A 104695-nucleotide genomic window follows, 5' to 3' on the forward strand; every position below is an offset into this window, starting at 1 on the left:
GCGCCCCCACCCGGCGGCCTTCGCTGCGCTCCGGCCGCCGGGTGGCGCTTCGCGCCACGGGAGGCCGGCCCCGCTGCGCGGGACAGGCCAACGGGCCTGCGGCCCGAGCAGCAACAAGAGTGGGGGGTGTCATGGTCTCTTCGGCTGGCCTCTGCGGGTTCTAAGGCCTTGACGCCGGGTCAGCGCCTACGGGACCAGGTGCTGCCGATCCCCGCAACGTGCAGGGCCAGCGCGGTCAGCCCCAGGAGCATGACGTTGACTGACGAGAACGCGTGATTGGTACTGATCCCCGCCGCGTTGAGGAAGAACGCGATAAAGAACAGCACTGCCGCGACTATGCCGAGCATGACGAGCCCCTCTCGATGGGAAGTGAAGCCCGTATGCCCGGCCATCGCCCCCACAGGCGTGGGCGGTGCCTCCGAAGTGGTCTGGCCGGCTCCTGCAGGCAGGCTGACGGGTCCTCAGGCGTGGGCGTGGCGAGTGCTTGCCGCCTTGTGTGGGGCGGCGTGATGTGCGGGCCGGCCTGTCGGGGGGACTGCGAGACGTCGCAGGGCCAGGCCTGCGGTGGCGAGGAGAGCGGTGAAGACGGCCAGGAGAAGGACGGACACCCACATCTGCCGGCTCCCGGGGGCCTGCCAACCGGTCCAGGCTGTGGATCCCGCCCACAGCAGGACACCCACAGCGTAGAAGGAGCGGACGCGGTGCAGCTGCCGCACGGCCCGCAGGAACTCGATGCGTTCGGTCTTCGGTGCCATGCGGGCCGTGTACCCCGATGCGCGGTGAACATCAGGGTCGGGAAGCGGGATGCCGAGCGAGTTCGCATAGGGGGTTCGCATGTCTGCATCATGATGTGATGCAGCATGTAGCATTGGCGTAAATCAGGGACACCCGGCAGGGGGCAGTTGGCGTGTTGATTTACGAGTATCTTCCCCATGAACTTGCCCGCCTCGGTGTGGTCGCGAGCGCCGTCGGGCTCGATCGCCACCATGTGGATGCGCAGGTACGTATGGCTCGAGAACGCACCGACAAGGCGAGGACGGCCCCGCCCGAGCCACATCACTTGAGCGAGCTGTACATCGCGCAGGCGCGGTGTCTTCAGTGGGAGCGGATCGCTGATCTGATGGCCGAGGAGCAGATGGCCGCGTACACGCCCTCCCGCGACCCGCGTGCCGCCCGCTACGAACAGCAGCGTCTGCAGCGGCTGATGACCGATGTGGCCGAGGCCGAACGGTCCGGTGTCACGGGTCCGGAAATCTGCCGGCAGCGCGTCTACCGGGTCGGTGCCCGGCCCACCGCCGGCTGCTCCGGCCCGGGCATGCCCGCCCCCGTCGTGCACCTGATGGCCGCGTCAGCCGACGAAGCGGCCGAGCGAGCCTGGGCCGTGCACGGAAGAGACGACGGCCTTTACCAGCGCGGCAGGTACCGGATCGCTTCCGTCGAACAAGTCCTTCCCGAGCCCGGAGAACTCTTTTGATCCAGCTTCGAGAACACCAGGTTCAGCAGAAATCAAGCTTCCGCAAATGGGTCGGATTCCCTGCAAGATCCTCTGTGCCCCCGGGAGGGATCCGAGGAACGATCGTGTCCGCGACTGGATCGGGCAAGACGATCACGGCCGCCGCGAGCGCGCTGGAGTGCTTCACAGGCGGCCGGATCCTCGTCACGGTGCCGACCCTGGACCTGCTCGTGCAGACCGCCCAGGCGTGGCGTCTGGTGGGCCACCGGGCCCCGATGGTCGCGGTGTGTTCGCTGGAGAACGACCCGGTGCTGAACGAGCTGGGGGTGCGCACCACCACCAACCCGATCCAGCTCGCGCTGTGGGCCGGGATGGGGCCGGTCGTCGTGTTCGCCACGTACGCCTCGCTGGTGGACCGCGAGGACCCGGAGGACCCGACGGGTGGGCAGAAGGTTCGCGGGCCGCTGGAGGCCGCTCTGGCGGGCGGGGAGCGGCTGTACGGGCAGCAGATGGCAGGCTTCGACCTCGCGATCGTGGATGAGGCCCACGGCACGGCCGGTGATCTCGGTCGTCCGTGGGCGGCGATCCACGACAACCAGCGGATCCCCGCCGACTTCCGGCTCTACCTGACCGCCACCCCGCGTATCCTCGCCTCGCCCCGGCCGCAGAAGGGCGCGCACGGCCAGGAGGTGGAGCTCGCGTCGATGGGCCAGGACTCCGAGACCTACGGGCCGTGGCTGGCCGAGCTCGGGCTCTCGGAGGCGATCGAGCGGGGCATCCTCGCCGGGTTCGAGATCGACGTACTCGAGATCCGCGACCCCTCCCCGGTCCTCGGGGAGTGGGAGGAGGCGCTGCGGGGCCGGCGGCTGGCGCTGCTGCAGACCGCGCTCCTGGAGCACGCCGCGGCGTACAACCTGCGTACGGTCATGACGTTCCACCAGAAGGTGGAGGAGGCCGCCGCATTCGCTGAGAAGCTGCCCGAGACGGCAGCGGAGCTGTACCTCAACGACGCCTCCGACGACGACCTGGCCGCCGCGGACCGGCTCCCGAAATCGTCGATCGACGCTCAGTTCTACGAGCTCGAGGCCGGCCGCCACGTCCCCCCGGACCGGGTGTGGTCCGCGTGGCTGTGCGGCGACCACCTCGTCACCGAGCGACGCGAGGTACTGCGCCAGTTCGCAGGCGGCATCGACGCCGCCGGCCGCCGGGTCCACCGCGCCTTCCTCGCCAGCTGCCGCGTCCTCGGGGAAGGCGTCGACATCACCGGAGAACGAGGAGTCGAAGCCGTCTGCTTCGCCGACACCCGCGGCTCCCAGGTCGAGATCGTCCAGAACATCGGCCGGGCCCTACGGCTCAACCGCGACGGCACCACGAAGGTCGCCAGGATCATCGTGCCGGTGTTCCTGGAACCCGGCGAGGACCCGCAGGACATGGTCGCCTCCGCCAGCTTCCGCCCCCTCGTAGCCGTACTCCAGGGCCTGCGCTCACACTCGGAACGCCTCGTCGAGCAGCTCGCCAGCCGGGCGCTGACCAGCGGGCAGCGGCACGTGCACGTGAAGCGGGATGAGGACGGGCGGATCATCAGCACAACGACCGAAGGCGCGGGCGGGCAGGCCGAAACCGAGGGCGCGGTGGAGTCATCGCTGCTGCACTTCTCCACCCCGAGGGACGCGGCGACGATCGCTGCGTTCTTGCGCACACGGGTCTACCGGCCCGAGTCGCTGGTGTGGCTGGAGGGCTACCAGGCCCTGCTCCGGTGGCGGAAGGAGAACGAGATCACCGGGCTCTACGCCGTTCCCTACGATGTCGAGGTCGAAGTGGGCGTCACGAAGGACTTTCCGCTGGGGCGGTGGGTGCACCAGCAGCGGAAGGCGCTGCGGGCGGGTGAGCTGGAGGAGCGGCGCAAGACCCTGCTGGACGCCCCGGAGGCCGGGATGGTCTGGGAGCCCGGCCAGGAAGCGTGGGAGACCAAGCTCGCCGCGCTGCGCTCCTACCGACGCGCCACCGGACACCTCGCCCCGCGGCAGGACGCGGTGTGGGGCGAGGGCGAGGCGATGGTACCCATCGGACAGCACATGGCCAACCTCCGCCGCAAGGGCGGCCTGGGCAAGGACCCGGAACGAGCGCAGAAGCGCGCCGAGCAGCTGGCCGCGATCGACCCGGACTGGAACTGCCCCTGGCCACTGGACTGGCAACGCCACTATCGCGTCCTCGCCGACCTCGCCGCCGACGAACCCCACGGCGCACTCCCCCACATCGCCCCCGGCGTGCAATACGAAGGCGACGACCTCGGCAAATGGCTCCAGCGGCAACGCCTCAGCTGGACGGAGCTCTCCGAAGAACAGCAGCAGCGGCTGGCGAGGCTGGGCGTAACGCCCGCCGAACGGCCCGCCCCAGCCCCGGCAGCCGGGCGCGCGGCGAAGGGCCCTGGCAAGGCACAGCAAGCGTTCCAACGCGGCCTGACAGCCCTCACACAGTGGATCCAGCGCGAGGGCACCCAGAAGGCAGTACCGCGCGGTCACGTCGAAGCCGTCGTCATCGACGGCCAGGAGCACCAGCACAAGCTCGGCGTATGGATCTCCAACACTCGCGCAAGACGAGACAAACTCACCGCGGAGCAGCGCGCCGCCCTCGCCGAACTCGGAGTCGAATGGGCATGACATGACACCCTCGTCGTCCGGTCGCTGAGCGGGACCGCACGAGCCCCCGGGGCACGATGGTCCCGGGGTCTCGTGCAGCCAGCGAAACGGGGCGACTCACCGGTGCGCATCCAGGCTCCCAGGCCCCAGACGCTGCAAGCTGGAGTGCCCGACGGTCTTGGTGTAGCGCTGTGCTGTGCGGGTGTTGATGCCGAAGAGGTCGCCGAGGCGTTTGGCGTCGCCGTCGGTGGCGAGGGCTTCGTCGAGCAGGCGGTCGTTGCGCAGGGCGCGGGTGGTCAGGTGGGGGCCGAGACGGAGGTTGATCCAGCGGTGGCCGACGTGCGCGGTGGTGGTGGCGCTGCGGTAGTGGATGAACAGGTGGGGGTTGGCGGTGGCGGGCCAGCGCCTGCGGCGGTGGTCGAGGTAGGCGGCCAGGCGCAGGCTGACCGGCTCGGCCAGTGGAACCCGGCGGCCGTCGACGACGAGGTGACCGTCACAGACATGGGTGAGCTGCAGGTGCTGGATCTGATGGGCGGTCAGGCCGTGGAAGGCGATCAGCGCGCACAGGAGCGCCCGGGACGGGTCGGCGGAGTCGAGGGCGGCGCGGATGTGCTCGACCCGGAGTGGCATCGGGATGGTGGGGTCGGGGAAGCCGGTCCTGACCTGGCCGGCCGGGTCGGTGAACACCAGGCGCTGGGCTTTCAGGACGCGGTAAAGGGAGCGCAGTCCCTGGCCCATCCGGGTCCGGTTGGCTCCGGTCGGTGGGAGGGCGGAGCGGACGTCGGCGGGGGTGATCTCGCGCAGGGAGGTCTTGCCGTCGGCAGCCCATCGGGTCAGGGCGGGCAGGGCCCAGCGCAGGTGGAGGCGGATGGTTGTCTCTGAGCGGGGACGGCGCCGCGGCGGGACGTCGCTGCCTTCGTGCATGATGGCCAGCCACGCGCGGACCTCGTCGGCCATGACGGGGGGCAGCGCGGTGATCTGCTGCTCGGCCCAGGCAATCACCGTGGGAAGGCGGTCGTTGTGAAGCAGGCCGGCTCTCTCGAGGATGGCGCTCACATGCCCGTGGGGCAGGTTGACCTCCATCAGCACGGCGACATCGTCGGCGGTGAGCGCGGCGCCCGGGGCCTGCAGGAAGCCGAGGACGATATTGACGCTGGTACGGACCCGCCAGGTCAGGTCACGGCTCCAGCTGTAGCGGATCACGTCCTCGCGGGTGAACTGCTCCACCCACGCCGCAAGATGGGGATCCGCGCGCCGGGCCAGCCCCTCGGTGCCACGGTGACGCAGCGTGCGGACCGCATCGAACAGGGCCGGCTGCAGGAGAGCGGGCGGCGGCACCGGCTCAGGGCGCAGCGGTACGGGCTCAGGGATCGCGGCGCCGCGGAAGCGGCTGGAGAACAGATCGGCGAAGAACAGCTGCTGCCCACGCCGGCTGACCTCCTGCCACGGGATCAGGATGTGGGTGCCGCGGGTGAGGGTGGCCTGCTTGCGGCACAGCCTGCAGATCCCGTCCCCGTCGAGGACTGCGTCGTGCCGGCACACGGCGCACGCGGCAGTGGCGGTGTACTTGCGGCACCACGAGGCGCAGCCCTTGCACAGCCAGCGCAGGTTCCGGGTGGCGCCCCAGGCCAGGCAGTTGGTGCACGAGTCCGGCGGCGGGATCGCGGACGGATGACAGCGCTCGCACAGCCCTGCCGCGTAGTAGAGGCGGGTCGAGCCGCAGCGCAGGCAGGGCGGTGGGGTGACCGGGCCGCCCGGCCAGCAGGTGAAGCAGAACTCCACCCGTGGCATCGCCGGCGGCCGCCGCCCGCACACGGTGCACATCGCCCTGCTGCGGGCCGGGCCGGTCACAGCGGCGGCACCGAGCGGCGCAGCGGCCCGAGCCGTTGCACCACCGCGCCCGCGCCCCGGGCCGGTACAGCGGGCTGCAGCCGGGGCCGAGCAGAGGGCGCGGTCACTTCGCGGACGAGCAGATCGGACGGCTCGCACGCCAGCACCGCGCAGAGCACTTGAAGGTCGTCCAGCCGGACACTGACCGGCGTGGTCGACCACCACCCGGACATCTTCCCCGCGCTGATCCGCAGGCCCGCCGCCGCCAGCCGGCGGCGCAGCTCAGCGGAGGTCGTGATCTGGCGCTCGGCCGCCCGTTCCCGCAGCTCCCACCGCATCAGCACCCCCGCCCCTCGCCCAGGCGGCCGGCCACCCGCGCATTGGCCTGAACCCACGCGTGCTCGATGTGCTCGGCACGCACATGGATGTAGCGGGTCGTCGTCGCCAGCCACTCATGGCCCAGCAGCTCCTGGATCGCCTTCAGGTCCACGCCCCGCCCGTACAGCGACGAGGCACAAAAATGCCGCAGCCCGTGCGGAGACAACCGGCCCGACCACGCGGGCACGAACCGCTCGACAGCACCGGCCAGCCCCGCCCGCAACGCGTACGCACCGACACGGCCGCCCGCGGTGCGGCGCTCGCCGGGAAACATCGGCGCCCGCGGATCGGTGTGGTCGCCGGGAAAATGCGGGCGGACCTCGGCCAGCCACCACCCCAGCAGCACGTCCACCCCGTCGATCCCCGGCACCAACCGCGCCCTCGGGCCGCGGCCCTGGCTGCCCTTGCCGTAACGGACATGCAGCTTCCCGAAAGCGCCCAGATCCGGACGCCAGTCACCGACATCCAGCATCACCGACTCGTTCAACCTCAGCCCCACCCGCCGCCACAACGACGCCACCACATAATTCCGGGCCGCCGGCAGATACTTCCGCGCCCCCGGCAACGCCTGCCGCCACCCCTCGAACAAACCGGCCACCTCCACGCAGGTGGGAGGAACCCGGACCAGGCCGTAGCCGGCGTGCCTGGGCCGGTTGAACTCATCGACCGGCTGCACCACCCCACACCCCGTCCGCACATGAATCTCGCTCTGATACCGGGCGGTCAGGAAGTCGTAGAACCGGGCGATCGTGTTCGCCCGGTCATACACCGTCGACCTCGCCAAATGCCGCTCCCCCCGCAACCAGGCCAGCCACCCATCCACATCCTGCGCCCGAACCGACCACACCCGACGGCCCGCGAACCGCAGGAAGTCGAACAACACCGACCGATCCTCCGCCAACGACCGGTCCGAGATCCCCGCCCCCAACCCCGCCAACAAAAACCGGTCCACCAACTCCTGCTCGAACCCCGCCGGCCCCTCCCCCACACCAACACCGTCACCGTCGCCGTCACCAGCCCAACGCACCAACGTCAACACCACGACCACCACCCCCCGCAACAGACCCCGCCGCACACCCCCCCCTCCTGCATACAGGCCACACCCTCAGCAATCCCGAACACCACCCGTCAAACCCACCGACCGAGCGAACCCCCCAAACCCCCAACCCACAACACCCAGCCACCCCCTCCCACCCACCCCACGAACCCAACGCCTTTCGCACACGAGGCGACTGATGATCTTCCGCCAGATCTGCCTGCGCCGAGCGCGGCTGGACGATGCCGGAGGCGTCACCGTGTTCGTCGCCGTGTGCGTCATCGCGCTGATCGGGATCATCGGCATCGCCGTCGACGGCGGCAGCAAGATGCGCGCCACAGAACGCGCGGACTACATCGCCGGCGAAGCCGCGCGAGCCGGCGGGCAGGCCATCGATCCCGCCGACGCGATCAGCGGGAGAGCGATCGTCGCGGATCCGCAGGCCGCGGCCGCCGCAGCCCAGTCCTACCTGCGCTCCGCCGGTGCCACCGGCACGGTCAGCGTCTCCGGCGACGGCAAGACCCTCACCGTCACGGTCACCGGCTCCTACGACACCAAGTTCTTATCGGTGGTCGGGATCGGCTCTCTGTCGGTGACCGGCCACGGCAAAGCCACCCTCCTGCACGGCATCACCGCTCCCGAAGGACCATGATGCGCACCACCCCCTCCCCCACCGCAACCGCCAGCCGCACCCTGGCGCGGGTCCTCAAGGCCGGCTTGAGCCTGCTGGTCCTGGCGGTCGCGGTCGCCGGACTGCCGCTGCTGCTGGCCTGGGCCACCCCCATCATCTGGGCTGCCACCCACGACGACGTCATGCACCTGCTGGATGGGCAGGACACCGGCAGCGTGTTCCTGCTACTGCTCGCCTGCGTGGGCTGGATCGGATGGGCGCAGTTCAGCTTCTGCGCCGTACGCGAGCTGATCGCACAGGTACGGGGCCGTACCTGGCACGCCCCACGCGGCATGGGCGCCTCACAGCGCGCCGCGGCCCTGCTGATCGGCAGCATCCTGGTGCTGCTGCCCACGAGCTCGGCACTGGCCTCCGACGCCCAGGCCGCACCGGCCACCACGTCGGAGCGCGTCCCTGGCAAGGCCCAGGTGCCGCGGGCCACCGAGGCCGAGCAGAATCTGACGCCCGCAGCGGGCACACCGGCGTCCCGCACCACGTACACGGTGCGCCAGACGCGGCCCGCGCAGAGCCTGTGGGGCATCGCTGAACGAGAGTTGGGGGACGGCGAGCGGTGGCGGGAGATCGCGGCCCTGAACGAGGGCCACACCATGGCCGACGGCACGGTCTTCCGTGCGAACAGCTTCCTGCAACCCGGCTGGCAGCTTCAGATGCCCCAGACCGCCGCGGCCGCGGCAGCTGGAGCGGGAGGCGTCCGCACGCAGCTGGGTGACAGCGCCCTGGTAGCCGATGAAAAGGGCGGGCACGTCGTCACGGTCCACCCGGGCGACTACCTGTCCAAGATCGCCGAGAAGGAGCTCGGCGACGGCGACGAATGGCCGCAGCTGTTCAAGGCCAGCCGGGGCAAGGAACAGCCGCACGGCCTGCCCGCGATCACCGACCCGAACGTCATTTACGCGGGGCAGCAGGTCACTGTGCCCGGCGCCCAGCCGCCCCAGGACCGGGACCAGGGTGACAAGGCGGGCAGTCAGGAGACCACTCCCCCGGCCAGCCAGAAGCCCGATGGTGAGCAGCAGCCGGGCGACGGCACGGGGGACGAGCAGGCATCCGCGCCGAGCAAGACCACCACGCCCGCACCACAATCCTCGGCCCCCAGCGCACCGGCCAGCCGCCCTGCCGAGCAGCCCGGGCCGGATCAGTCTGCGTCGGCACCGGCCTCCGCGACCCCGAAGCCCAGCGTCAGCGCCTCGGCCTCTGCCGCCTCCCCGTCGGCGTCAGCTCAAACGTCCGGCTCCGCTGCCGACTCCTCCCCTACCGCGACGGCGTCGCAGACCCCGGCGCCCGCTCCGGCCAGCAGCTCGCTGAACCTGCGCACCGTTCTCGGTGCCGGCGCACTGCTGGCGGCCGCCATCACCGGTGCTCTTGCCCTGCGTCGTACGCTGCAGCGCCGCCGCCGCAAGCCCGGCGAGAAAATCGCCATCGCGTCGGAGACGTCCACGACCGAGGCCCAGTTGGCGGCGGCCGCCGAGCCGGGCGGCGCTGCCCGCCTGGACGTGGCACTGCGGACGCTGGCCCACCATGCAGCTCAGGAGGAGGGCGCGGTCCTGCCGCCGCTGCGGGCCGCCCGGATCGGTGCCCGCGCGGTGGAGGTGTTGCCCGAAGATCTCGCCCAGGACCCCGCGGTGCCCTTCGTCTCCGGGCAGGGCGGCTGGTGGGCCCTGCCCGCCGATGCCGTCCTCCTGGACGAAGAGGACGCCCGCGAGGTGCCGGCACCGTATCCGGGACTGGTCACGATCGGCAGCACCGAGGGAGGCGATCTGCTGCTGCTCAACCTCGCGCAGCTGCCCGCGCTGCTGCTGGACGGCAACCCGCTCCACATCACCGAGGTGTGCACCTCGCTCGCGCTGGAACTCGGGATGAGTCCGTGGGCAAGCGAAGTCGAGGTCGTCACCGTGGGGTTCGGCGATGACCTGCCGCAACTGCTTCCCACCGCGCGGATCGCCCACATGCGTCAAGCCGCGCACGCCCTGCGCGATCTGAGCGAACGGCTGCTGGAAGCGCACCAGATGCCCGACACCCAGCATCAGCCGTACCTGCTGCTGTGCGCAGCCGCCCTGGACGAGGACACGGCCTGGCAGTTCGCCGACGTCATCGACCGGGCGGGGACCGTGCCCGTCACGCTGATCGCCCCAGCGAGCACGGCGGCCGCACACTTCCCCGAAGCGGAGATCCTCAACGCCTCCCTCAGCGACCCGCAGACCCTCGACCACGCCGGCACCAACATCACCATCCAGCGCCTCGAGCACACCGCCTACCAGCAGATCACCACCGCGTTGAAAGTGTCCGGGCAGCCGCCCCACCCGGCCGAGGGGCCCTGGCAGCACGTCCCGGACGAACTCGACAGCGTGCCCCAGCCCGAACAGGCATCCCCGGAAGAGGCCGCACCCGCAACCGCCGCCGCCTCGCTCCCATCGCCGGCGGCGGCAACGGACGTGAGCGGCGAGGTCTTCCCGGCCCTGCTTACCGCCAGCACCGATCCATCCGGGCTCCGTCTCCACTCCCCCACCGCATCGTCGACCCAGCCCGACAACGGAACCGGACCGGACACCGAAACAGCCGTGCCTTCAGCCCCGGGGTCCCCGGCTGACGCGGACACCGACACGGCAGAAGCCGCGGAGGCTGGGGACCCGGCGACCGCCGTCGAGAAGCCCACGGTGCCGGAGGCGGACGAGTGCGAGGCGCAAGACCAGCACGCTCCGCAGATCCGGGTCCTGGGGCCGGTTGAGGTGACGGGCGTGGGCAGCACCGGCCACGGCCCGAGGATGGCGCAGCTCGCCGCCTTGTTGTACTTCCGGCCCGGCCGGAGCGCGGATGTCCTGTGTGCCGACATGGATCCCGTCAGCCCCTGGTCGACAAGCACCCTCAACGCGCGCATGCAGGGCCTGCGCAGCTCCCTCGGCAGCGACCCGTCCGGCAACCTCTACGTACCGCGCCGCAAAACCGGAGAAGACCCCTACCGGCTCTCCCCCACCGTGCGCTGCGACTGGACCCGATTCCTCCAGCTCGTCGAACACGCACTGCCGCTGGGCCCCTCAGGCCTGACCGACTTGGAGAAGGCACTGGCCCTGGTGCGGGGCAAGCCATTCGGCGGCCGGCCACTGCCCTGGGCCGAACCCCACGCCCAGGAAATGATCACACGGATCATCGACGTCGCACACACCGTGGCCACCCACCGCATCCCCCAAGGCCCCCACCACAACCTCAACGCCGCCCGCCACGCCGTCGCAACCGGCCTCGACGCCGACCCCACAGCAGAACTCCTCTACCGGGACTGGATGCGGATCGAGCATGCGGCCGGGAACCGGCAGGGGCTGCACACCGCCATCACCCGCGTGCAACAGATCAACCGGGACTTGGACTGCTCACTCGAAACGGAGACCACACAGCTCATCAACGAACTCCTCAACGGGCCGAGCACAGCGGTACGCAAAGCCTTGTAGCCGCGGGTGCGCAAGGGCCGCGCGGGAAGCGCTGTGGAACTCCACGTATGTGCGACATCCCGCGAGTTCCCCGGACCTCCGCTGAGTACTCGACCCTGTGGCCAGGGGGTTCTTCCCCGTCGGGAGTCGGCTTCCTGCTGACGTAACTTCGGGATTTCTGAATATCTCTCGCCTTGTCCGACCGATCTGTGTTCTGGATGAAGGCAAGGGCCGATGCACCTCGGTGTAGTGACTGGGGGATGATCTCCTGCGTGACAAAGGAAGCGGGTGCGGGTGCGGGCGTTGATGAAGCTCATGCGTGGGACGCGCGGTTGGGCTGGGCGTTCGGGCTGATAGCCGACGATCCCACGGTCCGGGCTGCGGCGCTGGTCCGTCTTGCTGATGTCCAGGGGAACGTGCGGGATGCTCTTGGTCGGTTCAATGAGTTGTGGCGCTTGACGCTGCCGCTTGGGGGACAGGAGCAGTGGCGGGATCCGGCCTTCCTGCAGGCACATGAGATGTACCTCGAAGCCGGGAAGTATTCGCTGCCCAACGCGTTGTGGAACCGCCCGCCCGGGGACATCAGGACGTGGCAGGGTCTGCCGTATGCGCTCCTCTTCCTGGAATGGGAGGCAAGGTATCCGCAGGAGTGGACCCGGCATGCCAAGGAGTGGGGCACGAAGCAGGGCCTCATACGGGACGTGGCGGTCGCTGGTCACAGTGAGACGGTCAGGGCGAAACTTACTGACCTGGTCGAGATCGTCGTTCAGAGGGCCTACCGCTGCAAGGACCGCGAGTACCTGCGCGTTGCTCGAGCCGTCGACAGTGAGGATCTGCGCGGCAGGCTGGAAACTGCCGCTCGATCTGACAGCCCATGGGCATGGCGACATGCCGGCTATGTTCTTTGGCTACTCGATCGCCCCGAGGTACCCAACACGATCCACGTTTGGCGGAACTGGATTGCGGCCGAAGCCAGAGGGTGAAGACTTCACCCGCCCCCTCCGCGAGGCGGTCGCCGACTCGGTAGCGGCGCTTGTGCCCGCTGGCGTCCCGAATGTCTTCGGCCTCGGGGAACAACCCAACAGCGAGTACTGTAGCGGTAAGCACGGTTCCAGCAGGTCACGACCAGGGCGGCGACGCTCTCAGAACTGCCTCCTGACCCCGAGCACGTCCCCTCCCTCCCCGCCGCTACGATCCGGTTGATCACCGAGCCGGGGAGGGGACATGGCCGAGGGCCGGGAAGCGACGGACGCCGTCGCGGAGAGACCGGTGGAGCTGGCCTACCGGCTCACCGTCGACGACCTTGGGGCAGCGATCCGCACCCGGGCGAAGGTCACCAGAGCGGGCCGTTTCCGGCGTCGGCTGCTGATCTACACGCTGGTGGTCACGGCCGTCGGAGTCCTTCTGTCGACGCTCGGCGACGGCCGGCGTGACACCCCGTGGTACCTGTACCTGGCGCTGGTGGCCTCCGTCGCCTTCATGACCGCCGGGCCGCGGCTGCAGGCCCGCCAGTTCCACCGGCTCAGCGAGCGGCAGGGCGACTTCCGCGCCGTCGTCGACGACACGGGGATCTGCCTCACCACCGCCCACAGCTCGGCCACCCTCGACTGGCACCTCTACCCGCGCTATGCCGAGACCCCGGAGCTGTTCGTGCTGCTCAGCGCCGACAAGTCCGCCGTCGGCGTCGGCGTCCTGCCCAAGCGCGGTTTGAGCAACCCGGAGGACGCGGACCGGCTGCGGGCGATCTTCGATCGGCGCCTCGTACGCGCGGACGCCGCCGCGGCGCCGGACGCCGACAGGACGCCGAGCCGGGGCCGGGACATCGGGCGCGGAGCGGGCTCCGTCGGGCTGCTGCTCCTCGGGCTGGTGCTGCTCTTCTTCGCCTACGCAGCCGTCCAGAAGGCCGCAGACCCAGATGCCTTCCCCGGGCTCCAGCACAACAACGCGCCCGTCTCGGCCATCGCCCTGAACCTGGGGGTGGCAGCCGTCGCCCGCGCGTGGTGGGTCGTACGCCGGATGAAGGTGATGCGGATCGTGACCGCCGTGCTCGCCGCAGCCGTGCTGCTGGTCGGCGGCGCCGCCGTCTACCGCATCGGACCGATGCTGCACTGCTGGGGCTCGGACCGGATCGCCCGGGGCCCCGACGGCGACTACGCCTGCTACCACTTCTGAGCGGGCCCGGAGCCCACTCCTCGGCGGCTGCGCGGCGCAGCCGCCGCAGGTGCTCGAAGAGGCCCTCACACAGGGTGCCGACCCGCTCCACCTCGCGCTCGTCTTCGGAATCGACGAGAAGACCGCCATCCGCTACGCGGACTCCGCCCGGCAGCTCCTCCAAGCCGACCTCGAAGCCGATCCCGCGTGTTCGCCACGAACCCACGGGCCCACCCCCCGACAATGGCACCCGCAGACCCTCGGGTTCCCGCTGAAGAACCTTCAGTTTCCGCAAACTCGCGGGGATCGTGGCCCTGTCCTCGTAAAGCTGCCGCCGCCCGACAAGTAGCTATGTGTGACGGGCTTATGTGTTCTCGCGGGCGCGTTCGAGGACGCGGTAGACGGTGGCGCGGCTGACGGAGTAGATCTCGGCGAGGTCGGCGACGGTGTAGTCGCCGGTGGCGTGTTCCTTCACGAGGTGAGCCTGCTGGCGGGTGGTCAGCTTGGGCTGCTTGCCCTTGAGCAGCTGGATACGCAGGTGCGCAGCGGGCCGCTATCGGCTGTGGGCGACGGCGCGGGCTGCGTACGCAAGCAGTTCGCTGATGGCGGCCTCGTTGGAGGCGGGAGTGGCTTCGTTGATCTCTAGGAACAGCGTTTGACGACCGGTTCCGGAGGCAGTTGGTGATCACCTGGCTCACGGATCTGGATGAGAAAAGGCGGCTCTGTCGTGTCCATGAACGTGGGGGGGCAGCCTCTCGTCAGAGTGGCTGGCCGTCGAAGGGGTCGCCGGAGCCGGGCTCGAACGTCGTGCCGAGGTCGTACTGCGCGATCCCGAAGGGTTGAAAATCGGCATCGGCAAGGACGCGGTAGAGGAACTCCGAGGTGGACATGTCGTACCGGTGCCATGCGCCGATATCATTGGACCGCGCGAGGACGGGGTAATCGCTCGGCCGCTCGGCATCGATCAGCCAGAAGTACTCGTCGGCCCATTCGGTGGAGCCCCACTCAACCAGCCCCTTGCCGCCCGGCGCGTAGATCGCGTAGGGATCGACGGCGGAGACGTTTTTGAGCTTGCTGTCCTGGTCGACTGCCAGGTCGACCCGCCACTGTCTCAGGAAGTCGAACGCGGGGCCCTCGTCGCGCCCCAGAAAGTAGACGGAATCACTGAAGACGCCGCCGCCGAACACCTCGTAGAGCTCCTTGTAGTCCGCCGGCAGCGGAACCCCCAGCTCTCCCTCGATCGCCGCCCAGTCGACGGAGATCCCGAGCGGCTCCCACCCGGTCAGTTCGATCACTCGCTGAACCCACATACAACAATCTTTTAGCATCGTCGCTCACGTCAAGATCGGCAGCTATCGCACTCAATCGACCTTGGCGGGTTCCTCAGCCCGGGCTCGGGGCGTCCCGCCCGGCCTCGACCCGCAGCTGGCCGGGCCGGCCTACGCCGGACAGGGCGCCGCTCTGCATCAGCTCCGTGAGCGCGGCTACGGCCTCTTGGGGGGCGTCCGGTGCGAGGTGCTGCTCGGTCCACGAGCGCAGAGCGGCGCCGTGACACCTACCGCCATGACGGTGCCTGGACCGTCTCCAGCTGCGCCTTGGGGTCGTAGGCGGTTCGGAACAGCTCGACCTTCGACATCTGTGGCAGGACCAGCACCTTTCACCAGGAGCATCCCGATGCTGCCCTGGCAGGAACCTCGGTGCCTCCCAAACTCGGCTCTGATGAACAAAGCCGGCCGTGGGTGCGCAGGGCCGGACATGCCTGCCTCGGCCGTCCACCTGATGGCGGCATCACCCGGTGAAGCAGCCGTGAGAGCCTGGGCCATCCACGGAAGAGACGGCGGCCTCTACCAACGCGGCGGACACCGGATCGCTTCCGTCACCTTCCCGAGCCGGGAGAAGTCTTTTGATCCAGCTCCGAGAACACCAGGTGGAACAGAAATCACGGTTCCGGAAATGGGTCGGATTCCCTGCAAGATCATCTGTGCCGCCGGAGGGTGCGAGGGAAACGATCGTGTCCGCGACCGGATCGGGTAAGACGATCACCGCCGCCTCGTGCGCGCTGGAGTGCTTCCCCAGCGGACGGATCCTTGTCACCGTGCCGACCCTGGACCTGCTCGTGCAGACCGCCCAAGCATGGCGCCTGGTGGGGCACCGGGCCCCGATGGTCGCGGTGTGCTCGCTGGAGAACGACCCGGTGCTCAACTCGCTGGGGGTGCGTACCACCACCAACCCCATCCAGCTGGCGCTGTGGGCCGGGAAGGGGCCGGTGGTCGTGTTCGCCACGTACGCCTCCCTCGTGGACCGTGAGGACCCGGAGGATCCGCTCGGTCGGGGGAACGTCCGTGGGCCGCTGGAGGCCGCTCTGGCGGGCGGGGAGCGGCTCTATGGCCAGCAGATGGCAGGCTTCGACTTCGCGATCGTGGACGAGGCGCACTCAACCGCAGGCGATCTTGGCAGGCCGTGGGCGGCCATCCACGACAACGCCCGTATCCCGGCAAACTTCCGGCTCTACCTCACCGCGACGCCGCGCATCCTGGCCTCGCCCCGGCCGCAGTGGGGCGCGGAGGGCCAGGAGCTGGAGCTCGCGTCGATGGGCCAGGACTCTGAGACCTACGGGCCGTGGCTGGCCGAGCTCGGGCTCTCGGAGGCGATCGAGCGGGGCATCCTCGCCGGGTTCGAGATCGACGTGCTGGAGATCCACGACCCCTCCCCGGTCCTCGGGGAGTCGGAGGAGGCGCAGCGGGGCCGGCGGCTGGCGCTGCTGCAGACCGCGCTCCTTGAGCACGCCGCCGCGTACAACCTCCGCACGGTCATGACCTTCCACCAGAAGGTGGAAGAGGCCGCCGCGTTCGCGGACAAGCTCCCGGAGACGGCAGCCGAGCTCTACGTCAACGACGCCTCGGACGAGGACCTGGCGGCGGCGGACAAGCTGCCGAAGTCGTCCATCGAAGCGGAATTCTACGAACTCGAGGCCGGCCGCCACGTACCCCCGCACCGGGTGTGGTCGGCGTGGCTGTGCGGCGACCACCTCGTCACCGAGCGGCGCGAGGTCCTGCAGCAGTTCGCCAACGGAATCGACGCGGCCGGGCGCCGGGTCCACCGCGCCTTCCTCGCCAGCTGCCGCGTCCTCGGGGAAGGCGTCGACATCACCGGCGAGCGCGGAGTCGAAGCCGTGTGCTTCGCCGACACCCGCGGCTCCCAGGTAGAGATCGTCCAGAACATCGGCCGGGCACTCCGTCCGAACCCGGACGGGACCGCGAAAACGGCGCGGATCATTGTGCCGGTCTTCCTCCAGCCCGGCGAGGACCCGACCGACATGATCACCTCAGCCTCGTTCGCACCCGTTGTAGCCGTGCTCCAAGGCCTGCGCTCCCACTCGGAGCGCCTCGTGGAGCAACTCGCCAACCGTGCCCTCACCAGCGGGAAACGCAAGGTCCACCTCCGGCGCGACGAAGAGGGGCGGATCGTCGGGGCCAGCGGCGAGGTGGGCGAGGACCAGGAGCAAGACGACGGCTCCGACGCCGCTACCGAGTCGGCCCTGCTCCACTTCTCCTCCCCCCGGGACGCAGCCACCATCGCCGCCTTCCTCCGCACCCGCGTCTACCGGCCCGAAAGCCTCGTCTGGTTGGAGGGCTACCAGGCCCTGCTCCGCTGGCGAAAGGAGCACGAGATCACCGGCCTGCAAGCCGTGCCCTACGACACTGAGGTCGAAGTGGGCGCCACGAAGTCGTTTCCGCTTGGCCGGTGGGTGCACCAGCAGAGGAAAGCCCTGCGGGCCGGGGAACTCGACCCCCACCGTAAGGAGCTGCTGGACGCACCGGAGGCCGGCATGGTCTGGGAACCCGGCGAGGAAGCCTGGGAGACCAAGCTCGCCGCGCTGCGGTCCTACCGGCGGGCCACCGGGCACCTCGCCCCGCGCCAGGACGCGGTCTGGGGCGAGGGCGAGGCGATGATGCCGGTGGGCCAGCACATGGCCAACCTGCGCCGAAAGGGCGGCCTCGGGAAGAACCCGGTACGGGCGGCAGAGCGGGCGAAACAGCTGGCGGCCATCGACCGGGACTGGAACTGCCCCTGGCCACTCGACTGGCAACGCCACTACGCCGTTCTCCGCGACCTCGCCGCCGACGAACCCCACGGCGTCCTCCCCCACATCGCACCCGGCGTGCAATACGAAGGTGACAACCTCGGGAAGTGGCTTCAGCGGCAACGCCGCGACTGGTCCCATCTGTCCGAGGAACAGCAACGGCGGCTGTCCCAGCTGGGCGTAGCGCCCGCTGCACGGCCCGCCTCCGCACCGGCCACGGGTGCCGCGAAGGGACGGGAAAAGGCGTCAGTGGCCTTCCAGCGGGGCCTGGCGGCCCTCGCCCAGTACATCGCCCGCGAAGGCCACCACCGCGTCCCCAGGGGGCATTCGGAGGAGATCATGCTGGAGGGCGAGACCACACCGGTCCGCCTGGGCGTATGGGTCTCGAACGCTAAGTCGAGGCGGGACAAGCTCGCTCCGGAGCAGCGTGCTGAGCTGACCGAGTTGGGAGTCGAGTGGGCGTAGAAGCAGCGCGCTGAACAGTGACTGTTTGTGAGTCACAGTCGTGTGCCGTGGAGTGTGACCGTGGGAGCCCCGTTCAGCGGCTTGTGTTCTCCTCTCGGATCATTCGTCGAAGGCTGGTCCGTGCTGCGGCCAGGTCAGCCTCCAGGGTGGTGACACGGGCCTGGAGTGCATTGCTGTTTTCGGTGGCCCGCTGGAGCCTGTCTTCGAGTCGTTGCTTGTCTCGGGTGAGGTCGTCGAGGCGTTGGGTCAGGTGGGTGGTGCCGAGGGCGTCGAGTTGCTGTCCGAGCTGGTGCCGGATTGCCTGCCGCATCCGTTCCCTGTCTTCCCGCAGGGTCCGGATCTCTTGCCTGGCCAGCTCAAGTTCTGTGATCAGGGTTGCGGTGGTGCTCCGGGTGTGCGCGGGTGGGGGGATGGTGGGCTGCTGGCGTTGCTGTGCGGCTTCAATGTGCTCGCGGATGCCTTCGGCGTAGGTGAGCCATGTGGAGACGCCGGCGGTGCGAGCGACCGCGGCGTGGGTGATCTTCTTGCCCTGCTGCTCCAGAGCCGTGAGCGCGGTCAGGACGCGCTGGCGTTTGTCGAGGCTGGCCCGGCGGCGGGCCTGGGCGAGGGTGTGCGGGTTGCCGTGGGAGTTCATGCTGGGCCGGTCCTGGAGATAGCCGTGAGCGGCAGGAGGGTGTGGGCGGTGCCGGCGCGGGCTTTTCGCAGGATGGTGCTGGCTTCTTCGATCTCCTGGCGTTGTGCGGCGGGAAGGGTGGCGAGGCGGCGCTGCATGCGGTCGGTGACCTGCTCGAAGGCGGCGATCTGGGCGGTGAGGGCGGTGATGACGAATTCGGCGGCGTTCATGGCCTGAGCTGTTTCGCGGTCGGCGCGCAGCTCGTTGATGTGCTGTTCGATCGCTGGGAGGTAGGAGGGGTCGGGGCGGTAGAAGCCGCAGCCGGCGCACTGGAAGCGGATCGGGCAGGAGCCGCCTCCGGCTTTGACGTTGCTGGGTTCGGTGCATCCGCCGTAGGGGACGGCAACGGAGCGCAGTTCGTAGGCGGTGTCAGAGCAGGGGCTGGGTTGGCCCTGGTTGTCGACGACGTGGGCGGCGAGCTTGGTGACGGCGTCGCGCTTTCGTTTCAGGGAGACGGTGTAGTAGCGCTGTGTGGTGCTGACGGACTTGTGGTCCATCAGTTCACGCAGGACGTCGAGGGGGGTTCCGGCGTCGGCGTGGCGCTGTGCGTAGGAGTGGCGGAAGGCGTAGGCGTAGATGAGGGATCGGTCGAAGGGCAGTGGGTTGCCCTGTGTGTCAATACCTTCTGCGTGCAGGTGAGGGATGGAGTCGACCCAGTCGCGCAGGGTCTCGCTGAGATAGCTGGTGTGCAGGTACGGGCGGGTGGCGAGGTGGGTCAGGGCGGGGAAGAGGTGGTCGGCGCCGGCGGACGGGAGGCTGGGCTGGAGCTGGTCTCGGCGCGTTCTCCAGTCGTGGATGGCCTGGGCCGTGGGGGCGGTGATGGGCAGGCGGCGGCGGTGGCGACGGGCCTTGTGGTTGTGCCAGACCAGGGAGATCTGATCGTGGCGCATCTCCAGGCAGTCACGGGGCAGGGAGAGAACTTCCAGGGGCCGGCGTCCGGTGTCTCTGAGGAGGATGTACACGGTGCGGTACATCAGCTGCAGGTCCGCGGGGGCGAGGGTGCGCCGGCCTCGGGCCCGTCCCTGGCCGAGAAGGTGGAGGTGGGCGTCGAGCTGGCGGATCACCGGTTCGGGGATCGCCTTGCCGATCTCGTCCTCGTTGGCTTCTTCCTGGGGGATGCGGTGGGCGGCTGGATCGCGGACGAAGGCGGCCGAGAGGTTGTCCGCGGCTCCGGAACGGCGGCCGTAGTCGATCAGAGCGAAAAAGTGGCTGGCGATGGACATGCGATAGTTCCAGCCCGCCGGTTCGCCGTCCAGCTTGAGAGCGGTACGGAACGCCTCGACCACGGCGGTGACATCGTCGTAGCGCAACCGCGTCGGATCGTCCGTTCCCGGGCGTGGTACGAGGGCCCGGGAGGCCAGCTCGACGCCGCGCAGGGTACGGCCGAACTCGTCTGCGTCGGGGCGCTGCTGGATGGTCCAGGTGCGCAGCAGGTCCCGCAGCCACCGTTGCTTGATGCTGCGCAGGTCGACAGTCTTGGGAGTTCTGATACCGGCTGGTGTGCGAGAGCGCTGGCCGAGCGCACGCAGGTCCAGAAGGTCATGCTGTGCCGGTGCGGTGCCGGTGTACCGGGCGTGCCCCGTCTGCACTGCCGTCCGCACGCGGCCGAGCATCCTCAGCACGTCGCGGGTGGAACGCGGGCACAGCTGCTGGTCCGTGATGTCACTGACGAGGGTGGTGACGCCGTTGAGGTCGCGCACCATACGGCGAACCTGCGGAGGGTCGAAGATCCGCAGCCACGGATCCGCCTGCTGCAGGCCGTAGAGGACTTCTTCACGCAGCGGCTCAGGCAAAGGCAAGAGGCTGAACTGGTGCGGGGCGAGACAGGGATGCTGCTGCGCCGCCCACGGCGCCACGGCGGCTCCCGGGTGGGTGCGGCAATGCCAGCGGAAGCGCCGCGCGTGGTGCCGGCACAGGCCCCGGACCTGAAAGCGGGGCAGTGGGCAGGCGGGGACCGGGCAAGCAAGGGTGTCGGTGAAGGCGACGGCGGTGTCTTCCCACTGGCCGGCGAGCTTGCGGGTGGTGTGGGTCTTCCACTGGGTGTAGTGCATGACGCACAGCCCCTTGCAATGGCGGGGCCTAACGCAGCGCTGCCCGTCCTTCGTGAAGCTGCATTGCTCCGGAACGCCCCCGAACGGCACGCGGGCGCGCGCTGGTACGAAGGTCCGCGCGAACTCTGCGGCGGGCAGTGGCGACCTTTTCTGCTCCTCCCGGCAGAACGGACAGAAAATGTTGGCGGGCGAGACCACGGTGTCGCACGCCTCCGTACGGCACAGGGACACCGAGCTGCGCGGCTCCTGAACACTGCCGGTGAACAGCCAGCAGTCCTGCCGCCACTCACTCGGCCGCCAGCCTGGATCAAGATGGTCCCGCAGCCACCGCACCCATCCCCCGTCGCCGAGAGCCTCTGCGTCCTCGGGACTCGGTTCGGGAAGCCGCGCGAGAGCAGACGGACTCATCATGGGCGCTGTTTGAGGGAGTCGACGCGCTCGACCGCCGCCCGTGCCTCGGCATCGTCGACATGCCGGTAGCGCTCCATCGACAACGGGGAGACGTGGCCCAGAAGCCGCTGCACCACATCCCGGTCGACGCCGCCGCGCAGCCAGCGCGTCGCCGCCGAGTGGCGCAGCATGTGCGGGCGACACGCATGCCCCACCCTGCGGGCCAGCCGGTCGAACATCTCCTTGGCGTTCGGATACGACACGGCACGGCCCAGCGGCGGGCGGAACAGATTCACGAACACCATCTCCGACTCCGCAGCCTCGGCTACCTGATCGCGTTCATACTGGTAGTCGGTGTAGAGGGCGACCAGGTCGGCGGTGACCGGCACCAAGCGGTGATGGCGGGACTTCGCCAGGGCGCGGTTGGGGTTGTCGGTGCGGCGGCGGACATGCACGTGCGGGCCCTCGACGCCGCAGCCCACAGCACGGGAGGAAGCCAGCAGGTGCATGTCGCCGCGGTGCAGGCCCAGCGCCTCACCGATCCGCAGCCCCGTACACGCCAGCAGCCCGACCAGGAAACGGTCCCGGGCACTGGGGGCGAGAGCGATCATGCGGCGGATCTGCTCACCGCTGAGGTCCTCATAGCCGGGCTCGGTGACCTGGAAACGGAACGCGGCCGCCTGCACCTGGCGCCGCTGGCCCGCCTCGCCGGTGTCGAAGCCGGGCGGGGTGAAGCGCAGCAACTTCGGCTGGGACAGCAGCCCGGCTGTGTCGGCCGGCACCCAGCCGTGCGCAACACCGAACCGCAGGAACTCCCCCACCACCGTCATGATCGCGTTCGCCGTTCCCCGCGACCGGTAACGGACCGGCCCAGGCCGCACCTGCCAGCCCGGGGCGGGACAGGCGTCTCGACCAGCCACCGCTGCAGCCCGGCCAGATCCAGGAAGCCGGGAGTCCGCCAGTCCAGCCGCCGCATCCGGCAGTAGTTCAAGTACAGGGCGACCCGCCCGGCATACGCGCGCTCGGTGTTCGGCGAACACCCCCGCGCCCGCAAGGAGGCAAGGTAGGTCACCGCCTCCGGCTGCAGGTCAAACGTATGGGCATCTACCACCACCCACCGCTCGAGGCCAGTCGCCGGAGAAACCTGCCAGGTCGCCTCCCGCCATGCGGTGATCGCGTTCTCGTCGCGTTCGGTGGCGGGCCGGGCGGGCATCTGCACGCTGAAGCCCATCCGGTGCAGCAGCCGGATCACCCCGGAGACGCTGTAGGAGATGTGGAACTTGCGCCCGATCAGCGTGCGTACCCGGGCGGCGGTCCACACCTGGTCGTCCGCCCAGCCGTGTGCGGCTGGTCCTTCGTCCAGCCAGGCGGCGAGTCTGGCCCGCAGGTGGGGGCCGAGCCGGCAGTCGTAGCCCGGGGCCCCCTTGGAACGCAGGGCGTCGCGCCCGCCCGCCTTCCAGGCACGGCGCCACTGATAGACGGACTTCTCGCTCACCCGTAACTCCCGGGCGACGCACGGGACTTTCACACCCTCCTCGAAGAGGCCGACGGCCCGCATCCGTACCTCTTCGCGGCGCTTGCGCTGCTCGGCGGTCAGCCCGCCCCCATCTGCGTACCGCATGCCTTCGGGGTACCAGCCAAAGCGGACGCCGTCACCAGGTCCGACGAAGACCCAGACCCTACGACGCCGAAATCAGTAATGCCGCATCAGCGAACCTTCGCCCCGCCGGGGCGAGCGTTCGGTTCGGATGCTGGTCCGGTGTGCAACTGAGCGGGCACTGGCCGAGTGTCCTTCCGGTTCCAAAACCGTGTGCGAGCCGCCCGGAGGGGCCTTTAGCCTCCGGGCATGGATCTTCGCGAAGAACTTCCGAGCGACAGGCAGGCCGTGCGGGATGTTCACCTGCAGGCGTTCGGTGACCATGGCCTTGTCGTGGCCGACCTGGTCGATACCCTGCGGGACACCATCACACCCGAGGACGGTCTCTCGCTGGTCGCCGAGCACGACAGGCAGGTCGTCGGGCATGTCATGTTCACCCGCAGTCTTCTCGATGCGCCTCGTCGGCTGGTTGACGTGCAAGTCCTCAGTCCTTTGGCCGTGATGCCTGAGCTCCATAAGCGGGGTATCGGCTCAGCCCTGGTTCGACACGGACTGAGGGTCCTCGCCGAGCGGGCTGTTCCGCTCGTCTTCTTGGAGGGTGATCCGGGCTATTACTCGCGTTTCGGCTTCGTGCCCGGTGGTGGCCTGGGCTTCCGAAAGCCGTCCCTGCGCATCCCGGATGGTGCCTTTCAGGTCATCAGGTTCCCGGAGCATGAGCCATGGATGACGGGGACGCTGGTCTATGCAGAGCCGTTCTGGCGGCATGACGCAGTCGGCTTGCGTGACCCCAACGCCTAGTGACGCGAGTGCCGATCCCCCTGCTTGTGACATGACGCGCCGTTTGGATGCTGGTCCGGGCGGGGTGGTGTCGCCAGGCTGTGCGGGTGGCAGAACGAGTACGCGTCCGCGAAATCGAGGACAACGAGGGCAGGCGCCTGCTGCGGATCATCCGCAGAGGTACTGGGTCGGTGGTGACCTGGCGGCGGGCGCAGATGGTGCTGCTGTCCGCGCAGGGCATGCCGGTGGCGAAGATCGCCGAGGTGACGTTCACCAGCGCGGACCGCGTGCGGGATGTGATCCACAACTTCAACTCCGACGGCTTCGAAGCGCTCTACCCGAAGTACAAGGGCGGCCGGCCCAGAACGTTCACCCTGCCCGAGCGGCGCGAGATCAAGAAGATCGCCAAGTCCAAGCCAGCCGAGCACGGCCTGCCCTTCTCGACCTGGAGTCTGGCCAAGCTGGCCGACTTCCTGGTCGCCGAGGGGGTGGTCGACGACATCAGCCACGAGGGCCTTCGGGTCCTGCTCCGCGAGGAGGGCGTGTCCTTTCAACGCATAAAGACCTGGAAGACCTCCCGCGACCCCGACTACGCCGCCAAGAAGGCCCGCGTCGAGCACCTCTACGCGATCGCCGACGGCGAGGTCATACCCGAGGACGGCGAACCCGAAGTCGTCTTCTGCCTGGATGAGTTCGGCCCGCTCAACCTCCAGCCCCACCCCGGGCGGCAGTGGGTCGAGCGCGGCGGACGGCACAAGGACCCCGAGCGAGAGCCGAGGCCCCGTCGGCGGGCGACCTACAACCGTCCAGACGGGGTCCGGCACCTGTTCGTCGCCTACGACCTGGGCAAAGACAAGCTCTACGGCCACATCAAGCCGAAGAAGAACCGGACGAGGTTCCTGGAGTTCTGCCGCTACCTGCGCAGCCTCTACCCGCCGAACATCCGTATCGCGATCGTGCTCGACAACTTCTCCCCGCACCTGACCACGAAGAAGGACTCCCGGGTCGGCGACTGGGCCGCAGCCAACACCGTCGAGCTCGCCTACACACCGACCAACAGCTCCTGGCTGAACCGCATCGAGGCCCAGTTCACCGCCCTGCGCTACTTCGCCCTGGACGGCACCGACCACGCCAGCCACAAAGAGCAGGGCAGCATGATCCGCCGCTACATCATCTGGCGGAACAAGCACGCCGCTGACGAACGGCTACGTGAAGTGGTCGACAGAGCAAACGTTGCCTGATGCGGCACTAGGGCGTGTATCGAAAGTAGATCTTGAGCTGAGATGATCTCGGCCCGTGGCACGTGGAGATCTGACAGAGGAGCAATGGGCGGCGCTGGAGCCGCTGTTGCCGAAGGGCAAGAAGCCGGGCCGACCGCCGATATGGACCAGGAGACAGCTGATCGACGGCATACGCTTCCGGGTCCGCACCGGTATCCCGTGGCGGGATGCGCCGGAGGAGTACGGGCCGTGGGGCCGCGCGTACGACCTGTTCCGCCGCTGGCAGCGGGACGGCACCTGGCAGCGGATCTTCACCGAACTGCAGGCCCGGGCCGACGCGAAGGACCTGATCACCTGGGACCTCAACGTCGACTCCACCGTCGTCCGTGCCCACCAGCATGCTGCCGGGGCGCGAAAAGGGGGGATCTGCAGAAGGAGCCACCCGGCGGCGTCGCCACCGAGCCGGCCGACCATGGCCTCGGACGCTCGCGCGGTGGGCTGACCACCAAGCTGCATCTGGCCGTCGAACAGAGGCAAAAGCCCATGTCGATCGTCATCACCGCGGGGCAGCGAGGGGACTTCCCGCAGTTCGAGGTCGTCCTGGGCCGCATCCGGGTTCCCCGGCTGGGGACGGGCAGGCCCCGCACTCGGCCGCGGCGGGTCCGCGCGGACAAGGCGTACGCCTCTCGCAAGAACCGCGCCTACCTGCGACGGCGTGGCATCCGCTGCACCATCCCGGACAAGTCCGACCAGGCCCGCAACCGCAAGAAACGTGGCTCGCTTGGCGGTCGGCCGCCGAAGTTCGACCCGATTGACTACCGCGAACGGCACGCGGTCGAGTGCGGTATTAACCGCCTCAAAAGGCACCGGGCCGTAGCCACGCGGTACGACAAGTTGGCGGTCCGCTACGAGGCGACCGTCCTTGTCGCGGCAATCAACGAGTGGCTGTGACCAGCACATTCGATCCACGCCCTAGGCTCTGAGGTTGGAGCCTCAGGCCCGCGGATGCGCGCTTGTGATCACTGGTGGTTGGAGCTGAATCTGTCGTCGATGTCTGGGATCCAGAAGCAGATCTCCAACGTCTTCAGGCGGTCCCAGTGCCGCACACGGCGCCCGTGTCTGACTGCTGCAGTCAGGCTCACAAGTAGCAGTGCCGCGCAGCATCCCGCCAGCACACGATCGGATCCTATGACGAGCTCGATCACCGCGATGAAGAGCGCGAACACCAGGGCGAGGGCCGAGTTGCGCAGCATCAACGCGACGCCTTGAAGCCGAGTGATCTCGCCCGCTGCCTCCTTGTCGTGGAGTTCCACCGCAGCCAGCAGCAGAGATGTGTCAGTGCGCACGAAGGCTCGGTCCCGGGACTCGGGCACTCTGGCCACGAAATCGAGACGAGCGTCCTCGGCACTCCAGTTCCAACGCGGTGCCACCTTGTCCAGGAGGGCACTCAGCGGATAGGCGAGATGCCCCAACAGGTAACTGGCAACACCGACTCCGACCACCTGTAGCGCTGACGGTGCCGAGGCCAGACTTGTGAGATCGATGATCTGCAAGCGTGTGAGCACGTAAATGATCAAGGATAGGTGCAGTGCTCCTGGTATCCCGTAGGTGAACAGATCGAAGAAACCCACAGCTAAGGTCACGAAGCTCCCCCTTGACTCTCCAAGGCCCCTGACTCTAGTGAGCGGAGGCCGGGTGTGGCTCTGATGAGTCGAAAGCTTCCTTGCCTGGCCATGATGCGAAAGCGCCGCGAGCACCGCTCAAGTCGAGCATGGACGAGCAGGCTCGGTTCGGCGGTGGTGCCCGAGGTCGCCGCCCGCGCCCAACTGCGAGCGAAGACGGCATTAATCGGCTCAAGCGCCACCGCGCGGTTGCCACGAGATACGAGCTCGCCGTCCGCTACGAGGCGACCGTGCTGATCGCAGTCCTCGACCAGTGGCTGTGACCAGCACTTTCGATACACGCCCTAGTTCGCGGGCGAAGGCATGGCGAACCCGTCCAGCGAGCTCGGAATGGGCAGGCGACACGGGCTGCCCGGGCAGGCCAGCGGACGAGCGCCAGAGCGGTTTGGCCCATGACGGCCTCCGACGTCAGCGCAGCGCGCCAAATACGGTGCGCACCACCGAGGGGACGTCCGCCGGGTCGGATGCCAGTACGGCAGCGGCCCCAAGCGTCAGCACCGACAGTGCAACCAGCGATGTCCGGACAAGGGGCATCAGGTCCGTCCTCCGCACGGTCCCGGCGGATCCCCATGCACGCCACGCCCCAGACAGCCCGAGCGCGAACAGCACCACCAGCTTCATGCTTCTCCTTTGTGTCCGGCCGGCCGCGCGCCGACACGGTGCCGACGTCGCCCGAGCGGCTTTTGTTACAGACGGTGCTGTGGATGCAGGTAAGCGGGCGCGGCTCGTAGGTCTGCACGGCTCCGGAGCCGCCTTCCCGTCACTTCGTTCTCCCGCGTGAAGAATCTCGGCTCGGGGGTGTAACGGACCGCTGGCCGGCGTCGTCGATGTATCGGGCGGATCGCGCCCAGCCGCGAAGGCCTGGTCCCTGCCGGGCCGAGAACGACTACGGGAGCCGGAGACGTGAGCCATGAGAAGTCGAGCGCGAAGCCGCAGGACCAGGCGCCGCAGAGTTCGAGTCAGTTCCTCAAGAGCTACTTCCGGGAGAACTTCGCTCCGTGGGTGGGCTTCGCGCAGAGCCGCTTCTTCCTTCCCAAAGGGGACAGCGAAGACGTCGTCATGACGGCGTTTCGCGAGGCCGCCGCACAGGAGTGGGGGGGCGAGGATGCGCTGGACCGGCTGGGTGCCTTCATGAGGGCCCGTGTGCAGTGGCGTGCAAAAGACCATCTGAAGTCGGAGGCCCGGCGCCTGCAGCACGAAGTCGCCTGCGATACCGCTGCCACACAGGACCTGCCAGACAGCGGCCCCCTACAACCGGAACAGTTGTTCGCCGAACAGGAGGACCGCAAACGGGTCCGCCTCGTGATCCAGCAGTTGAGTCCGCGGGACCGAAAGCACGCCTCCCTCGTTCTCGACGGGCTCACGCCCCAGGAGTGCGCACTCGAACTCGGCCTCACGGAGGTCAACGAACGGGTACGCCGGCACAGATGGATGAGCCGGGTCACCCAGATCGTCCAGCAGGACAGAGAGGAGCAGCGATGACGAACGAGCGTCCGGACGCAGCCGAGAGCATGACCATGGCGGAGCTCTACCTCGGCGACGGTTCCCGGCCCGAGGAGACTGAATGCGGTTTCGCTGTCCTCAGGGAGTTCCGCGCCTTCCGTGAGGGCGGCCATCCGTTCCCCGCTTACTCGGATGAGGAACCGGAGGAGCGGTGGAGTCAGGTTGCTGCCGTGACCGAGGCCCCGGACGGGAAGGAACCGGCCGGGGCCGGCGAACCGCCGGAGGGTGATTCCCGCGACTAGCCGGCGTAACGTCCGAAACCGGGCTTACTGAGGCCGGGATCCTCCAGGAGAGTTGTCCCGCTTTCAGTCAGAGCATCACGACAATCAGGGGGCACATCCATGTCCATCGTCACCCATGTTCGACGCTTGGCCGCCGCCGGGCTCGGCTCGGCCCTTCGCGTCACGGGCGGCAGAGCGGCAACCGGGCACCGAGGAAGCCCCCGAAGGACCCTGGTGTCGATGCTGGCGGCCTTCCTCCTGGTCTGCGGAGTCATCGTCACCTCGGCCACTACGGCACAGGCGGCGCCACCGGACAGTCATCACCCGGCCACCTGGAACATGAACCAGAGCAGTTCCCGATGGCCGGGGGTGTACAGCCTCACCGAACACCACGACGTGGTCGCCCTCCAGGAAGTCCCGCTGAACGCGCCGAGCGCGAGTGAGCGCCTGCGAGACATTCGTGGAATCGAGCGCTACCGATGGCGCGAGAGCGCCCGTGATCCCTACCGATATCTGTTCATCCTGCGGCACCCTAGCCGGAACATCGGCATGGTCACACGCTGGCAGCCGAGCAACATCTACGAGATCCTCAGCGTCTACCGACCCGCGCTCGCCGTCGCCCACCGCGGCGACGGCGTCCTGTTCGCCTCCGTGCACGCTGAGTCCCCCGGCGGCAACGACACTGGCGCGCTGCTGCGCCGCATCGCCCACACCGCTCGGGTCCAGAATCTGCGCTGGGCGGCGTTAGGCGACTTCAACCGGCGTCCGGAGGCCGTGCCCACCTTGCGGGATCTCCCGAGGGACTACCGCATCTACAGCCCCGGCCAGGCCACCCATGCCAACGGCGGCGAATACGACTACATGATCTCCAACGTCGACACCGATAACTGGCAGGGCACCGTGGGTGCCAACAGCACCAGCGACCACTGGCCCGTCCAGTTCGGCTCCCTGCAGGCGGGCGGGGAGCCGGTCGAGTTCACCATGCACACCGAAAACAACGACATGCTGGTGGGCGCCCAGAGCACCCGCATCAACGCCCCTGTCATCCAGACTCGCGACGACGGCGACACCTCCCGCTGGCGCCTGATCCGCGTAGCAGCGAACAGCCGCTACGCGATCATGAACATGGCCAGCCGCCTGTGCATCGACCTCCATTATCCCCGGATTCCCCAGCGCTGGTACGCCGAGCTGCAACTCCGGGACTGCGATGCCGATGCCGTCAGCCAGCAGTTCGTTCTGGAACACCCCGACCGGCGTTTGCCGAACCTGACCGCAATCGGCTACCCCGCGACCGCCACCATCAACGAGGTCGCCAGCATCAGCCGCGGCGACACCCGCGAGGGTGCCCAGGTAGCTCTGTACCCCCTCCTGCCCTCCCCATACGCGCACCCCGCTGCCCTTCCCTTCCAGTCCTTCTACCTCCACCCCCATGAGTGGGAGTGATGCGTTCTCGCGTCCCGAGACCCGGGCTGATGCTGGGGGTGTGTCAACTTAACGGCCGTGGACCGACATCATCAATGATCTGGAAGCCCGCGCGCCCTTTGGGTCGAGATGAGGCTGGTCGAGGAATAGCCACCCTGCGGTGAAGCGAGTGATCGTGGCCCACCGTGCCCCGCAGCGTCACCAGCGTTCGACTCACTAGAGATCCCGAGGCATGACGAAGGCCCGGACCCGGTGTCCGGGCCTTCGTCATGCCTCGGGATCTCTCTTCCCGGCCGCTGCTGTCCGTGTCCCGGCTTCCGGCCCTACGGGGTGAAGAAGCCGTGCCCGGCAGGACGAGACGGAAGCACCCGAGCCCTGTCACTGTCCCGACCGCCATGTCGAACTCATGCCAGAGGCAGTACCGATGACCAGCCGCCAGACTCCCCGGGCAACACCTGCGCCGATCACCGTTACGCTGGACACGCCCACCCTGGGCCGGGTCGAAGCCCCACAGGGACGCTCTCCAGAGAGCCGCAGCAGGACAGCCGACCGCGAGGCGCGCACCACCCCCACGCGGACGACACCACCACAGGTGTCCGCCGTCTCTGCTCCTTCGCGTTCTAGGAGAATCCCGATGCCTCGGGACGAGCGCTCTGCCGCATCCGCACATCCTGATCCACCCAGCACGCCCGGGTCGACACCCGCTGGGAAACCGGCACTTCTGTCACAGCGAACCGCGCTGATCCTCTTCATCGGCCTCGTCAGCGGCCTCGGCATCGGCGTGCTGACCTTCTTCGCCGAGAAGTCCTGTCCCAAGGCGATCATTGCCGGCATCGTCGCTGCCGCGGGATGCACAGCAGGGCTGCACAACCTGATCGACTAACCGGCGGGGTCGGGCAGGACTTCCCTACCCGACCCCGCAGCATTCCGGACGTCAAGCGGCGCTGAACTCATGGGCAGGGCCGCCGCGCCACTCCACCCACTGCGGGTCGTCCAGGACGGCCTCGGGTTCCGCAACGCCGGCGCCGCGGTTTTCGTGGCTGGCCGCGGTTGGGGCGGAGCCCCCTCGCCTCTTGGAGCGGCCTACCGCGCACCAGGTTGTTCAACTCGGTGATCGCGGTCCCTGCGTGCGCTGCTCACGCTTCCCCGTCGTTGGTGTCCCGGTCGCTGTGGGTGAGGCGCTCGCTCTGGTGGCCTGGCGCGTCGGCTCTGCAGGGTCGGAAGCGGGCGAGGTATGCCGGGCTTGGGCCGCGGCGCTCGGTCAGGTGGAGGCCAGCGGGGTCGGCGAGCCGGTGCAGCCGGCCGAAGGGGATCCAGTGCCGGTCGAAGAACTCGCCGATCACCAGCCGCCCGCCTGGTGCCAGCACCCGTGCCGCCTCGCGCAGTACCCGATCCGGCTCGGGGATCTCGCCGAGCGCGGTCACGGCGTATACGGCGTCGAATGTCCCGTCGGCGTAGGGCAGTTCACGTGCGTCCGAGCGGGTGGGCCTGATCGTCGCCAGGCCGTCGCGCTCGGCGCGGCACATCACGTGGTCGAGCATCTCCTGCTGGATGTCGAGCACATCGAGCCGTCCCTCCGGCCCGAGCTGCGGGGCGACGTGCAGCGACTGCAGGCCCGTCCCCGGGCCGATCTCCAGGATCCGCTCCCCCGGTCGCGGCCGCAGTACGGCGTCCATCCGGCCGGCGGTCAGGAACGGCAACGGCACGTCGAGCAGGCCGCGTTGGGCGTACGGATAGGGCGCCGTGTCGCCCAGCCACCAGGCGGCGGCCAACGCGGCGCCCGCGCCGGCGGCGACCGCCCAGCGGGTCCGGGCCGGGATCGGAGCGACGGGGGCGGTGGGGATGCGGTGCATGGTGTTCTCCGATGGATCGATTCGGTCCGTGGTACGTAGTCGGGCGGTCGGCGTCACGCGTGTCGGCTCAGCGCCCGCAGCGCCAGCCGGCCGCACAGCGCGGCGAGCGGCAGCTCGGCGCCGAGCGCCATGGCGACCGCGGTGGCGAAGTCGCCGCCCGGGGCCGCGGTCGTGGTGTCGAACCAGGCGTCCACCACAAGCAGCGTCGCGGTCGCGGCGGCTGCCAGGGCGTGCCGCCGGTCGCCGCGGGCAGCGAGGAGGCCGGTGGCGATCAGGCCGAGCGCCTCCAGCGCGTCGAGCCCGACCCAGGCGACCGGCCAGTGCGCCGCGGTCGCGGTGGCCGGCAGGCCGGTGGCCAGCACGTACAGCCACGGCAGCAGGGCGAGCCCGCAGGCGACCAGCAGCCACCCGGCCCGCCGCATGCCCCGCGCCGGGCGCGGCTCCTCCGCCTCTTCGTGGAGCGGGATGACCTCGGCGCGGTCGAAGCCCTCGGCACCGGCCACTTCCTCATCACACAACACCAGTTGACGCATCGTCTTCCCCCGCTCCCGGTCGGCTCTCCCCTTCACGTGCTCCACCCTCCGCCGCACACCAGGGCGCCGTCAGTCACACAGGGTTCCAACCCGGGGTGGAGACAAGTGCACCCCCGAACCGGGCGGGAGCGTCATGGCACGGGGATGGCCTGCGGCTTTACCGTTTGACGCATGCAACTCACGACGTGGCTGCAGCTGGTGCTGGGCCGGCCGTTCCGCAGGGCGGGACACCGGACCGCGCTCGTCGCCGCCGGCCTGCCGCTCCACCTCGCCGTAGTGCCCCTGTGGCTCTGGCTGCTCGGCACGCTGGCGGCGTTGGTGCCGGCCATGACTCCGCTGCCCGTCCTGCTCACGCTCGTGGCGCTGCCCGTGCTGCTCACGCTCGTGGTGACACCCCTGCTGACCGTCGGGCAGCGGCGACGCTACCGGGCGCTCGTCGGCAAGGACCTCCCGCGCCCCGCCGTGCCCGGGCCGGGACGCAACTGGAAGTCGGCGGTACGTCGGCTGACCACGCGGGCCTTGTGGCGGCAGGTCTGCTACCACGCCGTGGCGGGTCCGCTGCTCGCCGTCCTGGACCTCGCCGTCCTCGCCGTCTGGGCCGCCGCTCTCGTGGCCGCCTCCATCTACGTGTGGATCTGGGCGCTGCCCCCGCAGTTGCGGGTCACCGACCTCGGGTACACCACGCAGGCCGCGTACATCACCGCCGGCGGCCTCGCCCTGCTGTTCCTCGGGCCCCGGCTGACCGGCGCTCTGGTGCGGCTGGAGACCCGGGCGGCCGAGGTCCTGCTCGGCCCCAGCCGCACGGAGAAGCTGGCCCGCCGGGTCGCCGACCTCGCCGAGAGCCGGGCCGGCGTGCTCGACGCCGCCGACGCCGAGCGGCGGCGGATCGAGCGCGACCTGCACGACGGCGCACAGCAGCGCCTCGTCTCACTCGCCGTCAACCTGGGCCTGGCCAGGGCCACCCTCGGCGACCTGCCAGCGGATGCCCGCAAGGTGATCGACGAGGCGCACCGCGAGGCGAAGGAGGCGATCGCCGAGCTGAACAACCTCGTGCGCGGCCTGCATCCGGCCGTCCTTGAGGACCGCGGCCTCGACGCCGCGCTGTCCGGGGTCGCCGCCCGCCTCCCGATCCCGGTGCGCGTGGCGGTGGACCTGCCGCAGCGCCCCTCACCCACGGTCGAGGCCGTCGCGTACTTCGTGGTCTCCGAAGCCCTGACGAACGTGGTCAAACACGCCCAGGCGACCCGGGCGGACGTGACCGTGGAGCGGATCGAGGAGACACTGCTGGTGGTCGTCGCGGACGACGGCGCGGGCGGCGCGGATCTCGCGGCGGCCGGCGGCACCGGGCTCGCCGGGCTCGCCAAGCGCGTCGCGTCCATCGACGGCACGTTCTCCTGCCACAGCCCCGCCGGGGGCCCGACCGTCATCACCGTGGAGCTGCCGTGCGCGCCGTGATCGCCGAGGATTCCCTCTTGCTGCGCATCGGCGTGGTCAAGGTGCTGGAGGCGGCCGGCTTCCAGATGTGCGCGCAAGTCGCCGACGCGGAAGGGCTGCTGGCAGCCGTCGAGGAGCACCGGCCCGACATCGCCGTGGTCGACGTGCGCATGCCGCCCGGCTTCACCGACGAGGGAGTGCGCGCCGCGCTGGTGATCCGCCGCCAGTACCCGCGTACCGCCGTGCTCCTGCTGTCGCAGTACGTGGAGGAGCGGTACGCCGCCGATCTGCTCGCCGCCAACACCTCGGGCGTCGGCTATCTGCTCAAGCAACGCGTCGCCGACGTCGAGGAGTTCGCCGAGGCGGTACGCCGGGTGGCGACCGGCGGCACCGCGCTCGACCCGCAGGTCGTCGCGCAGCTGCTGGTGCGCCGGCACAGCGATCCACTCGACCGGCTGACACCGCGCGAGCGGGAGGTGCTGGAGCTGATGGCGGGCGGCCGGTCCAACTCCGGCGTCGCCGCCGAGCTGGTCGTGAGCGAGAGCGCGGTCGCCAAGCACATCAACAGCATCTTCACCAAGCTCGACCTGCCCAAGGCCGACGCCGACCACCGCCGCGTCCTAGCGGTGCTGCGCTTCCTGGGCGTTGCGACCGCATAGTGCGCGATCACGCCCGCATGCCCAGTCGACAACAGTGCTGATCGCCATTTGGTGGGGAATGCGGCGCCTTCGGACACGTGCCCTCCAGGCCATCCGTGAGCACCTCAGGCGGCGCGCCATCCGGGCGGTCATACCCGTGCCGGCCGATCAACGCGGCCACCGTCTGCGACGCGGCAGCCGGGGTGGCAGGCCACCCGCCTTCGACCGCGAGACCAACAAGCAACGCAACACGGTCGAACGCGGCTTCACCGTCCGGGACAGGAAGTCCTTGCCACGGTCCACCCGCACCTTCTCCGGCACGCCGCCGAACGGACCCGTAGGAATTCTCACGCAGGACCGCGGAGCGCAAGCCGGCCAGCACCGACTCCCGCGACGAATACACCGGCGTGCTGGCGACACCAGTGACCGCGTTGGTCGCGCAGTCGGTGAACCAGGTGATCCACGGCCTGCGAGCATGGCCGTCGACATCGACCAGCACCGGAACCTGCATGTGGTCGCTCTCCCACACCTGGTTCCGCCAGCCGCGGGGCCGTGCCAGGAACACATCATGCTTACGCGCCGCCCGCTCCCCACCCGCAAGCCCCGCCCGCTCCCCCGGCGACAGATCACGACGGATCGCCGTGGGCCCCGTGGCCGCGGGACCATCCCCGCAGGTGCGGGGAGCAGACCGCCGCCCAGACGCTGCAGGCCAGTGTCGAGGGACCATCCCCGCGGGTGCGGGGAGCAGAGGCCCGCGGCCTCGATGGGCACGCGGACGTCCGGACCATCCCCGCGGGTGCGGGGAGCAGCCCTGACCCACCAGGCGGACCTCGTTCTCAGAGGGACCATCCTCGCGGGTGCGGGGGAGTGTCGAGAAACGGCCGTACAACCATTGGGCCGAGCTACCCCCGCGGGCGCGGGGACGACGAGCTGCTGTGCAACGGGTTCGCTCTCGATCGGGAGCTACCCCCGCGGGCGCGGGGACGACTTGATCCGCAGGTTCGTGCCGACCTGGAAAGAGGAGCTACCCCCGCAGGCGCGAGGACGACACACGTTCGTCAAGCCGACACGCGGGCCCGGGCCCGGCCGGGAAGTGGTCGAGCGGGCGTGGCCGCGCCGCGGCGGCACAGTCGTGGGGGAGCTCGCCGAGGGGCGGCGAACTCGCAGAAAGGGCTTCGATGGACATCCTCCTCGCACTCGTCCAGCTGGCTGTTCGCTTCCTCCTCACCGACGACGGCCTCCTCTGGCGGGGGGCCCGCCACCCTGCCCTGCCAAGTCTCGTGGGGCTCGAACGGCCGGGAGAGCCCGGGCGTAGCGGGCGTCCCCGCTTGAGGTCCGCCGCACTCACCGCTGGCCCCGCTGTGCGCCGCGGCCCCGCCACCACCACAGCGGGGGCCGGCGCCGCCCACCAGCGTTTCTGGACTTGCTGGACCGCCCGACGCGCACGCGATGACCCATTATTATCGAACTTCAGTTCGACATTCCGCAAGCGGCCCGCCCAGGGGCCAGACAACGACCGTGCCCGCGATGCCATGCCCCTTCCCCTGCGGCCGTGAGGACATCACGCAGCCACCGAAGAACAGCGACAGCCCGTTGGCCGGCAGGGAGTTGCCTGGCACCGGCGGAGCAGGGCCGCGGACGGCGGCCCCGTCTTTCCGCGGCGCGCCGCCGGGACGAGCGGCGAACAGGCCTGCCTCCCAAGCTGCTTGCCCGGTGTCAGGGGGCAGTGGCGCGGCAAGCCACCCCCGTGTCGATGGTGCCGGACCGCTCCCCGCACGCATTCCCATCCCCCGCGCGCCAAGCACAGAACCTCCCGGTAGCGGACACGGGCCCGCCAGGAGGGGCCGCCGCGTAACGCGCCCGGCTCACCCCAGGTTTGAGAGCGCTCTCAACAGCTGCTCTCCCTCAGAACGGAGGGAAGTTGACCGGCGGGCGACCCTCCCGCCAGCTCAGGGTTGCATCGTGATCGGGAACCTGGAACTCAGCTGCGGCAGCTGACGCGACGCCTCGACCTCATCTCGCACGTCCCAGCGCTTTCCGAGCGGGTCTCGAAGCACTTCGTCGTCACTCTGGAGAGCGTCCACGGCCTCATAGAAGGTGGCGAACTCATCGGACACCTGGGTCGCCTGTTCGTAGGCCTCGGCCGCGACACAGTCCAGTTCCTCCCACTCCGGCCAGTGATCACCCCACTCACCTCGTGGTCGGTCGGCCAGGCGCCTTACTTCAGGGGCTTCGGCCAGAGTGTCGGGATCCTGGACAGCGCGCTCGAACGTGGCCTGGCCCAGACCGACTGCCCACAGACGGAAGTAGCAGAAGCCGTCATCCGAGCACCAGCCGCCGAAGATCCTTTCGGCGGCAGCCCAAAGATCCCAGGTGAACGCCTGCTCGCACAGACGGTCAAGGCAAGCCTGGAACCCCACGATCTCCTTCACGGGCCTTCGCGCGAGCTCGTCCTTCAACCACGCCAGCCGCTCAGCCCTGATGTGAGCCTTCGACCGGCATTCCTCGATGATCTTCCAGAAGGAGTCGTTGTCCACGGCGGCACTATGGCAGGCGCCTATGACAGACCGAGGGCAGCGGGTGAAAGAGCAGCATGGTCACTGGTCGCAATACCCGTTGCCGGCACTCAGCTCGGCAGGCTGCCACCATTCTGAGATGGCCCACGACATCGTGTTCTTCCTCGCTCCGGACGACGAGAGTGCCGCTGCGACGCGCCGACAGGGACCTGGTCCGGCGTTTGAGTCTGTGACCTGCCGTTTCATAGAGCCGGACAATGCCATCGCGGAGTGGGACATGTACTTCGAGGAGCCCGCGGCCGAGCTCCCGCCGATCGAGCAGCTCCTTGCATGGCCGTGGCCGGAGTGGGTCCCTGCCCCCTTGAACGATGGTGTTGAGGTGTTCGCTCTGCCGCCGCGGTTGATCCGGGCATTGGCCGACGCCACCTCCGTTGAGCTGGAGGAGCTGGCAGATCGCTGGACCGCGAGGCTCAGGTCCGCCGACGGGGACGAAATGACCGACGATGATCTGCTGGCGGTCCTGCAGGCAGTGTCCCGGCTTGCGGCGTCTGCGGTGACCACGGGCGGCGGCCTCTACAGCTGGAGCTTCTGACCGTCCGGTGAACCTCTTCTTGGGCGGCGTCGCCGTTTCTGGCTGGGCGAGCCAGGAAAATGACACGGCGCTGGGAATCCAGCACATGACATGGCGTGGGAAGTCCAAGAACCGTCGAGGTCAGAGGTGCGGCAGATGACACGGGTCGCGGGAACCAACACCTCTTTTCGGCGCTGGCCCACACCGGCCGGGGCGATGAAGCTGCCGCAGGTGCCGCTTGCGTCCGTTGCCGGCTGAGTTGTGGTCCGGCCTGTCGGGGCCTGCCATCGAGTGTGGAGCGGTTACGGACTGCACCATCCTCATCGAGCCGGTCACGTTTCTCCTGATGGCGCTCGGGCGCCGGGGCCAGTGGGGTCCCCTCGCTCAGGGCCGCATCCTGGTCGGGGGGCCCAAGCCCTGGCTCGCTCCGCGTTTCCCGGCTCTGTTCAAGGCGCCCTGAGCGCGACGGGCCGCGGCGGCCCGACGGTGGCCGGCTGCCTGTGGTCGTACGGGCTCGGTGGTCACCCGGGTTCGGGGGCGGTGACGGCCGGGGCGGCGCCGAGGAGGCCGAGGAGGGTCTCGCGGTGGAGGTCCGCGATCGGGCCGAGGAAGTCCGGGTGGCGCAGCAGGGGGGCCGCGCGGTGGTCGCGCGGGCTGGGGATGGTCAGCCGGCGCGCGTCGCCCACGCTGTCGGGGCCGTGGTGGGTGGCGGCCAGGCAGGCGGCGGCCAGGGCGGCGAGGTCGGCGTCGGCCAGCAGGCAGGCCGCCCAGCTGACGACGGTCTCGTCGACCTGGGTGCGCCAGGCGTGGGTGGCGTCCGTCAGCGGGGGCGCGTCGGCGCCGGTGACGAAGTCCAGCCGGCCGGAGCCGCCGGGGCCGAGCAGGTCCAGCAGTTCGGCGTCCAGCGCGGTGGGGTAGCGCAGGGCGGCGGCGATGGTGGCCGCATGGCCTGCCTGGGCTTCGGCCAGGGCCTGGTTCAGCGGGCCGGTGGCCGGGGGGAAGGCCGCCAGCAGCCAGCGTGCGGAGGCGGCGATGACGGGCGAGAGCGTGGTGGGCATGGTGGACCGTCCTGTGCGTATGCCCGCCTGTCCTGGGTGTTCCGGTGTGGGTGATCCGGTCGCGGGCACTGCGCGCCCGGGCGGGGAGGTGCGGACAACGGTACGGCGGCCTCCCCCGGGGGCGACAGGAGCTGCGTCACAGCCGGGGATCACCCCCTGGCCTTCGGCACTGGCTCCCCACTCCTTCACCGGGGACGCCCGGGTCAGCCGGGCGCAGGTGACGTCGATGGTCGCCAACACGCTGGCGCGCGAGACGCTCCGAGAGGCATTGGTCGCCACCTACGTGTGGGGGAAGGGAAAGAGCGGCTCCCCCGGCGGCAGCGGACCAACCACCCTCCACAAGATCCTGGCCGCCGAGGACCTCCTGGACAAGGCCCTGGACGATGCGGTCACCGTGTTGAGCAGGCACGGCGCAGTAGCGTCCTACGAGGGGCTCCGCGGCCGGATTCCCGGGTTCGGGCCGTCCTTCTTCACCAAGTTCCTCTACTTCGCAGGCAAGACGGTCAAGCCGGCGAACGGCCCCGAGCCGCTCATACTCGACCGTGTCCTGGCCCGGCGGCTGCGCTCCCTGGCCCATGCGGTCGGCCGGGAGACGGGCCATGACCCCGACGGCGCGGTCGCCGCCTGGGTCTGGAGAGACCAGGACTGGTCGCCCCACCGCTACAAGATCTACCTGTCCTTCATGCACGCCGCCGCCCACCAGCCGGCAGCGACAGAAGGCTGGCCCTCCGATGCCTCCCCCGACCTGCTCGAATACGCATTGTTCAGCGGCGCATGGACATAAGCTCACTGCCACCGCGGCCGCCAGCCGCCCAGCAGCCGCGCCCGGCTTCTCACCGGTGGCGGGCGCGCCTGCTCACCGCGGTGAGCAGGCGCGCCGCCGAAGTGGTGGGCGAGGCGGAGAACACCCGCCGCCCGCCTTCGTCGACGCAGGGAGCCGCCGCCGGCGGAGCGCAGGCGGTTGCGCCAGGCTCACGCGCTCACCCTGGACGAGGTGGCCGCCGCGCTGCAGGTGCGGCGGGCGACCGTCGGCGGCTGGGAGTCGGGCAAGGCCGAGCCGAGGCCGCCGGAGCGGGAGGCGTATGCACGCCTGCTGGAGCAGCTCGCCAAGCTCTACCCCGCCCCTGAGAGCGCTGGTGCCGAGCAGGAGGGCACCGCGGTGCCGCAGCCCGCTGTGGTGCCCGTAGCCCAGGCCACGGCAGCGGCGCCGTCGACGCCCCTGGTGAGCCCGCCGACGGCGTCGGAGAGCGGCGCACCGGAGGCGACCGGGGCTGAGGCCGCCGAGGAGTCTGCCTCCGCTCCCCCAGCGGCCGTTCGGGCACCGGCTGCCGCGTCACGCCCGCGCGCCGAGCGGGTATCGCAGGGCTCGCGCCGTCCGGGTGCGACGAAGGCCGCCCCGGCGAACACGCCCGCGCCCAGCGGTGTGTATGCGCACGGCCCGCTGCTCGTTCTCGACGCGGACGCCGAGCGGAACGTGACCGGCTACGGCGTCGGCGGTCTGATCCTGGACGTGCCCGCCAAGTCCCTGCCCGCCCTTGTCGAGTGGACGCTTACCGAGGCGCAGCTCGGGGCGGAGAGGCTGCACGGTTCGGGCAAGGACGCCGATGCGCTGCTGGTGCTCACCGAGGCCGCGTGCGAACGGTACGGCCTGCCCGGTCAGCTGTCGGAGTCCGAACGGCTCGCCGGGCGGCTCCCGGAGGGGCACAAGGTCATCAAGCAGCTTGAGCGTGCCGACTGGCAGCTCACCAAGCGGGGGCTGGGGCCGTGGGCGCGGATCTACCGCCCCGCCCAGGGGGGCCGTCGGCAGTGCGTGCAGCTGTGCATCCCGTCCTGGCGCGCCCTCGACGGCCGCGCGTGGGGTCATGCCGCGCAGCTTGAGCCGGCGGCGCTGGCCCGGGTGCTGGGCGTGTACGCGACGCGAGTGATGACCCCGGTCGGCTCTGCGGCCGTCACTGGGCTGCAGCTGATGACCGCACTCAACCCGCCGACCCGCGCCAGCCAGCCGGATCCCGACGGCCAGCGCCACTCCGAGCACCGGCCCGGCTCGCTGGGCACGCAGCCGGTCGACCCAGCGCCGTGCGAGGCGACCGACGGACACCCCGTCCTGGCCGACCTGCCCCGCTTCCACGTACGCGGCCCCGACGAGAAGCTGTTCGAGGAGGCCTACGACTGGGCACGGGATCTCACCGACGCCGAGTGCATGAGGCGCTACCTGGTCGGCCTCGACGTGAACCTGTCGTTCGCGGCAGGCGCCAATGGTGCCGTCGTCGGTCTGGCATCACCGCCGGTGCACGTCACCCGGCCCGCGTTCGACCCGGCGCTGCCCGGCTCGTGGCTGGCCGATCTCTCCCACGTCGATCCGTCCCGGGTGAAGGTGGGCAAGCAGTGGCGGGACCTCGACGGGGACCTGCTGCCCAGCCCGTTCACGCCGACCGGGGAACGCCCGACGGGTCCGGCCTGGTACGCCACCCCGACGATCGCCTACGCCGTCGAGCTCGGCTACGACGTCGCCCCGCTTCAGGCGTGGGTGCGCCCGGAGCACGGCAGATTCCTGGACGGCTGGTACAGGCGGCTGCGCGACGCCTACATCGCAACCATGTCGGATCTCGGGGTGGGCGAGAAGCTGTCCCCCCAGGAGTTCTTGGAGGCGATGGACGGTTACAAGAGCCGTGATCCGGAGCTGGGCATCGTCGTGGACGCGGTCAAGATGACCGTCAAGGGCGGCATCGGCAAGCTGCGGGAGAAGGCGCGCGGCGGCGGCTGGGCCGGGGCAGGCCTGGCCCGCCCTCGCCCGGCCCACCTGGCGGCCCGACATCCGCGCCGCCGTGATCTCCCGGGCCCGGATCAACATGCACCGCAAGATGGTCGCCCTTGCCGCGGCCACCGGGCAGTATCCGGTCGCGGTCCTGTCGGACTGCGCCGTCTACGCCGCCGACGGACCCAGCCCGCTCGACGTCCTGCCCTACGACGCCGACAGCAAGACCGTGCCCGGCAGCTTCCGGCTCGGCTTCTCACCCGGGATGGTCAAGCACGAGGGCACCCAGAGCGTGCTATGGGGCGCCAACGTGCTCGAGCAGCTCGGCGCCGACGGCAAGGTCGCCAACCTCGCCCGCTACATCAAGACCGGCGAGGTCACCGCCAAGGACACCGGAGAGTAGAGGGGGCAGGGTCAGTGGTCACGATCGACGAAGAACTCGACAAGGCGGTGCAGGGCGCGTTCACGCGCCCGATCCCGAAGTCAGCGGGGGCGCAGATGCGGTACCTGGTCCGCCAGCACCAGGGCAGCACCCGGCGCGTGGCCGAGCTACTCGGCATCAGCCAGCGCACCGTCGAACGGTATGTGAAGGACCAGATCAAAAAGCCCCGGCCGGCGCTCGCCGACCGCCTCGAGCGTGAGGTCCGCGTGCGCTGGCAGCCGCAGGTGAGAGCCAGGGCGAAGCAGGCCGCGGCCACTACCGGCGGCATCATGATCGATGTCCAGGCCCGGTTCGGCTACACCGCCGCCCCCGACAGCACCGACGACGCCCGCGTGCGTCACCTCACCCTCGCGCTGCCGCCCGGCCACGCTGCCCGTCTCTTCCAGGCCCAGGAGGCCGGTCTCACCGACGACCAGCTCCGCCAGATCGCCGCCGAGGCCCTTGGCGAGGTCTACTTCCGCGACAGCGGCCGCCGCGCCCACGGCCTCGAAGTGGAGCTCACCGACCTCCTCGACCTCGAGTTCGAGCTGTAGCCGGTCAGGGTGCTGGACAGGAAGCGGGAAAGGGCGTCGGGGAAAGCTGTGACAGCAGGGGTTTTGCGGACCGAGCCGCTGGCCGGCGAGCTGACCGTGTCACTGATCAACCGGGTCGCGGCCCGCTACGGTCTGACGGCCGCCGGTGTGCTGCGGCTGTGGACGTGCCGCAACTCCCCCACCCGGCACGACGGCGGCAGCGTGCGAGCCGATGCGGAGGTCGTGCTCAACGAAGCCGGGCGGGGTGTGCTCGCCGAGCTGTGCGGCGTGGAACCGGCGGTGCCGGCGCGCGCTTTGCCCGCCTTCACCGTGGATGATCCCAAGATCAGCGCCGGTCGGGAGGTCGCCCTGGCGTAGGCACGGTGGCGGGCGGCGGGGGCGGTGGCGGGGCCGGCCGCGTTCGGGTGCCGGTTGTGCACCGCACGGCGCACGGGCAAGGCGGTGCGGGCGGTGCGGTACCTGCCGCGCTGGCAGCGGGTGTGTGTCCGGCACGGACGCTGGCTGCTGGACGCGGACGCCGACCAGCCGCTCGAACACCTCGATCTGCGCCTCCTGCCGGAGGTGGTGGCCGCGCAGCGGCGGTGGCCGGGCGTAGCGCGGCGTGCGGTGAGGGCCGGGGTGGAGCCGGAGCAGGTGTTCATGGCGGCGCATGCGGTGGTGGCCCGCTGGTGGGATCAGGCCCTGTACTGGGAGCAGGAGGAGATCTGGCCGCGCCGTCTGCACCAACTGGCGGGCGGCAGTGTGGGATCACAGCTTGCGTGGTGGCGGGTCATGGGACGGGACGCGGCGGTCTTCCCGGAGGTGGTGGCCGTGGCGCAGGCGCTGCTGGAACCGGCAATGGCCGAGGTGGCCTGGCAGGCAAGCGGAGGGACCCAGCCTCGGGCGCGGGGCGCTGACGATGCGTTCTGTCGCTGGCTGGGCGAGCGGGTGGGCCGCATCTGGCTGGGACCCGAGCTCGCGGCCGACCATGGCAGCCCGCTGAACGACTTCACGAGGGCGATCGTGGCGCGCCCGCCGCGAGGCGGGGACGCAAGGGTGGCGGGAGGATCCGTGGCGGCTGAAGCGGGAGCAGCAGCCCGCCACGATGGCCGGCCAGCTGCGCGTCATGGCGGCGGAGGCACAGTCGGGCGGCTCGGGGACCCGGTGGCGGGCCACGGTCAGTGCCGAACACCGGTTTCATATCACCCAGTTGGTCGACGAGGCCCGGGAGCAGCTGGTGCAGTTGCGCGGCGTGCACAGCGGCGCAACCGCCGAGGCGGCCCGCACCCTGCTGGAGCACCTCAGCGAGAGTGCCGAGCTGATCGACCGGGCTCTTGTGCGTACCGCCTCCGCGGCTGTCGCCGCCGGGGTGGCGCTTCAGGAGGTGGCCCAGTGGTCCCGTCTGCCTGCCGAGGAGCTGGCCGCGGTGCTCGCCGCCAACGGGAGTGAAGACTGACGCCGACGGCTACCGGACAGTGGATCTTGATTTGGGTGCCTGGCTAGGAGCGGTTGCGCTTGTCGCCGGCGAAGAAGAAGCCGAAGGCGGCGCGTCCCGTCAACGGCACCACCCGGAAGGCGCGTCGGCGGGGAGGACTCCGCTGGCGTCACCCTTGGGACCATCCCCGCGGGTGCGATGCGGGGAGCAGATTGGCGCGGCCCTGATCGCTGCCGTCCCTGCGGGACCATCCCCGCGGGTGCGGGGAGCAGGTCGGCTCCGTCGCCGCGCTCCCGAGGCCGAGGGACCATCCCCACGCGTGCGGGGAGCAGCCAGGTCCTCGCTCATGTCGTCGCGAAGCTTGGGGCCATCCCCGCGGGTGCGGGGAGCAGAGCTCCGACGTCAACGCCTCCCCGCAGTCCGTGGGACCATCCCCGGGCTGATGGCGATATTTGAAAATCCCCACCCCGTGCTCGGGAGTGGGACAGACCTGCTGAGTTGATCTCCCCACCACAGCCGGCCGCCTTCGGGGCGGATCGGACTGTCCAGGGGGGCGTAGCCCATCCGTAGAGCTACGCCGAAGGCGCCCTTGACCGGCCAGGTGGGCCGCACGGTGGCGTTCAGCTGTTCGCCAGGGCCGCGCCCAGCGGCGTGTGCTCGTAGCGGACGGTCCGGCCGGCGCGGGTGCGGGTGACCAGGCCGGCGTCGCGCAGCACCGCCAGGTGGCTGCCGACGGTGCCAAGGCTTAGGCCGAGTTGGGCGACCAGCTGCGTCGTCGTTGCGGGCACGTCCAGCGCACGCAGCACGTCCGCGCGGTGCGGGCCGACCAGCCGGCTCAGGGCTTCGCCGCCTGGTGTATGCGCTGCGGGGCCGAGCAGGTCCGCGATGCCCCGGGCGGGGTAGACCAGGGCGTAGGGCCATGGCGGTTCGACGTAGCTGATCAGAGTGCCGAACACCGTGGGCATCAGCAGCAGGCCCTTGCCGGCCAGTTGGTGCCGGTCCCACTCGGTGGGCGAGCCCGTGCGCACTTCGATGGTCCCGGCCTGCCCCTGGGAGCGCCAGCTCACCCGCGGGTCGAGATCGGACAGCGCTGCTGCCCAGCCGTACATCGCCAGGTGCCCGGCGCGGCGGACCAGGTCACGTTCCAGTACCGTGCGCAGTCGCGGCCAGTCCGGCTCGACCAGTGCCTGCCAGCTCGCCTCGAGCGCGTCGGCGAGCCGGGTGACCACATCCGGCGCGTCGAGGATGCGCTGCACGTAGCGTGGCGGCGTCCGCAGCCCCGCCAGGTTGCGGGCCAGTTCCAGGCGTGCACGGCGCAGCGGCGTGGCGCGCACGGCGGCCAGCTCAGCGGCGAAGTCGCCACCGGGGCCCGACGGCGGCGGATGGATAAAGTCGGCGTTGTAGGCGCCGCGGCGGAACAGCGCCGTCAGCGCCCCGACCGCGGGCACCTGCCGGCGCAGCTGCTCGTACCGGGGCGCGATGCGCTCGACCCACGGCCGAAGCGGGCCGGCGGCCTGCACGCCGGCTGCCACGCGCAGCGCCTGCATCGCCTCGCCCAGCGGCGAGATCGCGTAACGGGTACACGCCACGTCGACGGGGCCCACCTCGATGGCCAGCACGTTTTGCCTCCAGGCGAAAGCATAGTCACCGTGGGTGGGCTGCCGTGATGCTGTCGGCCATGACCACCACGCCCGTCGCGCCGCGCCCGGCCACCTACCGCGAGGTGTTCGCTGTGGGCCAGTTCCGCGTGCTGTTCGGCAGCTATACGCTCTTCCTGATCGGCGAGACGGTGCGGATGCTCGCACTGTCCGTGACCGTCTACGCGGCAACCGGATCGCCCCTGTTGTCGGCGCTGGCGTACGCGGCAGGCTTCCTGCCCTATGCCCTGGGCGGCACTCTGCTGCTGGCTTTCGCCGACCGCTGGCCCCCACGCACCGTCCTGATCGGCTACGAGGTGCTGCGCACCGCGGTCAGCGCCGTGCTTGCCGCCGGCCTGCTGCCGGTACCGGCCATGCTGGCGCTCGTGTTCGTCACGGGTTTACCCAGCGCCGTCGCCTCCGCTTCGCGCATCGCCCTTCTGCCCGACCTGCTGGACGGCGACCGCTACGTGCTCGGCCGTGCCGTGTTCTCCATGGCCGCCGGCGGCACGCAGGTGCTCGGCTTCGCCGCCGGCGGCATGCTGATCGCCGCCGTCGGCGCGCCAGGCGCGCTCTGGATCACCGCCGCAACCTGCCTGGCCTCGGCAGGCCTGCTGCAACTGCGCCTGTCCCACCACCCACGCCGCCGCACCGGCGGTTCAGCCGCCATCAGCGAGACCTGGCAGGTGAACCGAGCGCTGCTGCGCCGGCCTGCGGTCCGGGCGCTGCTGCTGGCGCAATGGCTGGCACCGGCACTGATGGTCGGCGCCGAGGGCGTGCTGGTCCCCTACGCCGCGCAGGTCGGCGCGCCTGACACGGCCGGTCTGCTGTTCGCAGCGGTCGCCGCCGGGATGTTCGCCGGCAACCTGATCGTCGGCCGCCTGGTGCGCCCAGCGGGCCGGGAGCGGCTGGCCGGCCCCCTCGCGCTCGCGCTCGGACTGCCGCTGCTGGGATTCGTGCTGCACCCCGCACCGGCATACGCCACCGTCCTGCTGACCGTGTCCGGTTTCGGCGTCGCCTACCAGCTCGCGCTGGCCCACAAGTTTCTCGACGCGGTGCCCGAGACGCAGCGCGGTCAGGCATTCGGCGTGCTGCTGACCGGCACGATGACGCTGCAGGGCCTGGCCGCCGCAGCCGGAGGCGCGCTGGGCGAAGTCGCGGCCCCCGGGCTGGTCGTCACACTGGCCGGCGCGGCCTCGGCCATCGCCGCTCTGATGTCCTGGCGAACGCTGTCGCCCACCCGGCGGCTCTGACTACAAGCACCCTTCGGGGACAAGCGACTCCCATTTTTTGCATCATCAACCAAGTGGGGAGGTCGATCGTGCCTGGGGATTTTCAGGGCTCTGTCCGCAGTTCCGTGAATCCCCAGGTCAGCGAGGTGAGCGAGGGATCGTTTCGGCAGAGTATGTCCCGGCATGGCGAGCAAGACGGTCGAGGCTGTGCTGTTTCCCGGGATCGATGTGCGAGTTGAGCGCGTCAGCAACTCCTCCGACGTCCTGGTGGTGGAGGCGGTGTCCACCGCTCGCCCGGGCAGGTGCCCGGACTGCCGGAAACAGGCGAGACGCATACACAGCTCGTATCAACGCGACTTGAATGAAAGGCCGTTGGGCTCTCACCGGGTCATAGTCCGGCTGCGGGTCCGCCGGTACTTCTGTGACCGGAAGAGCTGTTCCCGCAAGACGTTCGTGGCGCAGGTGCCGGGCCTGTCCGAGCGGCACCGTCGCTCCAGCGCCGGGCTGACATGCTGGCTGCGGTCGATCGCGATCGAGCTCGGCGGACGTCCGGCCGCGCGGTTGTGCCGCCGCCTGCGGCTGGTGGCGGGCCGGACCCGGCTGCTCAGGCTGCTGACGGCGCCGACGGTACCGGACCGCGCGCCGCGCGTGCTGGGGGTGGACGAGTTCGCGTTCCGTAAGGGCTGCACCTACGGCACCGTGCTGGTGGACGTCGAGGCCGGCCGGGTCGTGGACGTGCTGCCCGACCGGACCTCGGAGACGTTCGCGGCCTGGCTCACCGCGCATCCCGGCGCCGAGATCATCTGCCGGGACCGGGCCACCGCCTACACCAAGGCAGCCAAGGAAGCCGCCCCTCACGCCCTCGAAGTGGCCGACCGCTGGCATTTGTTGCAGAACCTGTCCGCCGCGGTGGAGAAGACCTGTCACCAGCACCGCGACTGCCTGCGCAAACCTGCCGAGGAGGAGACGGAGACCGAGCAGCCGGAGCCGCCCCCGATGCTGATACCGCCCGCGGAACTGCCCCGCACCCAGATCATCGAACGCACCCGCCACCGCTATGAAGACATCCACCGCCTGCTGGAGAAACGCTGGACGATCAGCGCCATCGCCCGCCGTCTCAACCTCGACCGCAAGACCGTGCGCCGCTTCCGCGACACCGACCTCGACGAGCTACTGGCCTCCGCCCGCGAGCGCCGCCCCAGCGGCGTCCTGGAGCCGTTCAAGGCATACCTCAACGCCCGCTTCACCGAAGCCCAAGGCCAGGCCAGCGGCACCCAGCTCTTCCTGGAGATCCAGGCTCGCGGCTATCGCGGCAGCCGCCAGGTCGTCCGCAAACACCTCGCCGCCCTCCGCGCGGGCACTGCCGAACCGATCCGGGCCGACATCCCCAGCCCCCGCAGGATCACCTCGTGGATCATGCGGCCCCGGGAGACGCTCACCGAGAGCCAGGACGAGCGGCTCCTTCAAGTCCGTCTCGCCTGCCCCGACATCACCCGGGCCTGCGACCTCGCCCGGGCGTTCGCCGACCTGGTCCGTCACCAGCGTGGATACCTGCTGCTGGAATGGATCCGGCAGGCCGAGCAGGACGCACCGAAGCCCATGAAGGGCTTCGCCGGCTTCCTCCGCCAGGACCTCGACGCAGTGACCGCCGGCCTGACCCTGCCCTGGAGCTCTGGAGCCGTCGAAGAAAACGTGAACCGGGTGAAGACACTCAAGCGGGCTATGTATGGCCGAGCTTCATTCGAGCTTCTCCGGACCCGCATCCTCACTCGGCTTGAGGGGTAGACACGAAGCGCCACCTGCCTGCCTCGCAGGCACGGTGCACTGGCGCAATGGGGGTGGGACAGGTGCGACGGGTGGTCAATCTGCAATCTGTCGAGCAGAAGTTGTTGCTGCTTGCTCTCCTGTTCGTGATCGGCGGGTCGATCGTCGCAAACCTCTTCGCGTGGGACGTGAAGTGGCAGATACCCCTTATCTACGCCGTACTCTACGTCCTGTTATCGGTAGTTATTGAGATCCGTGATCGTCAGGCCCCTACAGCTTCCACGCACTACCGAACCAGCGACGAATTCTTTCTGTCGTTCGCCCGCCTCGCGCGCACCGCCGAGCGTCATGTCTACACGAGCTACGTGCGTAACACGCCGCCGCCGAGTTTCCAATCCCCGGCCGCACAGCAGTACTTCAGGGCCGCAGCCGACTGGACTCGGCGCAACCCCGGCGCGTCATTCCACCGCATCATCGGTGTCCCTGCCCAGGAGCCCAGGGCTTCGGCGTAGTCGGCAGACGTCCGTTTCGTATCACTTGAGGTAAAGAGGGGGGGCGAACGGGCGGTTCCTGCTCATGTCCGTTGCGCCTCGGAGTCCTTGCGTCTCTCGCCCCGGCACCGTCGGGTGGAGCGAGCCGACTGCGCTGGGAGATGATCCTGTGCGTGGCTGAACAGGCAGGGTCAGATGCGGACAACGCTTGTGCATGGGCTGAGAGGCTGGGTTGGGCGTTCGGACTCATAGCGGAGGATCCGGCTGCGAGAGGTGCAGCGCTGGTCCATCTGGCGGAGGCCCAGCGGCAGGTAGCGGAGGCGCTCGCCCGATCGAACGAGATGTGGCTGCTGACGCGGCATCTGGGAACGGACGAGCAGTACCTGGAGCCGGCCTTTCTGCAGGCGCGCCGGAGGCATGAGCAAGCCCAGAGGCGTTCGCTGCCTGATGGTGTGTGGGGTGGTCCTGTGGGCGAGGATCTGGCGACGTGGCCGGGGTTGCCCTATGTGTTGCTCTTCTTGGAATGGGAGGCGAGGTACCCGCTGGAGTGGACGCAGCATGCGAAGGCGTGGGGTACGAAGCAGAGCCTGATTCGGAGGGTGGCCCGTGCTCGCCAGAAGGAGGCGATCAGGGCGGAGCTCACCGACCTGGTCGAGATCGTCGTCAGCCGGGCGTATCGCTGCAAGGCGCGAATACGTGCGGGTTGCCCGGGCTGTCGACAGCGCTGACCTACGGGGCAGGCTCGATCGGGCAGCCGACTCGGACAGTCGTAGTGCGAGATAATGGAGAAGCGCAGGTCAGCCCGCCTTTCCCCTAAAGGATTGCGTGAGCGGTGCGTGAGCGGAGGTCCACACGGGGGCCGAATCTCCCGGAGTGAACCAGAGCTAGGGGCCGCAGCGACCAGGCATTTCTAGAGCTGTCAGAGCACCCAGAGTGAGCCAGAGTGAAAACAGCGGACTCATAATCCGTCGGCCGTGGGTTCGAGTCCCACCCGCCCCACGTCCGCAGGTCAGGAGAATCGTTCTGACCTGCGGAAACGCGGTTTTTCGCCTCCGTTCTGGGCGGTATTGGCCGCCTGCGGGGCGGTATGGACCTGCTGTCGCGGCGCGCCAGCTCACCTTGGACGTCTCTGACCTGGTCTTTCAGGGTGGCTTTCTGATCGGTGCGCAGTGGGCGGTCCCACGGCCGTCGAGGGAGCCGTCGCGTTCCGTCCGCGGCCCTTCAGATCCCACGACCTCTTCGCTATCGGTGCGGCGGTCACTCAGCAGACTTCACCGGTATCGGGGTGGCCGGCTGGCCGAGCCGTCCGAGATGGGCCCGCGGACGCGCCGCAAGCAGTCGACTTCACGTGCCGTTGTGCGATGAGCACGCATCAGGCGTGGCCGTGCGTTCTCATTCCTCGTGCGCGAACAGTCGCGGCCGCCGCCTCGGAGCCGAGGATGCCGAGCACATCTCGGGCCCGTTCCTCCTGACCGGTGCAGGTCAGTACGCCACCGCAGAAGGTCGATTCGATCGCCGTGTCGCCGGGGAGAGCGCCGACCACGACGACCCCCGGTAGATCCATGAGTTCGCTCTGCTGCTGGAAGCCGAGGTCGGCTCTGCCGGAGGAGAGGACATCGCCCACCGGTACGCCCGGAGGGGCTTGGACGAGCCGGTCCGCCAGTACATCGGTGAGACCGAAACGCGCTATGAGATCGGTGATCGCCGTTCCGCTGGGCCCGGTGGAGTAAGCGATGCGCGAAGCCGAGAGGAGGACGCTTCGCAGATCGGACTCGGTGTCGAGCACGGGCACCGGGCTCGCGTCCCTCACCGCGGCGACAACCCGAGAGACGAACAGCGGGCGCACCGAGCCCGCCAGCAGGTGGCCTTCGCGCTCCAGCGAGTTCGCCGCCTCCTCGGCCAGGACGAGCAGATCCGCCTGCGCGCCGTCGCGGACGCGGCGGGCCGTCTCGACGCCGCCCGCAGCGTCGAAACGCACCGGTATCCCGTGCTCACGCCCGATGTGGTCGCACAGTGCGGTGAGGATCGGGCGCGTCGCCATGGAGGACAGTCCGAGCAGGTTCTGGTTCATGTGGTCTCCTCGAGTCCGGCGCAGCGTACGGCATGGGCCGTCGCTCCCCGTGCTCTGGGAGACTTGGCCGGTGAGCACATCCCGGAGCACCGCGGCCGGAAAGGTCCTGCGGGTCCTGGCGGCCTTCGACCGCGAGCACACGTCCCTGACCCTCTCCCGGATCGCCCAGCGCGCGGACCTCGCCCTGAGCACCGCCCACCGGGTGGTCGCGGAACTCGCGGAGTGGGGAGCGCTGGAACGTGACGACGACGGCTCGTGGCACGTGGGACTGCGTCTGTGGGAGGTCACCTCCGGCTGCCCCCGCACCCGGATCCTGCGCGACGCCGCGCTGCCGTTCATGCAGGACCTCTACGAGGTGACCCACGAGAACATCCAGCTCGCGGTGCGCGAGGGCACCGAGCTGGTGTTCGTCGAGCGGATCGCGGGGCACCGTTCCGTCCAGCTCCTCACGATGGTCGGGAGCCGCTTCCCCGTCGCCGCCACCGGGATGGGCCGTGTGCTCCTCGCCCACGCGCCGACGGAGATCCAGGACGAGGTGCTGGCCGCGCACCTGCGGGCGTGGACCCCGCACACCGTGACCGACCCGGAGGCGCTCCGGGCGGAGCTGGACCGGATCCGCCGCGAGCATGCCTTCGTCAGTGACCGGCAGCTCTCAGCCGACACCGTGGCGGTCGCCGCACCGGTGCGCGTCGGGCGTACCGGGCCGGTCACGGCGGCCCTTGGCATCGTGATCACCGCTGTGGGCGCGGACCGCGCACGGCGGTTGCGCGAGCCGCTCCTGCGGGCGGCCCACGGAATCTCGGACGCTCTGGGTCGTCGCGCCCGCGCCGCGGACTGAGCTGCTGGGCTTCCGTCTGACGGAAGGGGCGGCGACGGGCGGCGATGCCCGGTGGCAGCGTTCGGGTGGCCGGAACACCGCCGCCTCGGCCGGGTTCCGCGGACCCGCCGACCGGTCGCGTGACGCGACCGGCATGGAGGGCGTCCGCGACGCGCCGAGGCGCAGCCGGGCCCGTCCATCCAGGAGCACACCCATGATCATCGACTGCCACGGTCACTTCACCACGGCGCCGCCCCAACTGGCCCGCTGGCGGGACCGCCAGGTGGCGGCGGCCGGTTCCCGGGAGGCCGCCCCCGACCCCGACGACCTCGTCGTCACCGACGACGACCTGCGCCGGGCCGTCGGGGACAACCAGCTGCGCCTGATGGACGAGCGGGGCATCGACCTGACGGTGTTCTCCCCGCGGGCCAGCTTCATGTCCCACCACATCGGCGATTTCGGCGTCTCCGCGGCCTGGGCGCGGATCTGCAACGACCTCGTCCACCGCGTCGCCACGCTCTTCCCCGACCGCTTCGCGATGGGCGCGATGCTGCCGCAGTCGCCGGGCGTCGACCCCGCGAACTGCCTGCCCGAACTGCGGCGCGCGGTCGAGGAGCTGGGCGCCGTCGCGGTCAACCTCAACCCCGATCCGTCGGGCGGCCGCTGGACGGCCCCGCCGCTGACGGACCGCAGCTGGTACCCGCTGTACGAGGCGCTGGCCGCGTACGACGTCCCGGCGATGATTCACGTCAGCACCTCGTGCAACCCGGCGTTCCACACCACCGGGGCGCACTACCTGAACGCCGACACCACCGCGTTCATGCAGCTGGTCCAGGGCGACCTGTTCGCCGACTTCCCGACCCTGCGGCTCGTGATCCCGCACGGCGGCGGGGCGGTGCCCTACCACTGGGGCCGCTTCCGGGGACTGGCTGCGGCGCTGGGCCGACCGGACCCGGAGACCCTGCTCGACAACGTCTTCTTCGACACCTGCGTCTACCACCAGCCGGGCATCGACCTTCTCGCGCGGGTGGTGCCCAGCGGCTCCCTGCTGTTCGCCAGCGAGATGATCGGCGCGGTCCGCTCCGTCGATCCGCGTACCGGCCACCACTACGACGACACCAGGCGCTACGTCGACGCCACCGAGCACCTGAGCGACGCGCAGCGTGCCGCCGTGTACTCCGGCAACGCCCTGCGCGCCCACCCCCGCCTCGCCGCCCGCCTCGCCGCGGCCGGCCGCTGACCGGAAGAAGGACCGATGGAACACACCGAGATCGGAGTCGTCCGCACCGGCATCGAGAGGGCCGACCCGCATGACGTCGCCGCGCTCGCGGAGTTCGGCGTCGCGACGATCCACGAGGCGATGGGCCGGACCGGGCTGATGCGCCCCTACCTGCGCCCCGCCTACGCCGGAGCCCGGATGTGCGGCACCGCGGTCACCGTGCTGCTCCAGCCCGGCGACAACTGGATGCTGCACGTCGCCGCCGAGCAGATCCGCGACGGTGACGTCGTCGTCGCGGCCTGTACGACGGAGAGCGAGGACGGCTTCTTCGGCGAGCTGCTCGCCACCTCCTTCCGGGCCCGCGGCTGCCGGGGCCTGGTCATCGACGGCGGCGTCCGCGACGTCGCCGACCTGGAGGAGATGGACTTCCCCGTCTTCTCGCGGGCCGTCAACGCGAAGGGCACGGTCAAGGCCACCCTCGGCTCCGTCAACGTGCCGGTGGTCTGCGGCAACGCCCTCGTGCGGCCCGGTGACGTGGTCGTCGCCGACGCCGACGGCGTCGTCGTGGTGCCCCGCGAGCGGGCCGCGGAGGTGGCCGCCGCCTCGGCCGCCCGCGAGGCGTCCGAGGAGGGCAAGCGCGCGCGGTTCCGCGCGGGGGCGCTCGGCCTCGATCTGTACGGCATGCGCGGCGCGCTGGCCGAGCTCGGCCTGCGGTACGAGGAGGGACGATGACGGCGCACTCCGGAAAGACCCCGGGGTGGCTGGACTGGCACCCCCGTCCGAGCCGGCCCCGCTTCCGGCTCCCCGAGGGGGCCGTCGACGCCCACTGCCACGTCTTCGGGCCCGGGGAGGTGTTCCCCTACGCCCCCGAGCGCAAGTACACGCCGTGCGACGCGTCCAAGGACCAGCTGTTCGCGCTCCGCGACCGGCTCGGCCTCACCCGCAGCGTCGTGGTGCAGGCGACCTGCCACGGAGCCGACAACTCCGCCATGGTCGACGCCCTGCGCGCCTCCGGGGGGACGGCCCGCGGCGTGGCGACGCTGCGTCCTGACGTCACCGACGCCCAGGTGCGCGAACTGCACGCGGCGGGGGTCCGCGGAGTCCGGTTCAACTTCGTCAAGCGGCTGGTCGACGGCGCCCCGCGGGACGACCTGCGAAAGATCGTCGAGAGGATCGCCCCCTACGGATGGCACGTCGTCGTCTACTTCGAGGCCGCCGACCTGGCCGGACTGCGTGACTTCCTGCTGTCGGTCCCGGTGCCGCTGGTCGTCGACCACATGGGCCGGCCGGACGTCGCGCAGAATCCCTTCGGGCCGGAGTTCGAGTCCTTCCTGGACCTGCTGCGGGCCCGCCCCGACATCTGGTGCAAGGTGACCTGCCCCGAGCGGCTGTCGGTCAGCGGTCCGCCGGCCCTCGGCGGCGAGCGGGAGCCCTACCGCGACGTCGTCCCCTTCGCCCGGCGCGTGGTGGAGGAGTTCCCCGACCGGGTGCTGTGGGGCACCGACTGGCCGCACCCCAACCTCGTCGGCCACATGCCCGACGACGGCCTGCTGGTCGACTTCGTCCCGCACATCGCACCGACCGCCCACCTGAGGCACCAGCTCCTCGTGGCCAACCCGACCCGCCTGTACTGGGCGGACGCCCCCTGACCCGCCGACCACCGGAGACCACCACCATGTCAGTGGACAAGACCTACCGGCTGGTGCCGGGGACGACCGTCTTCGACGCCGAGCAGTCCGCCAAGGGTTACCACCTCAACCAGTTCTGCATGTCGCTGCAGACCGCGGAGAACCGCGCCCTGTACCTCGCCGACGAACGCGTCTACCTCGACTCCTGGCCGCTGCGGGAGGAGCAGAAGCAGGCACTCCTCGACCGCGACCTCAACGTCGCGATGCGCGAGGGCGGCAACATCTACTTCCTCGCCAAGTGGGGCGCGACCCTTGGGCTGTCGTTCCAGCAGATGGCGGGCTCGATGACCGGCATGACCGAGGAGGAGTACCGCGCCATGATGGCCGGCGGCGGGCGCTCCGTCGACGGCAACCGCATCGACCACGCCGTCCTGGAGGCCGCGCACGCCGATCCGGCTCCGCCGGCCGAGCACGCCGTGATCACCGGCGCCGTCTTCACCTCGCACGTCCCCGCCATCGGCGCGGCGATGGACCACGGGAAGACCGAGGAGCCGTACTGGCGGCCGGTCTTCGACGGGTATACGTACTCCAAGGAGTGGCAGCGGGAGAACCTTCCCGACGTGATCCTCCTGGTCTACAACGACCACGCCAGCGCCTTCGACCAGTCCCTGGTGCCCACCTTCGTCCTCGGCACCGGCGCCGTCTTCCCCACCGCCGACGAGGGGTACGGGCCCCGCCCCGTTCCCGGCGTCGAGGGCGACCCGGACCTGGCCGCGCACATCGCGCACTCGCTCATCAGGAGCGACTTCGACCTCACCCTCGCCAACGCCATGACCGTCGACCACGGACTCACCGTCCCGCTGTCGCTGATGTTCGGCGACGTGTCGCAGTGGCCGTGCAAGGTGATCCCGCTCCACGTCAACGTGGTGCAGTACCCCGTCCCGTCGGGAGCGCGCTGCTTCGCGCTCGGCCGGGCGCTGCGGCGGGCGATCGAGTCGTACGACCGGCCGCTGAAGGTGCAGGTGTGGGGTACCGGGGGCATGAGCCACCAGCTCCAGGGGCCGCGCGCCGGGCTGATCAACCGGGAATGGGACAACGCCTTCCTGGACCGGCTGGTCGAGGACCCGGCCGGTCTGGCCGAGGTGCCGCACCTGGAATACGTCGAGGAGGCCGGCTCCGAGGGCATCGAGCTGGTCATGTGGCTGATCGCCCGCGGCGCGCTGGGCGACGTCGACGGCACCGGCGAGGTCGAGGTCAAGCACCGCTTCTACCACGTGCCCGCGTCCAACACCGCCGTCGGGCACCTCATCCTGGAGAACCGCCCCCGGGCCGAAGCGCCCGCAGAGAAGGAGTGACATGACCGACGACCGGACCCTGCGGATCGCCCTGGCCGGCGGCGGCGCCTTCGGCGCCAAGCACGCGGCCGCGCTCAGGCGGATCGACGGCGTCGAGGTGACCGCCGTGGTCAGCGGCAGCTTCGACCGCGCGAGGAAGTTCGCCGCGGAACACGGGGTGGGCCGCGCCGTCGCCTCCCTGGAGGAGGTCCTGGCGATGGACGACGTCGACGCCGTCGTCCTCGCCACCCCCACCCCGCTGCACGCCGAGCAGACCCTGGCCTGCCTGGAGGCTGGCAAGCACGTCCAGGTCGAGATCCCGCTCGCCGACTCACTCGGCGATGCCGAGGCGTGCCTGGCGGCCCAGGAACGCACCGGCCTCGTCGCGATGGTGGGCCACACCCGGCGCTTCAACCCCAGCCACCAGTGGGTGCGGCGGCGGATCGAGGCCGGCGAGTTCGGGGTCCAGCAGATGGACGTGCAGACGTACTTCTTCCGCCGGAAGAACCTCAACGCGCTGGGGGAGCCGCGCTCCTGGACCGACCACCTGCTGTGGCACCACGCCGCGCACACCGTCGACCTCTTCGCATACCAGACCGGTTCGCCAACCGTGCGGGCCAACGCCGTTCAGGGGCCCGTCCACCCCGACCTCGGCATCGCGATGGACATGTCGATCCAGTTGCAGGCGGCGGACGGCGCCATCTGCACCCTGTCGCTCTCGTTCAACAACGACGGGCCGCTCGGCACGTTCTTCCGCTACATCGGCGACACCGGCACGTACGTCGCCCGCTACGACGACCTGTTCACCGGACGGGACGAGCCGATCGACGTGAGCGGCATCGACGTGACGACGGACGGCATCGAACTGCAGGACCGGGAGTTCGTCGCCGCGATCCGCGAGGGGCGCGAGCCGAACTCCTCCGTCGCCCAGGTGATGGCCTGCTACCGGACGCTGGCCGCGCTGGAGGAGCAACTCGCCCGCTGACCCGAGCGCGCAGGCCCGCGCACCCGGCGAACCCGCCCCCGCACCACGGGGGCGGGTTCGCCGTACGCCGGCGGCGGGTCACTCCGGCAGCCGTGCGCGGAACTGCGCGAGCAGCAGCTCCAGGACGTCCGGGAACGCGGACCGGGCCAGCACGGGCAGATGGTCCCGCACCGCCCGCAGGTGCGGGTGGGCGTCCGCCGGCAGATCCCCGCCGGGGTCGGTCCACGTCGGCCCGTCCGGCTCCCGCCGCGCGTCGCCCAGGCTGCGCACCTCCGCGTCCAGGGCGGCGTGTGCGAGGACGGTGTCGATGAAGACGTGGTAGTGCCGCACGGCGTCGGCGGGCGCGAAGCCGGCCCGCAGCAGGATCCCGATGCCGATGTCCACGGCCCGGTACTCGGCGGGCCCGGCGGTGAACCGGGAGGCGCGGACCGTCGCGAGCCGCGGGTGGCGCAGTACCGAACGGTGGACGCGCCGCGCGAACTCCCGCAGCGCCTCGGTCCAGTCCTCGCCGGGGGCGAACCCGTCCAGTGACTCGCCGATCAACCGGTCGGCGACCGCGAGCAGCAGGGCGTCGGTGTCGGCGAAGTAGCGGTAGACGGCCGAGGGGTCGCACCCCAGGGCCGCCCCGAGCCTGCGCACGGTCAGCGCGCTGCCGCCCGGCGCCTCGATCAGCTCCAGCGCGGTCGTGACGATCAGCTCCTCGCTGAGCACGGTGCCGCCCCTGGTGGGCCTGCGGCGCCTGCGTGCGACGGGTATGCGCTGCGGTTCCGGCACGAGAGCCTCCCGTGGTCTGCACGGCCCGCCCATTCCGGCCGCGCTCTTATGACAACTTATTGACTGAAGTATGGCGCGGTTGTTTCATCGGCGCACACCCCTCGTTCACCACCGCCCGGGACCTCGACGCCCCGTGGCATGGCGAGGCCAGGTTTCCGCCACGAGAAGGAGCACGCTCCATGGCTGCTGTCACCCCCGAGACGAAACCCCCCGCCCCGGTCATGCGCCGCACCCTGGGCGTGCGCGACGGCATCGCGATCGCCGCGTCCAGCACGGCGGCGACCACCAGCATCGGGATCGGGATGGGCGCCCTCGCGATGTACGCGGGCCGGCACACGCCGGGCCTGCTGCTCGTCGCGGTCCTGCCGATCCTCGGCATCGCGCTCTCCTACGCCCGGCTGAACCGCACCGAGCCGAACTGCGGCAACGGCTACACCTGGGTCGGCCGCTCCATCGGGGCCTGGCCCGGCTTCCTCACCGGCTGGGTGGTGCTGGTCGCCAGCATCGTCTTCATGGCGTACACCGGCGCGGTGACCGGCTCGGTGATCCTCCAGTTCGCCAACAAGCTCGGCCTCCACTCCTTCCTGGGCATCGCGCTGGACCCCGGTTCCACCGGGATCAGCACGGTGATCGGCCTGCTGGCCCTGGTCGCGGTCACCGTCACCGCCGTCACGGGCGTGCGGTCCGCGACCCGGCTCCAGTGGGCCCTGCTCGTCTTCGAGTACGCAGTGCTCCTGGTGTTCTGTACCTGGGCGATGGTCTCGGGCGACCAGCCCTTCTCCTGGGACTGGCTCAACCCGCTCGCCATCGGCTCCGGGCAGTCGCTCGCCCAGGGCCTGGTGCTCGCCGTCTTCGTCTTCTGGGGCTGGGACGCGGCGTTCAGCGTCAACGAGGAGGCCAAAGACCCCGCCGACGTCTCGCGCGGCGGGTTCATCGCCCTGCTGTCCATGGTCGGCCTGCTGGTGTTTGCGGCCGTCGCCTTCCAGCGGGTGATGGACAACGACGAACTGATCGCCCAGGGACCGCAGGCGCTGACCCACCTCGGCCTGATGCTCGCGCCCGAGCCGTGGGCGTCGCTGCCGCTCGCCGCCCTCATGTGCTCCGCGTTCGCCTCGCTCCAGTCCTCGGTCATCCCCACCGCGCGCGGCGCCCTCGCGATGGGCCGCGACCAGACGCTGGGACGGGTGTGGACGAGGATCCACCCCCGCTACGGCTCGCCCGCCGTCGGCACCGTCCTGATCATGGCCACGGCGGCGGCCGTCGCGGTCCTGGCGGTCGGCATCCCCAGGATCAACCTCATGATCCTCACCGCGGTGAACTCCATCGGGCTGATCGTGTCCCTGTACTACGGCCTCACGGCACTGGCCTGCGCGGTGCGCTTCCGCGGCGCGCTGCGCGAGGGCCCGGTGGAGGCCCTGCGCAGCGTGATCGTCCCCGCCGCGAGCGCCCTCATCCTGTTCGGCCTCGGCCTCTACCTCGGCTACCGCTACGCCACGATGAGCGACCACTTCGAGGCCACCCCGGACAACGGCTGGTTCATGCTGCTGATCCCGGCGCTCATCGTCCTCACCGGCCTGACCGCCGCGGCCGTCGCCAAGTGGTACCGCCGCTCGCCCTACTTCACCACCGGCCGGGGCACCGACGCCGACGCCCTGTCCCTGCCGATGGACGCGTCCTGACCCGGGCCGGGGCGTACCCCGTGCGAGGGGACGCCCCGGCAGCCCTTCTCCCCCCAGCACCTCCGCACCGAACCGCTCTGGAGCCGTCATGCCCGCCCCCACCACCGCCGACCTCGTCCTCACCGGCGGCCGCGTCCACACCGTGGACCCCCTCCGGCCCTACGCGACCTCGGTCGCCGTCATCGGGGAGCGGGTCGTCGCCGTCGGCCACGACGAGGTCCGCGACCTGATCGGACCCTCGACCGAGGTCGTGGACCTGCACGGGCGGCTGCTCGTCCCCGGCTTCCAGGACGCCCACGCGCACCCCGTGGGCGCGGGGGTGGAGATGGGGCAGTGCGACCTGTCAGAGTCCGCCGACGCGGGCGCGTACGCGAAACGGATCCGCGCCTACGCCGACGCCCACCCCGACCGCCCGTGGATCACCGGCGGCGGCTGGTCCATGGAGGCGTTCCCCGGCGGAACACCCGACCGCGCGCTGCTGGACTCCGTCGTCCCCGACCGGCCCGCCTACCTCGTCAACCGCGACCACCACGGGGCCTGGGCCAACACCCGCGCCCTGGACATCGCCGGGATCACCCGCGACACCCCCGATCCCGCCGACGGGCGGATCGAGCGGGACGCCGCGGGGCAGCCCACCGGGATGCTCCAGGAAGGCGCCATGCGCCTGGTCGCCGACCACGTCCCCGGCACCACCCCCGACGAACAGCTCGCCGGCCTCCTGCGCGCCCAGGCCGTGCTGCACTCCCTCGGTGTCACCGCCTGGCAGGACGCCCTGCTGGGGGACCACGCCTCGACCGCCGACCCCGCCCCCGCCTACCGGCGGGCCGTCGAGCAGGGCTTGCTGACCGCACGGGTCCGCGGGGCCCTGTGGTGGGACCGCGCCCGCGGGACGGAGCAGCTGCCCGAACTCGTCGCCAGGCGGGAGAAGTTCACGCTGGGCAACCTGAACTGCCACACCGTCAAGATCATGCAGGACGGCATCGCGGAGAACCACACCGCCGCGATGCTCGCCCCCTACCTCACCGCGTGCGGCTGCGCCTCGGACAACTCGGGGATCTCCTTCATCGACCCGGAGGACCTCGCGGCCATCGTCACCCGGCTCGACGCCGAGGACTTCCAGGTCCACTTCCACGCCCTGGGCGACCGGGCCGTCCGCGAGGCGCTCGACGCCGTCGAGGCCGCCCGCCGGGCCAACGGCCGCCGGGACAACCGGCACCACCTGGCCCACCTCCAGGTGGTGCACTCCGCCGACGTCCCGCGGTTCCGGGCGCTCGACGCCTCCGCCAACATCCAGGCGCTGTGGGCCGCCCACGAGCCGCAGATGGACGACCTCACCATCCCGTTCCTCGGCGACGAGCGCTCCGCCCGCCAGTACCCCTTCGCGGACCTGCTGCGCAGCGGCGCGCACCTGGCGGCCGGCAGTGACTGGCCGGTCTCCAGTCCCGACCCGATCGCCGCCCTGCACACCGCGGTCAACCGCCACCAGCCCGGCTCCGACCGGCCGGTGTTCCTGCCCGAACAGCGCATCGGCCTCACCGCGGCCCTCGCCGCCTACACGGCCGGCAGCGCGTACGTGAACCACCTCGACGGCACCGGAACCATCACCCCGGGCAAGCTCGCCGACCTCACCGTCCTCGACCGCGACCTCTTCGCCCGTCCGCCGGAGGAGATCGCCCTCGCCCGCGTGGAGCAGACGTTCGTCGGGGGCCGCCGCGTGTATCACGCTCCAAACGCCTGATCCTCTCCGCACCCGCGGCTGGACCGGGTGGTGGCCGCGGGTGCTTCGAGGACCGATGCGTCAGCGAACGGGGCAGCTGCTCCGGTGTCCGGCCCTACGGCGCGAGCGTGTTCTTGGGACAGCCGAGTTCGAGGGCGATGCCGTCCCATATGCGTTCATGTGCGATCGTCCGCGGGAGCCCTGGTCTGTCAATCAATCAAGGATGCTCCGCCATCCGCGCAGCGATGCAGCGGAAGAACCTGGTCGCTCTCGCGCCTGCGGGGATGCTCCGTTCCGAGGCGTCGACGACGCCATGCCCGCCTGACGGGCGTCAGGAGCGGAGCGGCTCGCGGCTCGCTTCATCGCATAGGAACTGAGGGAAGAAGGCATGCTTTCTTTCAGATTTTGAAACCGTCTGGTCGACACGGAGAGTCACTGATTCGCCGGGATCTAATGATGGAGGGGGATCTAGGGTTTGGCGCTGCACTTGGGCCGCGGCTGACTGCCGAGCAGTGAATGCGTCCGGTGGGGCCTCCCCTCTCATCACTCGGACAGAGGCCCCCTCACGGTGGGGCGGTACGTACCGCCCCACCGCCTCGTCGCTGCGGATCGAGGCGGACCGAACCGGATTCAGCAGAATGCGAATGTCCGCCTTTGCAGCGTTCGTGGGCCCGGTGCCACGCCGGGTATGTGCTCTGGCTCCTTGACCGCCCTGACCTGCCTAACACCCGTCATGTCTGGCGGACCTGGGTGACAGGCGAGGCTGCGGCGTTGATGTGACCGGGGGACGGTGCAGGGAAGGTTCCCGTGATCATGGAGTGCTCTGCGTCCTTTGACCTGCCTGGAAGACCGTGCCTGCCGACGTATCATCCCTGGTTCCGCCTGCCCTTGACCGGCTCCGCGAGCAGTCCGACGTCGGGCCCGGGGAGGTGCCCGGCCTGCTGGAGCGGCTGGCTCGGGTGCCGGATCCGCGCGATCCGCGAGGTGTGCGCCATGCCCTGGCCGTCGTGCTCACGCTGACCGCGTGCGCGGTGCTGGCCGGCGCGACCTCGCTGCTGGCGGTCGGCGAGTGGATCGCGGACGCCCCGCCGCACGTGCTGGAGCGACTCGGCGTGCGCCCCGCTCCAGTACTGCCCCGGAGGCTGGTGCCCTCGGAGGCGACAGTCCGCCGGCTGCTCGCCCGCATCGATGGTGATGCCCTGGACCGGGCGGTGGGCGGATGGCTCGCCGACCGTCGGCCCGAGAGCACCGGGCTGTGCGGCCTGTCTGTGGACGGCAAGTCCCTGCGCGGCGCGGCGAAGGCCCGGGGACGGAGGATCCACTTGCTCGCCGCGGTGGAGCACACCACCGGGCTCGTCCTGGCCCAGCTCGACGTTGGCGAGAAGACCGGTGAGGTCACCCGCTTCCAGCCGCTCCTCGACACCGTCGCCGACCTGGCCACAACCGTGGTCACCAGCGACGCGCTCCATACGCAACGCGAGCACGCCACCTACCTTTTGGGCCGCGGGGCCCATTACATCGCGATCGTCAAGGGCAACCAGAAGAAGCTGCGCAAGCAGCTGAAGTCTCTTCCTTGGAATGACATCCCGTTGCAGGGCCGCACCCGAGGCACCGGCCATGGCCGCGCGGAGATCCGCCGGACCAAAGTCGTCACCGTGAACAACTTGCTCTTCCCCGGCGCTCGCCAGGCCGTCCAGATCAAGCGCCGCCGCACCGACGGCAAGACCGGAAAGATCACCATCACGACCGTCTACGCGGTCACCAGCCTGACCGCCGAACAGGCCACCCCACTCCAACTCGCGAGATTGATCCGCGGCCACTGGAAGATCGAGGCCCTGCACCACGTCCGCGACACCACCTTCGCCGAGGACGCCTCCCAGCTGCGGACCGGCAACGCACCCCGTGCGATGGCGACCTGGCGCAACCTCGCCGTCGGCGCCTTACGGCTGAGCGGCGTCAAGAACATCGCCGCCGGCCTCCGCCACAACGCACGCGACATCCGCCGACCTCTCGCACTCCTCGGCCTCGCGTGATCACAAAACGGACGCCTGCCGACTACGCCGAAGCCCTGCCCAGGAGCCCGGCAAGAGCGACATGCGCTTATGGCTGCGAGAGCACTACGAAGAGATGCACGATCTTGCCAACTACCACGCCCGAGTGGTGACCACCAACAGCGGTGTCGATGCGGTCAATATGGCGATCATTGACGACACTGCGGTCCTGTTGCTCCTGACCGCGGATGGATCTTTCATGAGCGGACACAGCCTGGAGACGGCTGAAGCCGTCAATGCCTTCAGGGACTACTACAGGTCTTGGTGGGCATCAGCGGAGCCTTTGGAGAGCTACGCGCAGCGGACTGACCTCATGGCTCCCAACCACTGAGCTTCACGGAACTGCGGACAGAGCCATTTTCAGGCATCCGCATCACCATCCCCGCGGGTGCGGGGAGCAGTCCAGCCATGTCTGGAGCTGGAGCGCGTACTTGGGACCATCCCCGCGGGTGCGGGGAGCAGCCTCTCAGCGGTCGGCCGCCGTGCCGGGACCGGGGACCATCCCCGCGGGTGCGGGGAGCAGCCTCTCGGCGGTCGGCCGCCGTGCCGGGACCGGGGACCATCCCCGCGGGTGCGGGGAGCAGCCAGGGTCAGGACCGGGGGTGTGTCACCTGACGGGACCATCCCCGCGGGTGCGGGGAGCAGATCGTGTCGTAGTAGACCGTCAGTTCCTCGTGGGGACCATCCTCGCGGGTGCGGGGAGCAGATCACCGACGGCCAGGACCTCACCTCGACGTCGGGACCATCCCCGCGGGTGCGGGGAGCAGCCCGGCAAGGAGCCCGTGCCGCAGCGTGCTCGGGGACCATCCCCGCGGGTGCGGGGAGCAGTCGAGGTTCGTCTTGGCCTTGTCGAGGCTGGCGGGACCATCCCCGCGGGTGCGGGGAGCAGTGTGTGACCGTCCACGGCCCGGCTGGCGTGCAGGGACCAGCCCGCGGGGATGGTCCCTGCCTGCGAGCCTGGCTCCACACCGGCGACTGGTGCACTCCCCGCGCCCGCGGGGATGGTCCCTCCCGCGTAAGCCACCGAAGGTGACAACTGGTGTGCTCCCCGCGCCCGCGGGGATGGTCCCGACATGAGCAACGAGACCGTCATCACCGTGGTGTGCTCCCCGCGCCCGCGGGGATGGTCCCGGTCAGTGCCGAGGCCTTGACGATCCCGCTGAGTGCTCCCCGCGCCCGCGGGGATGGTCCCGCGGAGAAAGACGCCTTCCTCAAGGCGGTGAAGTGCTCCCCGCGCCCGCGGGGATGGTCCCTGCCCATTGCGTCACGCCTGCGTACCTGAATTGTGCTCCCCGCGCCCGCGGGGATGGTCCCGGCACGGGGCGGCACGGGGGCCGTGTCGATTTGTGCTCCCCGCGCCCGCGGGGATGGTCCCGCGCTCAGCGACGGGGCCGTTGTCGACGCTGCGTGCTCCCCGCGCCCGCGGGGATGGTCCCGACGGCACCGTCACCCTCACCCCGGATGAGGTGTGCTCCCCGCGCCCGCGGGGATGGTCCCAGCCCCTTACCGGCGAAAGAGGAACAGTCGGAGTGCTCCCCGCGCCCGCGGGGATGGTCCCGTGTGGACCGAGGACGGCGCGTCGGTCTCCGTGTGCTCCCCGCGCCCGCGGGGATGGTCCCTCCCACCGCCAGTTCGGGTCGTCGGGGCCGGTGTGCTCCCCGCGCCCGCCGGGATGGTCCCTGCGCGTACCACGCGCCGCCGACGGTAGCCCGGGTGCTCCCCGCGCCCGCGGGGATGGTCCCCGGGCGGCGATCTTCTCGTACTCGGTGTCGGTGTGCTCCCCGCGCCCGCGGGGATGGACCCGTTTTCGTTGCTTCCCCGGAGGGACCCCCGGAGGGGTTGGAGGGGTTACGGCGGAGAGGGCAGAATTCGCACCTGCGTGGACCCAGAGGGCCCGACCGGATCAAGCGACCTGGGTGTCACCAGATCGAGCAGCAGACTGCGCAGCAATGGCTTCCCGCAACCGGGCCGGGCCCTGGGGACGTCGCCGTCCCGAGGCCCGTGACGTCGGGCCCAATCTCGGTCGGGAGCCCCAGCGCGTGAGCCGTGTCATCGTGCGGCCTCGCCCACCGGGTCGGCGACCTGTGGCTGGGAGCCGGTGGACGGCGGTTCCGCCGAGGGCGCGGTCGCGGCAGGGGCCGTCGGCTGCGGCATGGTCCTCACCTTCCGCACGGGGGAAAGGAGTACGGGCAGCGCGCACGCCGGAGCCGCTAGGGCGCAGACGACCACGGTGTCGTGAAGGCCGAGTCGATCGGCCAGCAGTCCGCCGGCCGCCGCGCCGAGTGGCATGGTGCCCCAGATGAGGAAGCGGTTGGCCGCGTTCATCCGGGCGAGGAAGCCGTCGGGAGTCGTAGCCTGGCGGAGGCTGACGGCGTTGACGTTCCAGACGCTGACGCCTGTGGCGGTGAGGGTGAAGCCGAACACGAGCCAGGCGGTGGTGCCTGTGCGCGGCGCGCAGGCGACCAGCAGGAAGCCGCCGTTGAGGGCCGCGCCGAGGACGATAGCGGGCCCGACTCCCATTCGTGCGTTGAGGCGCGGTGCCAGGAGCGAACCGGCGAGGTAGCCGAGACCGCGAGCGCCAGGACCGTGCCCACCCTGGCCGCGGACAGGTGGAGCTCTCGCACGGCGTAGGTGAGGAAGACCGCCAGGAGCGCTTCGGTCCAGAAGTTGAGCCAGGCCGCGCCGATGGCCAGGGGGCGGATGTAGGGGTGGTTCAGGCAGAACCGTATCCCTTCGCCGATCTGGGTAAGCGTGCCGGCGGCCCGTTTGGGGGCGGCGGGGGCGGGCAGCGGCGGCAGGCCGCGGAGTAGGAGGGCGGAGGCCAGGTAGCTCAGCGCGTCGAGCGCAAGTGCGAAGGGCGCGGTGAGCAGTTGGACGAGCGTTCCGCCGATCGCCGGCCCGGAGGTCTGGGCTGCGGCCCGGACTGTCTCGAGCCGTGCGTTCGCCGGTGCTATCCGGTCACCGTCGACCAGGGAGGGTAGGACCGACAGCGAGGCGATGTCGAAGAAGACGCTGAGCACGCCGACCCCGAGTGCGACGAGGTAGAGCTGCGCGAGGGTCAGCGCCCCAGCCATCTGCGCCGCGGGGAGGCTCGCCAGCAGCACGGCGCGGCCCAGGTCGCAGGCGACCATCAGGGTGCGCCGCGGCCACCGGTCGGCCCAGGCGCCGGCCGGGAGGCCGAGCAGCAGGAACGGGGCTGTACCTGCCGCCGTCAGCAGCGCCGCCTCAAAGGCCGAGGCATGCAGGGCGATGAGCGCGGTCAGCGGCAGAGCCAGCACCGACACCTGGGTGCCGATCAGGCTCACTCCGGATGCTGCCCAGAGGGCTCGGAATCCGGAGTCGGACCATACCGGGTGCCAACGCATCGGCGGGACGTCCTTTCGGAGCGGTTCGAAGGATTGACACCGTAGGATCCGAGCCAGATGGTGTCAATTGAACAGTATTGACGGGTTCAATCACGCGAAGCGGTGATGAAAACACCGTTACGAAGGGCGCCACCTCGACCTGTTGGGCTGTTCGTCGGTGTTTGACATGGCGGCAATCGGCGACTTTGATGGAGTCAATCTGCCCGGCTAGAGGTGAGGATCTGGTGGAAACGGTGCGTGGTACGTGGGATCCAGGCCCCCTCCCCGAAGGGCGACCCGCATACGTGGGGCTCGCGGACCGGCTGGCCGCGGACATCGCGCGCGACCGGCTTCGGCCCGGGGACCGTCTGCCGACCCACCGGAGCCTTGCCCGTACTCTCGGCGTGACCGTGGGCACCGTGGCCCGCGCATATGCGGAGGCCGAGCGGCGCGGTCTGGTCGCGGGTGAGGTGGGGCGGGGAACCTTCGTCCGATCCGGCTTCGGCCTGGCCGGCACCCCGGTCTCCGGGACGGTCGACCTGGCCTCACTGCACCCGCCAATCACCGGCGGCGTCGACCCTTCCGCTCTGCTGGGCGCGACGCTCAGCGCACTGGCCGCCGATCCGGAAGCGCTGCGGTCGGTGACTGCGACCGAACAGAGCACCGACGCGTCGGCCCACCGTGCAGCCGGGGCCGCCTGGGCCTCCCACGCCGGCTTTCGGCCGGCGCCCGAACGTGTGCTGCTGACCGCGGGCGCGCAGCACGCCCTCACCATCACGCTGCTCGCACTCGCAACGGGAGGCACGGTAGCGACGGCGCCCCTGACCAACCCCGGACTGATCGCGGCCGCCCGGCACCTGGGCGTGCCGCTGACCACCGTCGACTGCGACGACGACGGAATGCTCCCCGACGCACTGGCCCGCGCCTGCGCCGCGGACCGGGTCAGGCTCGTGTACCTGCAGCCAACACTGGCCAATCCGGACGGCCGTACGATGCCGACCGCCCGGCGGAGCGAGCTCGCCGAGGTGTGCGACCGGGCGAACGTCTGGGTGCTGGAGGACGACCCGCTCGGACCGCTCGCCGCCCCGCGCCCCGGGCCGCTGGCCGCACTGCTGCCGCACCGTACGTGCTACGTGTCCAGTGCCGCCAAGGTGCTCACACTCGGACTGCGGATCGGCGTGGTCGCCGCCCCCGAGGCGGCCCACACCGACCTGGCGGCCGCCCTCCGCGCGACCACCTGGCTCGCGGCCCCGCTCATGGGCGAGATCCTCACACGCTGGATCGACGACGGCACTGCCGCGGCCATCACCTCCGCCCGGCGGACCGCCGTCGCGGCGCGCACCGCGATGGCCGCAGGGATCCTCGCCGACCTCGGCGCCCGGATCACTCCGGCCGCTCCCCACCTGTGGCTGCCTCTTCCAGAGCCGTGGACGGTCGGCCAGTTCACCGCTGCTGCCCGCGACGCCGGCGTTGTGGTGTCACCCGGAGACGAGTACGTAGCCGTCCGGCGCCAGGCCGCCTTCGGTGTCCGCGTCGGCCTCAACGCCGATGCCGACGACGACACCCTGCGCCGGGCGCTGATGACCCTGGCGAAGCTCATCCACAGCCGACCGGACACCGCCGGCCTCGGCTGACGACCGGCCACCCGCCACAACCAGTCCTGCTCCAACACCCTCTGCTTGTCGGACGGTCACCGGGGCCGACGCGTAGACGGCCACTTCGATCGACACCGAGGAGAAACCCCCATGCCGAGCACGGTCGTATCCCCTCGCCCGGGACCTGTCCCACCCACCCACCTTCCTTGTTCTTCCTGCTGCGGGGCGTGGTCCAGGGGCGTAGAGGGGATGTCGGCCTCCCGACCAGGGCGTGACCAGCGTGGTGCCTGCGGGTTTGTGGGCGGGCTCGCCCCGCCCGGTCCCGCTGTCCACGCTGGTCGCGGTCGCAGGAAGCCGCTGGACGGTGGAGGAAATGCTCCAGAGCTCGAAGACGCTCGCGGGGCTGGACGAGCACCAGGTCCGCCGCTGGAACTCCTGGCACCGCTGGGTCACCCTGGCCCTCCTCACCCACGCATTCCTCGCCGTCACCGCCGCCCTCGAACGCCGCGACCAAACACCAATCGACGACAAGAAAGGAGTTTTGCGGTTTGCCAGCGTCCGTGAAAGTGCGGAAAGCAGCGCTTGCTGGGGTGTAGAAGCGCAAGTCATGCAGTCGGCTCCCCACATGAGGGGCATGGTCCGGCGCCGGCTGGCGGCGTCACGGTCCCGATCGACTGCGGTCCCCGCGAAATCCCGTTCACGCGAGCTCGCGCATCCGGCGGATCGGGCTCGCGAGGAGGATCGCTGGGCTCACCGTGGAGACCACGGCCATGAGTGCGAAGGAGACGCGGGTTCCCCACAGAGCGGCGGCACCTCCCGCGGCTAGCGCGCCGAATGGGACGGCGCCCCAGGAGATGAACCGGACCGTCGCCATCACGCGCGGCAGCAGCTCGGGGGGTGTGGCGGTCTGCCGGTAGGTGCGCGTCACGATGCTCGTCACCACCACGGCCCCGGCGAAACCGGCGTTCCCCAGGGCGAACAGGCCGAGTGCCACGGAGTGGCCGGACAGCGGCATCAGCGCCGCGAAGCACGGGGAGACCACTGCGGCCCAACACAGCGCCCGGCCGCTGCCCAAGCGTGCCACGATCCGGGGTGTCAGCGCCGCACCGACCAGGGTGCCGAGGCCATCGGTCGCGATGAGTATCCCGACCAAGGCGGGCGGCGCATCGAGGGTGCGGACCAGGAAAACCGGGGTGAGCGCCATCAGGCCGCCGCAGACGAAGTTGACGGCGGTCGCGTCCGCCGCGCAGGGGCCGATGACAGGGTGGCGGGTGACGTACCGCCAGCCTTCACGGACCATCTCGCCCATGCCGCGGCGCGGGCCCTCCTGCGCGGGGTGCGCAACCTGCGGCAGGCTGCCCATGAGCGCGGCCGAGACGAGGTAGCTCACCGCGTCGACCACGATCGACGTTGCCGCGCCGAGCAGTTGGACCAGCACGCCGCCGAGGGATGGGCCACCGAGTTGGGTCGCCGCCCTGGTTCCCGAGGTGAGGCTGTTCCGGCTGGTGAGCTCCTCCTTGCTGACGATGGAGGGCAGGAAGGTCGAGTTGCCGACGTCGAAGACGACGGACGCCAACCCGACCACCAGGGCCACGACGATCAGGTGTGGCAGGGTCAGGACGCCGAGCGCGGCAGCCACCGGCACTGAGGCCACCGTAGCGGCCCGGACCAAATCCATCGCCACCTGCGTCCCGCGCATGGGCAGACGATGCACGAGCACTCCGGCCGGGAGGCCGATCAGGAGCCACGAAGCGAAGGAGGCGGCCGTGATCAGGCTTACCTCGAATGCCGAGGCATGCAGCACCAGTACGGCGAGCAGCGGCAGGGCCACCGCTGTCACGGCGTCGCCGATCCCGCTCGCCGTGGACGCACCCCAGTAACGCCAGAACGCCGCCACGCGCGATCTGCTGTCCGGCTGTTTGTCTTTCTCTCCCCGCCCCTGCACTGCCGTCGTCATGCCTGCCCCCTGCGACCGTCGAGTGAGTCTCTTTAGGGAACTGACTATACTCATGGATTATGCGGTACACAGAGCTCGGCGACCCGGACTGCGCGATCGCGCAGGCGCTGGCGGTGGTCGGTGACCCGTGGACGCTGCTGCTCATCCGCGACGTCGCGGGCGGGACGCACCAGTTCGAGGCGCTCCGGGACGGACTCGGCATCAGCCGCAAAGTACTGACAGAGCGTCTGAAAAACCTTGTCGCGGACGGGGTACTGGAGAAGCGTCTCTACAGCCCCCACCCTCCCCGGTACGAATACCACCTGACGCCAGCCGGACGCGGCTTGCTACCGGTCCTCGTCACGCTCCAGGATTGGGGCGCCCGCCATGTCATGGGCGACGGCGCCCTCTCGGCGACCAGCGCGGCCGACTCCGCCGAGACCCGACGCGTGCACGCCCTGGTAGGGGGTCGGCTCCCCGAGCTCGAACTCGCCGGCCCGGGAGGCGTGCCGGTCGACCCAGTCTCCACGGGCCGGGCGTGGACGGTCCTGTACTGCTTCCCCGGGGCTTACGCACCCGGCGGGCACAACTACCCACCGGGCTGGGGCCAGATCCCGGGCGCCCGCGGCTGCACGCTGGAGTCGTGCACCTATCGCGACCGGATGGCGGCCTTCGCCGAGCGCGATGTGGAGGTGCACGGTGTCAGCACGCAGCGCCCCGACCAGCTCGCCGCCTTCGCGGAGCACGAGCGGATCGCATTCCCGCTCCTGTCCGACGCCGACCTGCAACTGGCCGCGGCGCTGCGGCTACCCACCTTCCGCGCAGCGGGTGTGGACCGGCTCAAGCGGCTCACCCTCGTCCTCGACTCCTCCCGCACGGTGCGCGGCGTGCTATACCCGCTCAACGATGCGGCGGGTTCCGTCGACGACGCCCTGGCGCTCGTCGACTCGCTGGCCGGGGCGTGACAGGCCTTCCGGACCTGACGTGCTTGCCGCGTACGATGGCTATTCCTCGCACCCCTGTGATGCGGGTCAGCTGGGTGAGCTGCTCCCCGCGCATGCGGGGATGGTCCCCGACCACCCTGACACGCTCGCCTCCCGCCAGACCCTTGCTCACTGGCGGGGAGGAGGCAGGGGATGTGGCGAGTGTCGCAGACGCCTACGGCGAGCTGCTGGACGACGTGGTGTGAGTACTGGACCCGGACCACCGCTACATCTCTATAGCGAGCCAAAGCCTCACCTACTGGCACGAGCGGGCGGGTGAGGCGTCAGGCAGGGATGGCTGGCATCAACCAGCCGGGAAACTGTCTGCGGACTGCAGGTTCGATCGGGTCGTACAAAGTCCGCCGCCGGAGCACGTAGGCGTCGAAGGTTCTGAGAGCACCGCCAGCATTTCGCATACGTACGGGTCTTGCGCGGCTTCTGGGGAGGGTTTGTAAAGTGTTCAACTGCCCGTGGCGTGTGTCCGGGTGTCTGTCGTGAGGGGATCGTCGCGTGAGCCAGCACCAGCCCGGACCGTGGTCTGTCCGCTCGCCTGAGCCTGTCCGCATGCCTGATATCCGCCCGCTGCACAAGCGCAAGCGCGTATGGGTCGGCGGTTTCGTGCTGCTCGCGGTCGGCGCCGCGTTCGGTGGTGGTAATTCCAGCGCGGCCAGTCCCGCGCCGCGCCCTACGGTCACCATGACGAAGACAGCAGCACCGGCGCCCACGGTCACCATGACGGAGACGGCAGCACCGGCGCCCACGGTGACCGTGACGAAGACAGCCAAGCCCACGCCGGCGGCCACGCACAAGTCAAGTGCCGGCTCCTCGGGGAGCGGCAGCGGCGGCTCGTCGTCAGGCGGTTCGTCGTCAGGCGGTTCGTCGTCAGGCGGCTCGTCGTCAGGCGGCTCGTCGAATTCCGGCGGCGACACGTCCCACCCGGCCGGGGTTACCGCTTTGTGCAACGACGGCACCTACAGCTACGCCGCCCATCACCAGGGAGCCTGCTCGCATCACGGCGGTGTCGCGGTCTTCTACAGGTAGCAGGCGCCGCGGCGCGGCTGCTGAAACCTCAGCGCTGCGGCTGCGGTCGGGGGAAATGGGGCAGCACCGGGGCAGGCGTGTCGGCTCGCCAGGTCCTCGCGGGTGGTGCGGACCCGAGCGCGCCAGGCCGTGTTGGGCGGCCGGGGTGCGAGGTGGCAGCGGAGCCGTCGTTGTCGAGAACAGCGCGCCTTGCCTGAGGAAAGGCAAGAACGGAGAGGAACCATGGCTTTCGGCTTTCGTGTGGGTGTGCCGGGGATGAGTGTGCGGGTTTCGACCCGGGGCGTACGCACCTCCGTCGGCCCCCGCGCGGCGCGCATCAGCATGGGCAGCGGCGGCACGCGGATCTCTTCTGGAGTAGGCCCCTTCTACGCCTCCAGTTCCCTGGGCGGAAGCCGCCGCAGCGCCAGCACGACCCGCTCGCGGGCCGTCGCCCCATCAGCAGCGCATCTGGACCGGGCCCGCCGGCAAGCCGAGCGGGCCCAGCAGGAGGCGGAACGCGATGCGGCCATCGCCCAGTTGAAGGAGCTGCGGCAGCAGACGACCAGTGTCCACCTGCAGTCCTTCACGCCGGCCCGGCCGCCGGTCGTGCCCGGGCCTCCGCAGCTGAGTCTGGCCTGGGCCCTGGCAGAGGCCCAGGCCCACCACCTGGCGGGGCTGGGGGTCTTCGCCCGCGCCGAGCGGGCGGCGGCCAAGCGGAAGGCCGCGGAAGACGCCCCCGCCTACCTGGCCGCCGAACAGGCCCGCCTCCACGCCGTCCACGGCCATCTGGCCGCCGAAGCCGATCAGTGGTGGCAGGCCCTGATCGCCAACGACGAGGAGACCGTGTGCGAGGCGCTCGACTACGCCTTCTCCGACAACCCCGCCGCAGGCTGCGCGGTGGGAGTCGACGGGGCCGTCCTGTCCGTGGTGATACGGCAGCAGGACATCGACTCCCTGCCCGACCAGACGCCCGGAGTCACCCCCAGCGGGCGCCCCACTCTCAAGACCCTCAGCAAGCGCGACCGCACCCTGTGGTGGCTCACCTCTATGGGGTCGAACATCGTGGCCACGCTCAAAGAGGCATTCGCCGTCGCGCCCGGGATCACCGCCATCGACCTGGCCGTGCTCACGCGCCTGCCGAACACCCAGCGCCTGGGGTTCGTGGCCTACGGCCGCTGGACGCGCCAGGCCATCGAAGCCGGCCCGTGGCGGGAGACGACCGACGCACTGCGGTTCCTCGACATCGGCCAGGACGTCGCCTGCGCGGTCACCACCACCGCCTCCGGGAACCTCTCCAGCGCCATCAAGCCCCTGGACACCAGCCGGCTGCCCGGCCTGCAAAGTCTCCTCGACCACGCTCAGGACGACGCCGGACCCGGCGATGCGACCCTTGCCGGCCTCGACGGAGACCTGCGCGCCAGCGTCCCTGCCGCGCCCTCCGCTCCCCCGCCGGATCACTACCGGATCCGCCCCTTCGCCGAGTGGAAGAGCCAGACCACTGACCGGACGCTGCCGCCCGCACCCGCTGCGCCGACCCGCACTCCTGCGCTGCCGACCCTCCCTGCTGCCACCGCGCTCGCGCCAGGAGAGAATCTGGTGCTGCCCGAAGAGGCCTGGCAAGGGCTGCGCATCGCCTTCCGCTTCGCCGGCGCCGTCGCCGACCTCACCCTCTTCCTGACCGACACGGGCGGCCAGGTCACCTGCGATGAGGACTTCGTCTTCTACAACCAGCCCTCCGCCGCCCAGGGCGCGGTCCGCCTGCTGGGCAAGCAGACCGACGGCCCGCACACCATCGAACGCGCAGCCCTCCACCTCGCCGCCCTGCCCGCCCACATCCAGCGCATCACGATCGCCATCAACATGGACGTCGACGCCGGCCTGACCTGCGGGGCCCTCACCCACGCAGCCCTGTACATGGAGTGCGCCACCGGGGCCACCTGGACCTTCCAGCCCCCCGCCGACCCCGACATCCGCGCCATGGCCATCGCCGAGCTGTACCGGCACACCGCCAACGGCCAGCCCGTCTGGAAACTCCGCGCCATCGGCCAAGGCTGGACCGACGGCCTCGACGGACTCGCCCGGGCCCACGGCGTCAACGTCACCTAGTTGTGCCGTCTCATGACATTGGTTCCTCGTTGTCAGGCTTGCGGGCGTAGGACGTGAGGCGATCGGCGAGCGCGATGACGAGGTCGCGTAGTTCATTGGGGCGCTCGATGACGAACGGCCGGTCGAGTGAGGCGAGTACTGGAGGCAACCAGTTGAGCCGCTCGGCCCGCAGCTGGACGCGCAGCCAGTGCTCGGCCGCCGGGTCCTGGCCGGCCGCGGGCTCGTGTTCCTCGATGCTCGCGACGCTGGCGGGGAGGTGCGCGCGGATCTGCTCAACTGTCCCGTGGATCCGCAAGGTCACCTCATGCCGGTACTCGGCTGTGGCGAATCCTGACAACACGCGCTGTGTTGGACCGGGACCCGCGGGCGCTTCGAATGAGCCGGGCAGGGTCCTCGCGTCTGCGATGCGATCGAGCCGGAAGGTTCGGTCCTCGCCGAGCTGGGCGTCCTTGCCCGTGACGTACCACCGGCCCTCGTGGGCGACGATCCCGTAGGCGTGCAGTGTGCGTTCGCTGCGCCGTCCGTCGCGGTCGGTGTAGCGGATCGAGACCGGTCGGCGGTGGCGCACCGCATCGGCGATGGTGAGCAGGAGCCCGGCGTCCGGGGTGTCGAATTCGCCGGGCTGATCCGTGAAGGCGAGGGCGTCCAGGAGTGTGTCGAGCCGGCGGGCGATGTGCTTGGGCAGCACCCGCCGGATCTTCGCTGACGCCGTCTCGTTTGCCGTGCGCTCCGTCGTCGTCAGCCCTGTCCGGCGGCCGGCGACCAGGCCGAGCAGCACGGCCAGCGCCTCGTCGTCGCTGAGCATGAGGGGCGGCAGGCGGTACCCGGGAGCGAGCCGGTACCCGCCGTAGCGGCCGCGCAGCGATTCCACGGGCACGTCCAGGTCGATCAGCTGGTCCACATACCGCCGCACAGTGCGCCCTTCGACGCCGAGACGGTCGGCCAGTTCGGCCACAGTCCGGGTGCCGCCCGACTGCAGCAGCTCCAGGAGTGTCAGCACGCGGCCGGTGGGTCGAGGCACGTTCGCAGCCTAACGCGAATACAGGACCGATTCTGTCCACTATTTCTCCTAGCCTGCGACGTATACGCCTCCAGCACCAGCCAAGGAGATTCCCATGGACTTCGTCTCGATCCGCATCATCACCAGCGACGTCGCACGCCTCGTCGAGTTCTACGAGCGAGCCACAGGGATGCAGGCGACGTGGGCCACCGACGACTTCGCCGAACTCAAGACCGCGGGCGCCACCCTCGCGATCGCCAGCACCCGCACCGTCCCGCTGTTCGCCCCGGGCTCTGCCCGCCCGGCGGACAACCACAGCGTGATCACCGAGTTCCTCGTCGACGACGTGGACCGCGTTTACAACAACCTGACCGGCTTCGTCACCGACTTCGTCAACGAGCCCACCACGATGCCCTGGGGTAACCGGTCGCTGTTGTTCCGCGACCCCGACGGCAACCTCGTCAACTTCTTCACCCCCGTCACCCCGGCGGCCATCGAAAAGTTCGCACGCTGACGCCACGCACAGCTGCTCACGCGGAGCCCCGAGATCCCAGTGAACGCGGCCGCCGAGTCCAGGAGCGCCACCAGCAGGGGACATCGGAACGCACCGCTGACCCCCGAAGGACGTCTGCGCTTGTGCCTGCGGGTCGATGCCGGACGTCCGATCGCACACATCGCTGCGGAAGCAGGAGTCTCCCGCCGCTGCCTGGCCAAGTGGTACGCCCGCTGGCTCGCCCACGGCGAGGACGGCCTGACGGATCGTTCCTCCCGGCCCATCGCCAGCCCCAACCGCACGAGCGAGGACATCGCCGATCTGGTAGAGGCGCTGCGGCGCCAGACCAAGTACGGGCCCGCCCGGCTCGCCGCCGAACTGGAGAGGCTGCACGGCATCACCGTGGCACCGGCCACCGTGCACCGAGTCCTCGTCCGGCGAGGGCTCAGCCGCCTGCGCGACCTCGATCCGCCCAACGGCGAGCAACTGCGCGAAGTCGTCCGCTACGAGCACGACCGGGTTGGCGACCTGGTCCACGTCGACGTCAAGAAGCTCGGTCGCATCCCCGCCGGTGGTGGCTGGCGTATGCACGACCGCGGCACCGAAGCCGCACGGGCCTCCAAGCGCACCGGTCCCGGCACCGGGAAGGTCGGCTACACGTACCTGCACATGGCGATCGACGACCACTCCCGGCTCGCCTACACCGAGGCTCTGGACGACGAGAAGGCCGTGACCGCAGCCGCGTTCTGGCATCGTTCCATCGCGTTCTTCGCTGCCCACAACATCACGCCGATCCGTCGCGTCCTCACCGACAACGGCTCCTGCTACCGCTCTCTCGCCTGGGCCGCTGCCCTGGTCGTGACGGGAACGAAGCACAAGCGCACCAGGCCATACACGCCGCAGACGAACGGGAAGGTGGGGAGGTTCAACGGGACGCTGGCCCGCGAGTGGGCCTACGTGCGCGACTACACCTCCGAGCAGGAACGCAGGGCCGCGCTCGCGGACTTCCTCAACTACTACAACCACGAGCGCCCGCACTCCGCGCTCGGAGGTCGGCCACCCATCAGCCGGACCTCCGGCAGCAACTACCGCATCGTGTTCGACCAGCCACCGAAGCCGCTCGACACGATCCCGCAGCAGCTCACCTTCGAGGACGCCGTGGAACCAACGTCCTGAGACCCCACACCTAGTCTAGGATCCGGCGACTTCGCGAGGAACTGTCAAGACTTGTGGATGAGGAGTGGTTGCCTGCTGGCAGGCGAAGGGACTTGAGTCTCCAGTAGGGGGAGACACAAAGGTGGGGACATGGACGGCGACACGCTCTACTCGATCGGCGAACTAGCTCGACGGACCGGTCTCACGGTCAAGACCATTCGGTTCTACTCCGATCGCGGAATCGTGGCGCCGACGGACCGCAGCCCGGCCGGCTACCGCCTCTACAGCATCGACGCCGTCGCACGCCTGGACCTCGTGCGGACCCTGCGCGAGCTGGGACTGGACCTGCCCACGATCCGCAAGGTCGTGGACTGCGAGCTCTCGCTTCCCGAGGTCGCCGCAGCGCACGCCGAAGCACTGGCAGTGCAGATCCGCGTCCTGCGCCAGCGGCGCGCGGTGCTGACGGCGGTGGCCGAGCGCGGGTCCACACTTGAGGAGACGGAACTCATGCACCGGCTGGCCCAGCTTTCTGAGGACGAACGCAGACGTCTGATCGGCGATTTCCTCGACGCCGTCTTCGGCGGTCTTGACGCCGCCCCCGCATTCGCGGGGGTCATGCGCTCGATGACCCCCGAGTTGCCCGACAACCCGGAGGCAGAGCAGGTCCAGGCGTGGGTGCAGCTGGCCGAAATGTCCCTGGACCCGGGTTTCCGCGCCGTCGTGCGGCGGATGGCCGAGGACCAGGCCGCCGAGCAGACCCGAAGCGACATGATGGGCCCGCGCCGCGACATCGCCGCAGCCGTCCGTGACCAGGCCGGCCCGGCCCTGACCACAGGCATCGACCCGGCCTCACCCCAGGCCGATCCGATCGTCGCGAAGTTCACGGCGCACTACGCGCACCTCCTCGGCCGCCCCGACGATGTCGAGCTTCGCCGCCGGCTGGCAACTCGGCTGGAGAGCGTGAACGACCCACGCAGGGAGCGATACCTCCAGCTGCTCGCAGTGGTCAACGGCTGGCCGGCCCCGGAGAGTCTGGCTCCAGTGTTCGATTGGTCCGTCCAGGCTCTGCGCGTCCGGACACAGCAATGACGGGGCGGTCGCAAGGCGCCAGGGGGCGGACGCGGCTGGCGTCGGGTGAAAACGCCGCCACATATGATCGGTTGATGAGTGCTCCGGTCGTACTTCAGGTGGCCGCGTCGCCGGTCTCTCCCGCTCTCGTTCTTCGCCCCTGGCGCATGGCGGACGTTGCCGCATTGGTCGAGGTGAGCCGGGATCCCGCACTGCGCCAGTGGGCGAGCTCTGTCGTGGACAACGATGCCGACGGGACGCGCTGGGTGCAGGCTCAGCAGCAGGGCTGGGCAGCGGGGGACCGGTTCGGCTTCGCCGTCCTTGAGGCACAACCCGGTTCAGTTCGCGAACAGTTGGTGGGCAACGTGGTCCTCAAGGAAGTCACCTCCGGCAAACCGGCGGCCGAAGTGGGCTACTGGACCGCGGCGCACGCTCGCGGGCGGGGAGTGGCCTCCCGCGCTCTGGAGGCACTCACCAACTGGGCCTTCGGCACCTTCGAAGCCGACGGGCTGGAGCGTCTCGAACTCCTGCACCAGGTGGACAACCTGGCATCGTGCCGGGTTGCGCAGAAGAGCAGCTACGACTTCGACACCATCCTGCCCGCGGCACCGCCCTCCTTCCCCCGCGATGGCCACCTGCACATACGGCGCACGAGTGCCTGAGACCCTCCCGGCTTCTGCGGATCGGCTGAGGCTGCTCACGCCGAGAGGGTCTCGGGGTGTTCGACGAGGTGGCCGCGTTCGAAGCGCGCCCCGGCACGGACCAGAGCGACGAGGTGGGGTGCGTTCACAGCGCGCCAGCGTGCCTGGGCTGACTCGACCAGCTTGAAAACCATCGCCAGCCCGGCGGCCCGGCTGCCGGCACCCTTCGTCACCTTGGTCCGCAGCCGCACGGTGGCGAACGTCGACTCGATGGGATTCGTGGTCCGCAGATGAATCCAGTGCTCGGCGGGGAAGTCGTAGAACGCCAGCAGCTCGTCCTCATCGTCCACGATCTTCTTGACCGCCTTGGGGTACTTCGCGTTGTACTGCTTGGCGAATATGGCGACGGCTTTGCGGGCCTGCTCCTTGTTCTCGGCGTTGTAGATGTCCTGGATGGCGCGCTTGGCCGCGGGCTGGGCCGACTTCGACAGGGAATCGAGAACATTTGCGGTTTTGTGAACCCAGCATCTTTGTTCGCGAGTGTCGGGGAACACCTCGGCCAGGGCCTTCCAGAAGCCGAGCGCGCCATCCCCGACGGCCAGCACCGGGGCGTGCATCCCCCGGCGGGCACAGTCGCGTAGCAGGCCCGCCCACGCCTCCGTCGACTCGCGATATCCGTCGGCCAGCGCGATCACCTCCTTGGTGCCATCCGCCCGCACGCCCATCACCACCAGCACGGCAGCCTTGGCCTCCTCCAGGCGTATGCGCAGGTGAATGCCGTCGGCCCACACGTACACGTAGTCCGTGGCCAACAGATCACGGTCCATGAAGGCAGCGTGGTCGGCCTGCCATTGGGCCGTCAGCCGCGTGACCGTGGCTGGCGACAGCCCGGCCGAACTGCCGAGGAACTGCTCCAGCGCGGGCACGAAGTCCCCCGACGACAACCCATGCAGGTAGAGCAGCGGCAACACCTCGCTGATCTTCGGGGACTTCCGGGCCCAAGGCGGCAGGATCGCCGAGGAGAACCGCCTGCGTTCGCCCGTATCGAGGTCGGTGCGCTTGTCGTTCACCCGCGGGGCCTTCACCTCCACGGTCCCGGCTGCGGTGGTGACCTTCCTCGGCTGGTGATAGCCGTTGCGCACTACCAGCCGCCGCCCGTTCTCGTCCCGCTGGTCGGCCAACTCGGTGATGTATGCGTTGACCTCGGCTTCCAGCGCGGCGGCCAGCATCCTGCGGGCGCCCTCCCGGACGATCTCGTCCAGCAGCGACGACCCATCTCGCGTGGCGCCGTCTTCGTTGACTACGGTGAGCATGAAGGTGCCTTCCCGACCGACGCCGCGAACGTCGGTCTTGCTCGGTGACCTATCGATCAATCGCCCGGAAAGGTACGTCCTCCCGGGGCCGATCCACAGGATCTGAGCATTGCTCCGACTTCGCTGATGCCGTGACCGCGAAGGCTCACCGGTTTGGCCGGGCTGCGCAGGGGAGTTGACGGCGCACGTATGGTGGAGAGGAAACGCATCAACGCCCGCCCGCCCAGGCTATGAGCTGGCCGGGCCGAACGGGGGAAGAAAGGTGCGTGCCCGATGGTGATCGGGCTCCTTTCCACTATTGCTGCTGTGCTCTACGGGGGCACGGTCTCGATCCTCGCTCTTACTGCGACCTTTGCTCGAGACCGCACACTGCGACGTGAAGCGCGCAGCACCCTTGCCGTCCTGGTACCGGGAAGGGTGGAGTCGCAGCAGGTAGACGGGTCTTCGATCTTGAGCGGTGCGCCTGCTCAGGACCTCTGACGTTCGTCACGCTCAGTGAGGGCACCTGGTGGCTGCTGCGGGGGCCGCAGGCGCGCCGGGCCCCCGGGGCACTACACGGCTGCGGTCCCTCTCCGGGACTACGGGTGCAGCTTCTCGCCCTTCGCCAGCATCGCTACGTACTTCTCTATCCGGCGCGCCCGGGTCTCGGGCTTCTTGGCGTCTTGGACCCGGTACAGGATCGCGTAGCGGTTGTGCCGGTCCAGTGTCTCGAAGAACGCCGCCGCGGTCGGGTCGGCGGTCAGGGCCGCCGCGAGGTCGTCCGGCACCGTGGCGGTCTTCGCACCGTCGTAGGCCGCCTCCCAGCGTCCGTCCGCCTTGGCGCGGTCGACCTCGGCCTGCCCCGGCGGACGCATCCGGCCCTGCTCGATCAGGGCGGCCGCCTTGTCCCGGTTGACCTTGGACCACTTGCTGCGCGGCTTGCGCGGGGTGAACCGCTGCAGCCACCACTGGTCGTCGAACGTGGCCTTCTGGCCGTCGATCCAGCCGTAGCAGAGTGCCGCGTCGAGCGCCTGGGCGTAGTCCAGCGCGACGATTCCGGGGCCCTTCTTGCGAAGCTTGAGCCAGATGCCGGACGAGACGGCGTGGTTCTCGCCGAGCCATGCCTGGAATGCCTCGGCGGATTCGAATGCGACGATCTCCAAGTCCTGAGTCACCCCAGCAGCGAACCACACCCGGCCGATTGCCATGACGCATTCGGGCACGGTCCCGGATGCGCGATGCCCGTGGACCTGCGTGAGCATCTCTGTTCTCGACGCAGAACGATCATGCAGGAGCCACGGGCTTGCTCATCGATACGACGTTGCTGCTCGACCTCGACCAGGTGTCCCTCGCACGGGTCGAGCGGCCGGCCGACCAAAGGCGCCGAGTTCACCTGTTCACGGCCGACGAGATGGCCCGGGGCCTGCCCGGCCTGCGGGGTTTTCGCCACCCGGGTGACGGGCTCGGCGGTGACCCGGCCGCGCGACCTTCCTTACGGCGAGAGCGGATGGGAGTTCCGCCGGCACAAGCGCCGCTGGTGGTGCCGCGAGACCGACTGCCCTCGCCGGTCCTTCACCGAGCAGATCCCGCAGATCCCGGCCGGTGCCCGGCTGACCGCCCGGCTGCGGGGTGAAGCCGGGCGCCGCATACGCGATGCCGGCTCCACGGTCACCCATGCCGCGGGATCTGCACCTGTCCTGGCCGACCGTAATAAAAGCGTTCCGCACGCAGGCCCGCAACGTCACCGAGGCACCACTGCCGCAGGTCGCAGTCCTTAGCATCGACGAGACCCGGCGCGCACGGCCGAGCTGGGAACGGGATGCGGATACCGGCAAGTAGCGCCTGACCCGCAACCGGTGGCACACCGGCTTCGTCGACGCCCCCGGCCACGGCGGGCTGCTCGGACAGGTCGAGGGCCGCACCCTCGCCGACGTCCTGGCCTGGCTCGCCACCACCGACCTGGACTGGACAAAGGGCATCGGCTACGTCGCCATCGACATGGCGGCAGCAACAAGGGGTGAGGGTCGGTGCCTCTCCGGCCGGCTCCTGCGGGAGGAGCCGGCCGGGTGCCGGGTCAGCGTCTGCGGGACCAAGTGCTCCCGATCCCCGCAACGTGCAGGGCCAGAGCGGTCAGCCCCAGGAGCATGACGTTGACTGACGAGAACGTGTGATTGGTACTGATCTCAGCTGCGTTGATGAGGAACGCGATGAAGAACAGAACCGCCGCGACCATGCCGAGCATGACAAGCCCCTCTCGATGGGAAGTGAAACCCGTATGCCCGGCCACCGGCCCCCCAGACGTGGACGGCACCTTCGAAATAGCCGCACGCCCGCCCGGCAGGAACCCGGCCGGGCGGGCGCGGCGGCCGGCGGCTCCTCAGGCGTGGGCGTGGCGGGTGCCTGCCGCCTTGTGATGAAGGTTTGCGGTCTTGTGGGGGGCCGCGTGGCGGGCGGGCCGGCCTGTCGCGGGGACTGCGAGACGCCGCAGGGTCAGACCCGCGGTGGCGAGGAGGCCGGTGAAGACCGCCAGGAGGAGGACGGACACCCACATCTGCCGGCTCCCGGGGGCCTGCCAACCGGTCCAGGCCGTGGATCCCGCCCACAGCAGGACACCCACGGCATAGAAGGAGCGGACGCGGTGCAACTGCCGCACGGCCCGCAGAAACTCGATGCGTTCAATCTTCGATGCCATGCGGGCCGTGTACCCCCGCGGACACTGTTCAGCAGACCAGGCTCACTAGCCGCCTAGGTCACCTCTGCTCTTGCTGCCGGGTGCCTCCTTCGAAGTCACGGCGCACTGCGGCCCCATGGTCTTCCACCAGCCCTGCACTGTCAGGCAAGTCCAGGACGGCGCCACAGTGCCTGCACAGTTTCCCGTCCTCGGCGGGCGTGCCGCAGGCCTTGCAGAACCGGTTGCCTTTGCTGTCATCAGTCTTCTGTGTCATGGCTCTCCCCGGCAGGCTGGGCTGTGATTGGACAGTGATGAATGCGGAGTACCCGCGGCTTCCGTGTCGATTCTCCGAAGTGTCTGCTTCATTTTTACTGCGCGACAGGGTCTGGAAGCAGACGGCTTAGAGGTTCTGGGAATCCGTGACCCGCTGCAAGGGGGTGATCCAGTGTCCCCGCATCGGAGGTGTGAATCCGGTGTCTCGGTGGGCAATGCGGGCGGATATCCGGTGCCGACAGGCTAGTTGCCCGCGCCTTGGTGTGTGAGAGCTGCCGTCCGGCCCGCAGGAGCGAGTAAATCGAACGGCTGTGAAGGAACTCCGTCCTCATCAGCCAGAAGCCGTGAACGCAGTGCTCCGGGCGCTCGAATCGCCTGCACGATCTATGGTGCCGGAGCGAGGGCTTCGGGCTCAGGTCGTCATGGCGACCGGATCGGGCAAGAGCCTCGTCGCTGCCCGCAGCGCGCAGGAGCTCCGCGCGGGTCGGGTGCTGGTGCTCGTGCCCTCGCTGGACCTGCCCGCCCAGACCATGGCCGCGTGACGCGAGGGCGGCCGCACAGGCCCGATGATCGAGGTCTCGTCCCTGCGCAGCGAGGAGGCGTCCTTCCCGAACACCACGGACGAGGGCGAGCTGGTCGACTGGGTGCGGCCGCTCGACAAGGTCACGGTGTTCGCCCCGTATGCCTCGCTCGGGCACGGCACACTGGAACGCGCGCACGCCGCCGGCCTTCCGGGGTGGTCGCTGATCGTCGTGGACGAGGCGCTGACACGATCAGGATCGTCACCACGGCGACCGGGTTGCGGTCCCAGCGGTCGCCCTCCTCCAGGTAGCGGAGCAGTGCGCGGGAGCCGTCGGCCCACCCGCCGTGGCGGCCGATGCACTCCAGGTCATCACCCGGCCCGGCGGGCGGCACCCTCGAGCCGGGTGACGACGTCAGCGGCGGCCTTGGCGGCCATGCCTGTAGATGCGGACGAACAGGGGGCCGGAGGTGCGGCTGGCGGCGGCGAGCGCAGCGACCAGGGCGCGCACCGGGCAGGTGGCGGGGCGGGAGCCGTAGGGGACGGCGACCTCATCGTGGCGCTTCAGCTTGCGCCGGTAGACGGAGACCAGCAACCCCCGTGCCGGAAGACTTGGAGTGATGGCCAGGGACCCCTTGGATCTCATGGTCAGCCCCTCAGACGCCCGTTGTCCGGTCGTGCGACCTCGGCGAGGTATTCGTCGATGCGCTTGCGGACCGGCGACTCGTCGCCGTAGTGGTCACCCAGTGCACGGAGGAACCTCAGACCTTCCTCGTCGTCTGGTTCGAAGCCGGCGAATGCCACGATGTCCTCGTAGTTCTCGAGATGCCCATCGAGGGCGACCCCGGGAGTCTCGTCAAGACCTCCGATCAGGGCGTGGACGATGTTGGCCACGAACCGGGAGTTGCCCACCTGTTCGACGGCGAAGCCGACCAGGTCTCCCCTCGACAACGTGAGCTCCCTGTCCCAGTTCTCCTCGGAGAAGTCCTCCCAGTACGCGTTGAGGCCCGGTCGTACCTCTCCTATGCTCTGGCTTCCCCGGCCGCTGGAGATGCCGCCGCCCTCGAAGTCGTAGGACACCGTGAGGAAGCTGCGGTTCAGCTGGATCTCCTCGTCGTCCACGGGGATGACCACCCAGTCGCCGTCGGCCGTGTCGGCGGCAAGGTGTGGTGTGCCGTTGATGTCGAGGCGCAGCGGTGTCAGGTCTTCGTGTCGGCGGATGAAGTCCTCGTTCGCGCACTCGTAGTCGTCCCAGTCCTCTCCGTACAGCTCCTCCCAAGTGTTCTTTGCGGGGCTGGCGGTGAAGCGGATGGCATCGGCCACGGCGTGCGGGGCGGAGGTCGAGATGTCCACGGCGGCCGTGGGCGGGAAGGTAAGAAGGTCCGGGACCACGGCCAAGGCGAGAGCCAGCGGGTCGCTGCCGGGCTCGTAGGTTCCCAGCACGGTCACCGCGTCCTGAGCCGGTCCCTCGTCCTTCAGCAGTTGAAGAGCTCCGTCACGTACGCACAGCGCATACTCCGTCTCCTCGCCCTCGACGGGTGACACGCAGATCGTCAGGAGGGACTCGAGCGGCATGGTGGAGACGGCATGTCGCCAGCCTTCCCCGAAGAGGGCGGGGCCGTCGTAGGTGGCCACGAGCATGTATGCGTCGTCGCCCTCCCCCAAGGTATGCGGCGGTTGCACGGGGAGGATCCTTGGCCGGGCACCGCGGTAGTGGCGGATGATCAGTTCGCGGGGGTCCGGGCCCGTGCCCGCGTAGAAGGCGAGGGCGTGTCCTCGTACGAGCAACTGGTCGTTCCAGCGCAGCTCCGCGGGATCCTTGTCGTACAGGGTTGCCAGAAGGAACTGCCGTGCCCGGCGGGGGTTGAGGCGCTGCAGGGGTGGCCAGGAGATGTCCGCGTTCGTGCACAGTGGCGTGAAGGTATCCTTGTCCCCGTTTCCATCAGCTCGCTCCGAGGCTCGCCCGTCCTCGTCCTCGAAGTCGTCGTCGGACTCGTCGAAAACGCCCTGCGGCTGATCGACGACGGCCTGCACCGGGCGGGGGTTGGGGAACACCGACACCAGCGTCGCCGATCTATAGCGGGCGCTGAAGAGCTTGGTGCTGGGCCGCTCGAAGCGGTCGACGGGGCGTGCCAGCAGGCGGCCGTCCATGGTCCGGTAGAAGGCCACGTTGACCTCCTTCTCCAGCCATTCTTCGAGTTCGTAGGTCGAGCCGAGGTCCCCGTCGGGAGTGATTTCGGCCGTTTCGAACAGGGTTTCAGCCTCGCTCCGATCGAGCGACTCCAGGCCCTCAACGGCCGCGGACGCCGCCCTGAGCCGCTCATCCTGCTCCTCGAAGACCCGGTCGGGGATGGAGACGCCGACGAGGTAGCAGCCGTTTCCGGCTCGCCAGTTTGAGGTGAGCTCATAGGAGGCGTCCAGGAGCACCTCCTCGGCGGCGTCGCAGACAAGGGCGTCGATCTCCGGGTCTGCTCCCGGAACACTCCCGGAAGGCAGGTCCGGCAGGTTGAGCGCCTCAAGGGTGGCGGCGTTGCCGGGCTGCTCCGAGATCACCACGATCGAGTAGGTGCCAGAGCTCCCGTTGCGCTCGACACGAGCGTACGGGGAGACGGTGGTGTCTTCGAGGTGCACGGGATTCTCTTCTTCCTTGTCGGGCGTCCTCTGGCGGGGTGGACGGATGCGGACGGCGCTCCTCTTCCGCACCCGCAGATAGGGCAGGACACGCTTGCGCACAGGATCGGCCGAGGCAGGCCTTCCGCGCGGCCAGCGACCCCCGCAGTCGGGGCAGGCGTACAGCGACGGCTCGGGGTGCACCTCGTGGACGATGACGTGCAGGACCCGGTTGGTCACCGGCTGGCGACCGGACTCAGGCGAAGCGCCCGCGCCCGGCGCGAGTTCGGTATCCAGTGATGCGGCGCAGTGCGGGCATCGCGGGGGTGGGGCCACGTCGGCACTCCTCAGGTCTGTTTGGTGGCCCCTCGGCCGATGCCGTGGAGGTCTGTGCTTGCCGCCGACGGTCGCCCCTGAGCACTTCCGCTGGCCACCCTAAGCACCGAAGTCGGTCGCCCCTAGCCAAAAGCTGAGGGGTTCATCGGTCGCTGGGAGTAGGTCCTGCGCCTCAGGCGCACTTCGCGCCTGCTGGCTAGGGTCGGTCCTCATGGAGACCACGGGAATCGTTCGCCGCCAGACGGCGGAGCGTATGCGCGACGCTGTGGGGCGGCTCGTTACCGAGCGGGATGTATGGGTGTCGACGGCTCACCCTGATCACGGGCCGCACCAGGTGCCGCTGTGGTTCTTGTGGGATGGACGAGCAGTGTGGATGTGCACAAGCGCCACTTCCGTGACTGCGCGGAACGTCCGCAAAGAGCCGCGCGTGCGCCTGGCGCTACCGGACACCTTCGACGTGGTGCTCCTCCAGGGGGAGGCGGAGTGCTTCCCGGACCAGGAGGTGCCCGGAGACGCAGCGGAGGCCTTCGCCGACAAGTTCGGATGGGATCCGCGCGTGGAAGAGGGTTCATTTCTGTATGTACGCGTGGCCCCGAGGACTGTGCGCGCTTGGCGCGGCGAGCCGGAACTACGGGGGAGAGTCATCATGCACGACGGAATGTGGCTGGAATAACGGCCGTCCCTCGCCGACGCGCCTCCCTCGGATCACGATCTACAGCTGGAGTATTAATGGGCAATTTGCCCACTTCAAACGCCCTCCCAGAGGGCGTTTATGCAGGTCAAGCCCGAAATGCGACTCTCGCCCATGCCCTGCTTTGAGGGCTTTCATCCCATAGGCGGCGAATGGCGCTCTCCCGGGCGGAGGCTCGGCCGTCCGTTTCGTTCGTTTCCACGCCTGGATATCCGTCTGGTTTGAAGTTGCCGTGGAATCACCCAATGAACGACGGAACCGAGCCCTCCGCCTCGCACGTGATCACGCTACGCCGTGAGCGAGCGCAAGCCGTACCCCCTACAGCTGGGTGGAGAACCTTGCCCAGTTCCTGCGGCGCCGTGCCGGCACCTCGCAGGCCACAGCAGACCACGCGTGGCACACTGCGGCCGCCCGGGTGCTCGGCCAGCGCAGGCTCGACCAGGCCGACGCCGTCGAGCCGGCCGAGCACGCCAGCGCGGCCGACTACGTTGCTGGCACCTTGCGCGAGGCGCTCTTGGCTTTGTGGCAGGCCAGAGTGGACCAGGAGCTCACGCCACTCTCCCCGGCCGCCGCCCGGGACCTCCACCACCTCGCGGACGTCCTCGGCCTCAGTGAGGAAGCCGCCGCCAGGCTTCCCCAGGTCAGCTCCGAGCTCAGAGGCTGGCGCATCGTGCCGATCGGCACCGCACCCGAGGTGACCGAGGTGACCACCTGGGCGGCCCCTGCACGGCGCCACGATCGGTAAGCGCCCCTCCAAGACCACCCGCTTGCTCATCGCCGATCTCATCACAGGCAATCACGAATCGGACTCATGTTCGGCCAGCTATTGCCATATGACCTATGGGTTCATATGTTTTGGAGCCATATCGCTCCCCGAAAGGTTCCCGTCCATGAGTGGCATCGTGTCACCGGACCAGGATGCCGCGGACGCCGCGCAACTCGCGGCGCTCGGCTACAAGCCCCGACTCACCCGGGCGCTCGGTCTCTGGTCCAACTTCGCCGTCGGCTTCACCTATCTCTCCCCACTGGTCGGCGTCTACTCGGTCTTCGACTACGGCCTGGCCACCGGCGGTCCGGCCTTCTTCTGGACCATCCCGGTGGTGCTGCTCGGACAGGGCCTGGTGCTGCTCACCTTCGCCGAGGTGGCCTCGCAGTACCCGCTGGCCGGCGGCATCTACCAGTGGGCCAAGCGCCTGGTCGGGCCGAAGTACGCCTGGCTGTCCGGCTGGATGTACACCTGGGCGCTGCTAGTGACCATCGCTTCCGTCGCCTACCCGATCGCCACGTACGCGGGTCCGCTGCTGGGTTACCAGGTCAACCACGGGAGCACGGTGATCACCTGCGTGGTCGTCATCCTGTTCTCCGCCGTGATCAACCTGCTCGGCGTGCGGCGGCTCGCCTTCGTCGCCAACATCGGAGTCTTCGCGGAGGTCGCCGGCACCCTGGTGCTCGGCGGGTACCTGCTCTTCTTCCACCACAAGCAGCCCGTCAGCGTCGTCATGCACACCTTCGGCGCGGGTGGCAGCAGCGGCTACCTCGGCGCCTTCCTCGGCTCCTGCCTCTTCGCGGTGTGGATCTTCTACGGCTTCGAGGCCTGCGGCGACATCGCCGAGGAGGTCAAGGACCCCTCCCGCAAGGTCCCACGTGCGATGGGCATGACGCTCGGCGTCGGCGCGGTCGCGACCGTCGTCCTGACACTGGGCCTGATCCTGGCCGTGCCGGACTTCGGCGCGGTGATCAGCGGCAAGTCCGCAGACCCGCTGGGCGACGTGCTTGCCGCCTCGCTGGGCACCGCCGGCAGCAAGTTCGCACTCGCGCTAATCGTGGTCGGCTTCGTCTCCTGCACGCTGGCGATCCAGGCAGCGGCCACCCGACTCGTCTACTCCTACGCCCGCGACGGCGTGATCGTCGGCGCGAAGTGGCTCTCCAAGCTGCACCCGACCTTCCACATGCCCCCGGCCGCCACCGCCGTCACCGCCGTGATTCCCTCGGCCTTCGCCTTCCTGCCGTCGGCGACGGTCACGCGTATCATCACCTTCTCCGTCGTCGGCATCTACATCGGCTTCCAGTCGGTGGTGCTGGCCTCAATCATCGGCCGTTCACGCGGCTGGAAGCCGGCCGGCGTGTTCACCCTGGGCCGCTGGAGCTGGGCCGTGAACATCGCGGCGCTGGCCTATGGCGTGACCGCGATCGTGGTGCTCTCGATCAAGACGCCGCCGAACGGCACCAGCTTCTTCGACCGCTGGCTGGTGCCCATCTCGGTGGGCATCGTGGCGGCCCTCGGCGTGGTCTACCTGATGGTCTTCCGGCCCAAGGAGCAGATCACGGAGGAGGACAGGTCCGAGAGCGCAGCCGAGGGCTCGGGCGAGGCCCCGGTCGCGACCGACCACTCGACCGCGCTCACGAACGGCTGACCGCCCTGATCGCCGCGGCCAGGGCCCGCGCACCCTGGCCCGGCGGGGGCAGCATCGCCCTCGCCTGTCCCCTCGCCACAACTTCCTCTGCCTCGGTGAGGTGTTGCGACGATCAGTTGAATCCGCCGCGGCTTTTTTAGGAAGGTAACTTCCAACTCCAGCTCGCGGTTGCGTTGCTCGAGTTCCTTCAGGCGCGCCCGCTCGTTTACCGTCAGTTCCGCGTCGGGAGCCGGTTCCTGCTGCTTCTGGTGCTTCTGGTGCTTCTTGACCCAGCCACGTAGCGTCTCCGGGTTGAGCTCAAGTACCCGGGTGACTTCGGAGATCGTCTTGCTCGACCTCAACACGATCTGGACGGCTTCCTCGCGAAACTCCGGCGAGTACTTACTCGGTGGCGCGGACTTCTTCCTCGTTTCCTGTCCAGGACAACCCTATTGGGCCCGGGCAGTGGGCGCGCTTGCCGTCATTGATCCCTCGCGATGCCAGTGACGCGGTGCGCGCCCCAGTGAACGCGCCTTCTACGGCAACCAGTTCGCGACCATGGCCCCGATCTTCGACCACTACGGCGTCCAGGTGTGGGTGCCGGAGCTGGGCGGCGCGGTGGACCCGCACACCGCCGGGCAGGAGGAACTGATGATCCTGCTCGGCATCCTGTCCAAGCGGGAGATCACCCGCGCCCGGATCCGGGTGCGCGCGGCGATGACCGTTCAGACCCGGGACCACGGCCGCTACCTCGGCGGCCGTGGCGTCGCTCACGCTGCGCTGCCTTCCACGACCGTCAGCGGGTCCTCGACGTCCGCCGAGGACAGCGGGATCGGTGTGAACATGGGCGGCTCCTGGTCCGGCGTCAGCGCAGTCGGGCCGTACAGCCAGTCCACGAACGAGTAGTCGCAGGTGTCGCGGGCGCGCAGCAGCACATTGCGCTGCACTCGGCCGACACCGTCGAGGTGCCACAGCTCGCCCCACTTCCGGGACGTGGTCACCACGCGGCGGCAGTGCTCGGGGCGGACGGCCCCGTAGGCGGCGAGGGCGGCGTCCCAGTCGACCGTGCCGTCCTCGGCGCGGTGGCGGGCAACGTGCTCGCCCAGCACCCAGCCGTCCTCGATCGCCATGATCGCGCCCTGGGCGATGTACTGCAGCGGCGGGTGCGCGGAGTCGCCGAGCAGTGTGATACGGCCGTGCACCCAGTTCATGATGGGGTCGCGGTCGAACATCCGCCACCACTTGTCCCGCCACATGAACGGCAGGCCGTCCTGGACGAAGTCGCAGGTCTTGGCGAAGGCGGCGTCGAGCTCGTCGGGTGTGCCCCACTCTTCGTGGCCGGCCAGCGCCTTCGACGACTCGAACACCGCGACTTGGTTGAGCAGTTCACCGCCGCGCAGGCCGTAGTGGACGAAGTGGCAGCCGGGGCCGACGTACACCACGACCTCGCCGAGGTCGACGGACCTCACCCGCAGCAGCTCGGCGGGCACGGTGCCGCGGTAGGCGACGTAAGCGGAGGAGACGGGCTGGTCGTCGACAAGCAGCTTGCGGGCGACGGAGTGCAGACCGTCGGCCGCGATCACGAGGCCTGCCTCTTGGGTGTCACCGGAGGCGAGGGTCACGCGGGCGCCGCCGTCGGTGTTCTCGTACGAGGTCACCTCGGCGTCGGTGATCAGTTCAACGCCAGCGCGTTCGCATGCGCGCAGGAGCAGGCCGTGCAGGTCGCTGCGGTGGATGACCAGGTACGGGTAGCCGTAGCGCTTCTCCAGGTCGCGCAGGTCGAGCCGGGTCAGCTCGGCGCCGTCGACGGCGTCGCGCATGACCATCGAGTCCGGGACGACACCGAGGCTCTTGGTCTCGTCCAGGAGGCCGTAGTCGTCGAGGATGCGGGTGCAGTTGGGGGCGAGCTGGATGCCGGCGCCGACCTCTCCGAAGGCGGGGGCGCGCTCCAGCAGGCGGACGTCCAGGCCCTGGCGACTCAGGGAGAAGGCGGCGCCGAGGCCGCCGATGCCGCCGCCGACGACGATCACATCAGGATGGGACATGGCTCGACTCCTCTACAGCCACGGGCCGAGCCGGGGAGCATCGGCGAGGGGGTGTGGCCGGCCGGCCAGCCAGGCGGCCACCTCGGGCAGAGGGCCGTCGGGCAGCTCCGTCAGCCCACGCGTGGTATTGATCTCGGCGACCAGGGCGGTCAGGAAGCCCTCCGGGAGGTCGGCGAAGGAAACGCCGGTGGCGAAGTCGACCGCGTGGACGCAGGTCTCGCGCGACCGCATCCAGGGCAGCTCGGTTGCGGGGACGGTGCGGCCCTGAGCGGTGACGACCTTGTTCCGCCACTGCTCGCCGGTGAGCCGGTCCAGCCCCTCGGCGAGCTTCTGCGCGGAGGCGGTCAGCCAGGAGCGTAGCTCCTCGGTGGACAGCGTCGGGCCCTTGGCGATGCCGGCGGCGCGCTCCTCGGCGGAGGCGTACATCGGCGTCTCCTCACCGGTGGCCGCCCAGTGCACCAGATTGCACAGGGCGTCGGCGTTCGCGGCGACATGAGCGGCGAGGTGCTTGCGGGTCCACCCTGGCAGCGCGCTGTCGGCCATGAAGCCGACCTCGTCGAGCTCCGCGACGGCCTTGATTACGAGCTCGGTGCCGGTGCGGGCCCACTCGCGCGCGTCGGCGAAGGTGCGTGCGGTGTCCGTCATGCCTCGACCACCTTGTTGGTGCAGGCGCCCAGGCCGGAGATCTCGGTGACTACGGTGTTGCCGGGAAGCAGGAAGACCTTGGGGTCGCGGGCGTTGCCCACGCCGGCCGGAGTGCCGGTGGCGATGATGTCGCCCGGGCGCAGGGTGATCACGGTGGAGATGTACTGCACCAGGAAGACCGGGTCGAACAGCAGCGTGCCGGTGTCGTCCTGCTGCATGACCTGGCCGTCGACGACCGTCCTGACCTCGAGCGCCGGGCGGACGCCGCCGGCCTCGTCGGGGGTGACGACGTAGGGGCCGACCGGGGTGGAGGCCTCCCAGATCTTGCCCTGGGTCCACTCGATGGTGCGGAACTGCCAGTCACGCACCGAGATGTCGTTCATGACGGTGAAGCCTGCGATGGCGTCGGCGGCCTGCTGCTCGTCGGCGCGGCGCACCTGCTTGCCGATCACGACGGCGAGTTCGACCTCCCAGTCGAACGCCTCGGTCTCGGTCGGCTTGACGATGTCGTCGTTGGCGCCCAGCAGGGTGTCGGCGAACTTCGGGAAGAGGGTCGGGTACTCCGGCAGCTCCCGGCCCATCTCCTTGATGTGGTTGGTGTAGTTGTGCCCGACGCAAACAACCTTGGACGGGTTGGGGACGACCGGCGCGAAGTCCGCGCCCTCGACCGGGTAGGCGGTTCCGGAGGCGGCGGCCTTGGCCTGCCAGTCGGCCTCGGCGAATAGCTCGCCCAGGTCGGCGTACCCAAGATCGACCAGGAGGTCGCCGTCGAGACGGACCGCCCTGGTGCCGTCGGCGGTGCGGATGGTGGCGAGCTTCATAGTCAGGCGTCCTTGCGGTCGAGCTTGAGCGCCTCGAAAACGGGCGCGTCGGAGAAGCGGAACAGGTCGAGGCCGTCCTCGTCGGAGTCGGTCGCGCCGGCCTCCGACTTGACGGAGAGCTGTTCCCAGGACGGGACGACGAACAGGTCGCCGCGGCCGACCGTCCAGGACCTGTCGCCGACGGTCACCACACCGGAGCCGTCGAAGACCTGGTAGACCGACGAACCGGTCTCGCGCACCGGCGCGGTCTCGGTGCCACGGACGATGCGGTGGAACTCAGCCCGGATGGTCGGCAGGACGTCGGAACCGTCGTGCGGGTTGGAGTAGCGCACCGCGGCGTGGCCGTGCTCGACGGTGCCGCCGAAACCCTCCTTCTCCAGCAGCAGCTGGTCGGCCAGGGCGGCGTTGGTGTACTCCCACTTGTAGGACAGCAGCGGGCTGCCCGGCGTGGCCGGGACGGCCGACAGCGGGCGCAGGCCCGGGTGGCCCCATAGGCGCTCGGAACGCGACCGCTCCGGCGTGATCCGCTCCGCGTCGCTGATCTCGTCGCGGCCGAACTCGAAGAATTGCGCCTCGGTGACGTACTGGAAGGGGATGTCCAGACCGTCGATCCACGCCATCGGCTCGGAGGTCGCGTTGTGGTGGGCGTGCCAGTTCCAGCCCGCCTGCGGGAGGAAGTCACCGCGGTTCATCGGCACCGGGTCGCCGCCGACGACCGTCCACACACCTGAGCCCTCGACGACGAAACGGAAGGCGTGCTGGGTGTGTCGGTGTTCCGGGGCGTCCTCGCCAGGCATGAGGTACTGGATGGCGGCCCACAGCGTCGGGGTGGCGAACGGCCTCCCACCGAGGGACGGATTGGCCAGCGCGATCGCGCGGCGCTCACCGCCGCGGCCCAGGGGGACCAGGTCACCGGCCTGCGTGGCCAGCGCCCGCAGCCGCTCCCAGCGCCACAGGTGCGGGGTGGCACGGGACCGCGGGTGTGTCGGCATCAGGTCGCCGATCTCGGTCCACAGCGGAATGAGCAGTTCCTGCTCGAAGCCCCGGTACAGCTCTTCGAGCGCCGGGGTCACCTCGGGTTGCCCCTGCGCGGAGACGGCTTGGAGCCGGACCGGGGAACCCGTCGCAATGTCTTGGGCGATAGAGGACTGAGTCACAGACCACAGCGTGCACCGTGTCTTCCAGGAGAACATGTAGATTCTCGAGAGCAGAATCCGAAGGCAGGCTATGGACAAACCGCTCAAGACACCGCCGTCCTACCCCATCGCCAGCGTGGACCACGCGCTGCGGGCGGCGACCATCCTGCAGATGGAGGGCGGCGCGACCGTGTCGCAGATCGCCGAACGGCTCGACGTCGCCAGGTCGACCGCCCACCGCATCCTGGCGATGCTCGTCTACCGGGACTTCGCCGTGCAGGACGAGGACCGCGTTTACCGCGCGGGACCAGTCCTGGAACTCGCCGCCCACTCCCAGTCCCTCGTGTCACGGCTGCGCGCGGCGGCCCTGCCCCATCTCCATCGCGTCGTCGATCTTCTGGACGAGACCACGAACCTGATCGTGCGCACGGGGGACACGGCCCGGTTCATCGCCAGTGTCGAGTGCCGGCAAGCACTGCGGGTCGGTTCCCGGGAGGGCATGGTGTTCCCGGCCCACCGCACGACGGCGGGGCTGCTCCTGCTCGCCGACCTCACGGACGACGAACTGGAGGAGGTCTACGCCCCCGAGCGCTACCGCGACCGTCCGGCCGACCGCCCGGATATCGCCCGGCTACGGACGGAGCTGATGCGTCTGCGCCGCAACGGGTTCGCCGTCAACAAGGAGCGGTCCGAACGCGGTCTCATCGCCGTCGGCGTGCCGGTGCGCAACCGGAACGGCACCGCGCTGGCCGGTCTGTCAGTGTCGATGCCCAGCGTGCGCTACGACCCGCACCACCTCCAGTCCCTGGTCGCCGCCCTGGATGCCACGGCACACGCACTGGAGAAGGACCTGGCCGAGCAGCACTGAGGGCGGTGTCAGGTTGCGTGAGTCTTCTGGGGCGTATTCCGGTTCGGAGCCTGTCTGGCCGGGATGGTGCGGGTGGTTCAGGCTGCCGCGGGCAGGCCGGCGATACCGGTGATCTGGTCCCAGATCGCGAAGCGGATGATCATCTCGGCTCGGTAGTCGGGTGCGGCAATGAGGTGGCGCCGTGGCCGGAAATGGGGTGAGATGCCGCTGAACGCGGCCAGGAACCGTTGTGCGGCACCGACCGATCGGAGCGTTTCATCGCGCGCTCGCGTTGCCGGGTCGGCTGATGGGATTTCACGGCCGGTTGTTCAGGCCCTTGTGCGAGCGGTGCTCGACGGAGGGCATCACCGCGCGGTGGGTGGCGCTGTAGGAGCGGAGCTTGTCGGTGACGATCCCCCGCGGCACCGAGCGGGTCCTCTTCATCAGCCTCCGGAAGAAGCACCTGACCGCGGCCTCGTCCCGCCGGTTCTGCAACAGGATGTCGAGCACGTTCCAGTCCTGGTCCACGGCCCGCCACAGGTACCGCTGCAACGCTGTTGATCTTGACGAAGACCTCGTCCAGATGCCACTTGTCGCACGGCCGGGGCGCCGACGGCGCAGGACCGCGCCGTAGGCGGGGCCGAACCGGCGCATCCACTGATGGATCGTCTCGTAGGACACCACGACGCCGCGCTCGAGCATCAGCTCCTCAACCTTGCGCGGTATCAGGTTGAACCGGTGACTCAGCCACACGCAGTGGGGGGTGACCTCCGGCAGGAAGCGGAATCCCCGCTACGACGGCGCGTCCACGAGCAGCCCTCCAGCGATCCGGCCAAACGGACGATCAGGCCAGCCGAGAAGGCCTCCACTCAACCCGACAAAGCCCGTAAGTACGGGCCCTTGCCGATGCCGCCGCCGGGACGCGCAGATAGAGCCCGGTGCCCCGATCGTGGACCGGACCCTGACCCGCTACCGATGAAGGATTGCTCCCCATGCCTGTGCCTGCCGACCTGACGCGTGCGCCATCCCGGGCCGAGCGGCCGCGGGTGGTGCTGCTCAAGCCGCTGGTGACGTCCCTGCTGATCTTTACCGCTCCGTGCGGTTTGCCAGGCCCAGAGCCTCGCGGGCCTCGTTGGCCGTGGTGATCAGGTGTGTGGCGAACGTTGCGATGTCAGACCGGCTGCAACGAGCAATGGGCATGGCGATACTGAAAGCTGCCCGCTCCCCGTCGATCACTCCGATCGCGACTGCGAAGGCGGCAACTCCGCTCTCGCTCTCTTCGAAGTTCGTAGCAAATCCTCGGCGGCGGGTCCGCTCCAGCTCGTCGCGGAGTCCGTTGAGATCGATCCGCGACTCTCGGGCACGGTTACCAGAAAGCACGATGCGGTAGAGGGCATCAAGGTCGCCAGTGGACAGATCGGCAAGCATGGCCTTCCCTGCTGATGTCGCATGTGCAGGGAGTGTGACCCCGGTGCGCAGGCCGAAGCGCAATGCGTGGGTCGTCGCTTCGATGCCGTCGAGGTGGTGAATCTCGGTTCCTACCAGTGTCGCGACATGCACAGTCTCGCAGACGCGTTCGAACAGCCGCTCCAAGTGCGGCCGCAGCCTTTCACGCAACGGCGGCACCGTCCGCAGAGCCCTGGGGCCGAGGAACTCCGGGCCTGGCTCGTAGCGCTTCCCGGAGCCCTGCACAGCGAAGCCGTCGCCAACGAGAGTGGCGAGCAACCTCTGCGCAGTCGACGGATTCACGTCGAGCGCAGCGGCGGCCTCAGTGACGCCCAGAGAGCCTTCTTCACCCATGAGTTTGAGCAGCACAAGTGCCCTGTGAACCGCCTCAACCCTGCCTTGACCTGCTGTTTTGCTCATCACGCAATTACTCTACCAAGTATTGCGCTAGTTGCAATGGCTCGTTAGGTTTCCTGGCACGAGCGGGACGGATGGACCTCTCGCGGTCAAGGCGCTCATACCGGTCCGCATCGCGGCCGTTGTCGCGCACGCAGGATGCAGGCCGGCACCAACCGGCTCCACCACCACCCCCTTCACCCAAACCGTGACAAAGGAGTCGCGATGAATCAGCTCTCCGCCGGCGGACCCAAGCGTCCGTTGCGTCCTAGGACCCCAGCTCCACGGCAGGCCAAGCGGGCGGTTGCCAGCGGAACGTTCGGTTCTGCTCTCGAGTGGTTCGACTTCGCGGTGTACGGAGCAATGTCCGCGACCGTGTTCCCCACGCTCTTCTTCAACAAGCTGGACCCCGCTATGGGGCTGCTCGCATCGTTCGCGACGTTCGGTGTCGGATTCCTCGCTCGGCCGCTGGGCGGTGTCGTCTTCGGCCATCTCGGTGACCGCATCGGTCGACGCAACGTCCTGCTGACGACGTTCATATCGATGGGTGTTGCATCGCTCATCATCGGCCTTCTGCCGTCGTACGCCGCGATCGGATTCGCAGCGCCGTTGTTGCTGGTCGTGATGCGTTTCGTCCAGGGCCTTGCCCTCGGTGGCGAAGCCACAGGGTCTCAGCTGATGACGATGGAGCACGCGCCGGGTGACAGGCGGGCCTTTTATGGCGCGCTCATGGGCATGGGCTCACCGATCAGCCAGGTTGCCGCCAACCTGCTCCTCGTCGTCCTGTCTGGCGTTCTCAGCGAAGACGCGTTCATGTCCTGGGGATGGCGCATCCCGTTCCTCATGAGCATTCTGCTCGTCACGGTCGGCGTCTACATCCGCGTCAAGGTCGAGGAGACGCCTGTCTTCGCAGAGGAGGCCAAGGAACCGGCCAGAGAGACCATCAGCCCCATTGTGGTGCTCCGCACCCATGGGTGGACCATCCTGCGGCTGATCCTGGCCTACTCGCCGATCGTGATCACCTTCTACATCGTCACCGTCTTTGGCCTGAGCTATCTGACCGGCCTGGGTTTCACACGTAACGACACGTTCACGATCGTCATGATCTCGAACTTCCTGTCGGTCATCGCGATCTGGTGGGGCGGGCGACTGGCCGATGCCTACGGGCGTCGAAGGATCCTGATGATCGGGTCTGCAGGCACGCTTGTCGCGGCGCTGATCTTCTTCCCGGTCGTCGACATGGGGAGTTTCCCGATCACCCTCACCATGGTCGCGTTCGCCCTTGTGAGCGCGCAGTTCGGTAACGCCGGCCAGGGCGCTCTCTTCGCGGAGGCGTTTCCCACCAAGATGCGCTACACGGGTTCGGCTCTGGCACTGACCGGAGCGAATCTGATCTTCGCCGCGCCGGCACCTTTCCTCGCCTCCTGGCTGACCGGCCTCAGCGGGGGAGGAACGCTCAGCATCACGGTCTTCTGGGTGGTCACGATCGTCGTTGCCCTGGTGAGCATGGCGCTGATGAGCGACTTCGCAACCCTCGAGGGTGACAAGCACCACTTCGACAAGAGAGTCGCGGCAACGCTCGTGAGCGAGCCGGAAATAGCCACGGTTGCGCCAGCCGAGGACGGGGTGACGCCGTGATCGTCGAACAGCGTACATACGTCCTGCACACCGGAGTGAAACTGAGCGAGTATCTCGATGCCTACGAGAACATCGGTCTGCCCGTGCAGAAGCCGGTCCTCGGCGGATTTCTCGGCTACTTCGTGACGGAGTTCGGTACCCAGAACGAGCTGAATCACTTCTGGGCTTACAGCGATCTCGAAGACCGTAGAAGCCGACGGGCAAGGCTCGCTGAGAACGAGCGGTGGCAGGAGTGCCTGTCGATCATCCGCCCGATGATCATGACAATGTCGAACAAGATCATGTATCCGACGTCGTTCTCGCCCATTCGCTCGCTGCCTGTCGCCGGCAACGACCCCGACACGGCGTTTGCACACAACTAGGAGAGGACGATGACAACCACTGTTCCCCGAGCGGCAGCGCAGGAAAGCTGCCGGACGCCGATGTCGACAAGGACGGCCATCGTCACAGGAGGCGCCGGGGGAATCGGCAGCGCCATCAGTCATCGTCTCGCAAAGCGAGGCTACGGCGTCGTCGTCGCCGACATCGACGCGGCGTCCGCCGACTCCACAGCACGCGCCTTGCCCGAGGTCGACGGCGCTGAACACCACGGCTTCGCCGGCGACCTGACATCCTCATCGGTGAACCGGGACCTTGCCGAGTTCGCGGCAGGCATCGCTCCGATCGGGGTCCTGGTCAACGCCGTCGGCATCTCACCGAAGCGAAACGGCGCAAAGATCCCCTTCCACCAGCTCACCGACAGCGAGTGGAACGCCGTCATGGCAGTCAATGTCAGCGCGCCGTTCTTCCTGATCCGCGAAGCATTCCCGCACATGCCGACCGACGGCACGGCCTGCATCGTGAATCTGCTGTCCATCACCGCCAAACTCGGCACCGGAAGCCCTGAAGGCGACAACAGCCCGCCGTTTCTGCCGTCGACCGTGGCATACGGCGCAAGCAAAGCCGCGCTCCAGAACCTCACCGCGAGCCTCTCGCGCGAGCTCGCACCGCTACGGATCAGGGTCAACGGCGTGGCCCCTGGCTTCGTGAGGACACCGATGATGGGCGACGTCCCGACGGACGAACGCCTCCTCGCACAGGTGCCGATGAGACGGTTCGCCGAGCCCGAGGAGATCGCCCGCGCAGTCGAATTCCTCGTGAGCGACAGTGCCTCCTACATCACCGGCGCGAGCATCGACGTCAACGGCGGATGGCTCACATGCTGAACGCCCGATGGCCTCGCGGGCCACGCCACCAGCAAACAGATCCCGTTTCCACACTGGAGGGTGCACAGCATGACCATGCTCGAGGAAGCATTTGACCTCGTTGTCGTCGGCTCCGGCATCGCGGGGCAGACGGCGGCGACTTCCGCAGCCGAGGCCGGTCTCTCGGTTGTCCTGCTCGAAAAGACCAATGTGCTCGGCGGCTCGTCCTCCATGAGCGGCGGCTGGTTCGCCTTCAGTGGTACCGAGGAGCAGGCCGCCGAGGGCATCGAGGACTCATCCGAGCTCTTCCTCAAGGACATGCTCGAAGTCGGAAATCACCTCAACGACCGTGGCTTGCTGGAGGCGTACCTCGCCAACCAGGAGGAGACCTACCGATGGCTCAAAGCTCATGGGGTTGCCTTCCGTGAGGTGGAGATCAGTTCCGGCCAGTCAGCACGCCGCAGCCACAACTCCGTCATCAGGGATGTCCTCGCCCGACTGCACCGGGACTTCACCGAGGCCGGCGGCCAGACACGGCTCGAGCATCGCGCCGTCCACCTGACGACAGACTCCTCTGGGCGAGTCGCTGGCGTGGTGACGCAGACACCGGCGGGCGAGGTCACCTTCACCGGTCATGCCGGCGTCGTGCTCGCGACAGGCGGTTTCAGCCGCGGCACAAAAATGCTCAAGGTCTTCGCGCCCGAACAGCTGGCGGCGATCCCCTACGGCGGCAAGGGAAACACCGGCGACGGTCTGCGGATGGCGTGGAAGCTCGGGGCTGGCATGGCGGACATGTCCTTTGTCTCGGGAACCTACGGGTCGCACCCGGACACTGGAGAGGAATTCCACGAGCTGCTGACCGCGTACTACATGGGCGCGATCATCGTGAACAAGGACGGACATCGGTTCGTCGACGAGTCACAAGACTACAAGACGCTTGGCCGCGTGGTCCTGGACCAGCCCGACGGCCTGGGCTTCGAGATCTTCGACGCCAAAGTCCGAGCAAAGTCCCACCGCGGCATTCCGCTGAAGGACGTCGACACGCTGGAAGAGCTGGGCCACGTCTTCAAGGCCGACACCCTCGAGGAGCTTGCCGAAGCCGCCGGAATACGCCCCACCGCGCTGGTGAAGACGGTCGAGCGATACAACGCCGCGGCCGCAGGCACAGCGGATGACGAGGTCGGCCGCACCAACCTGTGCAACGGAGTGGGCGACCTGCTCCCCCTCGACACACCGCCGTTCTACGCCTACCCGGCCAAGTCGCTGATGACCACCACGTACTGCGGCGTGACGATCAACACCAACGGCCAGGTGGTAGACGTCGACGGCGACGTCATCGAGGGCCTGTACGCCATTGGCGAGGTGACCGGCGGATTCCACGGCGCCGCCTACATGACGGGTACGTCGCTGGGCAAGGGAGCCGTCTTCGGTCGCATCGTCGCCGCCCACGCGGCGGACCGCGCGACCGCAGCAACCCAGGTCTGATCGACCGACACGCGTGGAGGTCCGCGCCACATGAAGGGATGCACAACGTGACCGAACACATTGGCCGAATCCGCCAGTTCGACGTCGTCGTCGTCGGATCAGGTGTCTCAGGATCTGCCGCCGCCATGACGGCTGCTCGGGCAGGAGCAAAGGTCGCGCTGCTCGAGAAGCTCGACACTTACGGCGGGTCCGCAGCATTGTCGGCGGGCATGTTCTGGACCGCGCCCGACCTGGAGGCCTATCAAAAGCGGATCCCGCTAGGGGACGCCGAGCTTGGAGCCAGGCTGATCCAGGACTATCCCGAAGCCCTCGCAGAACTGCGCGCGTCGGGGGTGCGTGTGGCCACTGAACCGCAGCTCGACATCATGACCTTCGGGATCGGCTACTCCACCGACATCAAAGCGATCCTGGCGTGGTGTCGAAACAAGGTCGTGGCCGCCGGCGGCGAAGCACGTACAAACGCACCCGTCGTCGATCTCGTCCACAACGGTCGCCGAGTCACCGGCGCCATCGTCCGCGAACACGATGACACGCTGACCAGGTACGACGCCGCAGCCGTCATCCTGACCACCGGCGGATTCCAGGGGGCGAGGGACAAGCTCACCAGATATATCGGCCCCAACGCCGATCGGCTGTTGCTGCGCTCCAACCCAGGCAGTGTCGGCGACGGCCTCCGACTGGCGCGCGGCGCCGGTGCGGGCGGGACGAAGGCGATGAGCACGTTCTACGGTCACCTTATCGGCTCTCCGGTCAAGAGGTTCGAGCCCGAGGACTACCTGCCGTACTCGCAGTACTACTCGGGATCCACCGTGCTCGTGAACCTGCGTGGGGAGCGGTTCGCGGACGAGACGCAGGGCGACGAACTGCTCAATCAGGCGCTCACGTTCCAGCCCGAAGCCAGGGGCATCCTCATCTTCGACCACCACGTGCGCGTGACCGAAGGCACCGAGGAGCCGTTCCCCGGCCTGGGCACGATCGACCGCTACGCCATCGCGGTCGAGGCCGGCGCAACCCACGCCGAAGCCAGCACTCTCGCCGAGCTGATCGATGCCGTCGCGGCGTGGGGTGTCGACAAGGTCAACCTCATCGCGACCCTCGACCGGTACAAGGCGGCTGTCGTTTCGGGCGGAGGAGTCGCACGCGGAGTCGCGGTCGCCCCGACCGCACGGGGGCCACAGACCGGACCCTTCTACGCCCTGATGGTCCAGCCCTCCATCACGTTCACCTTCGGCGGCATCCGGACCGACGAACGAGGCCGAGTACTCGACCACGACGGCCACCCCGTAACCGGCCTCTACGCTGCGGGCGCCGACATCGGAGGCCTGTCCAACTACGGCTATGCAGGTGGACTCGCCCCCGGCTACATCACAGGGCGCTGGGCGGGGGAATCCGCCGCTCGTGCGACAAGCCACCAAGTTCCCGCAGACGCCGCGTTCGCCGTCCAGTCATAGACACGAGGAGGCATCAGGCATGGCTTACACGACAGAGGTTCTGGTGATCGGTGGAGGCGGTTCGGGCATGAGTGCCGCGATCTCTGCGGCCACGAGCGGTGCGTCGGTGATCCTGCTGGAGAAGTGCCCGCAGGTGGGCGGGAGCACGGCGATGTCAGTGGGGTCATTCACTGCAGCCAACACGTCCTACCAATACCGAGCGGGCGTCAACGACAGCATCGAGTTGTTCATCGAAGACATGAAGGTCGCCAACGGCCCGTTCGAGGAACGTGAGAACAAGGAGCTTCGGCGCATCCTCGCTGAGAACGCCGGCCCGACGATCGAATGGCTCTCGAGCATCGGCGTCCAGTTCCTCGGCCCTACCCCGGAGCCCCCGTACGAGAAGCCGCGTATGCACAACGTGCTGCCCAATTCCCGGGCGTACCGAGCCGCACTTCTTCGCGAGTGCAGGAAGCGGGGCGTGACCATCTACACCTCGATGCGGGTCGACCGGCTCCTGCAGAACGCCGTCGGCGAGATCGTCGGCGCCAGCGTCAACGGCATGAACTACTTCGGACGCCGCGGCGTCATCCTCGCCACCGGCGACTACTCCGCCTCGACCGAACTCAAGGCAAAGTATGTCGGCGAGGCCGCGGCCAAGGTACCCCCGGTCAACCCGAACAACACGGGTGACGGCTTCAAACTCGGTACCGAGGTCGGCGCGGTCATGACGCAGATGGACCGCCTCTACGAAGGACTGCGCTTCGCCCCGTCGAACCGTCCGGACCTCATCAAGATGCTGCCCTCCGTGCCAGGGCTGACGAAGCTCATGCGCCAGGTCGTCGAGAAACTCCCCAAGAATCTGCTGGCCTACGTCATCCGCGGCGCCCTGACCAGCTGGATCGGACCGAACAACACGATGTACCGAGCCGGTGCCATCCTGGTGGACCCCGGGGGCCGGCGGATCACCGGCGAGGACTCCGATGCACTCATGGCCCGCGCCGTGGCAGCCGATGCAGCGAACACCGCCTACATGATCTTCGACTCCAGGGTGGCCAAGAAGTTCTCCGCCTGGCCCAACCCCGTCTCCACCTTCCCCGGCGTGGCCTACGCCTACCTCCCGGACTACAAGCATTACCGCCCGGACGTCTACCACCGTGCACCAACAATCGAAGAGCTCGCCACCAGCATCGGAATGGACCCCACCGCCCTCAGGACCACCGTCGATCGGTGGAACACCGACGTCGCATCGGGCAAGGACAGCCAGTTCGGCCGCCAGCACCTCGGCGAGGGAGTGATCGAGGGGCCGTTTTACGCGCTGGGCCCCATGAGCGCCTTCATCACCCTGGCCGACGGCGGTCTGGCTGTGGACACCGGGCTGCGAGTGACCAACGCGGACGGCGAGCCGATCCCAGGCCTGTGGGCGGCCGGATCGACCGGTCAGGGCGGCCTGCAGCTGCTCAATCACGGCCTGCACATCGGCTGGGCAATGATCTCCGGCCGCATCGCGGGCCGGCACGCCGCTCAGGCAGGGCCCCGCACGGACCTTGAACCGGTCACAGTCGCCGACGGCCCCCACGACGCAGGCACGAACGCATCGGGCCAGGCCCGTGCCACAACCTATCCCTGAGCAGCCCGTGACTCCTCCCTCGGCTGAAGCCCGGGGGCTTTTCGTTACGCCGGGTTGGCGTTGCGATGGACCAGCCCGGCCCGTAGAACGTTGAGGGCGCCCACGGTGTCAGCGTGCGCGTGGTGGCCGCACGAGACGCAGTGGAACTTTTCCTGTGTGGGCCGGTTCTCCTTCGCGGTGTGCCCGCATTCGGGGCAGGTGCGGGAGGTGTTGCGGGGGTTGACGGCGATCACTTCCCGTCCGGCGCTTTCAGCCTTGGCGTGCGGGATCGTCTGGAACACCCCCCATCCGGCATCGCTGATCGACCTGTTGAGCCCGGCTTTGACCAAGGCCCCGTTGGGCAGGAAGGTGCCCGGCCGACCGGGATCGGATCTCGGTGCGGGAGCCTTGCCCATAGTGCGGATCTTTAAATCCTCGTGCGCGATGAAGTCGTGCGCCCGAACCAGGCCGAGCGCCGTCTTGTGCGCGTGGTCGAGCCGCTGACGACGCACCTTCCCGTGAAGCTGGGCGACCTTCTCCACCGCCCGCTGGTGGCCGGCGCTGCGGTCCTTCGCCTTGCGGCGCGGGAACCGGGACAGGGCCTGCTGCGCCGCTTGGAGCTTGCCGGCTGCACGGCGACCGTGACGCGGATTGGGCACGAAAGCGCCGTCGGAGTCGGCGAGGAAGTTCACGATACCCAGGTCGATACCGACCGCGGAGCCGGTCGCGGGCAGCGGCTCGGGCCGGTCCTGCTCGGCGGCCAGCACGACGAACCACTTGCGGCCCTCGCGCTTGACCGACACGGTCTTGATCCTGCCGGCCACGGCCCGGTGCCGGTGGACCTTGACGTGCCCCACCCCCTGGAAGCGGACGCGGGTGACGGGGTCGTGCGGGGTGGAGTTCCACCGGCAGCCGTCCCCGTCCCTGGGGAAGTCCACCGTGTCGAACCAGTTCACCGAGCGAAAACGCGGGTAGCCCGGGGCATCGCCGGACCTGACCCGGCGGAAGAACGCGGCGAACGCCTTGTCCAGACGGCGCAAGGTGGCCTGCTGCGAACTGAA

General features: G+C 69.5%; 90 protein-coding genes, 8 pseudogenes and 2 CRISPR repeat arrays. Of the genes and pseudogenes, 59 read left to right on the forward strand and 39 right to left on the reverse strand.

Annotation, left to right across the window (positions count from 1 at the left end):
- Positions 1-179: 179 nt before the first annotated feature.
- Entirely contained in the window at positions 180-347 is a 168-nt protein-coding gene (locus tag ABZ876_RS32405) for a hypothetical protein (protein ID WP_361788665.1), read from the reverse strand.
- A 114-nt stretch (positions 348-461) separates the two neighbouring features.
- Complete coding sequence (locus tag ABZ876_RS32410) at positions 462-755, reverse strand: hypothetical protein (protein WP_361788667.1); 294 nt, start codon at positions 753-755, stop codon at positions 462-464.
- A gap of 305 nt (positions 756-1060) precedes the next feature.
- On the opposite strand from ABZ876_RS32410, the gene ABZ876_RS32415 reads away from it, so the two are divergent.
- Together ABZ876_RS32415 and ABZ876_RS32420 are read left to right on the forward strand one after the other, a co-directional pair.
- Entirely contained in the window at positions 1061-1474 is a 414-nt protein-coding gene (locus tag ABZ876_RS32415) for a hypothetical protein (protein WP_361788669.1), read from the forward strand.
- The gene (locus ABZ876_RS32420; RefSeq protein WP_361788671.1) at positions 1471-4113 is read left to right on the forward strand and encodes a Helicase associated domain protein; all 2643 of its coding nucleotides are present in this window, start codon (positions 1471-1473) and stop codon (positions 4111-4113) included. Before ABZ876_RS32415 ends, ABZ876_RS32420 begins: the two co-directional genes overlap by 4 nt.
- 96 nt (positions 4114-4209) lie before the next feature.
- Here ABZ876_RS32420 and ABZ876_RS32425 read toward each other — a convergent pair whose 3' ends face one another.
- The 3 genes from ABZ876_RS32425 to ABZ876_RS32435 all read right to left on the reverse strand — a co-directional run bounded on the left by ABZ876_RS32425 (position 4210) and on the right by ABZ876_RS32435 (position 7351).
- On the reverse strand, positions 4210-5874 hold the full coding sequence (locus tag ABZ876_RS32425) for a hypothetical protein (protein ID WP_361788673.1): 1665 nt from the start codon (positions 5872-5874) through the stop codon (positions 4210-4212).
- A gap of 65 nt (positions 5875-5939) precedes the next feature.
- Positions 5940-6260: a helix-turn-helix transcriptional regulator gene (locus tag ABZ876_RS32430; RefSeq protein ID WP_361788767.1), complete on the reverse strand. Its 321-nt coding sequence runs from the start codon at positions 6258-6260 to the stop codon at positions 5940-5942.
- Complete coding sequence (locus ABZ876_RS32435; RefSeq protein ID WP_361788675.1) at positions 6260-7351, reverse strand: tyrosine-type recombinase/integrase; 1092 nt, start codon at positions 7349-7351, stop codon at positions 6260-6262. The genes ABZ876_RS32430 and ABZ876_RS32435 overlap by 1 nt, the downstream gene beginning before the upstream one ends.
- A 184-nt stretch (positions 7352-7535) precedes the next feature.
- Between ABZ876_RS32435 and ABZ876_RS32440 the strand changes: the two genes are divergently transcribed.
- From ABZ876_RS32440 to ABZ876_RS32455, 4 genes are all read left to right on the forward strand, one after another.
- A complete protein-coding gene (locus ABZ876_RS32440; protein WP_361788677.1) occupies positions 7536-7988 on the forward strand; it encodes a pilus assembly protein TadG-related protein in 453 nt (150 codons plus the stop codon).
- Positions 7988-11464, forward strand: coding sequence for a hypothetical protein (locus tag ABZ876_RS32445; protein WP_361788679.1), 3477 nt, complete (start codon positions 7988-7990; stop codon positions 11462-11464). Before ABZ876_RS32440 ends, ABZ876_RS32445 begins: the two co-directional genes overlap by 1 nt.
- Positions 11465-11715: 251 nt before the next feature.
- Complete coding sequence (locus ABZ876_RS32450) at positions 11716-12426, forward strand: hypothetical protein (RefSeq protein ID WP_361788681.1); 711 nt, start codon at positions 11716-11718, stop codon at positions 12424-12426.
- Positions 12427-12667: 241 nt separating this feature from the next.
- Positions 12668-13615, forward strand: a complete 948-nt coding sequence (locus tag ABZ876_RS32455) for a YcxB family protein (RefSeq protein ID WP_361788683.1) — start codon at positions 12668-12670, stop codon at positions 13613-13615.
- A gap of 343 nt (positions 13616-13958) precedes the next feature.
- Here the strand turns inward: ABZ876_RS32455 and ABZ876_RS32460 are convergent, their stop codons facing one another.
- Both ABZ876_RS32460 and ABZ876_RS32465 read right to left on the reverse strand, forming a co-directional pair.
- Positions 13959-14132, reverse strand: a complete 174-nt coding sequence (locus ABZ876_RS32460) for a helix-turn-helix domain-containing protein (protein WP_361788768.1) — start codon at positions 14130-14132, stop codon at positions 13959-13961.
- Between the two features lie 220 nt (positions 14133-14352).
- Entirely contained in the window at positions 14353-14889 is a 537-nt protein-coding gene (locus tag ABZ876_RS32465) for an SMI1/KNR4 family protein (protein ID WP_361788684.1), read from the reverse strand.
- A gap of 608 nt (positions 14890-15497) precedes the next feature.
- Here ABZ876_RS32465 and ABZ876_RS32470 point away from each other — a divergent pair.
- On the forward strand, positions 15498-18143 hold the full coding sequence (locus tag ABZ876_RS32470; RefSeq protein WP_361788686.1) for a Helicase associated domain protein: 2646 nt from the start codon (positions 15498-15500) through the stop codon (positions 18141-18143).
- A 73-nt stretch (positions 18144-18216) separates the two neighbouring features.
- Here ABZ876_RS32470 and ABZ876_RS32475 read toward each other — a convergent pair whose 3' ends face one another.
- From ABZ876_RS32475 to ABZ876_RS32490, 4 genes are all read right to left on the reverse strand, one after another.
- Positions 18217-18777, reverse strand: a complete 561-nt coding sequence (locus tag ABZ876_RS32475; RefSeq protein WP_361788688.1) for a DUF6262 family protein — start codon at positions 18775-18777, stop codon at positions 18217-18219.
- Positions 18774-20867 (reverse strand): site-specific integrase, encoded by a 2094-nt coding sequence (locus ABZ876_RS32480; protein ID WP_361788690.1) that lies wholly within the window; start codon positions 20865-20867, stop codon positions 18774-18776. The genes ABZ876_RS32475 and ABZ876_RS32480 overlap by 4 nt, the downstream gene beginning before the upstream one ends.
- Before the next feature lie 407 nt (positions 20868-21274).
- A complete protein-coding gene (locus ABZ876_RS32485; RefSeq protein ID WP_361788692.1) occupies positions 21275-22087 on the reverse strand; it encodes a tyrosine-type recombinase/integrase in 813 nt (270 codons plus the stop codon).
- Positions 22084-22878 (reverse strand): winged helix-turn-helix domain-containing protein, encoded by a 795-nt coding sequence (locus ABZ876_RS32490; protein WP_361788694.1) that lies wholly within the window; start codon positions 22876-22878, stop codon positions 22084-22086. Before ABZ876_RS32490 ends, ABZ876_RS32485 begins: the two co-directional genes overlap by 4 nt.
- A gap of 225 nt (positions 22879-23103) precedes the next feature.
- On the opposite strand from ABZ876_RS32490, the gene ABZ876_RS32495 reads away from it, so the two are divergent.
- The 3 genes and pseudogenes from ABZ876_RS32495 (at position 23104) to ABZ876_RS32505 (ending at position 25802) form a co-directional block, all read left to right on the forward strand.
- Positions 23104-23652 (forward strand): N-acetyltransferase, encoded by a 549-nt coding sequence (locus ABZ876_RS32495; protein ID WP_361788696.1) that lies wholly within the window; start codon positions 23104-23106, stop codon positions 23650-23652.
- A gap of 86 nt (positions 23653-23738) precedes the next feature.
- Positions 23739-24872: an IS630 family transposase gene (locus tag ABZ876_RS32500; protein WP_361788697.1), complete on the forward strand. Its 1134-nt coding sequence runs from the start codon at positions 23739-23741 to the stop codon at positions 24870-24872.
- 55 nt (positions 24873-24927) lie between these two features.
- Positions 24928-25802: pseudogene (locus ABZ876_RS32505) on the forward strand (IS5 family transposase).
- A 68-nt stretch (positions 25803-25870) separates the two neighbouring features.
- Here the strand turns inward: ABZ876_RS32505 and ABZ876_RS32510 are convergent.
- A complete protein-coding gene (locus ABZ876_RS32510; protein WP_361788698.1) occupies positions 25871-26494 on the reverse strand; it encodes a hypothetical protein in 624 nt (207 codons plus the stop codon).
- Positions 26495-26622: 128 nt separating this feature from the next.
- On the opposite strand from ABZ876_RS32510, the gene ABZ876_RS32515 reads away from it, so the two are divergent.
- A complete protein-coding gene (locus ABZ876_RS32515) occupies positions 26623-26796 on the forward strand; it encodes a hypothetical protein (RefSeq protein ID WP_361788699.1) in 174 nt (57 codons plus the stop codon).
- A gap of 145 nt (positions 26797-26941) precedes the next feature.
- Here ABZ876_RS32515 and ABZ876_RS32520 read toward each other — a convergent pair whose 3' ends face one another.
- A complete protein-coding gene (locus tag ABZ876_RS32520; protein WP_361788700.1) occupies positions 26942-27154 on the reverse strand; it encodes a hypothetical protein in 213 nt (70 codons plus the stop codon).
- A 282-nt stretch (positions 27155-27436) separates the two neighbouring features.
- On the opposite strand from ABZ876_RS32520, the gene ABZ876_RS32525 reads away from it, so the two are divergent.
- From ABZ876_RS32525 to ABZ876_RS32540, 4 genes are all read left to right on the forward strand, one after another.
- Positions 27437-28015: a hypothetical protein gene (locus ABZ876_RS32525; protein ID WP_361788701.1), complete on the forward strand. Its 579-nt coding sequence runs from the start codon at positions 27437-27439 to the stop codon at positions 28013-28015.
- Positions 28012-28278: a hypothetical protein gene (locus ABZ876_RS32530; RefSeq protein WP_361788702.1), complete on the forward strand. Its 267-nt coding sequence runs from the start codon at positions 28012-28014 to the stop codon at positions 28276-28278. The genes ABZ876_RS32525 and ABZ876_RS32530 overlap by 4 nt, the downstream gene beginning before the upstream one ends.
- 213 nt (positions 28279-28491) lie before the next feature.
- On the forward strand, positions 28492-29700 hold the full coding sequence (locus tag ABZ876_RS32535) for an endonuclease/exonuclease/phosphatase family protein (protein WP_361788703.1): 1209 nt from the start codon (positions 28492-28494) through the stop codon (positions 29698-29700).
- Between the two features lie 613 nt (positions 29701-30313).
- Positions 30314-30562 (forward strand): hypothetical protein, encoded by a 249-nt coding sequence (locus ABZ876_RS32540; RefSeq protein WP_361788704.1) that lies wholly within the window; start codon positions 30314-30316, stop codon positions 30560-30562.
- A 253-nt stretch (positions 30563-30815) separates the two neighbouring features.
- Here the strand turns inward: ABZ876_RS32540 and ABZ876_RS32545 are convergent, their stop codons facing one another.
- On the reverse strand, positions 30816-31532 hold the full coding sequence (locus ABZ876_RS32545; protein ID WP_361788705.1) for a methyltransferase domain-containing protein: 717 nt from the start codon (positions 31530-31532) through the stop codon (positions 30816-30818).
- A gap of 53 nt (positions 31533-31585) precedes the next feature.
- Positions 31586-32101, reverse strand: a complete 516-nt coding sequence (locus tag ABZ876_RS32550) for a hypothetical protein (RefSeq protein WP_361788706.1) — start codon at positions 32099-32101, stop codon at positions 31586-31588.
- Positions 32102-32236: 135 nt separating this feature from the next.
- On the opposite strand from ABZ876_RS32550, the gene ABZ876_RS32555 reads away from it, so the two are divergent.
- Together ABZ876_RS32555 and ABZ876_RS32560 are read left to right on the forward strand one after the other, a co-directional pair.
- Complete coding sequence (locus ABZ876_RS32555) at positions 32237-33520, forward strand: histidine kinase (protein ID WP_361788707.1); 1284 nt, start codon at positions 32237-32239, stop codon at positions 33518-33520.
- Positions 33508-34158 (forward strand): response regulator transcription factor, encoded by a 651-nt coding sequence (locus tag ABZ876_RS32560; RefSeq protein WP_361788708.1) that lies wholly within the window; start codon positions 33508-33510, stop codon positions 34156-34158. The genes ABZ876_RS32555 and ABZ876_RS32560 overlap by 13 nt, the downstream gene beginning before the upstream one ends.
- Positions 34159-34165: 7 nt before the next feature.
- On the opposite strand, the gene ABZ876_RS32565 is transcribed toward ABZ876_RS32560, so the two are convergent.
- Entirely contained in the window at positions 34166-34648 is a 483-nt protein-coding gene (locus ABZ876_RS32565) for a hypothetical protein (protein WP_361788710.1), read from the reverse strand.
- Between the two features lie 1438 nt (positions 34649-36086).
- On the reverse strand, positions 36087-36674 hold the full coding sequence (locus ABZ876_RS32570; RefSeq protein ID WP_361788711.1) for a DUF4240 domain-containing protein: 588 nt from the start codon (positions 36672-36674) through the stop codon (positions 36087-36089).
- Between the two features lie 118 nt (positions 36675-36792).
- On the opposite strand from ABZ876_RS32570, the gene ABZ876_RS32575 reads away from it, so the two are divergent.
- Together ABZ876_RS32575 and ABZ876_RS32580 are read left to right on the forward strand one after the other, a co-directional pair.
- On the forward strand, positions 36793-37245 hold the full coding sequence (locus ABZ876_RS32575) for a hypothetical protein (protein WP_361788712.1): 453 nt from the start codon (positions 36793-36795) through the stop codon (positions 37243-37245).
- 286 nt (positions 37246-37531) lie between these two features.
- Positions 37532-37684, forward strand: a pseudogene (locus tag ABZ876_RS32580) (sterol-binding protein); the annotation flags it as partial.
- Between the two features lie 61 nt (positions 37685-37745).
- On the opposite strand, the gene ABZ876_RS32585 reads toward ABZ876_RS32580, so the two are convergent.
- On the reverse strand, positions 37746-38282 hold the full coding sequence (locus ABZ876_RS32585) for a hypothetical protein (protein WP_361788713.1): 537 nt from the start codon (positions 38280-38282) through the stop codon (positions 37746-37748).
- A gap of 19 nt (positions 38283-38301) precedes the next feature.
- On the opposite strand from ABZ876_RS32585, the gene ABZ876_RS32590 reads away from it, so the two are divergent.
- From ABZ876_RS32590 to ABZ876_RS32610, 5 genes and pseudogenes are all read left to right on the forward strand, one after another.
- The gene (locus ABZ876_RS32590) at positions 38302-39066 is read left to right on the forward strand and encodes a hypothetical protein (protein ID WP_361788769.1); all 765 of its coding nucleotides are present in this window, start codon (positions 38302-38304) and stop codon (positions 39064-39066) included.
- 153 nt (positions 39067-39219) lie between these two features.
- A pseudogene (locus ABZ876_RS32595) lies at positions 39220-41440 on the forward strand (helix-turn-helix domain-containing protein); the annotation flags it as partial.
- Between the two features lie 14 nt (positions 41441-41454).
- On the forward strand, positions 41455-42012 hold the full coding sequence (locus ABZ876_RS32600) for an XRE family transcriptional regulator (RefSeq protein WP_361788714.1): 558 nt from the start codon (positions 41455-41457) through the stop codon (positions 42010-42012).
- 48 nt (positions 42013-42060) lie between these two features.
- Positions 42061-42369, forward strand: a complete 309-nt coding sequence (locus ABZ876_RS32605) for a hypothetical protein (RefSeq protein WP_361788715.1) — start codon at positions 42061-42063, stop codon at positions 42367-42369.
- A 727-nt stretch (positions 42370-43096) separates the two neighbouring features.
- Positions 43097-43447, forward strand: a complete 351-nt coding sequence (locus ABZ876_RS32610; protein ID WP_361788716.1) for a hypothetical protein — start codon at positions 43097-43099, stop codon at positions 43445-43447.
- A 599-nt stretch (positions 43448-44046) separates the two neighbouring features.
- On the opposite strand, the gene ABZ876_RS32615 is transcribed toward ABZ876_RS32610, so the two are convergent.
- Positions 44047-45045: a winged helix-turn-helix domain-containing protein gene (locus tag ABZ876_RS32615; RefSeq protein WP_361788717.1), complete on the reverse strand. Its 999-nt coding sequence runs from the start codon at positions 45043-45045 to the stop codon at positions 44047-44049.
- Between the two features lie 59 nt (positions 45046-45104).
- On the opposite strand from ABZ876_RS32615, the gene ABZ876_RS32620 reads away from it, so the two are divergent.
- The 4 genes from ABZ876_RS32620 to ABZ876_RS32635 all read left to right on the forward strand — a co-directional run bounded on the left by ABZ876_RS32620 (position 45105) and on the right by ABZ876_RS32635 (position 49278).
- Positions 45105-46316 carry an MFS transporter gene (locus ABZ876_RS32620; protein ID WP_361788718.1) on the forward strand — a complete coding sequence of 404 codons (1212 nt, stop codon included), beginning with the start codon at positions 45105-45107 and terminating at the stop codon, positions 46314-46316.
- A gap of 162 nt (positions 46317-46478) precedes the next feature.
- Positions 46479-48080 carry an ISL3 family transposase gene (locus tag ABZ876_RS32625; RefSeq protein ID WP_361788719.1) on the forward strand — a complete coding sequence of 534 codons (1602 nt, stop codon included), beginning with the start codon at positions 46479-46481 and terminating at the stop codon, positions 48078-48080.
- A gap of 71 nt (positions 48081-48151) precedes the next feature.
- Complete coding sequence (locus ABZ876_RS32630; RefSeq protein WP_361788720.1) at positions 48152-48571, forward strand: hypothetical protein; 420 nt, start codon at positions 48152-48154, stop codon at positions 48569-48571.
- Positions 48572-48723: 152 nt separating this feature from the next.
- Positions 48724-49278, forward strand: a complete 555-nt coding sequence (locus ABZ876_RS32635) for a hypothetical protein (protein ID WP_361788721.1) — start codon at positions 48724-48726, stop codon at positions 49276-49278.
- A gap of 644 nt (positions 49279-49922) precedes the next feature.
- Here the strand turns inward: ABZ876_RS32635 and ABZ876_RS32640 are convergent.
- On the reverse strand, positions 49923-50621 hold the full coding sequence (locus ABZ876_RS32640) for a substrate-binding domain-containing protein (RefSeq protein WP_361788722.1): 699 nt from the start codon (positions 50619-50621) through the stop codon (positions 49923-49925).
- Between the two features lie 70 nt (positions 50622-50691).
- Here ABZ876_RS32640 and ABZ876_RS32645 point away from each other — a divergent pair, with 70 nt between their 5' ends.
- The 6 genes from ABZ876_RS32645 to ABZ876_RS32670 all read left to right on the forward strand — a co-directional run bounded on the left by ABZ876_RS32645 (position 50692) and on the right by ABZ876_RS32670 (position 56604).
- Positions 50692-51459 carry an IclR family transcriptional regulator gene (locus ABZ876_RS32645; protein ID WP_361788723.1) on the forward strand — a complete coding sequence of 256 codons (768 nt, stop codon included), beginning with the start codon at positions 50692-50694 and terminating at the stop codon, positions 51457-51459.
- A 193-nt stretch (positions 51460-51652) separates the two neighbouring features.
- Entirely contained in the window at positions 51653-52678 is a 1026-nt protein-coding gene (locus ABZ876_RS32650) for an amidohydrolase family protein (RefSeq protein ID WP_361788724.1), read from the forward strand.
- Positions 52679-52693: 15 nt separating this feature from the next.
- A complete protein-coding gene (gene ligK / locus ABZ876_RS32655) occupies positions 52694-53389 on the forward strand; it encodes a 4-carboxy-4-hydroxy-2-oxoadipate aldolase/oxaloacetate decarboxylase (RefSeq protein WP_361788725.1) in 696 nt (231 codons plus the stop codon).
- Positions 53386-54306, forward strand: coding sequence for an amidohydrolase family protein (locus ABZ876_RS32660; protein WP_361788726.1), 921 nt, complete (start codon positions 53386-53388; stop codon positions 54304-54306). The genes ligK and ABZ876_RS32660 overlap by 4 nt, the downstream gene beginning before the upstream one ends.
- 26 nt (positions 54307-54332) lie before the next feature.
- Positions 54333-55640, forward strand: a complete 1308-nt coding sequence (gene ligA / locus ABZ876_RS32665; RefSeq protein ID WP_361788727.1) for a protocatechuate 4,5-dioxygenase subunit alpha — start codon at positions 54333-54335, stop codon at positions 55638-55640.
- Position 55641: 1 nt separating this feature from the next.
- Positions 55642-56604, forward strand: coding sequence for a Gfo/Idh/MocA family oxidoreductase (locus tag ABZ876_RS32670; RefSeq protein ID WP_361788729.1), 963 nt, complete (start codon positions 55642-55644; stop codon positions 56602-56604).
- A 78-nt stretch (positions 56605-56682) separates the two neighbouring features.
- Here the strand turns inward: ABZ876_RS32670 and ABZ876_RS32675 are convergent, their stop codons facing one another.
- Complete coding sequence (locus ABZ876_RS32675) at positions 56683-57378, reverse strand: TetR/AcrR family transcriptional regulator C-terminal domain-containing protein (RefSeq protein WP_361788730.1); 696 nt, start codon at positions 57376-57378, stop codon at positions 56683-56685.
- A 179-nt stretch (positions 57379-57557) separates the two neighbouring features.
- Between ABZ876_RS32675 and ABZ876_RS32680 the strand changes: the two genes are divergently transcribed.
- From ABZ876_RS32680 to ABZ876_RS32695, 4 genes are all read left to right on the forward strand, one after another.
- The gene (locus ABZ876_RS32680) at positions 57558-59057 is read left to right on the forward strand and encodes an APC family permease (RefSeq protein WP_361788731.1); all 1500 of its coding nucleotides are present in this window, start codon (positions 57558-57560) and stop codon (positions 59055-59057) included.
- Positions 59058-59145: 88 nt separating this feature from the next.
- Positions 59146-60795 carry an amidohydrolase gene (locus tag ABZ876_RS32685; RefSeq protein ID WP_361788732.1) on the forward strand — a complete coding sequence of 550 codons (1650 nt, stop codon included), beginning with the start codon at positions 59146-59148 and terminating at the stop codon, positions 60793-60795.
- Positions 60796-61625: 830 nt separating this feature from the next.
- Positions 61626-62807, forward strand: coding sequence for an ISAs1 family transposase (locus ABZ876_RS32690; RefSeq protein ID WP_361788733.1), 1182 nt, complete (start codon positions 61626-61628; stop codon positions 62805-62807).
- A 94-nt stretch (positions 62808-62901) separates the two neighbouring features.
- The gene (locus ABZ876_RS32695) at positions 62902-63156 is read left to right on the forward strand and encodes a hypothetical protein (RefSeq protein ID WP_361788734.1); all 255 of its coding nucleotides are present in this window, start codon (positions 62902-62904) and stop codon (positions 63154-63156) included.
- A 41-nt stretch (positions 63157-63197) separates the two neighbouring features.
- Positions 63198-63714: a CRISPR direct-repeat array (repeat unit 29 nt; unit sequence GGGACCATCCCCGCGGGTGCGGGGAGCAG).
- A gap of 28 nt (positions 63715-63742) precedes the next feature.
- Positions 63743-64628: a CRISPR direct-repeat array (repeat unit 29 nt; unit sequence GTGCTCCCCGCGCCCGCGGGGATGGTCCC).
- A 246-nt stretch (positions 64629-64874) separates the two neighbouring features.
- Here ABZ876_RS32695 and ABZ876_RS32700 read toward each other — a convergent pair.
- Together ABZ876_RS32700 and ABZ876_RS32705 are read right to left on the reverse strand one after the other, a co-directional pair.
- Positions 64875-65150: a hypothetical protein gene (locus ABZ876_RS32700; RefSeq protein WP_361788735.1), complete on the reverse strand. Its 276-nt coding sequence runs from the start codon at positions 65148-65150 to the stop codon at positions 64875-64877.
- A complete protein-coding gene (locus tag ABZ876_RS32705) occupies positions 65147-66190 on the reverse strand; it encodes an MFS transporter (protein WP_361788736.1) in 1044 nt (347 codons plus the stop codon). Before ABZ876_RS32705 ends, ABZ876_RS32700 begins: the two co-directional genes overlap by 4 nt.
- Positions 66191-66474: 284 nt before the next feature.
- Here ABZ876_RS32705 and ABZ876_RS32710 point away from each other — a divergent pair, with 284 nt between their 5' ends.
- Together ABZ876_RS32710 and ABZ876_RS32715 are read left to right on the forward strand one after the other, a co-directional pair.
- Complete coding sequence (locus ABZ876_RS32710) at positions 66475-67803, forward strand: PLP-dependent aminotransferase family protein (protein WP_361788737.1); 1329 nt, start codon at positions 66475-66477, stop codon at positions 67801-67803.
- Positions 67804-68071: 268 nt separating this feature from the next.
- Positions 68072-68251: pseudogene (locus ABZ876_RS32715) on the forward strand (IS701 family transposase); the annotation flags it as partial.
- Between the two features lie 210 nt (positions 68252-68461).
- Here ABZ876_RS32715 and ABZ876_RS32720 read toward each other — a convergent pair.
- Positions 68462-69721, reverse strand: coding sequence for an MFS transporter (locus ABZ876_RS32720; protein ID WP_361788738.1), 1260 nt, complete (start codon positions 69719-69721; stop codon positions 68462-68464).
- Positions 69722-69780: 59 nt separating this feature from the next.
- Between ABZ876_RS32720 and ABZ876_RS32725 the strand changes: the two genes are divergently transcribed.
- From ABZ876_RS32725 to ABZ876_RS32735, 3 genes are all read left to right on the forward strand, one after another.
- Entirely contained in the window at positions 69781-70665 is an 885-nt protein-coding gene (locus ABZ876_RS32725) for a winged helix-turn-helix transcriptional regulator (RefSeq protein ID WP_361788739.1), read from the forward strand.
- 582 nt (positions 70666-71247) lie between these two features.
- Entirely contained in the window at positions 71248-71724 is a 477-nt protein-coding gene (locus ABZ876_RS32730) for a DUF3761 domain-containing protein (RefSeq protein WP_361788740.1), read from the forward strand.
- Between the two features lie 255 nt (positions 71725-71979).
- Positions 71980-73809, forward strand: coding sequence for a TerD family protein (locus ABZ876_RS32735; protein ID WP_361788741.1), 1830 nt, complete (start codon positions 71980-71982; stop codon positions 73807-73809).
- 10 nt (positions 73810-73819) lie between these two features.
- On the opposite strand, the gene ABZ876_RS32740 is transcribed toward ABZ876_RS32735, so the two are convergent.
- A complete protein-coding gene (locus ABZ876_RS32740) occupies positions 73820-74830 on the reverse strand; it encodes a YafY family protein (protein ID WP_361788742.1) in 1011 nt (336 codons plus the stop codon).
- Positions 74831-74924: 94 nt separating this feature from the next.
- Between ABZ876_RS32740 and ABZ876_RS32745 the strand changes: the two genes are divergently transcribed.
- From ABZ876_RS32745 to ABZ876_RS32760, 4 genes and pseudogenes are all read left to right on the forward strand, one after another.
- Positions 74925-75323: a VOC family protein gene (locus tag ABZ876_RS32745; RefSeq protein ID WP_361788743.1), complete on the forward strand. Its 399-nt coding sequence runs from the start codon at positions 74925-74927 to the stop codon at positions 75321-75323.
- A 39-nt stretch (positions 75324-75362) separates the two neighbouring features.
- Positions 75363-76373, forward strand: a pseudogene (locus ABZ876_RS32750) (IS481 family transposase); the annotation flags it as partial.
- Between the two features lie 234 nt (positions 76374-76607).
- Positions 76608-77546 carry a MerR family transcriptional regulator gene (locus ABZ876_RS32755; protein WP_361788744.1) on the forward strand — a complete coding sequence of 313 codons (939 nt, stop codon included), beginning with the start codon at positions 76608-76610 and terminating at the stop codon, positions 77544-77546.
- Positions 77547-77620: 74 nt separating this feature from the next.
- The gene (locus ABZ876_RS32760) at positions 77621-78187 is read left to right on the forward strand and encodes a GNAT family N-acetyltransferase (protein WP_361788745.1); all 567 of its coding nucleotides are present in this window, start codon (positions 77621-77623) and stop codon (positions 78185-78187) included.
- A gap of 35 nt (positions 78188-78222) precedes the next feature.
- Here ABZ876_RS32760 and ABZ876_RS32765 read toward each other — a convergent pair whose 3' ends face one another.
- Both ABZ876_RS32765 and ABZ876_RS32770 read right to left on the reverse strand, forming a co-directional pair.
- Positions 78223-79479: an IS256 family transposase gene (locus ABZ876_RS32765; RefSeq protein WP_361788746.1), complete on the reverse strand. Its 1257-nt coding sequence runs from the start codon at positions 79477-79479 to the stop codon at positions 78223-78225.
- 578 nt (positions 79480-80057) lie between these two features.
- Positions 80058-80666, reverse strand: coding sequence for a YdeI/OmpD-associated family protein (locus tag ABZ876_RS32770; RefSeq protein WP_361788747.1), 609 nt, complete (start codon positions 80664-80666; stop codon positions 80058-80060).
- A gap of 78 nt (positions 80667-80744) precedes the next feature.
- Here ABZ876_RS32770 and ABZ876_RS32775 point away from each other — a divergent pair, with 78 nt between their 5' ends.
- Positions 80745-81236: a transposase family protein gene (locus tag ABZ876_RS32775; protein ID WP_361788748.1), complete on the forward strand. Its 492-nt coding sequence runs from the start codon at positions 80745-80747 to the stop codon at positions 81234-81236.
- Between the two features lie 296 nt (positions 81237-81532).
- On the opposite strand, the gene ABZ876_RS32780 is transcribed toward ABZ876_RS32775, so the two are convergent.
- A complete protein-coding gene (locus ABZ876_RS32780) occupies positions 81533-81700 on the reverse strand; it encodes a hypothetical protein (RefSeq protein ID WP_361788749.1) in 168 nt (55 codons plus the stop codon).
- A gap of 135 nt (positions 81701-81835) precedes the next feature.
- Entirely contained in the window at positions 81836-82150 is a 315-nt protein-coding gene (locus ABZ876_RS32785) for a hypothetical protein (protein WP_361788750.1), read from the reverse strand.
- 563 nt (positions 82151-82713) lie between these two features.
- Between ABZ876_RS32785 and ABZ876_RS32790 the strand changes: the two are divergent.
- Positions 82714-83166 (forward strand): annotated as a pseudogene (locus ABZ876_RS32790) (DEAD/DEAH box helicase family protein); the annotation flags it as partial.
- 171 nt (positions 83167-83337) lie between these two features.
- Here ABZ876_RS32790 and ABZ876_RS32795 read toward each other — a convergent pair.
- Complete coding sequence (locus tag ABZ876_RS32795; RefSeq protein WP_361788771.1) at positions 83338-83568, reverse strand: hypothetical protein; 231 nt, start codon at positions 83566-83568, stop codon at positions 83338-83340.
- A 2-nt stretch (positions 83569-83570) separates the two neighbouring features.
- On the reverse strand, positions 83571-85772 hold the full coding sequence (locus ABZ876_RS32800) for a hypothetical protein (protein ID WP_361788751.1): 2202 nt from the start codon (positions 85770-85772) through the stop codon (positions 83571-83573).
- Between the two features lie 307 nt (positions 85773-86079).
- On the opposite strand from ABZ876_RS32800, the gene ABZ876_RS32805 reads away from it, so the two are divergent.
- The 3 genes from ABZ876_RS32805 (at position 86080) to ABZ876_RS32815 (ending at position 88973) form a co-directional block, all read left to right on the forward strand.
- The gene (locus ABZ876_RS32805) at positions 86080-86541 is read left to right on the forward strand and encodes a pyridoxamine 5'-phosphate oxidase family protein (RefSeq protein WP_361788752.1); all 462 of its coding nucleotides are present in this window, start codon (positions 86080-86082) and stop codon (positions 86539-86541) included.
- A gap of 346 nt (positions 86542-86887) precedes the next feature.
- Complete coding sequence (locus ABZ876_RS32810; protein ID WP_361788753.1) at positions 86888-87304, forward strand: hypothetical protein; 417 nt, start codon at positions 86888-86890, stop codon at positions 87302-87304.
- Between the two features lie 145 nt (positions 87305-87449).
- Complete coding sequence (locus tag ABZ876_RS32815; RefSeq protein WP_361788754.1) at positions 87450-88973, forward strand: amino acid permease; 1524 nt, start codon at positions 87450-87452, stop codon at positions 88971-88973.
- A gap of 209 nt (positions 88974-89182) precedes the next feature.
- On the opposite strand, the pseudogene ABZ876_RS32820 reads toward ABZ876_RS32815, so the two are convergent.
- The 5 genes and pseudogenes from ABZ876_RS32820 to ABZ876_RS32840 form a co-directional block, all read right to left on the reverse strand.
- Positions 89183-89317 (reverse strand): annotated as a pseudogene (locus ABZ876_RS32820) (transposase); the annotation flags it as partial.
- Positions 89318-89722: 405 nt separating this feature from the next.
- Positions 89723-90997, reverse strand: a complete 1275-nt coding sequence (locus ABZ876_RS32825; RefSeq protein ID WP_361788755.1) for an FAD-dependent oxidoreductase — start codon at positions 90995-90997, stop codon at positions 89723-89725.
- A 12-nt stretch (positions 90998-91009) separates the two neighbouring features.
- Entirely contained in the window at positions 91010-91642 is a 633-nt protein-coding gene (locus tag ABZ876_RS32830; protein WP_361788756.1) for a maleylpyruvate isomerase family mycothiol-dependent enzyme, read from the reverse strand.
- A complete protein-coding gene (locus ABZ876_RS32835) occupies positions 91639-92463 on the reverse strand; it encodes a fumarylacetoacetate hydrolase family protein (RefSeq protein WP_361788757.1) in 825 nt (274 codons plus the stop codon). The genes ABZ876_RS32830 and ABZ876_RS32835 overlap by 4 nt, the downstream gene beginning before the upstream one ends.
- A 2-nt stretch (positions 92464-92465) precedes the next feature.
- Positions 92466-93620, reverse strand: a complete 1155-nt coding sequence (locus ABZ876_RS32840; protein ID WP_361788758.1) for a cupin domain-containing protein — start codon at positions 93618-93620, stop codon at positions 92466-92468.
- Positions 93621-93690: 70 nt separating this feature from the next.
- Between ABZ876_RS32840 and ABZ876_RS32845 the strand changes: the two genes are divergently transcribed.
- Complete coding sequence (locus tag ABZ876_RS32845; protein WP_361788759.1) at positions 93691-94467, forward strand: IclR family transcriptional regulator; 777 nt, start codon at positions 93691-93693, stop codon at positions 94465-94467.
- A gap of 77 nt (positions 94468-94544) precedes the next feature.
- On the opposite strand, the pseudogene ABZ876_RS32850 reads toward ABZ876_RS32845, so the two are convergent.
- Positions 94545-95223, reverse strand: a pseudogene (locus ABZ876_RS32850) (IS6 family transposase).
- Between the two features lie 309 nt (positions 95224-95532).
- A complete protein-coding gene (locus tag ABZ876_RS32855; protein ID WP_361788770.1) occupies positions 95533-96312 on the reverse strand; it encodes an IclR family transcriptional regulator in 780 nt (259 codons plus the stop codon).
- 201 nt (positions 96313-96513) lie between these two features.
- On the opposite strand from ABZ876_RS32855, the gene ABZ876_RS32860 reads away from it, so the two are divergent.
- The 6 genes from ABZ876_RS32860 (at position 96514) to ABZ876_RS32885 (ending at position 103655) form a co-directional block, all read left to right on the forward strand.
- Positions 96514-97926 carry an MFS transporter gene (locus ABZ876_RS32860; RefSeq protein ID WP_361788760.1) on the forward strand — a complete coding sequence of 471 codons (1413 nt, stop codon included), beginning with the start codon at positions 96514-96516 and terminating at the stop codon, positions 97924-97926.
- Positions 97923-98288: an NIPSNAP family protein gene (locus ABZ876_RS32865; protein ID WP_361788761.1), complete on the forward strand. Its 366-nt coding sequence runs from the start codon at positions 97923-97925 to the stop codon at positions 98286-98288. Before ABZ876_RS32860 ends, ABZ876_RS32865 begins: the two co-directional genes overlap by 4 nt.
- Before the next feature lie 9 nt (positions 98289-98297).
- Positions 98298-99131 carry an SDR family NAD(P)-dependent oxidoreductase gene (locus ABZ876_RS32870; RefSeq protein WP_361788762.1) on the forward strand — a complete coding sequence of 278 codons (834 nt, stop codon included), beginning with the start codon at positions 98298-98300 and terminating at the stop codon, positions 99129-99131.
- A gap of 69 nt (positions 99132-99200) precedes the next feature.
- Positions 99201-100595 carry a flavocytochrome c gene (locus ABZ876_RS32875; RefSeq protein ID WP_361788763.1) on the forward strand — a complete coding sequence of 465 codons (1395 nt, stop codon included), beginning with the start codon at positions 99201-99203 and terminating at the stop codon, positions 100593-100595.
- Positions 100596-100642: 47 nt separating this feature from the next.
- Complete coding sequence (locus ABZ876_RS32880; protein WP_361788764.1) at positions 100643-102046, forward strand: FAD-dependent oxidoreductase; 1404 nt, start codon at positions 100643-100645, stop codon at positions 102044-102046.
- Positions 101994-103655 (forward strand): FAD-dependent oxidoreductase, encoded by a 1662-nt coding sequence (locus ABZ876_RS32885; RefSeq protein WP_361788765.1) that lies wholly within the window; start codon positions 101994-101996, stop codon positions 103653-103655. Before ABZ876_RS32880 ends, ABZ876_RS32885 begins: the two co-directional genes overlap by 53 nt.
- Before the next feature lie 44 nt (positions 103656-103699).
- On the opposite strand, the gene ABZ876_RS32890 is transcribed toward ABZ876_RS32885, so the two are convergent.
- The coding region (locus ABZ876_RS32890; RefSeq protein WP_361788766.1) for a transposase at positions 103700-104695 on the reverse strand (996 nt) is incomplete at its 5' end.

This window comes from Streptomyces sp. NPDC046931 (assembly GCF_040644655.1).
Classification (GTDB): domain Bacteria; phylum Actinomycetota; class Actinomycetes; order Streptomycetales; family Streptomycetaceae; genus Streptomyces.

Bases quoted from the DNA above. Each gene is read 5' to 3' on its own strand.
- ABZ876_RS32405 (WP_361788665.1), bottom strand. From the start codon at position 347: ATGCTCGGCATAGTCGCGGCAGTGCTGTTCTTTATCGCGTTCTTCCTC.
- ABZ876_RS32410 (WP_361788667.1), bottom strand. From the start codon at position 755: ATGGCACCGAAGACCGAACGCATCGAGTTCCTGCGGGCCGTGCGGCAG.
- ABZ876_RS32430 (WP_361788767.1), bottom strand. From the start codon at position 6,260: ATGCGGTGGGAGCTGCGGGAACGGGCGGCCGAGCGCCAGATCACGACC.
- ABZ876_RS32440 (WP_361788677.1), top strand. From the start codon at position 7,536: ATGATCTTCCGCCAGATCTGCCTGCGCCGAGCGCGGCTGGACGATGCC.
- ABZ876_RS32445 (WP_361788679.1), top strand. From the start codon at position 7,988: ATGCGCACCACCCCCTCCCCCACCGCAACCGCCAGCCGCACCCTGGCG.
- ABZ876_RS32455 (WP_361788683.1), top strand. From the start codon at position 12,668: ATGGCCGAGGGCCGGGAAGCGACGGACGCCGTCGCGGAGAGACCGGTG.
- ABZ876_RS32475 (WP_361788688.1), bottom strand. From the start codon at position 18,777: ATGAACTCCCACGGCAACCCGCACACCCTCGCCCAGGCCCGCCGCCGG.
- ABZ876_RS32480 (WP_361788690.1), bottom strand. From the start codon at position 20,867: ATGCACTACACCCAGTGGAAGACCCACACCACCCGCAAGCTCGCCGGC.
- ABZ876_RS32485 (WP_361788692.1), bottom strand. From the start codon at position 22,087: ATGACGGTGGTGGGGGAGTTCCTGCGGTTCGGTGTTGCGCACGGCTGG.
- ABZ876_RS32490 (WP_361788694.1), bottom strand. From the start codon at position 22,878: ATGCGGTACGCAGATGGGGGCGGGCTGACCGCCGAGCAGCGCAAGCGC.
- ABZ876_RS32495 (WP_361788696.1), top strand. From the start codon at position 23,104: ATGGATCTTCGCGAAGAACTTCCGAGCGACAGGCAGGCCGTGCGGGAT.
- ABZ876_RS32515 (WP_361788699.1), top strand. From the start codon at position 26,623: ATGGACGAGCAGGCTCGGTTCGGCGGTGGTGCCCGAGGTCGCCGCCCG.
- ABZ876_RS32520 (WP_361788700.1), bottom strand. From the start codon at position 27,154: ATGAAGCTGGTGGTGCTGTTCGCGCTCGGGCTGTCTGGGGCGTGGCGT.
- ABZ876_RS32530 (WP_361788702.1), top strand. From the start codon at position 28,012: ATGACGAACGAGCGTCCGGACGCAGCCGAGAGCATGACCATGGCGGAG.
- ABZ876_RS32540 (WP_361788704.1), top strand. From the start codon at position 30,314: ATGCCTCGGGACGAGCGCTCTGCCGCATCCGCACATCCTGATCCACCC.
- ABZ876_RS32545 (WP_361788705.1), bottom strand. From the start codon at position 31,532: ATGCACCGCATCCCCACCGCCCCCGTCGCTCCGATCCCGGCCCGGACC.
- ABZ876_RS32555 (WP_361788707.1), top strand. From the start codon at position 32,237: ATGCAACTCACGACGTGGCTGCAGCTGGTGCTGGGCCGGCCGTTCCGC.
- ABZ876_RS32565 (WP_361788710.1), bottom strand. From the start codon at position 34,648: ATGCAGGTTCCGGTGCTGGTCGATGTCGACGGCCATGCTCGCAGGCCG.
- ABZ876_RS32575 (WP_361788712.1), top strand. From the start codon at position 36,793: ATGGCCCACGACATCGTGTTCTTCCTCGCTCCGGACGACGAGAGTGCC.
- ABZ876_RS32585 (WP_361788713.1), bottom strand. From the start codon at position 38,282: ATGCCCACCACGCTCTCGCCCGTCATCGCCGCCTCCGCACGCTGGCTG.
- ABZ876_RS32590 (WP_361788769.1), top strand. From the start codon at position 38,302: ATGCCCGCCTGTCCTGGGTGTTCCGGTGTGGGTGATCCGGTCGCGGGC.
- ABZ876_RS32610 (WP_361788716.1), top strand. From the start codon at position 43,097: ATGGCCGGCCAGCTGCGCGTCATGGCGGCGGAGGCACAGTCGGGCGGC.
- ABZ876_RS32620 (WP_361788718.1), top strand. From the start codon at position 45,105: ATGACCACCACGCCCGTCGCGCCGCGCCCGGCCACCTACCGCGAGGTG.
- ABZ876_RS32625 (WP_361788719.1), top strand. From the start codon at position 46,479: ATGGCGAGCAAGACGGTCGAGGCTGTGCTGTTTCCCGGGATCGATGTG.
- ABZ876_RS32640 (WP_361788722.1), bottom strand. From the start codon at position 50,621: ATGAACCAGAACCTGCTCGGACTGTCCTCCATGGCGACGCGCCCGATC.
- ABZ876_RS32650 (WP_361788724.1), top strand. From the start codon at position 51,653: ATGATCATCGACTGCCACGGTCACTTCACCACGGCGCCGCCCCAACTG.
- ligK (WP_361788725.1), top strand. From the start codon at position 52,694: ATGGAACACACCGAGATCGGAGTCGTCCGCACCGGCATCGAGAGGGCC.
- ABZ876_RS32660 (WP_361788726.1), top strand. From the start codon at position 53,386: ATGACGGCGCACTCCGGAAAGACCCCGGGGTGGCTGGACTGGCACCCC.
- ligA (WP_361788727.1), top strand. From the start codon at position 54,333: ATGTCAGTGGACAAGACCTACCGGCTGGTGCCGGGGACGACCGTCTTC.
- ABZ876_RS32670 (WP_361788729.1), top strand. From the start codon at position 55,642: ATGACCGACGACCGGACCCTGCGGATCGCCCTGGCCGGCGGCGGCGCC.
- ABZ876_RS32680 (WP_361788731.1), top strand. From the start codon at position 57,558: ATGGCTGCTGTCACCCCCGAGACGAAACCCCCCGCCCCGGTCATGCGC.
- ABZ876_RS32685 (WP_361788732.1), top strand. From the start codon at position 59,146: ATGCCCGCCCCCACCACCGCCGACCTCGTCCTCACCGGCGGCCGCGTC.
- ABZ876_RS32695 (WP_361788734.1), top strand. From the start codon at position 62,902: ATGCACGATCTTGCCAACTACCACGCCCGAGTGGTGACCACCAACAGC.
- ABZ876_RS32700 (WP_361788735.1), bottom strand. From the start codon at position 65,150: ATGAACGCGGCCAACCGCTTCCTCATCTGGGGCACCATGCCACTCGGC.
- ABZ876_RS32705 (WP_361788736.1), bottom strand. From the start codon at position 66,190: ATGCGTTGGCACCCGGTATGGTCCGACTCCGGATTCCGAGCCCTCTGG.
- ABZ876_RS32720 (WP_361788738.1), bottom strand. From the start codon at position 69,721: ATGACGACGGCAGTGCAGGGGCGGGGAGAGAAAGACAAACAGCCGGAC.
- ABZ876_RS32725 (WP_361788739.1), top strand. From the start codon at position 69,781: ATGCGGTACACAGAGCTCGGCGACCCGGACTGCGCGATCGCGCAGGCG.
- ABZ876_RS32730 (WP_361788740.1), top strand. From the start codon at position 71,248: ATGCCTGATATCCGCCCGCTGCACAAGCGCAAGCGCGTATGGGTCGGC.
- ABZ876_RS32735 (WP_361788741.1), top strand. From the start codon at position 71,980: ATGAGTGTGCGGGTTTCGACCCGGGGCGTACGCACCTCCGTCGGCCCC.
- ABZ876_RS32745 (WP_361788743.1), top strand. From the start codon at position 74,925: ATGGACTTCGTCTCGATCCGCATCATCACCAGCGACGTCGCACGCCTC.
- ABZ876_RS32755 (WP_361788744.1), top strand. From the start codon at position 76,608: ATGGACGGCGACACGCTCTACTCGATCGGCGAACTAGCTCGACGGACC.
- ABZ876_RS32760 (WP_361788745.1), top strand. From the start codon at position 77,621: ATGAGTGCTCCGGTCGTACTTCAGGTGGCCGCGTCGCCGGTCTCTCCC.
- ABZ876_RS32765 (WP_361788746.1), bottom strand. From the start codon at position 79,479: ATGCTCACCGTAGTCAACGAAGACGGCGCCACGCGAGATGGGTCGTCG.
- ABZ876_RS32770 (WP_361788747.1), bottom strand. From the start codon at position 80,666: ATGGCAATCGGCCGGGTGTGGTTCGCTGCTGGGGTGACTCAGGACTTG.
- ABZ876_RS32775 (WP_361788748.1), top strand. From the start codon at position 80,745: ATGCAGGAGCCACGGGCTTGCTCATCGATACGACGTTGCTGCTCGACC.
- ABZ876_RS32780 (WP_361788749.1), bottom strand. From the start codon at position 81,700: ATGCTCGGCATGGTCGCGGCGGTTCTGTTCTTCATCGCGTTCCTCATC.
- ABZ876_RS32785 (WP_361788750.1), bottom strand. From the start codon at position 82,150: ATGGCATCGAAGATTGAACGCATCGAGTTTCTGCGGGCCGTGCGGCAG.
- ABZ876_RS32795 (WP_361788771.1), bottom strand. From the start codon at position 83,568: ATGAGATCCAAGGGGTCCCTGGCCATCACTCCAAGTCTTCCGGCACGG.
- ABZ876_RS32805 (WP_361788752.1), top strand. From the start codon at position 86,080: ATGGAGACCACGGGAATCGTTCGCCGCCAGACGGCGGAGCGTATGCGC.
- ABZ876_RS32815 (WP_361788754.1), top strand. From the start codon at position 87,450: ATGAGTGGCATCGTGTCACCGGACCAGGATGCCGCGGACGCCGCGCAA.
- ABZ876_RS32825 (WP_361788755.1), bottom strand. From the start codon at position 90,997: ATGTCCCATCCTGATGTGATCGTCGTCGGCGGCGGCATCGGCGGCCTC.
- ABZ876_RS32830 (WP_361788756.1), bottom strand. From the start codon at position 91,642: ATGACGGACACCGCACGCACCTTCGCCGACGCGCGCGAGTGGGCCCGC.
- ABZ876_RS32835 (WP_361788757.1), bottom strand. From the start codon at position 92,463: ATGAAGCTCGCCACCATCCGCACCGCCGACGGCACCAGGGCGGTCCGT.
- ABZ876_RS32845 (WP_361788759.1), top strand. From the start codon at position 93,691: ATGGACAAACCGCTCAAGACACCGCCGTCCTACCCCATCGCCAGCGTG.
- ABZ876_RS32855 (WP_361788770.1), bottom strand. From the start codon at position 96,312: ATGAGCAAAACAGCAGGTCAAGGCAGGGTTGAGGCGGTTCACAGGGCA.
- ABZ876_RS32860 (WP_361788760.1), top strand. From the start codon at position 96,514: ATGAATCAGCTCTCCGCCGGCGGACCCAAGCGTCCGTTGCGTCCTAGG.
- ABZ876_RS32870 (WP_361788762.1), top strand. From the start codon at position 98,298: ATGACAACCACTGTTCCCCGAGCGGCAGCGCAGGAAAGCTGCCGGACG.
- ABZ876_RS32875 (WP_361788763.1), top strand. From the start codon at position 99,201: ATGACCATGCTCGAGGAAGCATTTGACCTCGTTGTCGTCGGCTCCGGC.